The sequence below is a fragment of the Neoaquamicrobium microcysteis genome, from assembly GCF_008180155.1.
GTDB classification, from domain to species: Bacteria; Pseudomonadota; Alphaproteobacteria; order Rhizobiales; family Rhizobiaceae; genus Aerobium; species Aerobium microcysteis.
The window spans coordinates 397,205-510,331 of record NZ_VSZS01000068.1 but is presented as its reverse complement, the minus strand read 5'-3'; the positions used below and the strand labels follow the sequence as shown (position 1 = coordinate 510,331).

The window sequence follows — 113,127 nt, the reverse complement described above, 5'->3', positions numbered from 1 at the left end:
CACTTCTTCATCGAAGGCGAAAACCGCGTCATGGACATCGACACCGGCGCGGTCACGGTCCACAACCTGCCTGAGCCCCCGGAAGGCATGGAAATCGCCAACGTCGACATCATCGTGCGCCTGCGCCCGAAGGCCCGGTAGGCCAGCCGGGAACCCGGAATTGCGATTCGCCTGTCCGGATTTTCAGTCCTTGTAGGTTTCGCCCGGATAGGCGCCCCATATCTGCGTCTGGCTGAGCCAGCCGCGATGGCCGGAAAACTCCATCTCGCACCACTGCCCGTTGCAGGCCCTGATCGTGCCGATCACGCCCGGTTCCAGCTTGGCGACGATGCGCGACGTCGTGTCCGGCTGCGCGCGCAGCAGCAGTTCGGTCGTCCCGTCACGCTGCCAGGGGGCGGCGATGGCGGTGCGGCGGCCCGACAGCAGCGACTGGTTGATCCAGCCTTCCGCCCCGTCGGCGTCGCGCACGCGCCGCCAGTTGTCGTACTCCTGGATGATCTCCATCGGCACGCCCGACTTCAGATACAGCCAGTCCACGGGATAGTTGATTCCAGGCCCTATGCGCAGGTTGACCCGGTTCGACTTGAGGCTGACGAAGCGCGGCAGCGGCAGGCCGCTCGGCCCTACGGCCGCGCTCTGCGCCTGCGCGGCGCTCGACGGCGCAGAAACGGATATGGCCGCAAGACCGACCAGCGCCAGCGCGCCGCTCAGCACCACACGAAACACAACGCGTGAAGACATCACCTTATCCACGGTAATCCACTCGAACTGTGCCGGAGCCCTTCGCGCCGGCTTTTTCTTTGTCATCGGCAGGGTGGCTTGATACACAGGATCGCTACCCGGCCGACGCCATTTCCAAGTGTCGCCATTCTTGGTTAAAGAGGTCTCAACAAGACCCGGATTCGAGGAACTTATGGCCGGCAGGAAGAAGCCTCTCGTCGTGATAAGCCGCAAGTTGCCGGACGCGATCGAGACCCGAATGCGGGAGCTCTTCGATGCACGGCTCAATGTGTACGACAAGGCGCTCACCCAGCCTGAGTTGGTCGCCGCCGTCAGGGAAGCCGACGTGCTGGTTCCCACGGTCACCGACCGCATCGACGCGGCGCTGATCGCCCAGGCGGGCCCCAACCTCAAGCTCATCGCCAATTTCGGCAACGGCGTCGACAACATCGACGTTGCGGCCGCCGCCGCGAAAGGTATCGTCGTCACCAACACCCCCAACGTGCTGACGGAAGACACCGCCGACATGACCATGGCGCTCATGCTGGCGGTGCCGCGCCGGCTGACGGAAGGCGCGGCCGTTCTGCAGGGCGACGGCAAATGGGCCGGCTGGTCGCCGACATGGATGCTCGGCCACCGCATTTGGGGCAAGCGCCTCGGCATCGTCGGCATGGGCCGCATCGGCACGGCCGTGGCGCGCCGCGCCAAGGCGTTCGGCCTGTCGATCCACTACCACAACCGCCGCCGCGTCGCCCCGGCCACCGAGGACGCGCTGGAGGCGACCTACTGGGAAAGCCTCGACCAGATGCTGGCCCGAATGGATATCATTTCGGTCAACTGTCCCTCCACGCCCGCGACCTTCCACCTGCTTTCGGCGCGTCGGCTGGCGCTGATGCAGCCGACCGCCTATGTGGTCAACACCGCTCGCGGCGATATCATCGACGAGGACGCGCTCGTGAAGATGCTGGAGAGCGGCAAGCTCGCCGGCGCCGGGCTCGACGTGTTCCAGCACGAGCCCGCGGTCAATCCTAGGCTGGTGAAACTGGCGGGCAAGGGCAGGGTGGTGATCCTGCCGCACATGGGATCGGCCACCATCGAGGGCCGCATCGACATGGGCGAGAAGGTCATCATCAACATCCGCACCTTCTTCGACGGCCACCGCCCGCCCGACCGCGTCCTGCCCTCACGAGTGTAGCGTCGCACGCACACTTCCATCAGCTGCGATGCTGACCTGCGTGCCGGAGAACCCGGCAAACGAGGATCGCTCCATCTTCACCGCCGCCGGCGTCTCCCAGCCCATCTCCTTCGCCACGACGAGGCCGAGCAGCAGGATCGCGTCCGGCTCGTTCAACACCAGCGCGGCTGGGGCCAACCCGGCCTTCACCAGTTCGAGCAGCACGGCGGATGCAGAAGAGGAGCCTATCGTACCGGGCAGGAACAGCACCTTGCCGGCGACGCACTCGCCATGCTGCGGGTGGCGTACATCGGTAATCATGCCGGTTGCTGGGTCTACGCCACCCCAGAAGCTGATGGGCGCGGTCAAAACAAGCGCTTCGCCCTCACCGGCCTGCCCCTCGACGAGAATTTCGGCCCTCATGTCCATGACGACAGGCTCTCCGCCACGGGCCGGCCGCTGACCGCGCTTTCCACGCACTCGGCAAGCGAGCCGTAGAGCACGGCATAGCCGGTGTTGCCCGGCGCGTAGTGAGCGAACTTGCCCGAGTTGGTCATCAGCACGCCGCCTGCCTGGTCGGGCAGGATCGGCGTGACGACGACGCAGGTGTCCGCGACCAGCTTCACGCCGGCGGCCTCCAGCCCGGCCCTTCGCGCGTCGTCCAGCGTGGCCAGCACATGCCTGCCGGTGCAGGTGTAGAGCGGCACGGTGACGCGGCGACCGGCCAGCAACGCCTCCAGCCGCGCAAGCTCGTCTGCCGACAGATGCGGACTGCCGATCGCGACGGCGTCGATGCGATCGGGCTTTTCGGCCGTGGAAAGGCGCGCCCTTGCGTCGGCTGCCATAGCCTCCGTCACGCGGATGACGTGGTCAGGTTCCAGGCTGCCCAGAGCGGTATCGAGGTCGGGCGCTTCCGGCGTCACGCCGGCCACGTGGAACAGCCCCACCGCGCCGGACGACGCAGCCGCTGCGCCAAATGCCTTCAGCGCATCTTCGCCGGGATGCCCGCTCACGCCCGCAACCACGCCGATGGCGGAACCCGTTTCGCGGCCGTAAAGGCTGCCCAGCACAGGCCACGCGATTTCGGATGCCATGAATGCGGCGGGCAGGGCGGACACGTCGAACAGCACCGTCGCGCGCCTGTTCTCCGCTCTATGCAGCCCGTAATCGGGCGCGCGGCCGGCGATGGCGCAGGCGATGTCGAGGAAGTCGCCATAGCGGTTGGTGCGCGCGCCCAGCACCGAATTGCAGAACACCACCGCGTTCGATTCGCCCCACGCCACGTCCGTGCCGTGCTCGGGCCGGTGTCCGGCCTGATAGGGCGCACAGGTCCATGTCGTCTCGCAGCCCAGCGCGCGATAGGCGTCCATCATCCGCCGCGCCATGGTCCGGTTCGGTTCGGCCAGCCGCACCTGCGCGCAGCCGGTCAGGTCCAGCGCGCCGACATTGAGCGTCGAGCGCACGGCCACCTTTGCCCCGCCCTGCACGAGCCGTTCGGCAAAAAGCGTGCCGGAATCGCCGTGATAGAGCGCGCCGTCGATATGCGCGGAGCGTATGGGGATCAGCCCCGGCGCGCCCATTAGCCGGGCGGCTTCGGCCACGATGCGCATGGCCATGCCCGCGCCGTCGTCGCCCGCCGCAATCACCCGCTCCTCGGCGGTCAGCGTCACGGTCATGCAAGCGCCTTGCGCATGGTGATGGAAGTCGGGCGGTCGAAGCCTGCATGTGCGCTGCGGCCCGTCTCGACAAAGCCCATTTGTGCGAAGGCCGTCTGGTTGGCCGTCAGTTCCACACGCGTCTGCAATTCGATACGCGGCTTTCCCCCCGCAACCGCCGCTTCTTCGGCGGCCTTCAGCAGAAGCCGACCGGTCCCACGCCCCTGATACGAAGGATCGACCGCCAGCTTGCCCAGATAGAAATGGTCAGTTCGCTCGGCTAGAAAAACGCACCCGACGAGCCGCTCGCCCTCCAGCGCGACGAAGGCGATCTCCGCCGCGCATTTCTCGCGCAGGTTCTCGACGGTCAGACGGTGCGCCGAAGAAGGCGGGTCAATCACGCCGTCCATATAGGCGAATGCGCGCATGATGAGATCGAGCAGTTCTTCCATCCTGCCGAAATCGGCAGGTATTCGCGAGATCGACACAGGATAAAGCGTAAGCAAGGGCTAACCTTCTGCCCTGTAGCGCACCGTCTCGAAGCGCGCGCCGAGGCCGTCATACATCAGCAGCCGGCCGACCAGCGGTTCGCCGATGCCGGTAATCAGCTTGATCGCCTCCATCGCCTGCAAGGTGCCGATCACACCCACCAGCGCGCCCAGCACGCCGGCCTCCGCGCAGGAGGGCACCAGATCGCGCGGCGGCGGCTCGGGAAACAGATCGCGATAGGAAGGGTTGCGGCGGCCGTCCGGCCCCTTCTCGAAAGGCTTCAACACCGTCACCGACCCGTCGAACCGCCCGACCGCGCCCGTCACCAGCGGGCGGCCGATGGCTGCGCACGCATCCGCCAGCGCGTAGCGCGTGTCGAAATTGTCGGTGCCGTCTATGGCGAGGTCGTAAGCCGATACCAGATCCTCGACATTGCCGGCATCGAGTCGCAGGCGATGCTGCTCGACGGTCACGTGCGGGTTGATGCGGGCGATCGCCGCTGCGGCGCTTTCCGCCTTTGGTAAGCCAACACTTTCGCTTGAATGGATTACCTGCCGCTGCAGGTTGGAAAGCGAAACCTCGTCGTCATCCACGATGCCGAGCGTTCCGACGCCTGCGGCCGCCAGATAGTGCAGCACCGGCGCGCCCAACCCGCCCGCGCCGACCACGAGGACGCGCGCCCGTTTCAGCTTCTGCTGGCCGGGGCCGCCCACTTCGGGCAGCACGATGTGGCGGGCGTAGCGCTCGAGTTCTTCCGGCGAAAGCGGCGGCGTGGGTGGCTGGTTCATGGCCACACCATAGCGCCGGCGCAGGCCGATGTCAGCGCGTCAGCCTTGTCGAACTGTTCCGCCAGAAACGGTCAGGAACTGCGCGCGCCCTTCGAGGCTCGAAAACAGCGCCGCGTCGGTGCCCGTCATGAAAGCCTGACAGTCCAGGTCTTCGAGGATCGAGAACAGTGCCGCACGCCTTCCGGCATCGAGATGCGCGGCGATTTCGTCGAGCAGAAGGATCGGCGGCGCGCCGGCCAGTTCGGCCACCAGCCTTGCATGCGAAAGCACCAGCCCGGTCAGAAGCGCCTTCTGCTCGCCTGTCGAGCATAGCTCGGCCTGCATGTTCTTCGGCCGATGTCTCACCAGAAGGTCCGAGCGGTGCGGCCCTTCCAGCGTGCGGCCCGCGGCGCGGTCGCGATGGCGCTTGTCGGCAAGTGACCGGCGGAAGCCCTCTTCCACGTCCACGGCGGCCTGCGTGCCGAGCGCTTCTTCCAGCGTGCCGGAAAGCGCGATGTCGGCCTTGGGGAAGGGGCTGTCGTCGGGCAGCCGCTCGACCATAGCCTGCAGCAGCCGGACGATCTCGACGCGCGCTGCGGCGATGGCCGTGCCGGTCTCCGCCATCTGCGTCTCGATCGCCTCGAACCACGCATCGTCATGCGCGTTTTCGGCAAGCAGCCGGTTGCGCCCGCGCATCGCCTTTTCGTAGTCGAGCGCGCGGCGGCCATGGGCGGGGTCGATGGCAAGCACCAGCCGGTCGATGAAGCGTCGCCTGTCGGCGGCCGGCCCGGTGAACAGCGCGTCCATCGCCGGCACCAGCCAGATCACGCGCAGCCATTGCAGCACGTCGTCGGCCGAGCGTGCGGGCGCGCCATTGATGCGGACCCTGCGCCCGGCCGTCTCTCCGTCGGACCCAAGCGTGCCGGTGCCGATCTCAACCTCGCCGAACGCGCCTTCGATGCGCGCATGCACCGCGAAGCCGTCGGTCTGTGCGCGTGCAACGTCGTCCAGCGTCGCCCTCCGCAGGCCGCGCCCCGGCGTCAGCAGCGATATGGCTTCCAGAAGATTGGTCTTGCCCGCGCCGTTCTCGCCCGTCAGCACCACCGCGCCGGGCGAAAACTCCAGCGCCAGCGCTTCGTAATTGCGGAAGTCCGTGAGGATCAGCCGCGAGACGTGGGTTTGCATGGTGCTTTGTCTGAGGCCGGCGCTACACGCGCATCGGCATCAGAACGTAGAGCGCGTGGTCGTCAGTGGTGTCGTGGATCAGCGTCGGTGCGCCGGCGTCGGCCAGCATGAAGCGCGCCTCGCTGCCGGAAAGCTGCGCTGCCACGTCCAGCAGGTACTTGGCGTTGAAGCCGATCTCGATCGGGTCGGCGTCGTAGTCGGCGGCGACCTCCTCGGTGGCACTTCCCGAATCGGGGTTGTTGACCGTCAGCGTCACCTGGCCCGAGGCGATCGACAGCTTCACCGCGCGCCCGCGCTCCGACGAAATGGTCGACACGCGGTCCACCGCCTGCGCGAAGGATTGGCGGTCGATCACCAGCTTCTTGTCGTTGCCGGTGGGGATGACGCGTTGATAGTCGGGGAACGTGCCGTCGATCAGCTTGGACGTCAGCACCACGCTGCCGATGGTAAAGCGGATCTTGGTGTCCGAAAGCTCGGTCGTCACCGCCACGTCGGGATCGTCGACCAGCTTCTGCAGTTCGCTCACCGTCTTGCGCGGGATGATGATGCCGGGCATGCCTTCGGAGCCGGCGGGCGCCTCCACCTCGGCGCGCGCCAGCCTGTGGCCGTCGGTGGCCACCGAGCGCAGCATCAGCTTGCCGCCTTCCTCGTGGGCGTGCAGGTAGATGCCGTTGAGGTAGTAGCGGGTTTCCTCGGTCGAGATCGCAAACTGCGTCTTTTCGATCAGGCCCTTCAGCGCTGGCGCGTCCAGGCGGAAGATGTGGCTGAACGAACCGGCAGACAGTTCGGGGAAATCGGCCTGCGGCAGGCACTGCAGGCGGAACGACGAACGCCCGGAGATGACCGACATCGCGTTTCCGCTCTCGTCCACCTTCAGCATCACCTCCGCCCCGTCGGGCAGCTTGCGCACGATGTCGTACAAAAGATGCGCGGGAACGGTGGTCGCGCCGGCCTGCTCGATATTCGCGGCCGTAGCCTCGGTGATCTCGAGGTCGAGGTCGGTCGCCTTCATCTCCAGGCTCGCGCCGGAGGCCGACAGCAGCACGTTCGACAGGATCGGGATCGTGTTGCGGCGTTCCACCACGCGGTGCACGTGGTTCAGCGACTTCAGGAGATTGGAGCGTTCGAGGGTAACTCGCATGACACGTCGGTCTCGCAGGCAAATAATTTCGGGGTTCGCGTCCCGTGCCGTGCACGTCTGAAGGTTCGGCGGGGCGCGCAAATGGACGACGAACCTGACAGGAAAATGCAGGTAAAGGCAAGCCCGCAGGGCGATGCAAAGGGCGCTGTCGCAGGGTTTCCCAAGGGAAAAAGGGGAAGGGGAGGCCGGCGGCGCGAACCTTTCGCCGCCGGCCTCCCTTCGTGCGTCAGGCCTGCTCGGCGATCAGCCGCTTCAGCAGCTCTATTTCCTGCGCCATCGTGTTGTCAGCGCCCGAAAGACCCTCGATCTTGCGCACCGCATGAAGAACCGTCGTATGGTCTCGACCACCGAAGCGGCGGCCGATTTCGGGTAAGGAGCGGGGCGTCATCACCTTTGCCAGATACATCGCCACCTGCCTCGGCTTGACGATGGTGCGCGTGCGCCGGTTGGACAGAAGCTCGGTCTTCGACACGTTGTAGTGGCGCGCCACGATGCGCTGGATGTCCTCTATGCGCACCCGCTTGGGCTCGCCGGCGCGGTAGACGTTGCCAAGCACCTCTTCCACCCAGGCGATCGACATCTCGGGCTCGAACGACTGGCGGAACAGGATCTGGTTGAATGCGCCTTCGAGCTCGCGCCCGCTGCCCGTCACGGCCTGCGCGACATGCGACAGGATGTCCTCGGGAATGTTCAGCGAGGGGTCTTCGCTCGCGGCCGTCTCGTAGCGCTGGCGCAGGATGGAGAGCCGCATCGAATAGTCCGGCGTCGCCATTTCCAGCGCCACGCCGCCATTGAGGCGCGAGCGCACGCGCGGCTCCAGCGATTCCAGCTCGGCCGGCGGGCGGTCGGCTGCCACCACCACCTGCTTGGCGCTGTCCAGCAGCATGTTGATGAGGTGGCAGAACTCGTGCTGGATCGACTTGCCCTGCAGGAACTGCATGTCGTCGATAATCAGCAGGTCGATGTCGCGCAGCTGCTCCTTGAGGTGCAGCGCATAGTTGTCGCGGATCGCGGTGGCGAAGCGCCACATGAAGTATTCGGCCGTCAGGTATACGACGCGCGCATTCGGCTTGAGCCGGATGGCTTCAGCCGCAATCGCCTGCAGCAGGTGCGTCTTGCCGAGGCCCACCGATGCGTGGATGAAAAGCGGGTTGAAGCGCAGCGCGCTTGAAGAGCTTTCCGCGACCGCGCGGGCCGCCGCGAAGGCGACGCGGTTGGAAGGGCCTTCCACGAAGGAGCCGAAGGTGTAGCGGCTGTCCAGCGGCGAACCCAGAACCGCCTGCTTGCCCGGCTGTTCCGCGCCGTTGAGGCGCGAGGGCGTGGCCTTTTCGGCGCGCTGGTAGCTCGGCGTCGGCGTCGTCGAACCCGCGGGCGCATTGCGCTCAGGCTTGCGTGCTGCCGGCCGCTCGTCCTCGATGGACGGCGCGGTGCTGCGGGTGGTTGAGCGCACGACGATCTCAACCTTCAGTGCGGTCGGGTCGCCCTGCTTCCACAACTCGTTGATGAGGTCGAGGTAGTGGCTGTTGATCCACTGGCGCAGGAATGCGGTGGGTACGGAAAGCCGGATCAGGCCACGCGAGGTCTCCGCGATCATCATCCGTCCGAACCAGCTGGAATAGACGTCGTTGCCGAGCCTAGCCTTGAGCTGCGCTTTTACACGCTCGAAATTGGCCTCGGGCCCGCTCTGCGGCGTCATCCCCTTCCCCTCCTCGATATGTTTTTCTGGAACAAACGTGACCGTACCGGCCCGTTGTGCAATGCCGCTTTGCATGCTCGATGACTTTCCCTGATTTAACCGCCGCTTTCGCGCCGCCGCCGGTCTTATGTTTCGCAACCGACTTCACGACGCGCTTTTCTTTTTGTCCTTGCCGATACTCTTGTACGCTTTCCGGCGCTATCGCTCCCTTCCCGTTCGCGGCCACCCACACGGCCACGTTGTAGATTTCCAAAGACGCACAAACACGCGCTCCGGAATGATCCGGAGTCCGCAACGCCTTACAAAATTGCAGTCCCCTGTGCATCGATCCGGCAAAAAGAACCCACCGCGGACTCGCGTCCACGTTGTGCTGTCGCCTGTGTATGGCTGGATCAGCAGGGCTTTTTGCCGGCCCCATTCGATGTCCGGACTGTACAAAAAAGCCTGTGGGAAGAGCAAGAGACGGGTAAGGAATTTTTCACGATTCGGGCGCCACATTTGGCTTGACTCGGGGTGTTGCTCGCCGGCCAAGAACACAAAGTCGTTTTGATTCAAAACGTTTCGCGTAAGACTCCCGAAAACTAAATTTCGCCACAAAAATTACTTGACAGCCGGGTATCGAGCCGAGACTCGCCAATGCTCGGGCTTGGGAATCGAAACCGCAAACAAGTGTCTGATTTCAAACGATATTTTTTTGCGAGCTTTTATCCCGCCTGCCGCTGCGTCAGACGTGCGGCTGCCTGAAAAGCCTAAGCTGCTGATATGTGCCGGCAAACGGCATTTGCCCCGCACTGCGGCACGGAAGGCCGGCTATATGGCCTCGCAGCAACGAACAGCCCGGCACTTTCGTACCGGGCTTTCATTCCTGCCGAACCTGGCGTGGTCGCTCAGGCGGTCAGCGTCTTGAGCCGCTGGGCCAGGCGCGAAACCTTGCGGGAGGCTGTGTTGCGGTGAAGGACGCCCTTGGAGGCGGCGCGCATCAGTTCCGGCTGCACGACGGTGAAGGCGGCCTGTGCGGCTTCCTTGTCGCCGGCGGCCAGCGCTTCCTCGACCTTGCGGATGAAGGTGCGCACGCGCGACCGGCGGTTCTTGTTGACCGCGGTGCGACGGGCGATCTTGCGCGTTGCCTTTTTGGCCGAAGACGTATTGGCCATGATGCCTCTCTCTCAATGTGTCCGTATGAACGCGCCGGGGGCGATTGGTCCCGAAACCGGATTTATCGTCTGGCGCAACAACAAAGGGGCGGCCACAGGCCGCCTCAGTTGGGCTGGCTTATAGATGAGCTTTTCCGGCACGTCAACGCTTCAATGTCCGGTCCTGCTCAACGATTGCGGAAATTGGGCGGCCGCTTTTCGGAGAAGGCCGCCATGCCTTCCTTCTGGTCGTCGAAGGCGAACAGCGAGTGGAACACCCGGCGCTCGAAACGCAGCCCCTCGGTCAGCGTGGTCTCGTAGGCGCGGTTGACCGCCTCCTTGTTCATCATGACGGATGGAAGCGAGAAGGAGGCGATCTTTTCGGCCGCCTTCAATGCCTCGTCCAAGAGTTCGGCGGCCGGCACCACGCGCGAGACGAGGCCGCAGCGCTCGGCCTCGGCGGCGTCCATCATGCGCCCGGTCAGGCACATGTCCATCGCCTTGGACTTGCCGACGAAGCGCGTCAGCCGCTGCGAGCCGCCCATGCCCGGCATGACGCCCAGCGTGATCTCCGGCTGGCCGAACTTCGCGTTGTCGCCGGCGATGATGAAGTCGCACATCATCGCAAGCTCGCACCCGCCACCCAGCGCATAGCCCGAAACGGCCGCGATGATCGGCTTGCGGATGCGCAGCATGGCATCCCAGCCGGCGAAGAAGTCGGCCTTGTACATGTCGATGTAGGATTTTTCCTGCATCTCCTTGATGTCGGCGCCCGCCGCGAAGGCCTTCTCGGAACCGGTCAGCACGATCGCGCCGATATTGTCGTCCGCCTCGAAGCGGTCGAGCGCTGCCAGCACTTCCTTCTGCACCACGCTGTTGAGCGCGTTGAGCGCCTTTGGCCGGTTGAGCGTTATCAGGCCGGCCTTGCCGCGCGTTTCAACGAGGATCGTTTCATAGGCCATGGCTTCTCTCTCCCTTGGGGTTGCGTGCCAAATAGCTAACGCTGGCAGGACGGGCAATAGAAGGTCGAGCGGCCGCTTTGCACGATGCGCGCGATCGTGCCGCCGCAGCCCGGCTTCGGGCATGGGTGACCCTCACGGTCGTAGACGCTGAAGGAGTGCTGGAAATAGCCGAGCGAGCCGTCCACCTGCGCATGATCGCGCAGGGAGGAGCCGCCTGCGGCGATCGCTTCGGCGATCACGTCGCGGATCGCGCCGGCCAGCCGCTCGCAGCGAACGCTGGTCCTGCCCGTTGTTGCGACAATGGAGCCCGCCTCGCGGCGCGGCGACAGGCCCGCGCGCCACAGCGCCTCGCATACATAGATGTTGCCCAGCCCGGCGATCAGCCGCTGGTCCAGCAGTGCCGCCTTCAGCGGTGCGCGCTTTCCGCGCAGCAACTCCGCCAGCAGCGCCCCGCCCAGCGCGTTGCCGGTAGGCTCGACCCCGAGCCCGGCAAGCGAGGGATGCTCGTTCAGCGCCGCGGCGGTGGAAAACAGCATGAAGCCGAACCGGCGCGGGTCGTTGAAGACGATCCTGTGCGAAGCGCCGTGCGCGTCCTGGAGGTGAAACACGACATGGTCGTGCGCTTCGTTCTTGGAGCGCTCGTAATGGAAATCGCCCGGTATCGTCGCCGTGCTTTCGGAGAGGACGCGGAACGAGCCCGACATGCCGAGATGGCAGATCAGCACGGGGTCGCGGTCGAGGTGGATGGTGAGGTATTTCGCGCGCCGCCCCAGCGAGACGACGGAGCGCCCCGTCAGGCTGGCGACGAAGTCAGGCGGAAAGGGAAAGCGCAGGTCCGGCCGTCTCTGTTCGACAGCCACGATGCGCGAACCCTCGAACACGGGCTGAAGCCCGCGCCGGACGGTTTCGACCTCGGGAAGTTCAGGCATCGGCGGAAAGCTGCTTCCTGAAAGATGTTCCGTGGCGGCCGGGCTCTATGCCCAGATGGTGGGCCACGCTCTCGCCGATGTCGGCGAAGCTGGCGCGTATGCCCAGCGGGCCCGCCGAAAGGCCCGGCCCCGTGCCGATCACGGGCACGCGCTCGCGCGTATGATCCGTGCCCTTCCATGTCGGGTCGCAGCCGTGGTCGGCCGTCAGCATCAGCATGTCGCCGTCTCGCAGTTGCGCCAGCGCCTCCGGCAGCCGCGCATCGAAGGCCTCCAGCGCGGCCGCATAGCCTGCGACATCGCGCCGGTGGCCGAAATTGGTGTCGAAATCGACGAAGTTGGCGAAGACGAAATCCCCGTCTCCCGCCTCGCGCATGGCGGCGAGCGCTGCGTCGAACATCGCCATGTTGTCGGGGGCCTTGCGCAGGTTGGAAATGCCGCGATGGGCGAAGATGTCACCGATCTTGCCGACCGCGAAGACCTTGCGCCCTTCCCCGGTCAGCCGGTCGAGCAGCGTGGCCTCCGGCGGCGGCGTGGCGAAATCCTTGCGGTTGGGCGTGCGCTGGAAGTCGGCCGGGCTTTCGCCCACGAACGGGCGTGCGATCACGCGGCCGACATTGAGCGGGTCGGCCAGCTTGCGCGCGACCTTGCACAGTTCGTAGAGCCGTTCGAGGCCGAAATGCTCTTCATGCGCTGCGATCTGGATCACCGAATCCACGGAGGTGTAGCAGATCGGCTTGCCCGTCCTGATGTGCTCCTCGCCGAACTCCTCGATCACACCCACGCCCGAGGCGTGGCAATTGGCCAGAATGCCGGGCACCTTCGCCTCGCGGATCAGCGCGTCAGTGAAATCTGCCGGAAAGGCGGGTTTAGTATCGGGGAAATAGCCCCAGTCGAAACTGACCGGCAGGCCCGCTATCTCCCAGTGGCCGGACGGCGTGTCCTTGCCGCTCGAGGTCTCGGTGGCCGCGCCGTAGAAGCCCGTGGGCGTGCCCTCGGGCGCGTCGCGGCCGGTGGCGAGCGCGGCTGCATGCGCAAGCCCCAGCGCGCGCATGTTTGGCAGGTGCAGCGGGCCCTCCCGCAGGCCGGGCACGTCGGCCTTGCCGGCGGCGCAGGCGGCCTCGATATGGCCGTAGGTGTCGGCCCCGTCGTCGCCATACGCGGCCGCGTCAGGCGCGCCGCCAATGCCGAAGGAATCAAGCACGAAAAGGAAGGCGCGAGCCATGATCCGTGAGGCTTTCTGCTGATTGAGTTTCCGCCCAGACATAGGTTCCCGTGCGGCTCTTGGCAATTCGGAAACCCTGATGGGCCAGAATGCCATGCCGGATGACGGCGGGAGCTCGATATGGTGTTTCATCGCGTCAGTATATTGCCGCCCTTCATGGCGTTGCTGGCCGGCCTGCTACCCGGCGTAGCTGCGGGCGAGGAAACGCGTCCGTTCCACATCGGCATGCTGGCGGCAGGCGCGGACCCTGCCGCCATCGAAGGGTTGGGCGACATAAGGGCGGCGTTTTCCACGGCGCTGGCGATGCCCGTCGAGGTGCTTGTCGCGCGGGACTATGCCGCGCTGATGGAAGCGCAGATCGCGGGCCGCATCGACTACGCCATCTACACGGCCGCGGCCTACGCTGCAGCGCAATCGCGATGCGAATGCCTGCTGCCGCTTGCCGCTCCGGTCGATGCCGATGGTGCTGTCGGCTTCCGCTCCGTGCTGATCCTCAGGAGCGGGCCCGATGACGCCGCGCCGCCGGTCATTGCCGTCGGCCCGGCAGACAGTCTCGCCGGGCGGCTCGTCCCGCTCGCCGCATGGCCGGGCGCGCAGGATGCCGTCGGCTCCGGCAGGCTGGTGGCGACCGAAGGCGCCAGCGCGGCGCTTGCTCTGTTTGCCGAAGGCGAAGTGGACGGATTCTTCGGCTGGTTACCGGCCGCTGCGGAAGAAGAGCTGCCCATGGGCGGTACGCTGGAACGTCTCGAGGCGGCTGGGATCGCCGGCGACACGTACGAGATCGCGTGGCGTTCGGATTTGCTGCGCTACGGTCCCCACGCCGTGCGCGCAGACCTGCCGGAAGACCGCGTGGCGGCGCTCTCGCAATTTCTGGCCACGCTCGGCGGCAACCCCGACCTCCACTATCTTCTGACGCGCCGATATGGGGGCGGGCTTTCACCCGTCACGTCGCAAGACTACGCCCCGGTGATGGAAGCGCTTTCGGCCATCGGCCGCGACATCGCCTCGGCCGCGCCGGATTGACCCGTCAGCAGTTGCTGCAGCCGATTTCCGAGCTCATGCGCGGCCGCAGATAGTAGCTTTCCTTCATCTGTATGTTGTCGAAGGCGGCTGCCAGGCCCAGCGACGCCTTCTGCTGCGCCGTCCAGGTTATGACCGGGCGGTAGTTCAGCCCGCCCGAAACGCGAATGAGGAACGTGTTGCGGATCAGGAGCTGGTCGGGAACCTTCGTTTCCGACTTCTTGGGCGCACCTGCGCCGAAGAGGCCGTTGTTCATGCGCCGCGACCACGCCACCTCGGCCTTCGGGTCGGCCTCGTCGGTGATCTTGATTGCGGTGATGATGATGTCGGGCTGAGTACGGTTGTAGGGCTGGAGGATCGCCCCGCCGATCCGCATGATGGCGTCCAGCTCCTGCGTGGTGATCGCCTGCTGCTGGGTCACGAGGTCGGCGACCATAGAGCCGATGCGGCCCACCTTCTTGTTGGTCTCGATTCCCTGCGCCACTTCCATCGTCACGAAATACAGCGACAGCAGCACGGGCGCGATGAACGCGAACTCGATCGCGGCCACGCCGCGCCTGTCGCGCAGCAGCGAGGCGACGCGGCCCTTCGCCTCGGCCAGCCAGTCCACAACTGTCTTCTTCATGTCCATCCCGCGCTCTCCCCGATGGAGCAAGGTGGTTTCGTTTCGACGGGCATGCGCCCGTCAGTCGTCGAACGGTTCGTTCTGCCAGGTCACGGTGGCGTAGTGCAGCGTCTTGCCGTCCTTCAGGTTCGACATCGACTTGCGCAGAAAATCGGTCATCACCGGCCAGCGGTAGAACACCCGCAGCTGGTTCTTCGACAGCGACTGGCCCGGCTCCACCTTGAAGTCGGTCGTGTCGATGTCGTTGTCGTCGGTAAAGCGGATGCGCGCGGCGGCAGCTTCCGAGAAGGTCGCGTAGCTGCGCAGGTCGATGGCCAGCCCCGGACACCCGTTCGAGACCACCACCTCCATCCGCTCGCAGATCATGTTGCGCACCAGATCCTCGTCGGCGTTCACGTCGGCGATCTTGATCTGGCCGGTGCGGAACTGCCGCGCCACGTCGTCGGTCACGCTCGAAAGCATCTGCTGGGCGGCAAACGAGATGCAGCTTTCCAGAATGGCGAAGACCAGCATCGAGAAGGGAAGGGCGAGCGCGGTGAATTCGATGGCGACGCTGCCCTTTGCGTCGCGCGCGAAACGGCGAAGAAAGCCCCGCCGGCGCGGTTCGTCGCGTCGCTTGGTTTCGTCCGGTGTCTTCGCGCTGCTCATCTTCCAGCCCTGCTATGGAACCCCATGGCAGGGACACTACAGCAAGCGGGTTGAAGTCCGGTTTTGCGGGTTCTTAGAATTGAGCGCGCGGCGTTAGCGTCTGGTCAACCATGCCGCCCGGAAGAACTATTGCGCGGACCGTCTCATATCGGCCTCAGACTGCGTTTCGGCCGCGTTCTTGAACGAGCTTTCGCAATAAGGCGTGCAGGAAAGGGTCTGCATGTCGGAGCGGCGATAGACTCGCACCGAGTTGACGAAATTGCGCGAAACCACGATCTGCTCGTCCACGATCGCGGCACCTTCCTGGTCCAGCACCACGATGTTGGTGACGCCGAAGCCCTTTCCGGTCAGCACGATGGTCGAGGCGTCCTGCACCGACGCGTCGGCGATTTCCGGGTTTCCGATCACGATGGTGTCGGCCGGGCGCGCCAGCTTGACGATCTTGGCCTGGTTCATCAGCACCTGGATCGGTTCGCTCGCCTGCGCGGCATGGGAGAACAGCACGGCGCCGGCCGCCACGATGGCCGATCCGGCAAACTTGTTCCACAGGCGCGCCATGCGTCGATCTCCGGCTTTTCTACGGTTCAACGAAAAATGAACGATATTGGTGAACCAAGGGTTAAGCGGAGCCGCCTTTGTCCGCCGCGCTGCGCCCCAACCCATCTGTTTTTTGTCGCAGAAAGGGGGTAGAGACGCGCCATGGAACTGAATGACACGATTGCGCCCATCGAGCGCCCGGCAGACGAGGCGGCCGGTGCGCCGCCCAGGAAGGTCTTCCTGAAGACCTATGGCTGCCAGATGAACGTCTACGATTCCCAGCGCATGGCCGATGCGCTGGCCGCCGACGGCTATCAGCCGACGGAGGCGATCGAGGACGCGGATCTGGTCCTGCTCAACACCTGCCATATCCGCGAGAAGGCGGCCGAGAAGGTCTATTCCGAGCTTGGCCGCATCCGGCAGCTCAAGGCCGATCGCGCCGCTGAGGGTCGCGAGACGCTGGTGGGCGTTGCCGGCTGCGTGGCGCAGGCTGAAGGCGATGAGATCCTTCGCCGCGCCCCCGTCGTCGATCTCGTCATCGGGCCGCAGACCTATCACCGCCTGCCGCAGGTGGTGCGCAAAGCGCGCGCCGGCGAGAAGGTGGTGGAGACCGAATACGCCATCGAGGACAAGTTCGACCACCTGCCCGCGCTGCGCGAGAAGGCGGTACGCAGCAGGGGCGTCACCGCTTTTCTCACCGTGCAGGAAGGCTGCGACAAGTTCTGCACCTTCTGCGTGGTGCCTTACACCCGTGGCTCCGAGGTCTCCCGCCCGGTGGCGCAGATCGTCGCCGAAGCGCAGAGGCTGGCCGAAGCCGGCGTTCGCGAGGTCACGCTACTGGGCCAGAACGTCAACGCCTGGCACGGCGAAGGCCCGGATGGGGCGGAGTGGGGACTGGGGCAGCTTCTGTTCCGGCTTGCCGAAATCCCCGGCATCGCGCGCCTGCGCTACACCACCAGCCACCCGCGCGACATGGACGATGCGCTGATCGCCGCGCATCGCGATCTGCCCTCGCTCATGCCCTATCTGCACCTGCCGGTGCAGTCCGGGTCCGACGCCATCCTCAAGGCCATGAACCGCAAGCATACGGCGGCGGACTATCTGCGCCTCGTGGACCGCATCCGCGCCGTGCGCCCCGACATCGCCATGTCGGGCGATTTCATCGTCGGTTTCCCCGGCGAGACCGACGAGGATTTCGAGGCCACGATGCAGATCATTCGCGACGTGTCCTATGCACAGGCTTTCTCGTTCAAATATTCGCCGCGCCCCGGAACGCCTGGGGCCGATCTGGCGTTTCATATCGATGAAGACGTCAAGGACGAAAGGCTTCAGCGGCTGCAGGCTCTGCTCGGAGAACAGCAGAAGGCGTTCGCCGCAAGTCTCGTCGGTACGCAGATGGATTTGCTGATTGAAAAGCCCGGCCGCAACACCGGTCAGCGCGTCGGTCGCTCGCCTTGGCTGCAGCCAGTAATTGTTGATGAAAAGGCCGGCGAAATCGGTGACATTATCAAGGTACGAATCACGAAGGCCGGCACCAACAGCCTCTTCTCCGAGCCCGTATAACCGGAGAAGGGCATTTTCCAGGAGAGACGTTTGAGCGCCACGACAGAACTGAAATCGCCGCCTTCCGGGGCGTCCGACATGGCGCATATCGTTCTGACCTTCGACAACAACAAGCACGCTAGCGCGCTTTATGGCCAGTTCGACGAAAACCTCGCGCGGCTGGAGCAGAAGCTGGGCGTAGACATACGTTCCAAGGGCAACCAGCTTTCCATCAAGGGTGATCCCACGGCTGCCGAGCAGGCGCGCCGAGCGCTCGATTATCTCTACGATCTGCTGCAGAAGGGCGCGGACGTATCGCCGTCCGAGGTCGACGGCGCGATCCGTATGGCAATCGCCGCCGACGACCAGCTCACGCTGCCCACGCTGGAGCGCAAGGGCAAGGTTGCCGCCGCGCAGATTTCCACGCGCAAGCGCTCCATCTATGCCCGTTCGCTCAATCAGGACGCGTATATGCGCGCCCTGGAGCGCTCCGAATTGGTGTTCGGCATCGGGCCCGCCGGCACCGGCAAGACCTATCTAGCCGTCGCCCATGCCGCCATGCTGCTGGAGCGCGGGATGGTAGAGCGCATCGTGCTGTCGCGTCCCGCGGTCGAGGCGGGCGAGCGTCTGGGCTTCCTGCCCGGCGACATGAAGGAGAAGGTCGATCCCTATCTGCGTCCGCTTTACGACGCGCTCTACGACATGATCCCCGCCGATAAGGTCGAGAGGGCCATCGCCGCCGAGGTCATCGAGATCGCGCCGCTGGCCTTCATGCGCGGGCGCACGCTGCGCAACGCCGCCATCATCCTGGACGAGGCCCAGAACACCACGCCGATGCAGATGAAGATGTTCCTCACGCGCCTGGGCGAGGGCGGGCGCATGATCGTCACCGGCGATCCGAGCCAGATCGATCTGCCGCCCAACACCAAGTCGGGGCTGGTCGAGGCGCTTCAGGTGCTGGACGGTGTGCCGGGCATCGTCACCGTTCGCTTCAACGACGTCGACGTGGTGCGCCACCCGCTCGTTGCCGAGATCGTCAAGGCCTATGACCGCCATGGCGGCGGCGCGGACCGCAAGGGACGCATCGACGTCTGAACACGCATGATCGATATCGACATTTCGGCCGAGGCCGGCGACTGGGCGGGGGAGGAAACCCTCCGGCAGACTGCGGCCCGCGCCGTCGAGGCCGCGCTGGCCGAGCTCGGCCTGGCCGGGGACAGCGAGCTTTCGCTGCTTTTCACCGACGACGCGCATATCCGGGTGCTCAATCGCGAGTGGCGCGGCAAGGACAAGCCCACCAACGTGCTGTCCTTTCCCGCTTTCGACGTGGCCCCCGGCGATCCGCTGCCCGCGATGCTGGGTGACATCGTGCTGGCCCACGAGACGGTTTCTTCGGAAGCGGTACTGGAACACAAGCCCTTCGATCACCATGTGACCCATCTTGTCGTGCATGGATTGCTGCATCTCCTCGGCTACGATCACGAGACCGACGAAGAGGCCGAGGAAATGGAGGGGCTTGAGCGACGTGTGCTGGAGAGGCTTGCCATTCCCGATCCATATGGGTAACTGGGAAAGTCCAACGACTACGAGACGATGAACGAGAACGCACAAACGGCCGCCCTCTCAGAGCAGGGTGGCGATCAGGGGTCCGACCAGTCAGGCGAACCCCAGAGTACGCCCGCCGGACGATCCGGCGCCAAACCCACCCTGTTTGAACGGCTGGCTGCCCGCTTCCGCTCGCGCAACGGTTCGAGCCTGCGCGAGGATTTGGCCGACGCCCTGTCGGAGAAGACGACGCAGACCGCGTTTTCCGCGGGCGAGCGCGCCATGCTCAACAACATCCTGCGCCTGCGCGAGCTGCGGGTCGAGGACGTGATGGTGCCGCGCGCCGACATCGAGGCGATCGACCTGTCCACGCGGCTGGCGGATTTGCTCAAGCTGTTCGAGGAATCGGGCCGCTCGCGCATGCCGGTCTATCATGAGACGCTGGATGACCCGCGCGGCATGGTCCACATCCGCGACGTGGTCGCCTACGTCACCCGCGCGGCCAAGCAGAAGAAGGGGCGCCCCGGCCGCAAGACGGTCGCCGCGTCGCAATTCGACCTTGCCAATGTCGATCTCGACAGGTCGGTCGAGGATCTCGGCATCGTCCGGCCGGTCCTTTTCGTGCCGCCGTCCATGCTTGCATCCGATCTGATGGCGCGCATGCAGGCCGCCCGCATCCAGATGGCGCTGGTCATCGACGAATATGGCGGCACGGATGGCCTCGTCTCGCTGGAAGACATCGTCGAGATGGTCGTCGGCGACATCGAGGACGAGCACGACGAAGACGAAGAGCCGATGATCACCCAGACCGGCGACGGCGTCTTCGTGGTCGACGCCAAGGCCGAGATCGAGGACGTCGCCGAGACCATCGGCGAGGCCTTCACGGCCGGCGAGCACGAGGATTACGTCGATACCATCGGCGGCATGATCTTCAATGCGCTGGGGCGCGTTCCCGCGCGCGGCGAGGTCGTTCAGGCCATCCCCGGCTTCGAGTTCCACGTGCTGGATGCCGATCCGCGCCGCGTCAAGCGCGTGCGCATCGTGCAGGGCAGGACGGCCGACCGCCGCCGGGCCCGCGTCGTGGCGCGCGAGGAGCCCGCAGCCTCCAAACCTTCTGCCACGCCCCCTGCCAGCCCGGACGCCTGATCGGGGCGTCCGTCTTTCGCTCTAGTTGTTGAAGACGCCCTGTTCGGCCACCTGGATGCCGGCTGGGCCGAGGATGACGGCGAACAGCACTGGCAGGAAGAACAGGATCATCGGCACGGTCAGCTTGGGCGGCAGCGCGGCGGCCTTCTTTTCGGCCGCGTTCATTCGCATGTCGCGGCTTTCGGCCGAAAGCACGCGCAGCGCGTGCGCCACCGGTGTGCCGTAGCGTTCCGCCTGCACCAGCGCCTGCGACACCGCCTTCACCGAATCCAGCCCGGTGCGCGAGGCGAGGTTTTCATAGGCCTGCTTGCGTTCCTGCAGGAAGGAAAGCTCGGCATTGGTCAGCACGAACTCCTCGGCCAGGTCGACCGACTGCGTGCCGATCTCGTCGGCCACGCGCCTGAACGCGGCTTCCACCGACATGCCCGATTCCACGCAGATCAGCATCAGGTCGAGCGCATCCGGCCACGCCTTCTGGATCGATTCCTTGCGCTTGGTGGCGCGGTTGGACACGTAGATGATGGGGGCGTAGAAGCCGCCATAGGCCAGCAGGATGCAGATGAAGAGCTTCACGAAGGGCGGCTGGTCCGGAAACCCGCCCAGCACGAAGATATAGACCACCCCGATCGCGAAGCCCACGAAGGGCAGCACCAGCCGGAAGAACAGGAATTTGGTCAGCGGGTTCTGGCCGCGAAAGCCGGCGACCTTCAGCTTGGCGATGGTTGCTTCGTCGGCCAGCGCGCGCTTCAGGTCCAGGCGCTCGACGATGCTCTTCATGCCCAGCGACTGCTCCTCGCGCAGGCCGCGGCGCTTTCGGTCGGCTTCGGCGGCCAGCCTCGCGCGCTGCTTCGCGCGCAACTCGTCGCGCTCCAGCGCCACCGATTTCATGCGCGTGCGCAGCGGGTTGCCGCCGAGCGCGGGCAGCGCGGTGAACATGGTCACGAACACGGCGGCTGCCACCACCAGCGCGATCATGAAGGTCGGGTCGATGAGCGATTTGACGATCTGGTCGATCATGTCGGCTTCTTCCTAGATGTCGAAGTTCATCATCTTGCGCATGACGAAGATGCCCATCGACATCCAGATGCCCGATACCACCAGGATCAGGTGCCCGGTCGAGTGGGTGAACAGCGGCATGATGTAGTTGGGGCTCGAAAGGTAGACGAGGAAGGCGACGATGAAGGGCAGCGCGCCGATGATGACGGCCGACGCCTTGGCTTCCATCGACAGCGCGTTGATCTTCGCCTTCATCTTCTTGCGGTCGCGCAGCACCTTGGAAAGGTTGCCCAGCGCTTCCGAGAGGTTGCCGCCGGCTTGGCTCTGGATCTGGATGACGATGCCGAAGAAGCTCGCTTCCGAGCACGGCATGGTCTCGGGCATGCGCAGCACGGCTTCAGGCAGCGACAGGCCGAGCTGCTGACTTTCCACGATGCGGCGGAACTCGGTCTTCACCGGCTCTGGCGATTCCGAGGCGATCAGGCGCACCGCGTCGTTCAGCGGCAGGCCGGATTTCACCGCACGCACGATCACGTCCAGCGAATTGGGAAACTCCTCCAGGAAGGCCTTCACGCGGCGCGCGCGCTTGAAGCCGACGAACCAGCGCGGCAGGCCGAAGATGCCTGCAACCAGCGCGCCCGGCAGCACCAGCAGCGGTGCGCCGACGACGAACAGCACCGCGGTCAGCACCACGCCGCACAGTACCGAATAGAGGTAGAAGCGCTCCACCGTCACGTCCATGCCGGCCTGCCGAAGCTGCACCTTCAGCGGCGGCTTGCGCGTGTTCGCGCTGCGCGCCTTCTGCTTGTCCTCTAGGTCCTTGAGCGAATCCTGCACCGACTTGCGCCTGCGGGCCGCCTCCGCCACGCGGTCGCGAGACGCCTTGATCGTGGCGCGGTCGGTGTCGGCGCGCTTGATCGTCTCCAGCCGCTTTCCGGCCTTCTTCTCGTTCTCGATGGAGGTGAACAGCAATGCGTAGGCGAGCGCGCCGACGCTCATGGTCGCGAGCGCGATGAAGGCCAGAACCGTATTGTCCAGTCCGAACATCTCCGTCTCCTACGCTACGCCGGCGCTCGTTCTCACGTCTCTTTTTCCATCGCTTCCAGTGCGTTGGCGAGGCGCGCCTCTTCACCGTAGTAGCGGGCGCGGTCCCAGAAGGACGGCCGGCCGATGCCGGTCGAGACATGCTGGCCGATGATGCGGCCCTGCGCGTCCTCGCCCCTGATCTGGTAGAGCACCAGATCCTGCGTGATGATGACGTCGCCTTCCATGCCGATCACTTCGGTGATGTGGGTGATGCGGCGCGAGCCGTCGCGCAGGCGCGCGGCCTGGATGATGACGTCGATGGAGCCGACGACGATCTCGCGCACGGTCTTCTGCGGCAACTGGAAGCCGCCCATGGCGATCATCGATTCGATACGGTTGAGACACTCGCGCGGGCTGTTGGAGTGGATCGTGCCCATCGAGCCGTCATGGCCGGTGTTCATCGCCTGCAGAAGGTCGAACACTTCGGGTCCGCGCACCTCGCCCACCACGATGCGTTCCGGACGCATGCGCAGGCAGTTCTTGACGAGGTCGCGCATGGTGATCTCGCCCTCGCCTTCGAGGTTGGGCGGGCGCGTTTCGAGGCGCACCACATGCGGCTGCTGGAGCTGCAGTTCGGCCGAGTCCTCGCAGGTGATGATGCGCTCGTCGCGGTCGATATAGTTGGTCAGGCAGTTCAGCAGCGTCGTCTTGCCCGAGCCCGTGCCGCCCGAGATCACGACGTTGCAGCGCACGCGGCCGATGATCTTCAGCACCTCCGCGCCTTCTGGCGTGATCGCGCCGAAGCGGACGAGCTGGTCGAGCGTCAGCTTGTCCTTCTTGAATTTTCGGATGGTGAGCGCGGCGCCGTCGATGGCCAGCGGCGGTGCGATCACGTTGACGCGCGAGCCGTCGGGAAGGCGCGCGTCGCAGATCGGTGAGGATTCGTCGACGCGGCGGCCCACCTGGCTGACGATGCGCTGGCAGATGTTCAGGAGCTGCTGGTTGTCGCGAAACCGGATGCCGGTCTGCTCGACCTTGCCGTTCACCTCGATGTAGACGTGCTTGGAGCCGTTCACCATGATGTCGGCGATGTCGTCGCGCGCCAGCAGCGGCTCCAGCGGGCCGTAGCCCAGCACGTCGTTGCAGATGTCCTCCAGCAGCTCTTCCTGCTCGGAGATCGACATCGCGAAATTCTTGATCGCGATGATGTCGTTGACGATGTCGCGGATTTCCTCGCGCGCCGAATCCGGGTCCAGCTTGGCCAGCTGCGACAGGTCGATCGTGTCGATCAGCGCCGAGAACACCTGGCTCTTGGTGTCGTAGTAGCTGTCGCCACGCTCGCGCGGCGCGCGCTTGGGCTGCTCGGGCGCCAGCGGCGGCGGTGCGTCGATGCTGCGCTTGGGTGCGGCGGGCGCCGGGGCGCCCTTGGCGGCGGCAGGTTCCGGACGGGACGGCGGCGCCGCCACGCTTGCCTCGCGCACCGGTGCGGGGTCGGATACGGCTGCGCCCGGCTGCCGGTTGCCCGGTGCCTCGCGCTGCCCGCCATCATTGCCTCTTCTGCCGAACATGTGCCCGCCTGATCCGCTTTTCCCGAATTATTTCCTGCGCTTGAGCCGCTCGAGCAGATCGCCCAGCCCTGCCTTCTTCTTGGCCTTGAGCTCCGAACGGCCGGTCAGCACATGCGCCATCTCGTTGATCGTCTTGACCACCGCGTGCTGCGCATCCATCTCGCCCAGCATGCGACCGTTATTGGCGCTGTTGCCGAACAGTGCGGGCTCGAACGGGATCACCGCCATCGGCGTCAGGTCCAGCGGCTCGGCAAAATCGCTCGGGCTGATCTCGGGACGCTTGGGAACGCCGGCCTGGTTGATCACCAGCTTGGGCGGCGCGTCGTTTGGGCGCAGCTTCTTCAGCGTATCCAGCAGGTTCTTGGTGTTGCGCAGATTGGCCAGCTCGGGCGTCGCGGTGATGACCACCTCGTCGGCCTGCGTCAGCACGCTGCGCGACCAGCCGGACCAGATGTGCGGCACGTCCAGCACCAGCAGCGGCGCGGTGCGCTGCGCCACGTCGATCACCTGCGTGAACGCTTCCGCGTCGAAGTCGTAGGTGCGGTCGAGCATCGACGGCGCGGCAAGCAGCGACAGCCGCTCGGCGCACTGGGCCAGCAGGCGGTCGAGATAGGTCTCGTCGATGCGCTCGGGCGAAAACACCGCTTCGGCGATGCCCTGCGTCGGGTCCTGATCGAAATTGATATTCGCCGTGCCGAAGGCGAGGTCGAGGTCTGCCACCACCACCTCAGAGCTGAACAGCGTCGACATGCTCCACGCGACGTTGTGCGCCACCGTTGACGAGCCCACGCCGCCCTTCGCGCCGATGAAGGCGATGGAACGGCCGATCGGCTCGGCTTGCGGGTCGACGAAGATGGAGGAGATGACGGAGAGGATATCGGCCATCGAGATCGGCGCGACCACATATTCGGAGATGCCGAAACGGATGAGCTCGCGATAGAGCCACACGTCGTTGTAGTGGCCGATCACCACCACCTTGGACGACGGATCGCACACTTCGGCCAGCCGGCTCAGCGTGGCGATGAGCTGCTTTGGCTCGTCGCGCGATTCCACGATGATGAGGTTCGGCGTCTGCGCCGACTGGTAGAACTCGATCGCCGTGCCGATGCCGCCCATATGCACCTTGAGGTGCGCCTTGGACATGCGCCGGTCGGCGGCCGCGCGTTCGATGGGCGCGGCGATGCTTTCGGTTTCGCAGAAGGCCTGGATCGAGATGCGCGGCACCGGCCGCAGCTCCCGCATCGCGGCGATTTCGGTTTCGCTTGCGGCCTCGATGTCGGCCGATGCGTCATAGGCGAGATTGCTCATGTCATGCGCCCCCGAGGTGCATCAGTAATCGACTTCCGATTCCCATTGCGTCACGCGCCGCCGGTAGTCGTCGAGCGTCACGCCGCGGCGCGTCGTATCGATCTCTGTCGGCTTGCGCGGACCGAGGAAATCGGCCGGATTGGCAACCTGGGCGGCCAGGTTGTTCTGGTAGGAACAGCCGAAATTGGCCCAGTGCTTGTTGTTGCTGTCGTCGAGCATGTCGGCGGGCCACCGCCCGCACTGGCCGACCGAAGCGGTCATCTCCGAATAGGCGAGGCGGATAGGCGCGCTGTCGCCGTAGTCCGCCGCCTGATAGGGCTGGTGCAGCACCCGGCCTTCGGGCACGCCGGCGGCGCGCAGCCGCTTCACCATGTCGGCTGCCACCAGTGAGGCTGCGTGCTGGTTGCCCGAGCCATGCGGCGTCATCACCGTCACCACCGGCGCGGCCGAGCGGTCGTAATTGGCGATGAAGCCGTCCACCGCCACGCGCTGAACGCGCGAAAGCCTTGTGTCGGAGTAGGCGACGGGAATGTCGACCTTCTTCTCCTTCTCGCCGATCACGATCGGATGGCTGGTGCGGTAGTCGTCCGGTATCGAGCCGACATGGACGCTGTCGCGGTTGGCGCATCCCGCCATCAGCGCTGCTGCTGCAATCACGAGAACCGAAAGACGCGGCGCGTTCTTCGAGAGCACTTCAGGCATGATCCACTCCGATCACTTGTAGATGAAGCCGACGACACCGTGGTATCGCCCGGCCGGCCTGTCGGTATTCATGGTCCCGTAGACGCGGTTCACGCGGCCCAGGAAGATGCCCGCGCCGTCGCTGGCGGGGGTGAAGTTGTCGTCAGGCTTGGCCAGCGCGGTGCGCGCGGTCGGCTTGGAAATGTAGGGGGTCACGATGATGACCAGTTCCGTCTCGCTGCGGTTGAAGTCGCGGCTGCGGAACAGCGTGCCCAGCACCGGGATCTTGGAGAGACCCGGAATCCGGTTGTAGTTCTGGCGGACGTTGTCGCTGACGAGGCCGGCGATCATCATCGAGCCGCCGGAAGGAAGCTCGACCGTCGTGTCGGCCATGCGGCGGCGCAGCGATAGGATGTTGCGGCCGCTCGCCACCTGCTCTGCGCCCTCGGTCGTCGGTTCCGACACCGAGGTGCGCACCTTCAGACTGATGCGGCCCGGAGAAAGCACCACCGGCTGGAACTCCAGCCCGATGCCGTATTCGATCTGGCGGATCGTCGTGACGAACAGGCCGTTGTTGTTTTCTTCCTCGCCCGCGACGACGTTGTATTCGCCGCCCGCGCGGAAGGTCGCCTTCTCGCCGGAAACTGCGGTCAGCGTCGGTTCGGCCAGCGTGCGCATCACACCCGACTGTTCCATCGCGTTGATGTAGCCCTGCAAGAGGTCTGCGCCGCCGAGCCCCGTGCCCGCGCGCACCAGCTGCGTCGGGTCGAGCATGTCGAAGCGGAAGCCTTCGGTCTGCGCCACCATGTTGACGCCCAGCTGCTTCATTACCGACCGGCTGACCTCGGCGACCGTGACCTTCAGCGTCACCTGGTCCTCGCCCACGATCTGCAGCATGTTGACGATGCTGCTGCCGCGGCGCGATCCGTCGGGATTGTTGATGCTGACGCCGCTGGCCGAGCTGCCGCCCGCCGCCGTCATCGAATACTGGCCTGTCGTGGCCTCGCCGCCCGAGACGAAGATGCTCGCCAGGTCGGTCGCGCGCTTGGCGTCCAGAGGCGTGTCCACCGTTCCCGTCAGCACCACGTTGTCGTTGATGAGTTCGGCCTTGATGTCCGAATTGAGCAGGAAGCGCTTTAGATATTCTTCGAGGCCGGCAACATCGCGCTCGACCCGCAGGTCGAGGCTGGCGATCTGCTCGCCATTGGGCCCGAAGACGAAGATGTTGGTCTCTCCGACCTGCTTGCCGAAGAGATAGATGCGGCGGGCCGTGCGGGTCACGGCATCGGCCACGCCCGGATTGGCGACCAGGATGTCATAGGCGTCGCGCGGCAGGTCGATCACGATCGACTTGTTGAGGCCGAGCTTGATGCGCTGGCTGGCAGCGCTCGATCCGATTGTCACCACGCCCTGCGCATGCGCCTCGCTCGCCGGCGCGAAGAGCGAAAGGCCCATGCCGGCGCTAAGCGTGATGGACAGCGCCAGAAGAGGGGCTGCCGCCGCGCGCAGGGATGGCAGTTTCTTGCTCGCTATCATTGACGTGCCCCCATCTCGGTCACTTCTCCCGACCGGATCACCCGCACGGTTCCGCGCCTTCCCTGGCCCGAAACGAGGTAATCCGCCTCGTCCTCGATCACTTCCTGCGTGTCGACCACCGCGCGCAGCGCCAGCGTCAGCCGGTCGGCCATTTGGCGGGCAACGGTGATGATTTCCGCCTGTTGCGGCGTCAGCTCAAGCGTGGCGGTGTCGCCCACGCGAACGCGCCGTCCTTCCTCGTCCTCCTGGATCGCCTGGTCGATGGCGAGCACGCGGATGTTCTTGAGGATGGTTTCCGTGATGTATCCGTCGCCCGCGCCCTCGTTGGTGTTCCGGCGCGTCATGATGACGTCGACATAGTCGTTCGGCAGGATGAAGCCGCCGGCCGACGTGTCGGCCGCGATCTGCGTGGCCACCGCCCGCTTGCCCGAGGGCAGGATCGACGACATGAAGCTCTGGCCTTCGCCGATGAGCTTGGAGCGGCGCAGCGGCTCGCCTTCATAGATCGGAACGCGCGCGATGGCGCCCTTCAGCTCTTCGAGCGCCTGGGGCTCGGCTTCGCGCGTGATGAAATTCTCGGTGATGCCCGACGATGGCCAGGACTGCCAGGAAAGCTGGTCGCCGATCGTCGTGCCCATGGCCACGTCGCCCTGCAGCACCAGCACTTCGGTCAGCCTTATCGCGGGCTGGCTGGGCGCGTTGTTGATGACCACGGGAGGCGGCGGTGTCGCCATGTTCTTGGCCACATAGCCGGCGCCTATCGCCGTCACGACGGCAACGCCCAGAATTATTACGCGCGATGGAGCCATTCGTCCGCACCTCGTCCCCGGCAAACCACAAGCCGAGCCGGACTTTGCGGCCCCAATCGTCAAATTAGGGTTAATAGAGCGCTTACAATCGTGATTAATCTAAAGTTTATGCAAGGCTGTTTGCTGCCGCACAACTAGACTTCATCTCGGTCTAGATCGCGACTAGACGTGCAAGCGCCCACTGCATCGGCGCGGTGGCGGGATAGACGAGCAACCCGCTGATGCCCAGTGCCACGCCGTAAGGCACGCCGGCCTTCTCGTTGGCGAAGTTGCGCAGGAACAGGTTGGTGCCCGTCAGCGTCGCTATGTTTGACCCGCGATAGAAGACGAGCGCTATCGTCAGCAGCCCGCCGATGATGGCGGCGTAGACGAGATAGGCGACCAGCTCGACCGAGAAACCCATCCATAGTGCGGTGGCGGCCAGCAGCTTCGCGTCACCGCCGCCCATGCCGCCCATCGCGAACATGGCGAAGGTCACGCACAGCACCAGCCCGGCCGCTGCGAAGTGCCAGCCATAGGTCGCCCAGTCCATGCCCGTCAGCGGGGCGACGACCGCGAAGGTTGCGATCAGGATGAGCGAAACCCGGTTGGCGATCGTCATGGACAGCATGTCGGAGACGGCCGCAAACAGCATGCAGAATGGAAAGACGACGAAGATCAGCGCTTCAAGCATTGGTGCACCATCGGGACGAACGACCGTACGTATAGTCTATGCCGGCCGCGCTTAAACTTTGGTGAAGCGTCGGCCTCGAATACAAACGAAAATGGCCGCCCGTTGGGGCGGCCATTCTCTTGAACTATGCGATGCAGGTTACGGCGTGGTCGTCTGGCTCTCGCTCAGCTTCGTCGACAGGAAGGTGAACTGGTTGTCGAGCGCATTGCCGAGGGCGCCGGCGCCGGCGACGATGGCAAGTGCGATCAGGGCGGCGATCAGACCGTATTCGATGGCGGTCGCGCCGGATTCGTCCTTCACAAAACGTGCAACGATCTTGGACATGATAGAGCTCCTTACTCCATGTGTTTACAGCACTTCCGTCAACGTTTCTGCTGTGTCGATCGGATGCTGGCACACTATCGGGAAGCTCTTTCGATCGGCTTAAGGAACAGCGTTACCGAATTCTTTAGGAGCCGCAGTACGCGATCTGGTTAACCGGCGATTAATAAAAACAATTGTCTTTTCTGCTTTGTTTTTGTCCCGTTGCTTTGTTTTCGCGACTGCGCCAGGTTCTAGATCGGGTTGCGCAGCGCGGCCGCCATCATGGACCGCACGCGCGCCTCCACCTCGCGCGCCACCTCCTTGCGGCTGCTGCCGGCTGCGAACTCCACCGGCTCGCCGAAATGCACCTCGAGGTCGACCGCGCCTTCCGACAGAAGCTCGCGGATATGCGGCAGCAGCACCCGGTCGCCTATCCACGCCGCATGGCCGCGATGCTGCCGGCCCATCGGCATGCCCTGCAGGCGTGTGTATACGATGGCGACCGGCTGGATCGTCACCGGCTCGCCGCCATTGGCTTCAAGCGCCATGTGGGCGGCGGCAAACAGGGTGGACTTGAACGGCAGCAGCAGGTTGCCGTCGGAGGTGCTGCCTTCGGCGAACAGCACCATCGGGTCGCCCTTGCCGAGCCGCTGGGCGATCTCGCCGGCCTGTTGGCCAGACTTGCGCCTGCGCTCGCGCTCGACGAACACGGTGCGCTGCAGCCGCGACAGCTTGCCCATGATCGGCCAGCCGCCGAGTTCCGACTTGGCGATGAAGTGCACGTCGGCCAGCGAACCGATCACCATGATGTCGGTCCACGAGACATGGTTGGAAACGATCAGCAGAGGTCGGTCGGCGGCCGGCTTGCCGCGCACTTGGATGCGGAAGCCGAGCAGCTTCGTCACCAGCCTGTGCCATGCCCGGGGCGCGGGGCGTTCGTCGAGCAGGCCGGTCCGCATCGCGACCACCTGATAGAGCGCCAGAGACGGCGTCGCCACCGCCGCGATCAGGAGCGCCAGCGTCAGCCGGATCGTTCCTACCATGTCCCCCGAAATCCCCTCATGGCATTGCGGCTAGCGAAGATCGCGCCGCATGACAAGCGCGGCGCTCTTCGGTCCGTCCTCATGCGCATAGTATGCGGGCCGCCGGGCAACCTCGCGAAAGCCGAGGCGCCGATAGAGCGCGATGGCCGCCCTGTTGTTCTCGTCCACCTCGAGGAACAGCGCCTCGGCGCGTTCGGCATGCAGCTCGCGCAGCACCGCCTCCATCAGGTCGCGGCCGAGCCCGAGACGACGGTAGGCGCGCGCGACGGCGATCGTCAGGATTTCGCCTTCGCCGGCCGCCAGCCGCGCCAGCACGAAGCCGGCCGGCCCGGCCTTGCGGTTGCCGACGCGCCATGCGGCGAAGCCGAACACCGGCGGCTGGTCCAGCAGCGAGGCGAACTCGTGTTCAGCCCAGGGGCGCTGGAAGTCTTCTGCATGAAGGTCGGGCAACTGGCTGGCATCGTCCGCCGAAAGCGGCTCGAGCACGAACTCGATCGGGCCGGCGAAGAAGGGCAGCTTCATGCGCCCTCCTTTCGCGGCAGGGCGAAAGCCTCCTGCGGCCTGGCGTCGGCGTCGCGAAGGTAGAGCGGCTTCGGCTTCGTGGCGACGATGCCGGGGGCGGCGGCGAGCTTCTGCGCGGCCAGCCTTGCATAGACCGCGATGTCGGCCGTCTGCCCTTCGGCAATGATCGTATCAGGCCCGGCGTCCGCCACCAGTCTGCCGGCGTCCTCGATGCTCAACGCCGCAGGTTCGAGCGTCGGCCTGCCGTCGGCGGCATACGCCGCGACATAGGCCTGTCCCCTGCCGGCCTCGATCCGGGCAAGCGTGGCCCGGCCCGGCTGGCCGTCTCGCGCCTGCGTCGCCATGGCCTCCAGCGTCGTGATGCCGATGGCCGGCACGCCGAGCGCCAGCGCCAGCCCGCGTGCCGTCGCAACGCCGACGCGAACCCCGGTGAACGAGCCCGGCCCGATGGAAACCGCGATCGCGCCGATATCCGCATAGGCACAGCCCGCCCGCTCCAGCGCGGCCTCGATGACGCCCATCAGATGCTCGGCATGGCCCTTGCCGAGATCGAGCACCGCGCGTCCCAGCTCCCCGCCTGCATCGTCGAAAACGCACGCGGCGCAAAGGTTCGCTGCGGTGTCCAGGGCGAGGATGCGCACGGCGTGCCGGGCCTCGTCTCAGGCAGCCTTGCCGCTGGCTTTCAGCTCCAGTCGGCGGGCGTGAAGCACCGGCTCGGTATAGCCGTTCGGCTGCTCGCGGCCCTTGAAGACCAGATCGAGGGCGGCGAGGAAGGCGATGGAGTTGTCGAAGTCGGGCGCCATCGGCCGGTAGAGCGGGTCGCCGGCGTTCTGGCGATCGACGATGGTGGCCATGCGCTTCATCGTCTCCATCACCTGATCGCGCGAGCAGACGCCGTGGTGCAGCCAGTTGGCCATGTGCTGTGCCGAGATGCGCAGCGTGGCGCGATCCTCCATCAGTCCGACATCGTTGATGTCCGGCACCTTCGAGCAGCCGACGCCCTGATCGACCCAGCGCACCACATAGCCGAGAATGCCCTGCGCGTTGTTGTCCAGTTCGCGCTGGATGTCCTGAGCGCTCCAGTTGGGGCGGGTTGCGACCGGCACGGAAAGAATGTCGGACAGCCTGGCGCGGCTACGCGTCTTCAACTGCTCCTGCACAGCATGAACATCGACCGTGTGATAGTGCGTGGCGTGCAGGGTGGCGGCGGTGGGCGAGGGCACCCATGCCGTGTTTGCTCCCGCCTTGGGATGCCCGATCTTTTGCTCCAGCATCGCGGCCATCAAGTCCGGCATGGCCCACATGCCCTTGCCGATCTGCGCGTGGCCGGCAAGCCCGCATTCCAGCCCGATATCGACGTTCCATGCTTCGTAGGCGGCAATCCACGCCGCCTGCTTCATGTCGCCCTTGCGGATCATCGGGCCGGCTTCCATCGAGGTATGGATTTCGTCGCCGGTGCGGTCGAGAAAGCCGGTGTTGATGAAGACGACGCGCGAGGAGGCCGCGCGGATGCATTCCTTGAGGTTGACCGTCGTGCGGCGCTCCTCGTCCATGATGCCCATCTTCATGGTGTTGGGCGCCATGCCCAGCATCGCCTCGACGCGCGAGAACAGCTCGACCGCGAAGGCCACTTCCTCCGGCCCGTGCATCTTGGGCTTCACGACATACATCGAGCCTTCGCGCGAATTGGCACGGCGGCCGTTCGGTCCGATGTCGTGAAGGGCGATGAGCGCCGTGATCGCGGCGTCCATGATGCCTTCGGGAATTTCCGAACCGTCATCCAGCAGGATCGCCGGATTGGTCATCAGGTGGCCGACATTGCGCACCAGCATCAGCGAGCGGCACTTGGCAACGAAGGTCGAGCCGTCCGGGGCGGTATAGTCGAGGTCCGGGTTGAGCTTGCGGGTGAAGCTCTTGCCGCCCTTGGAAACTTCCTCGGTGAGGTCTCCCTTCATCAGGCCCAGCCAGTTGCGGTAGACGACCACCTTGTCCTCCGCATCGACGGCGGCGACGGAATCCTCGCAGTCCATGATCGTGGTCAGCGCCGATTCAAGCCACACGTCGGAGATATGGGCGGGATCGTTCTTGCCGATGTCGGAGGTGGCGTCGATCAGCACCTCGGCATGCAGGCCGTTTCGCTTGAGCAGGAACTGGGTGGGTGCTGCCGCATCGCCGAGATAGCCGGCAAACTGCGCGCCGTCCGTCAGCCCGGTCATCTTGCCGTCGAGCAGCGTGACGACGAGGCGGCCTTCGGCAACGACGAAGGACTTCGCATCAGTCCAGCTTGCGCCGTCGAGCGGCGCGCTGCGGTCGAGAAAGTTGCGCGCCCACGCGATCACCTTTTCGCCGCGCGCAGGGTTGTAGCCCTTGCCCTTTTCCGCGCCATCGGTTTCGGGAATGGCGTCGGTGCCGTAGAGCGCATCGTAGAGAGAGCCCCAGCGGGCGTTGGCCGCGTTCAGCGCGTAGCGCGCGTTCATCACCGGCACGACAAGCTGAGGCCCCGCGATCTGCGCGATCTCTGGATCGACGTTTTCTGTCGAGACGGAGAAGGCGGGCCCTTCCGGAAGCAGATAGCCGATCTCGCGCAGGAACGCCTCGTAGACCTCCATGTCCGAGGGCGCGCCGTTCTCGCGATGCCACGCGTCGATCTTCGCCTGCATGTCGTCGCGCTTGGCCAGCAGCGCCCGGTTCTTCGGCGCAAGCTCATGCGCCAGCTTCGACAGCCCGGACCAGAACGCCTCTGCCTCGACGCCGGTGCCGGCCAGCGCCTCGTCGTCGATGAACCGGCGAAGGGCCGGCGCGACCTTGAGGCCATGGGTCTCTATGTGGTCCGTCATCGATGTTTCTCCGGTGCTGCAGAAAAGGGCTGGCGGGTTGTCGGTCGCTTTCACCATGACGGGCGCGCCGGGTCAATTAATCCTTGTGCGAAGGCCGTGGACGCCGCGTGTGCCGGGCCTCCACGACGGCATTCTGCGGTTGTAAGCCGGTTGCATCGGGTGGATAGTCGCATATCGGCGCATCGGGCGGGGCGCGTCCGCGACGGGGTGATGTTCGGCCGGCGGCGAGGCAGTAGCCTTGCGTACAGGAGAGGGACAGGAAAATGGAACTCGTCACTAGCTTCTTTTCGCTTATCGAAGACCTGACATGGGGCTGGTCGCTCATCCCGATACTGGTGATCTTCGGCGTCTTCATCACCACCATGAGCGGCTTCGTCCAGTTCGAGTATTTCACCCGGATGTTCCGGGTGCTTTCGTCGAAGAACCAGAGCGGCGACCCCAATGCGATCAGCGCGCGCGAGGCGCTGCTGGTTTCGGTCGGCGGCCGCGTCGGCGGCGGCAACATCGCCGGCGTCGCGGTCGCGATAACGCTGGGCGGGCCGGGCGCGGTGTTCTGGATGTGGGCGATCGCGCTGGTCGGCATGGCGACGAGCCTCGTCGAGTCGTCGCTGGCGCAGCTCTACAAGCGCTCCGTCGGCGATGGCACCTATCGCGGCGGCCCCGCCAGCTACATCATCCACGGTCTCGGCGCGCAGTATCGCTGGCTGGCGATCATCTATGCGCTGTGCCTGATGGCTGCCTTCTCCTTCGGCTTCAACGCGTTCCAGGGCAACACCTTCGCCGGCGCCGCCCATGACAGCCTCGGCATCGAGCGCGTGTGGACGGGCATCTTCCTCGCCGTCATCACCGGCTTCATCGTCTATGGCGGCATCAGGCGCATCGCCAAGGTGGCCGACGTCATCATCCCCATCATGGCGCTGGGCTACATGGCGATGGCGCTGCTCATCATCGTGCTCAACATCACCGAGCTGCCGGGCGTGATCTGGACCATCGTCGCCAACGCATTCGGGTTTGAAGAGGCCGTCAGCGGCGGAGTGGGCGCCGCGTTGGCTCAGGGCCTGCGCCGCGGCCTTTTCTCCAACGAGGCCGGTCTCGGCTCCGCCCCCAACGTCGCCGCCACTGCCGATGTGCGCCATCCCATCAGCCAGGGCATCACGCAATCCTTCTCCGTTTTCATCGACACGATCATCATCTGCTCGTGCACGGCCTTCATCATCCTGCTGAGCCCGGTCTACCAGCCGGGAGCGGAAGGCATCGACGGCGTGGTGCTGACGCAGCAGTCTCTGGTGAGCCATGTCGGCGGATGGGCCCAATACTTCCTCACCTTCGCGATCCTGCTGTTTGCCTTCAGCTCGATCATCTACAACTACTATCTGGGCGAGACGGCGCTTGGGGTGATGACCAGCCAGCCGACGGCGCTGCATATCCTGCGGCTGGCGATCGTCGGCATCGTGTTCCTCGGCGCGACCGCGCCCGGAGCAACGGCGGTGTTCTTCTTCTCCGACCCGCTGATGGGCATACTGGCGCTGGTCAACCTCATGGCCATCATGATGCTCTTCCCGGTCGCGCTGCGCATCCTCAACGACTTTCGCGCGCAGCTGAAGGCCGGCATCGCGCGCCCGGTCTTCGACCCGAAGAGGTTCGCCGATCTGGACCTCGACCACACGGCGTGGCCGCATGCCCACCTGGCTTCCGCGCAGAACCCTGTGGCCGACGAAGGCTCGGTCTCCCCGGCGCGCGCCTGACGCGCCCGGTTGCCGGTGGAGCCCCAGGCGGCCCACCGGCATCACCCCGCGATGCGCGGCCGGCCCGCCGCCGTCGCGGTCACGAACGCCTCGATGAAGGAACGCTGCCCTTCCACGGTGGCGGCCCGCACATCGCGGGTGACCGATATCTCGGCATCCGCCGCGCCCGCCTCGGCAACGCGGGCGGCAACCGCGGCGCGCGCCACGCGGTCGGCCTCGTCCAGCGCTTCGCCCTCGCTGCGGAAATCGCGGACGCCTTCCGGTGACGACACCCTGAACCGGCCTTCCTGCGGCTGGCTCACCTGCGCCTCGACGGCCACCCGCACCTGGCCGACAACCGCGCCCAGCGCATTGGCGACATCGGTGTCGACCGGCACGATGCAGCGGTTGCCCACCAGCTCGCCCAGCCCCGCGTAGTGCAGCGGGGCGGATGCACCCAGCCCGATCACCGGCCGGTCGAGCGCTACGGTGAGCTTCGCGATGCCGTGCCGCGCATCCACCGCACGCTGCACCAGCGCGTGCGCCACCGTCTCGGCCCCTTCCAGCCCGTCCTCGGCAAACGCGGTCTCGAGGATCACTTCGGCAGACCGCCTTGTCAGAGCACGCAGCACACGCGCCGAGATCGCCTCGGCGTCCGGCTCGATCGGGTTGCCGCGCCCATCGCGACGGCGGGCGAAGAGCGCTGCACCGAGCCGGGCGGCAGCCGCATCCCAGTTGTCCTGACGCGCTAGCACATGGGCTGCATCCGATGGGGTGAAGCCGCAGATCTGGATCAGCCCGCGCGTCACCAGCCGGTTGAGCGTCGCCGCCTGCGCGGTGGACGAAAGCAGCCGGTCGAGCGGCAGGGGCACCGCGCCGATGGCGTCGTAGAGCTTCTGTTCGGCCCCCGAAAGTCCGGCCGCCAGCTTTTCCGGCACGCCGGTGCGCAGGGCCAGGCGCCCGTCGAGCCGGCCGGGGTTGGGCGTGCGCAATTGACGCTCCAGTTCGGCCGTGACCGCTTCGCCGTGCGCGTGGGCGGCCAGCGCCAGAGGCACCAGCCGGCGCGGGCCGAGCACGATGTGCGGGCGCAGGCCGCCATCCTCGAGCCCGACTTCCGAATCGCCGCCCAGCCCGAAGGTGCGCATGGCGACCGCCTCCACCATGGTGCGGTAGCCGCCGACGGTCGCGCCCTCCGGATCGAGGCGCGGGCGGCCGCCATCGAGCACGGCGACGTCGGTGGTGGTGCCGCCGATGTCGGACACCATGGCATTGTCGAGCCCGGTCATGTGCCGCGCGCCGACGAGGCTGGCGGCCGGTCCGGACAGGATGGTTTCGATGGGCCGCTGGCGGGCGAAGGCGGCCGAGACCAGCGCGCCGTCGCCGCGCACCACCATCAGCGGCGCGGCGATGCCGCGCGCGGCAAGAAAGCCTTCCGTCGCCGCCACCAGCCGGTCGATCATCGAGATGAGCCGCGCGTTGAGCAGCGTGGTGAGCGCACGGCGCGGCCCGCCCAGCTTGGCCGAAAGCTCGTGGCTGGCCGTGACCGGCAGGCCCGTGCGCTCGCGGATGAGGCCGGCCGCAGAAAGCTCATGCGCCGGGTTGCGCACCGCGAAATAGGCACAGACGGCGAACCCCGAAACGGAAGCGGCCAGCGAGGGCAGGGCGTCTTCCAAAGCGTCGAGTATAAGCGCTGCCGCGTTGCCGTGGACATCATGACCGCCGGGCACGAAGACGACAGGGTCGGAGCCCAGCGCGGAACGCAGGCCGGCGCGGTCGAGATCGTCCTCGCCGAAGCCGACCATCACCAGCGCCACACGCCCGCCCTGACCCTCCACCAGCGCGTTGGTGGCGAGCGTGGTCGACATCGAGACGAGCCGCACGGCAGAAGGCGGGACGCCCGCCCGGGCGAGCACCGCATCGACAGCGCCCGAAATGCCCACGGCGAGGTCGTGGCGGGTCGTCAGCGCCTTCGCCTTGGCGACGACGCCGGCCGCTTCCGCCCACAGCACGGCATCGGTGTAGGTGCCGCCCGTGTCGATGCCGAGGAACAGGGCGTCGGAAGAAGGGGCCGGCGACGTCACCCGCGGATCTCCCATTCCTGCTCCAGCGTCAGCGGAACGATCTCCGGATCGTGGACGGGAGCGGGGGGCTGGCGGGCGCCGGAGGTACAGGCGGAAAGGATGAGGGCGAAGGCGAGGACAGGTAGGATGCGCATTCAGTCTTCCGTATCGAGCCAGATGGTGACGGGGCCGTCATTGACGAGCGCGACCTTCATGTCCGCGCCGAAGATGCCGTTGGCGACCGCGATGCCCTGCGACGCCATCGCGGCCGAAAAATGTTCGTAGAGGCGCTGGCCCTCGGCGGGCGGGGCGGCCGTCGAGAAGCCCGGCCGGTTGCCCTTCGTCTCGGCCGCCAGCGTGAACTGGCTGACGACGAGCGCCGCGCCGCCGGTGTCGAGCAGCGAGCGGTTCATCCGCCCCTCATCGTCGCGGAAGATGCGCAGCTTGGCGATCTTCTGCGCCAGCCAGCCGGACTGCCGCTCGCCGTCGCCCTGCATGGCGCAGACCAGCACCAGCAGCCCCGGCCCGATCTCGCCCGCCACGACGCCATCGACGGTGACGGAAGCGGACGACACACGTTGCACCAGCGCGCGCATCAGACCTTGCCGTCCGTCTCGGCGCCGCCGCCCATCCCGGCACCCATGCCCATGCCCATTCCGCCCCCGCCTGCGCCCATCCCACCACCACCGCCGCCGCGCCCGCCACCCTCGCGCTGCCCGCCGCGACCGCCGGAGCCGGAGGGGCGCAGCGGTCCCTGGTTGGGGATGACGACGCCGGCGGGCACGGGGTCGAGGTCGAGCACGGCGCGGATGTAGTCGCGCAGCGAGACCACCAGCTCGTGCACCGGCACCGGCCGCCCCGCCACCATGTCGCGCATGGCCGCAGCCGCGAGCTCGACCTGCCGCTCGGTGCCGAACAGCACGATGTCGGACAGCGCCGCCTCCACCGCGTCGCGCACGCGCCGGGCGCGTTCCGAGCCGGGGAAGGCCTCGCCGCCCGGCTGCTCGCCGCCGCCGGCTTCGCTTTCGCCCGCAAGCCGTTTCAGGTCGCGCAGATGCAGCGGGCTGACGGTGAGCGTGCCGGTGAACGAGCCGCCCAGCGTCTTGTAGGCGGCGATCAGCGCCTTGAGCCGCTCGTTGATCTGGCGGTTCTGGCGCTCGCGCCGCTGCTGCAGCGTCATCATCATCAGCAGCCTGATGCCCATGCCGATGAGCGTGACGAGCAGGATCGCGGCGACCGAGGTGAGGATCGCCTGCCAGGAACTGAAATCGAAGAATCGCATCGCGCAGGCTCCGTTGCGCGGCGACGTTAGCATTGCGGCCCGCGCTGGGCGATGCCCGGCGGGCGCGAACCGTCAGGAGGTGTCGGCGCGCTCCATGGCCATGAGGGCGACGCCGTGGAGATCGTCCAGAAGGACGTGGATTTCGTGGCCGCCCCGCCTGCTCAATCCGGGCCTGCGCCAGCCGGGCGGCCTGCCCGGGCGCAGCGGCCACACACGCCGCGCTACACCGCGCCGGGCACCCGCATCGCGCCGCGCCCGCCAGCGGACAAAGCGGCGCGCATGGCCGGGCAGGTCGTCGAGCGCGGCTTCAAGCGCGTGCAGGCGCTGGCCCAGACGCGCCGCGTCGATGGCATCGTGCGGCATGGGCGCAAGGCGCGGGGCGATGGGCGCCGGCACGGTGTAGCCGGGAAGCGAGATGCGCGGCACGCCGGGGGAGGCCGACCGCCGCGTGGCCCGCCAGCGGGGCAGCGGATCGAACAGCGGCAAAGCGGGAACGGGTTTGCGCCGGCCCGCCTCGTCGCGGTGCCTGCGCCGGGCGAGGCGCGCTTTATGGCTGTGGGCCGGCGGGTGGGGTTCAGTCCCGCGCTGCCCTTCGAGGCCCGCGCTCTGCCCTCGCAGCTCAGGATCAGGCAACTCGCGCGCCATGACGATGATGAGCCGCCGCGCGGCCGACTCGGCCGGACGCAGCAGCCGCAGCACGGCGCGGTGGAGATGGCGGGGCAGGGTGGGGCGGCAGTCGGCGCTCGGCAATCGGCAATCGGGCGGGCCACCGGCAGCCGGTGTCGACCCCGACTGCGGACCGGCGGTCTTCGACTGCCCCGCCGCCAGCCCGGCCATGGCGACGAGCATCGCCAGAACGCGCCCCAGCGCCTCCCGGTTTCTCTCGATCGCCCTGTTCCAGTCCATCGCCGCCTTCTCCGGTTCGCTGGCGGGATTGTGAGGCGAGGTTGGATGGGGGTGGATAGATGGAGGGGATGATGGGGAGGGCAGTCGGGTTTCTGCCTTACGTCCGTGCGTTGGCTCGACTGCCGACCGTGGCGGCGTCCCCGCTTCCGTATCTGAACGCCCCCTCCACCACTTCGTGGTCCTTCAGGGCGAGCCGCTTGTCTCGCCCGTCCTTCGGACCCCCCGTAAACGGAGGAGGATCCGCGTTGCGGACTTCCTCCACCGAAGCACCTCTCCCATCAGGTATAGGTATCGGCGTTGCGGCCGCCCGCGACCTGGGTTCCTCCCCTGTTTACGGGGGAGGGGGACCACGAAGTGGTGGAGGGGGCGTTTGTCTCTCCGCCTTCTTCAGGAAAGGGGTGCGCTATTTCGCCAGCGCCGCGTAGACGCCAGCCCATCGCTTCGCGCTCTCGGCATGCAGGCACTCGACGGCGGGATTGACCTTGCCGCGCGCGGCTGCGGCGAGGCGGCGGAACTCGCCCGGCGACATGACGATGGCGACATCGCGGCATGGCGCGTGATGCGGACGGGCTCGGATTGAGCCATGTCGAGGAGGTTGCCGAAGCGATTCTTGGGGTCGGTGGCGGAGAAGGATTTTATGGGAGGAGATTGGCTGAATTGGCTAATTTGGGCAAATCCAATGCCGAAGCCGTCCCTACGGCTTTAAATGGCCAGCCTGGATAATAGATTCAAATGCTTCGTCAGGAATATGCGCAATCGACTGAGGTGCCGATTTTACAGCTCCAAAATCGACAAGGCGGTGTAATGGAATTGGTGTTTGGAAATGCCCTATCAAAAGGAAGTCCAAGACTTTAACAGGCGACGTGTTGTCGTTGAACATGTCGCCAAGGAATTCATCCGAGAAGACAGACCTTTTGGAGGTCATCTTAACCAACTCATCCCGCGTCAATGCCTCTGAATAGCCCTCTACCACCCCCAATGTCGTCGCGCATTGTGAATGATCGTCGCCCTCGCGTTGCGATTTATAAAAGACAATGACGTCGCCCGGTCGCACGCGCTCCGAATTCGAACGGCAGACGTAGACTTTCCTAATCGTATTCCCCGGTATCCGCTTCTGATTCAGCATGGGGGTCGATAGCTCTCCCGGCCTAAATAGCTCGCCCTGCCGCTTGCCATCGTTTTCGGGAAACAACCGATCGAAATAGTCTCCTTGTATAGGAACAGCGAATTTCGAGTTTTCTTTTCCGTGATAGTATCTTGGGTAGTTGATAAGCGTTGCCTCAAGCGGCAGCATATCTTTCGGCTTATTTACGTCTTTAGAGATCGATTTTTCAAGAACGAACTCACCTCTCTTGTTTCTATAAGTGATACGAAAGCCAAAATGATTCAGCAGGTTTATAAGTACAGCTTGATCTTCGAACGCAGTAATGTAGATAACATCGAATGCATTGGAAGCGGCGTGCCAGAGAGCCTGCTTAAGAAGCTGCTCGCCAAATCTCTCGCCACGATAGGAGGGGCTCATCTTAAAAGTGCAGAGTTTAAGAAATTTTGACCCCGTCGACAGCGCATCGGTCGCACCACTTGACTCTACTTTATAGATTACAATGCCGACAATTTCCTCGTCGACCTCAATTACCCAGCAGTCTCGCTGAGCCCGCTGACACTTCTCTACAAACCAGTCGTCAAATTCGGGGTAACCCTCTCTGAGGGAGTCGAATATCTCTGCGCGAATGTCTAGCTCATAGGCCTTTTTGTGCGAGATGTACGGAAGCTTTACGGTATTGGGTTCGAATTTCTTCTCTATTATTCGTATTGCATCGGGAACGAAAAGCACGCGATCAACGATACCTGATCGCGACGCACGACGATGGATACCGTCATCTTGAGTGACGAGGAAATCCACCGCATTTGCCGTTAATGCGGCCAAGAAATGCGAGTCGATTGTGCTATTCCGCCGACTGTCAGGAGGAAGATCCGCCGATACTTCGTCGAGAAATCGGGACGGAACTGGACCTAGGCGTTGATATTTCTCAAGTTTGGAGAGGGTGGCGCGCCTGCGGCCCTCGTCCCTATCGTTCTCTATGTCGCGGAACGTGGCATCCGAAATGAACAACCGAATACCATATAGACTGCAAAGACGAAAAAAACGGGCAAAAGTTGCCTTTATCGGCGTGTTATCTTCGAGCCCAAAGACGACATTAGTATCAATAAGAATGTGCAATCTTTGCCCCTATAGCGCGCTTATATAAATGCGCTGGAGCATAACAGTACGATTGAGGAGGCGTAAACTGCCATCGTTCCCGCAAGATTTCCAAGGGGACCGGCTCAGAGAGGGGGGACACCGACGCTAGTCTTATTGCGTATCCAGCAGCTAGACCTCTGAAGTAGCGCTCAAATTCCTCGCGACCAATTCCGACAGAATTTTGGTGGCGTAACCAAATTTCCTCAATATCAAGCATCACGCTTGATGCAATCGAGCATGTCGCCACCAACGCCTTGTCAACCCTTGATGAATAGATCAGCGCCTTTTGCGGTTGGTCCACTGTCGGAAACCGGCGACGGAGTTCGATAGTTTTGTCGCCACTCAATATCTGCTGCACGAATGGGGTTGCGATGCTTAAGACCATTATTCTGTCAGGATCAACGGTCGTGGGTGGGTGATGCAACAAAGTTAGCCATCCCCCATTTTCAGCGCCTCAATAAACGCCGCCTGGGGTATCTCCACCTTGCCGAACTGGCGCATGCGCTTTTTGCCTTCCTTCTGTTTTTCCAGAAGTTTGCGCTTGCGGGTCACGTCGCCGCCGTAGCACTTGGCCGTCACGTCCTTGCGCAGCGCCGAGATGGTTTCGCGGGCGATGACCTTGCCGCCGATGGCCGCCTGGATCGGGATCTTGAACATGTGCTTGGGGATCAGGTCCTTGAGCTTTTCGCACATGACGCGGCCGCGCTTTTCGGCGGCCGAGCGGTGGACGAGCATGGAGAGCGCGTCGACCGGCTCCTCGTTGACGAGGATCGACATCTTCACGAGGTCGCCCTCGCGATAGTCGGTGAGCTGGTAGTCGAACGAGGCGTAGCCCTTGGAGATCGACTTGAGGCGGTCGTAGAAGTCGAACACGACCTCGTTGAGCGGCAGGTCGTAGGTGGCCATGGCGCGCTTGCCGACGTAGCTGAGGTCGACCTGGATGCCGCGCCGCTCCTGGCAGAGCTTGAGGATCGCGCCGAGATAGTCGTCGGGGGTCAGGATGGTCGCCCTGATCCACGGCTCCTCGATATGCTCGATCTTGACCACGTCGGGCATGTCGGCCGGGTTGTGCAGATCCTTCATGGAACCGTCGGTCATGTGAAGCTGGTAGACCACCGAAGGCGCGGTGGCGATGAGGTCGAGGTCGAACTCGCGCTCCAGCCGCTCCTGGATGATCTCGAGGTGGAGCAGGCCGAGGAAGCCGCAGCGGAAGCCGAAGCCGAGCGCAGCCGACGTTTCCATTTCGAACGAGAACGAGGCGTCGTTGAGGCGCAGCTTGCCCATGGCGGCGCGCAGATCCTCGAAGTCGGCCGCATCGACCGGGAACAGGCCGCAGAAGACGACGGGCTGGGCCGGCTTGAAGCCGGGCAGGGGCTCGGCGGTCGGGCGGCGCTCGTCGGTGATGGTGTCGCCGACGCGGGTGTCGGCCACCTCCTTGATGGAGGCAGTGATGAAGCCGATCTCGCCGGGGCCGAGCTCGTCGACCATGACCATCTTGGGCGTGATGACGCCGACGCGGTCGATGCCGTACTTCGCGCCGGTGCCCATCATGCGCACCTGCTGGCCCTTTTTCAGCGTGCCGTCGATGACGCGCACCAGCACGATGACGCCGAGATAGACGTCGTACCATGAATCGACCAGCATCGCCTTGAGCGGCGCGTCGCGGTCGCCATGCTTGGGCGCGGGCAGCTTGTGGACGATGGCTTCCAGCACGTCCTCGATGCCGATGCCGGTCTTGGCCGAGATCATCACGGCTTCCGACGCGTCGAGGCCGATGACCTCCTCTACCTGCTCCTTGATGCGGTCGGGCTCGGCGGCGGGCAGGTCGATCTTGTTGAGCACCACGACGATCTCGTGATCGGCGTCGATGGCCTGGTAGACGTTGGCGAGCGTCTGCGCTTCGACGCCCTGCGAGGCGTCGACCACCAGCAGCGAGCCTTCGCAGGCGCGCAGGCTGCGCGAGACCTCGTAGGCGAAATCGACGTGGCCGGGCGTGTCGATGAGGTTGAGGACGTAGTCCTCGCCGTTCTTCGCCTTGTATTCGAGGCGCACGGTATTGGCCTTGATGGTGATGCCGCGCTCGCGCTCGATGTCCATGGCATCGAGCACCTGGTCCTTCATCTCGCGCTCCTCCAGCGAGCCGGTCATCTGGATGAGCCGGTCGGCCAGCGTGGATTTGCCGTGGTCGATATGCGCGACGATGGAGAAATTGCGGATGTGGGAGAGCGGTGTCTTCATGCGCGGCGCTTTAGCAGGGGGCGCGAGGGTTAACAAGCGCCGCGCATGAGAGGGTCAGTCGCCCTTGGCCACCTCGGGCGGGCCTTCGAGCGCGTGCTCGTCCTTGTAGGCCTTCGGCAGGTTGGCCTCCGCCTCCTGCTCGGTCGCGTACCACTGCTCGTAGCGGTAGAGCACGAGGTGGTCGCGCGACAGGCCGCGCATCAGCCCGTAGAGCATGACGAGGATGACGAAGGCGAAGGGGAAGCCGGCCACCACGGCCGCCGCCTGCAGCGCCGACAGGCCGCCCGCCGCAAGCAGGATCGCCGCGATCGCGCCTTCCGACACCGACCAGAACAGGCGCTGGATCTTGGGCGGGTCGGAATGGCCGCCGGCCGTCAGCATGTCGATGACGAAGGAGCCGGAATCCGACGAGGTGACGAACCACATCACGATCATCACGATGACCAGCCCGGTGACGAGCGGGGTGAACGGAAAGAACTCCAGCAGCCGGAAGATGGCGTTGCCGTAGTCTTCCTGCGTGGCGGCGACCAGGCCGGGATCGCCCGTCAGCTCCATGTTGAGCGCCGTGCCGCCGAACGCCGTGAACCAGAAGAACAGGATGAAGCACGGGATGAGCAGCACGCCCAGCACGAACTCGCGCACCGTGCGCCCGCGCGAGATGCGCGCGATGAAGATGCCGACGAACGGCGCCCACGAAATCCACCACGCCCAGTAGAACAGCGTCCAGTCGACCTGCCATTCGGTGCCGGAATACGCCTCCGACCAGAACGAGAAGTAGATGAAGCGGTCGAGATAGTTGCCGACATTCTCCACGAACGAGTTGAGGATGAAGAGCAGCGGCCCCACCGCCAGCACGAAGGCCAGAAGCACGAAGGACAGCGTGATGTTGATGTTGCTGATCGTCTTGATGCCCTTGTCGAGGCCGAGCATGACCGACATCGTCGCAAGCGCCGTGATGCCCGCGATCAGCGCCAGCTGGATGACGAGGCTGTTGCCGACGCCGAACAGGTTGTCGAGGCCGGCATTGATCTGCATGACGCCGAGGCCGAGCGAGGTGACGATGCCGAAGATGGTGCCGAACACGGCCAGGATGTCGACGGCATGTCCCCACGGCCCGTAGATGCGCTCTCCGATGATGGGATAGAGCGCCGAGCGCACCGACAGCGGCAGGCCCTTGCGGTAGTGGAAATAGGCGAGCGACAGGCCGACCACGCAGTAGACCGCCCAGCCGTGGATGCCCCAGTGCAGGAACGACAGCACCATCGCCTGCTCGGCCGCCTCGACCGTCTCGGCTTCGCCGATGGGCGGCGCGAGATAGTGGTAGAGCGGTTCGGCCACGCCCCAGTAGAGCAGGCCGATGCCGATGCCGGCCGAAAACATCATCGCCGTCCACGAATAGATGCCGTATTGCGGCCTCTCGGTCTGCGCGCCCAGCCGGATCATGCCGTAGGGCCCGAGCGCCAGATAGAGGCACGCGACGATGCACAGATTGACGGTGAGGATGAGGAACCAGCCGAAATAATCGGCGATGCCGCTCTGCGCGCCCTCGAAGATGAGGCCGGCGGTCTCGGTGAAGAAGGCGCCGAACAGGATGAACCCCAGTATCAGCGCTGCGGAGATGGAAAAGACCGGAACGCTGACATGGGGAAAGGGCCCCAGCCTGCGGGTCTCGACTTCGTTTGCCATGAAATGTCCCCTCAATAAAATACGCCGGCGGGACACGCCACGAGCCTTTCCGGGCGCGCCCCGCCTTTGGCTAAACAGGACCGGCTCCGAAACGTTCCAATTTTCGCCACTATTGGCGTGGCGACCGCGCCGTTGATCGCGCGGGCAGGGCGTGGTTGAGTGCGCACACGGCGAGGCCGGGGGAAGATTGTTGGACGTAGAAACCTTTATCCAGCGCTGGACGGCGCGCGAAGGCGGCGCGGAACGCGCGAACTACCAGATGTTCCTGTCGAACTGTGCGACGTGATCGGCGTGGAGCGCCCGGACCCGGCTGGCGCGGAGCGCGCGGCCAACGACTATGTCTTCGAGCGCGCGGTGAAGCGGCGGGCGAGCGACGAGATCGCCTCGTCGAAGCGCATCGATCTCTACAAGAAGGGCTGCTTTATCCTCGAGGCCAAGCAGTCGCGGTTGCCCGGTGGCAAGAACGCGCTGCCCGGCCAGTTGACGATGCTGCCCGACGAACCCGAAACGCTGGGCCGTCGCTCGATCGCTCGCGGCTGGGACGTGATGATGCAGAATGCGCGGCGGCAGGCGGAGGAATATGTCTTCCTGCTCGACGCCGACCACCCGGCCCCGCCCTTCCTGATTACATGCGATGTCGGCCACGCGTTCGAAATCTTCGCCGATTTCACCGGCACCGGCCGCGCCTACGGCCAGTTTCCCGACCGCAAGGGCTTCCGCATCTATATGGAGGATTTGCGCCGGGAGGAAATCCGCGCGCTGCTGGCGACGATCTTCACCGATCCGTCGAGCCTCGATCCGGCCAGGGAAGCGGCACGGGTCACGCGTGCGATCGCCAAGCGGCTGGCGGAGGTGAGCAAGGCACTGGAGGAAAAGCACCCGCCCGAAGAGGTCGCGCATTTCCTGATGCGATGCATCTTCACGATGTTCGCCGAGGACGTCGACCTCCTGCCGAGGGGCAAGTTCACCGAGCTTCTCTCCGACTGCATCGCCTCGCCCGCAGCCTTCCTGCCGATGATCGAGGAATTGTGGGCGAAGATGGACGAGCCGGCGCAGGACAAGCGCTTCTTCTCGGCCTTCAAGGAGCGCCTGCGTCACTTCAACGGCAATCTGTTCAAGGAAGCGCGCGCCTTCCCGCTCGGCCGCGAGGAAATCGGCGAGTTGCTGGAAGCGGCAAGGGCGAAATGGACCGAGGTCGATCCGGCGATTTTCGGCACGCTGCTGGAACAGGCGCTGGAGCCCGGCGAGCGCCGCAAGCTGGGCGCGCACTATACGCCGCGCGCCTATGTGCAGCGTCTGGTGGAAGTGACGGTGATGGAACCGTTGCGGGCCGACTGGCAAAAGGCGCTGACCCAAGCGGAAGATGCCAAGGAAAGCGGCGACGAGGACAAGGCCGTCGCCATCGTGCGTGGCTACCACCACCAGCTTTGCACGACGCGGGTGCTGGACCCGGCGTGCGGCACGGGCAATTTCCTCTATGTCAGCCTTGAACTGATGAAGAAGCTGGAAGGCGAGGTGCTGGAAACGCTGGCGCGGCTGGGCGTGCCGGAATCGCTCGGGCTCGAGCGCGAGACGGTCGACCCGCACCAGTTTCTGGGGCTTGAGCTGAACCCGCGCGCGGCGGCTATTGCCGAACTGGTCGTCTGGATCGGCTATCTGCAACAGCACTACCGCACGCGCGACGGGCACCCGTCCGAGCCGATTTTGAAGGCGTTCAGGAACATCAATTTCGGCCGCCGCGAAGGGTATGACGCGGTGCTGACATGGGACGGCTATCCCGTGCCGACGGTGGTGGACCAGGACGGCAAGCGGGCGGAGACCTATCCGAATGCGCGCCGCCCGGACTGGCCGGACGCGGAGTTCATCGTGGGCAACCCGCCGTTCATGGGCGGCAAGGATTTGCGCTCGCGGCTGGGCGGAGGCTATGTCGAGACGCTGTGGCGGGTTCACAAGCACATGAACGAAAGTGCGGATTTCGTCATGTACTGGTGGGACCGCGCGGCCGAACTGCTGACGGCGAAGAAGACGCCGCTCAAGCGCTTCGGACTGGTGACGACCAACTCCATCAGCCAGGTGTTCCAGCGCCGGGTGATGGAGCGGCACCTGACGGCCAAGAAGCCTGTCAGCCTGATCTACGCCATTCCGGACCATCCATGGACCAAGGCGACCAAGGACAGCGCCGCCGTGCGGATCGCCATGACGGTCGGCGAAGCGGGCAAGCGCAATGGGTTGTTGCTGGAGACGACGCGCGAGGATGGGCTGGGCAGCGACGAACCGCTGATCGAGTATGTGGGGCGGACGGGTGCGGTTAATTCTGACCTATCCGTTGGATTGAACCTCACACGGGCAGAGGGGTTGCAGGCGACTCGCGGCCTTAGTTCGCGTGGTGTCCAATTGATGGGCGCTGGCTTCATCATCACGCCTACGCAAGCGAAGCATCTCGGTCTCGGCCGCATCGACGGGCTGGAGCACCATATCCGCGAATACCGAAACGGGCGCGATCTGACCGCGCGGTCCCGAAACGCGATGGTCATCGATCTGTTCGGATTGTCAGCCTCGGACCTGCGGCATCGATTTCCGGAGGTGTATCAGCATCTGATGGAACGCGTACGATACGACCTCGAAGAAAACGGGCAGCCACGTGTAGACAAAGACGGTCGCAAGCTTGGCCGAGAATGGAACGCGCGGCAGAGCTACAAAGACAATTGGTGGATATTCGGGGAGCCTCGGAAGGATTTGCGCCCAGCCTTAGAAGGGCTTCCGCGCTACATCGCAACGGTCGAGACGACGAAGCACCGTGTCTTTCAGTTTCTGAACGCGTCGGTGATGGCCGACAACATGATCGTTGTAGTCGCCGATGCCGACGCTGCCACGCTGGCAATTCTGTCGAGCCGTATCCATACGAGTTGGGCACCGGTCATGGGTGGCTGGCTCGGCTATGGCAACGACCCGCGCTATTCAAAATCGCGCTGCTTCGACCCCTTCCCCTTCCCTGATCCCTCGGAAGATCTGCGCCAGCAACTCCGCGACGCAGGCGAGGAACTGGATGCGTTGCGCAAGAAGGTGCTGGCCGACCATCCCGATCTGACGCTGACGGGGCTCTACAACGTGCTCGAAAAGCTGAAGGCGGGAACCGAGCTGACCGACAAGGACGAGGATGTGAAGGAGCGCGGGCTGGTGCTGATCCTCAAGGAACTGCACGAGACGATCGACCGGCTGACGGCGCAGGCCTATGGCTGGCCGGAGGACTTGTCGGACGAGCAGATTCTGGAGCGGCTGGTGGCGCTGAATGCCGAGCGCGCGCGTGAGGAGGCAGACGGCCATGTGCGCTGGCTGCGGCCCGACTATCAGGTGCCGCGCTTCGCCAAGGGCGCCAAGGCCAGGACCGGAGAGCTCGACCTGGGCGAGACCGTGGTGGCGATTGATGCGGGCAAGCCGGTCTTTCCCAAGGATCGCCACGAACAGCCACTGGCCATCGAGGCGCTTCTGGCCGCCAATGCCGGTGCCATGGACGCCGGCGCGATCGCCCGGGCGTTCAAGGGCGGGGGCAAGCGTATCGAGGCGCGCGTCGGGCAGGTTCTGGTCACGCTGGCGCGCTACGGCCGCGTGACCGCGCTGCCTGACGGCAAATTCACCGCGCGCCGCGCCGCCTGAGCCTCAACCGGACCACAGGTCGCCGGCCGTGCCGGAAAAATATCGGACCATGGTCGCGCGTGCTGGCCGAGGAGGTCTGAACCGCCCGCGCAGAGGTCCCGGACGGATGGATTTGCGACGCTGACGGGTCTTGTCTCGCGCCAGGTGATCGATCCGGATCACCCGACCGACAAGAGAGGACCGTGTCATGAAAGAACTTTCAAGCAGACTTTTGCGCACCAGCGCGCTGGGCGCGGCAATCGCGATTGCGGCGATGCCGGTTGCGCTCTCGATGCAGAACGGCGTTCCGGCGCTCAAATGGTCGAGCGCATACGCGCATGGCAGCGATGACGGCGGCAACAGCGGCCGCGGCGGCGGAGACGACCGCGGCGGCGATGACCATGGCGGAGACGACCGCGGTGGTGACGACCATGGCGGCGATGACCGCGGCGGCGATGACCACGGCGGCAGAGGCGGCGATGACCGCGGCGGCGATGACCACGGCGGCAGAGGCGGTGACGACCGTGGTGGTGACGACCACGGCGGCAGAGGTGGTGACGACCGAGGCGGTGACGATCGCGGCGGCGGCGGTGGTGGTTCGACGGACGACGACGGTACGCCGGACCAGGGCCCGGGCGACGCGCCGGGTACGGGTGGCTCCGGGGATGATGACGGCACGCCCGACCAGGGGCGAGGGGACCGGCCGCGCGCATCCGGCAATTCGCCCGATGACGACGGAACGCCCGACCAGGGGCATGGCGACCGATAGGCCGGCAGCGCCACCATGGACTTGCGCCGCCGTCACGTCGGACCTTGGTCCCATGACGGCGGCGCGCTTCGGCGCTAGGATGGTGGCAGCCGAACGCCCACCCAACCGGAGATCGGGCAATCGATACGCGCATGAACACGATCAAGGGCCTTGCAGTCGTGCTGGCGGTGACCCTGGGAGCTGGCGTCCCGCTGGCCCTCCTTGCCACTGCGCATCCCGCTCACGCGGAAAGCGGCAGCGGTTCGGACGGCGACGGAGGGGATGGTTCCGGACACGGCTCGGACGGCTCCGGCGATGGGGACGGCGACAACTCCGGCCATGGCTCGGACGGTTCTGGCGATGGGGACGGCGACAATTCGGGCAGCCGAGATTCGGATGGAGAGGATGATGGCGGCGGGCGATCGGGTCATCGGTCGGGCGACGACCGTGCGGGCAACGATGCCGTAAGCCGGTTCAAGAGCGCGCTCGACGCCTTCGGCTCCGTGGCACGCTCCCGCACCAGCGGATCGTCGATAGAGCTGCAATACAGCGACGGCTGGCGCGAAGTGATCTCCAACGGCCGCTACGGGCTCTTCGACGGCCAGGGAAGGCAGGTGGTGGGCCGCGCGGCCAGCCGCCTCGACTTCCAGCGGATGGAGGCGGCCCGGCGCTGAGCGCCCGCCGCCGCGCTCAAGGCCCGAGGCGCTCGCGGCGCAGGCGGGCGAACACCGCGGCCTCGACGCGGTTGCGCACCCGCAGCTTCTGCATGATCTGCGTCATATGGTGCTTGACGGTCTTTTCCTGAAGGCCCAGCCGCAGCCCGATCTCCTTGTTGCTGAGCCCGTCCGAAAGGAGGTCGAGCACGCCTCGCTCACGCGGCGACAGAAGGTCCAGCGCATCGCCCGGACCATGGCCTGCCCGCGACTGGCCCTGCTTGAGCAACCGTCCGGCAAGCTTGGGCGAGACATAGGTCTCGCCGGCATGGATGTCGCGAATTATGGCGATGAGGTCGTCGCCGCCGATGCCCTTGAGCGCGTAGCCGGCCGCGCCGTTCTTCAGTGCGTTCATCACGTCGTCGTCGTCTTCGGAGACGGTGAGCATCACCACCCGGGCGTCGGGTTTCTCGGCCAGTATCGCGCCTACCGCCGCGACGCCGTTGCCGGGCATCGAAATGTCGAGAAGAGCCACATCGGGCCTTGCGGTGCGCATGAGCTCGATCGCGTCGCTCGCCGAGGCGCCCTGACCGACGACAGCGATGTCGTCGTAGTCTCGCAGGGTAGCGATGACGCCGGAGCGGTAGATGGGATGGTCATCGACCACCACCAGGCGGATGGTCTGTCTGTCGCTAGCCACTTGCGGCGTCCTTTCGCAGCTCGATATCCATCGCAAGAAGCGCCTCGCTGCCATCGATCTCGAAGCGCAGCGTGCCCCCCAGGCTTTCGACACGCTCTCGCAGCCCCGGAAGCCCCATGCCCTGGGCCGGTTCACGCGCCGGGTCGGCGGGCTGCGGCACAGGATTGCGGATGGAGAGATACAGACGCCCATCGCGCAAGCCGCCCGCAACGCGCTGGTCGCCACCGCCGGCATGCCTCCAGGCGTTGTTCAGACCCTCCTGCACAAAACGGTAGGCGCATATCTTCAGGGCGGGCGCGGCATCGATCTGCTGGAGGTGCAGATCGCGCCCGACAGTCGAGTGGCTGCGCATCTCGTGCGAGTCGATGGCGCGCTCGACGGTGCCTCCAAGGTCGAGGTGGGTGAGCTCGGGCAGTACGAGGCCACGCGAGATTTCGCGTATCTCGTCCATAGCCTTCGACAGAGCCTCGGCCACCTCCGTCAGCGCCTCGCCGCTTCGCGACGTGCGGCCGCTGCGCACCGCCGCAAGACGCATCGACGCAAAGCCGACGAGTTGCGCCGGGCCATCGTGGAGGTCGGCGCTCACGCGGCGCAGATTGGCCTCGTTGATCTCCACCACACGACGCGAGGCGTCTTCGGCGCGCCGGCGCAGGCGGTTGTTCTGCTCGGCGAGCGCCTTCATGTCGGCGAAGCGCTGGGCCAGGGCTTTGCGCTGCTGCGTGATGATGCGTTCGCCCCGGTGGACGACGCCGAAAAGCGCCAGCCCGATCGCCAACGTGGCCAGCCCGGTGACCGCCCAGCCCTGCAGGCGCGCGCGGTTGACCTCCGCCGCAAGCGTGGTGGCGTTCTCGTAAAACTCCGCGACCGCGATGACGTTGCCGCTCCAGGCCGCCCTGATCGGGCTGTATATCTCCAGCAGCGGGATACCCAGCCTCGCGTCGCGGGCGTTTTCGGCGTCTTCGAGCCGGTCAAGCTCGGTGACGGTCGCCCCGGCGAACGCGGCGCGCAGGCTTTCGCCCGGTTCGAACCTGAGCCCGACCTGCGACAGGTCTTGCGCGTAGGCCAGCGTTCCGTCCGGCTTCCAAAGCTTGATCGAGACGACGCGGCCCCTCAGCGCCTCGCTTTCGAGAATCTCCTCGATTGCTCGGATAGGGCCGATGGACAGCGTGTCGCGTTCGGCAAGCTCCTGGGCGAGAGGGGCGATGAAGCTGTCCATGTAACGGGCGCTCGCCACAGCGGACGCTTCCACGAGATCGACCGAAATGCGGGCCGCGACCCAGTTGCCGATCGCCAGCATCGCGGTCGCGGCGACGATGCTCCCGGCGATGGCGAACTGCGCGCGCAGGTCGAGCGCGGTAAACCGGTCCCGAACGGTGCGCAGCCAGGCGAGACGCGACGAGTGGAGCATGGCTGGATGCTAAACCTCGGCCATGCCGCCCGCAATCGGACAAAGGAGCGAGGAGGGCCGGACCTTGGTCTGACATCCCGTCAGATATTATCAATCGTACCGCAGGTCGCCGGCCTTGCCGGAAAAGACGCTGTAGACGTAGAAGGACGCGCCGATCATGACCGGCAGCACGAAGGCCGTGCCGACGAGGATGATGCCGAGGCTTTCGGTGGCCGATGCGGCCTCCCACAGGGTGAACCGGTCGGGCACCACATAGGGGTAGAACGAATAGGCGAGCCCCGCGAAGCCGAGCGCGAAGATGGCGGCCAGCGTGAGGAACGGGGTGAGCGCGTGGCGGTCGCCTTTGGCCGGCAGGCGGAAGGTGAGCAGCCACAGGCCCAGGAAGGCCACGCCCGTGATGACCGGCAGCGGCGACAGCAGCGCCATGTCGGGCCAGGTGAACCATTTTTCAAAGATGCGCGGGCTGGCGAACGGGGTGGCCAGCGACACGGCCACCATGCCGACGGCGGTGAAGACGAGCGCCGAGCGCAGGAAGCGCACCGCCTTGCGCTGGAGGTCGCCCTCGGTCTTGTAGATCAGCCATGCCGCGCCCATTGCCGCGTAGGAAGCGGCCAGGCACAGCGCCACCAGAACGCCGAAGCCGAAGGCCGCGAACCCGGTGTCGAGCCCCAGCACGTAGACGCCCAGCATGTAGCCCTGCGCCAGCGAGGCGGTGAGCGAACCCGCGAAGAACAGGAAATCCCAGCGGTGCTTGCGGTGCACCGGCACCTTGGCGCGGAAATCGAACGCCACGCCGCGCAGGATGAGCCCGACCAGCAGCGCGAAAACCGGCAGGTAGAGCGCGGTGAGGATGACGCCGTGCGCGATGGGAAACGCCACCAGCAGCAGGCCCACCGACAGCACCAGCCACGTCTCGTTGGCATCCCAGAACGGGCCTATGGCCGCGATCATCGTGTCCTTCTCCTGCTCGTCGGCCATGGCAAAGAGGATGCCGATGCCGAGGTCGAACCCGTCGAGGATGACGTAGATCAGGATCGACAGGCCCATCAGCCCGGCAAAGATGAGCGGCAGAAGGAACGGCCAGTCGAGGGTCATGGGGCAGCTTCCTTGCTGATTGGGAGATGGCCGGCAGGCCAGAGGGGGGTGGCTGCCACAAGCATGTCCCTCACTCCCCCGCCATGGGCTGGGCCAGCGCACGGTCTTCGACGCCAGGGAGCGGGGATTGGTCGCCGTCTTCTGCGGCCTTGAGCGCCAGATAGGTGAGCACGCTGAGATAGACGATCATCAGCACGACGTAGAGCACGACATAGACCGCGAGCGTGAAGCCGACATGGGAGGCGGCGACGGGACCGACGGCGTCTTCGGTGCGCAGCACGCCCGTAACCAGCCATGGCTGGCGGCCGATCTCGGTGGTGTACCAGCCGGCGAGCGTCGCGACCCAGCCGGAGAATGCCATCGGGGCGTAGGCGTAGGCGAGAAGCTTCGGCATCTGCGCGCGGCGGATGAGGAAGAAGCTGGTCACCCATGACAGCGCGAGCATGGCCATGCCTACACCGACCATGATGCGGAAGCCCCAGAATACAGGCGCGACCGGCGGATGCTCGCCGACATAATCGTTGAGGCCGGGCACGACGCCGTCGAGGCTGTGCTTGAGGATCAGGCTGGCGCCGTTGGGAATGGCGATCTCGAAACGGTTTTCGCGCGCTTCCTCGTCGGGCCAGGCAAACAGGACGAGCGGGACGTTGCCGCGCGTTTCCCAGTTGGCCTCCATGGCGGCGATCTTCTGGGGCTGGTGCTCGAGCGTGTTGAGGCCGTGCATGTCGCCGGCGAGGATCTGCAGCGGGATGAGGCCGGCGCCAAGGAAGACGCCGGTGCGCAAAGCCTTCCACATGGATTCGGAGCGGTCGCCCTTGAGATAGCGCAGGGAAGACATGCCGGCGATGAGGAAGGCGACGGTGAGCCCGGACGCCAGCAGCATGTGCACGAGGCGGTAGGGGAAGGAGGGGTTGAAGACGATCGCCCACCAGTCGAGCGCGTAGGCGACGCCGTCGCGCATCTCGAAGCCGGCCGGCGTCTGCATCCACGAGTTGAGCGCGAGAATCCAGAAGGCCGACAGCGTCGTGCCGAAGGCGACGAGGAAGGTCGCCAGCGTGTGGATGCGGTTGGACACGCGGCGGAAGCCGAACAGCATGATGCCGACGAAAACGGCCTCCAGGAAGAAGGCGGTGAGAACCTCGTAGGCGAGAAGGGGGCCGGCGATGTTGCCGACCGTCTCCATGAAGCCCGGCCAGTTGGTGCCGAACTGGAAGCTCATGGTGATGCCGGACACGACGCCCAGCGCGAAGGAGAGCGCGAAAACCTTCACCCAGAAGAAATAGGCGCGCATCCAGGCCGTGTCGCCGGTGGCGTTGTAGCGCAGCTTGAAGAACAGCAGCACCCAGCCGAGCGCGATGGTGATGGTTGGAAACAGGATGTGAAAGGAGATGTTTGCCGCGAATTGCAGGCGGGAAAGGATCAGTGCGTCCATGTCCGGTTTCCGGCTCCTTGCTACTCCCGGATGCAAGATAGGCCGCGCGGCGCGAAGGGTCAAAGTGCGCCCTGTCGCAGGGGCGGAGTGTCGCGGTGCGGCAGGCTGGCGCAGCGGGCAGGCGGGACCGCCCGGGCGGCGTGCGGCTTGCGCGGCATTTAAAGTCGGGCTTTGATGTCGCCATGGCCAAGGAGATCGAGCGCAAGTTTCTGGTGAACGGCTCCGCCTGGCGCGCCGATGCGGGCGCGGGCGTGGCCATCACCCAGTTCTACGTAGCCACCGGCGAGGCGCGCTCGGTGCGGGTGCGGATTGCCGACGACGCGAAGGCGAAGCTGACCGTGAAGTTCGGCGGCGCGGCGCGGGAGCGCGACGAGTTCGAATATGCGATACCGGTGGAAGACGCGCGCGACATGCAACGCTTCGCCATCGGCAACGTGATCGACAAGACCCGGCGCGAGGTGGTCCATCGCGGGCGGGTCTACGAGGTCGACAGCTTCGCCGGCGCGCTGGACGGGCTGGTGATCGCCGAGCTGGAGACGGCGGACGAGGTGGCCGACGACGAGTTGCCCGCATGGCTGGGGCGCGAGGTGACGGGCGAGGAGGGGTTCTACAACCTCTCGCTCGCCCTGAGGGGGCTGCGGTGAAGCCCGCACCCGCCTTCCGCATCGACCCGGCACGCAAGCTGCGCGACGAGTTCGGGCGCATCGTGGAGGAGACGTGCGACGCGGTGGCCGTGCATCTGAATGCTGCCGACCACCGGCGGGGCCTGCACGAGGCGCGCAAGGCGCTCAAGAAGCTGCGCGCGCTGCTGCGGCTGGTGCGTGCCGCGGAGCCGAAGTCGCTGAAGGTGCAGGAGCACCGGTTTCGCGATGCCGCGCGCGCGATCGCAGGCTCGCGGGAGGCGACCGCCGCCGTCGAGACGCTGGAGCGCCTGATCGCGGCCCATCCGGACAGGATCGTCGATTGCAGGCTGGGCGAGATACGGTGCCACCTTCTGGCGCGATGCGCGCAGGCCGGGGCCGGACTGGACGAAGCGCGCGGCGAGGCGAGCGCTTTGTGCATCGAGGCGCGCGACGAACTGCGGGGACTGGCGTTCGACGAGAAGCTTTCGGACGACGCGGTGCTGGCCGAAGGCATGGAGCGGACGCTGCGCCACTGGAAGAAGGCGCTGGAGGCCGCAGGCAAGGACGGCGAGGCGGAAGATTTCCACGAACTGCGCAAGGCGGTGAAGGCGCATTGGGCGCAGCTGGGCCTGCTGCGGGCGTTCGGCCTGCGCGGCGTGGGCCAAAGGCGCGAGGCGGTGGAGGCGCTGGGCGAGCGTCTGGGCGAGCTCAACGACATCCACGTGATGCGCGAAGCGGTGGCGCGGGGCACGCTCGGCCCGCCGGCCGACCTCGATACGCGCGCCTTCGACAGGCTCCTGAAGAAGGAGGCGAAGGCGCTTGCCGCCGCGGCGCTGCCGCAGGCGAAGAAGTTGCTTCAAAGCCGGCCGGACGGGCTGCGCAGGCGGATGCGCAAGGCTGCAGCAAAGCTGGCGGCGTGAGGCCGGTGCAAGGTTGGATTTGGAGCCGAAACACCCGCCTGATAGAACGTCTCTGGTATTGATTCGCGCTATTCCGGGGACTTGATGGAGCGCCTTGCCGGCAAGATCATATTGCTGTGGGGATGGCGCAGGGCCGGAGCCGCATTTATTGCCGGCGCGGTTGCTGCGCTTGGCCAGCCGCCCTTCGACTTCTTCGCCGCCTGCCTGATAGCCTTCCCGGTGCTGGTATGGCTGCTCGACGGCGCCGCAAGCCCCGTCGGCGAGCGGCTTTTGCGCCGCATGCTGCGCCCGTTCATGATCGGCTGGTGGTTCGGCTTCGGCTATTTCCTCGCAGGGCTGTGGTGGACCGGCAACGCGCTTCTGGTGGAAGCCGAGCTGTTCGCCTGGGCGCTGCCTTTCGCCGTCTTCGGGCTGCCTGCACTGCTGGCCGTGTTCTACGGCGTCGCGACCCTCATCGCGCGGCTCTTGTGGAGCGACGGCATCGCGCGGATCGCCGCGCTCGCCTTCGCCTTCGGCCTCGTCGAATGGTTGCGCACCTTCGTGTTGACCGGCTTTCCGTGGAACGCCATCGGCCAGGCGGCGATGCCCGTGCCGCTGCTGATGCAGTCTGTGGGCGTGGTCGGCATGGCCGGCATGAACGCGCTGGCGGTCTTCGTCTTCGCGATGCCGGCGCTGCTGGCCGCGCGCCGGGGCAGGCGCGCCGGGCTGGCGATGGCGCTGGCGCTCGTCGCCGCGCATGTCGGCTACGGCGCGTGGCGGCTTTCGTCGGCGCCGGAGACCACGGAAGACCTCGTCAACGTGCGCGTCGTTCAGCCCTCGATCGACCAGAGCGAGAAGTGGGACAACACGGTGCGCGACCGCATCTTCGCCACCTATCTCGACCTTTCCGCCCGGCCGCCGGCGGATGGCGCGCCGCAGCCCGACATGATCGTGTGGCCGGAAACGTCGGTGCCCTTCATCCTGACCGAGCGGGCCGACGCGCTGGTGGCGCTGGGCGAGCTTGTGCAGGAGGGGCAGGTGCTGCTGGTCGGCGCGGTGCGCGTGGAGGGCGAAAGCCAGGGATCGTCCGGCCGCTACTACAACGCCGTCGTGGCCATCAACGCCGAGGGCGAGACCTACGACGCGGTCGACAAGGTGCGGCTGGTGCCGTTCGGCGAATACCTGCCTATGTCGGATCTGCTGGGCAGGCTGGGCATGCGGCAGCTGGTGCAGTCGGTATCGGCCTTCTCGCCCGGCGGGCCGCGCCGCGCCATAGAGACGGTGAACGGCGTGCGCGCGCTGCCCTTCATCTGCTACGAGATCATCTTTCCCGGCATCGCGGGCAATGGCGATGCCGACGCCGACCTGATCCTCAACGTGACCAACGACGCCTGGTTCGGCGACACGCCCGGCCCCTACCAGCATTTCAGGCAGGCGCAGATCCGCGCGGTGGAAGCCGGACGGCCGCTGGTGCGCGCCGCCAACAACGGCATCTCGGGCGTTGTGGACGCCTATGGCCGCATCGTCGACGCCTTCGCGATCGACGCGGTGGGCGTGCTGGACGTGGCCGTGCCGCGCCAGAAGATCGCCGCAATTGCGGCTCCTCATCTGGTCGGGCTCGCGTTGCTCGCGATCTTCGGCCTTTGGGCTGCGACGATCAGCCTGATTGCTGCTCGGGAGCCGATTGACAGTAGGTATATTAGAGATTCATAGTGTACGCGCCGTATGCCGAGGGATTCGCAAATGCTGGGTCGATGGGGGAACCAGCCAAACCGTCCCGGTGAAGGATTGACAGAAGAGCAGCCTTGACTGGCAGCGGCGAGGAAAGAAATGTTGGAAAACAAGAAGAAACCCAACCCGATCGACATCCATGTCGGTGGCCGCATCCGTTTGCGCAGAAACATGCTGGGCATGAGCCAGGAGAGGCTGGGGGAGAACCTCGGCATCACCTTCCAGCAAATCCAGAAATACGAGAAGGGCACCAATCGCGTGGGCGCGAGCAGGCTTCAGGCCATCGCCTCCATCCTCGAAGTGCCGGTGGCCTTCTTCTTCGAGGATGCGCCGGGCGGAGCCAAGGTCGAAGGGCTCTCGGAAGAAAGCGCGACGACCTACGTGGTCGATTTCCTGTCCAGTACGGAGGGGCTGCGGCTCAACCGCGCCTTCGTGCGGATTTCCGACCCGAAGGTCAGGAGCAGGATCATCGATCTGGTGCGCGCGCTGGCCGACGAAGACTGAGCCAACACAAATCCACCGACCGACCACGGTGTGGGGTCAAGCGCATATAATTCCATATGCGCATGGCGACGCATGCGTTTGTTTGCTTGACGGGGCAAGGCGCGCACAGATAACAAATTGCCGCCTGAGCCGGATAGTTCCGGCTTTTTCTTTCAAGAGGGGATACCCGTGTCACGCCAGAACTACCTTTTCACCAGCGAATCCGTTTCGGAAGGCCATCCCGACAAGGTCTGCGACCGCATCTCGGACGAGATCGTCGATCTGGTCTATCGCGAGGCCAAGAAGACCGGCGTCGACCCCTGGACGGTGCGCGTCGCCTGCGAAACGCTGGCGACCACCAACCGCGTCGTGATCGCGGGCGAGGTGCGCATCCCCGAATCGCTGTTCAAGACCGACAAGAACGGCAACAAGGTCATCAACCCCTCCAAGTTCAAGTCGGCCGCGCGCAAGGCTATCCGCGCCATCGGCTACGAGCAGGACGGCTTCCACTGGAAGAACGCCAAGATCGACGTGCTGCTGCACCCGCAGTCGGCCGACATCGCGCAGGGCGTGGACAACGCTTCCGACAGGCAGGGCGAGGAAGGCGCCGGCGACCAGGGCATCATGTTCGGTTATGCCTGCAACGAGACGCCCGACCTCATGCCGGCGCCGATCTACTACAGCCACAAGATCCTCGAGCTGCTTTCGGCCGCCCGCCACAAGGGCGAGGGCGACGTGGGCAAGCTCGGCCCCGACGCCAAGAGCCAAGTGACGGTGCGCTACAAGGACGGCAAGGCCGCCGAGGTCGCCTCGATCGTGCTTTCCACCCAGCACATGGATGAGAGCTGGGATTCCAAGAAGGTGCGCAAGGTCGTGGAGCCCTACATCCGCGAGGCGCTGGGCGACCTGAAGATCGCCGACGACTGCAACTGGTACATCAACCCGACGGGCAAGTTCGTCATCGGCGGACCGGACGGCGACGCGGGCCTCACCGGCCGCAAGATCATCGTCGACACCTATGGCGGCGCGGCCCCGCATGGCGGCGGCGCGTTCTCGGGCAAGGACACCACCAAGGTGGACCGCTCGGCCGCCTATGCCGCGCGCTATCTGGCCAAGAACGTGGTCGCAGCCAAGCTGGCCGACCGCTGCAGCATCCAGCTCGCCTACGCCATCGGCGTCGCCCAGCCGCTGTCGGTCTATGTCGACCTGTACGGAACCGGCAAGGGCGTGACGGAAGAGCAGGTCGAGGACGCCGTGCGCAAGGTGATGGACCTGTCGCCGAGCGGCATCCGCAAGCATCTCGACCTGAACAAGCCGATCTATGCGCGCACCTCCGCCTACGGCCATTTCGGCCGCAAGCCGGGCCGCGACGGTTCGTTCTCCTGGGAGAAGACGGACCTCGTCAAGGCGCTCAAGGAAGCCATCGCGGCCTGATCGCGGCTACAAGGCATGAGGGGCGGCCTTCGGGCCGCCCGTTGCAATACGGAGTATCGAGGATGGCTGAAGAGCGGCGCACGCGCGCGACGGAGGCCTTCTTCGGCCGCCGCCACGGCAAGACGCTGCGCTCTGCGCAGGCGGATGCGATGGCGCGCCTGCTGCCGGCGCTGAAGCTGGACCTCGACGCACCCGCCCCAATCGACCTGAAGACGCTTTTTGCCGTGCCGGTGGACGGCGTGAGGCTGGAGATCGGGTTTGGCGGCGGCGAGCACCTGCATCACGAGACGGGGCGCTTTCCCGGCACCGGCTTCATCGGCGTGGAGCCCTTCGTCAACGGCATGGCGAAGCTGGTGGCGCAACTGGACGCCGAGCCGCGCCCCAACCTGCGCCTGCACGACGACGACGCGACGCGGCTGCTCGACTGGCTGCCGGAGGCCTCGCTGGACGGGATCGACCTGTTCTATCCCGATCCGTGGCCGAAGAAGCGGCACTGGAAGCGGCGCTTCGTCAGCGCCGTCAACCTCGACCGGTTCGCGCGCGTGCTGAAGCCGGGCGCACGCTTCCGCTTCGCTTCCGACATCGACACCTATGTGAACTGGACGCTGCTGGCGTGCCGCGCACATCGGGCCTTCGCATGGCAGGCGCATTCGCCGCTCGACTGGCATACGCCCTACGAGGCGTGGCCCGGCACGCGCTACGAGGCCAAGGCGATGCGCGAGGGGCGCAGGCCGGCGTACCTGACGTTTTTGCGGGATTGAGAAGCCGTAAGGCTGAACAAGCAAAACCGGCCCGTCTCACCCCTGCGGGAGACGGGCCGGCTGCTTGTGCGGGCAAGATGCCCGCCTGACCGTCAGGCGACGCGTTCGAGGCTCAAGGCCGATCGACGCCGCCTGCGGTCGCTAGATGTCCACACACCCTTGCGGGCGCCAAAGACGATCCAGCACTTTCGATGGAAGCCGGAACAGACCGAACGCTAGAAGCGCTTGATCTCGCGGAACTGGACCGGGTCGATACCCAGCCGCTGCAGGTCGGCATCGCGCGGGGCGCGGTGTTCGCGCGTGGCGGCCGAAACGGCGATCGCGCTGCCGAAAATATCGAAGAATTCGCCGATTCCCCGGGTGAATGATCTCTTGGACATCGTTGTTGCCTCTTTCGCGTTGTGCGATGCAACACAGATAGGTGGCCCGATGTCGTAGCGGTAGCCCTGATTTTACATGGCTTCCATGCGCTTTGTGCAATGCAGCATTAAGAGACCGTTACGGCCGGTCAGTTCGTGTTGGTTTCCTCGTCGCGAAGCTGGCTCCACGCGTTCTGCTGGGCGAGCATGGAGCGCAGATAGGCGACGTTGGCCTGCGCCTGCTCAGGCGAAAGCTCGCGGGTGGCGATCTGCTCGGCCTCCTGGAAGCGGCCCTGAAGGCCGACGACGAGGGCGAGGTTCTGGCGCACGCGGCTGTCCGCGCCCGGCGCCTCGGATGCCTGCCGCATATAGGTCTCGGCCGTCTTGAGGTCGCCTTCCAGCACGTGCGACATGCCCAGATTGGACAGGATGGACGGCTCGCCGGGCTTCATGTCGAGCGCGCGGCGGTAGAGCGCGCGGGCCTCAGCGGACTTGCCGAGCTGGTCGAGGATGGCGGCTTCGGCCGAGACGAGCTTCCAGTCTGGATATTCGGGCGTCTGGGCGCGGCGCACGGCGTCGAGCGCGGGCTCCAGCTCGCCGGCCGAGGCCAGTGCCTTGCCGTAGGCGGCCAGCACCTGCCGCTCGCGCGGGTAGTCGATGGCGAGCTTGCGCATGACGGCCAGCGACTGGTCGGTGCGGCCGTTCATCTGAAGCACCGACGCGTAGCTCATCGCCACGTTCATGTCCTTGGGGTTGCGCGTATAGGCCTTGCCCAGCGAATCGGCCTGAGAGGCAAGCTGCTGCGACGACATGTTGGCGACCGGCGCGCCCGTGTCGCGGCTGATCGAACCCGTGGTGAGCTGGCTCTTGGCGCAGCCGGCGAGGGCGAGCGCGGCGATGAGGGCGACGGTTGCGCCGCAGATGCGTTTTCCCGTCGCGTTCGTGTCGCGGTTGATCAACATCGGCGCCCGGTCTCCCTTTAACTGTCCGGCCTGAAGGTATGGATTCGGAGACGAGCAATAGTCTGTTAACCCTAACGGAGGGTTAAGGCGGCAATCGCGCCCAGCGGTGTGGGCACCAACCCAAGATTGCGTTCTGGCTAAAAGGCGAGCGGCAGATCACACGAAACCTTAAGGTCCGACCTTCTAGGACGGGGTGTCTATGCACGCATAGTTTGGGTGAACCAATCAGGGGTTGAACACGTGACTTTCCGTTCTCAGTTTACGAATTTGCCTGCCGCAGCGATTGCGGTGGCCATCGCCGTCGGGTCGACGCAGGTCCACGCGAGCAGTTTTCCGCAGGGCTACGCCGCCGATGTAAGCGGCCTCACCAGCGGTATGCACAGCGCGACGGCGTTGGAAATGATCTCGGCGCAGAGCGAGCGGGAAGGTGCGACGACGGCGAAGGTCAATTCCAGATTCCAGCGTGACGAGACGGTGTTTCTGTCCTCGGCATGGGGCAGTTCGCCGGAAGCTTTCGGCAGCCGCAGCAGCATCGACCTGCTGGCCGCCGGCTTCTCGAGCCATCTGAGCGGAGAAGAGCTTTTCTACGCCAGCCGGGTCAGCTTCTTTGCGAAGGGCAAGGAAGCCGACACCGAGCAGACGCTGGAGAACGTCCGCGCGAAGTACGGCGAGCCGAGCATCGTCCGTACCAAGAACGACGAGACGACGCTGGCGTATTTCTTCAAGGACGGGAAGCAACTGACCGGCGACGACAAGGAAGCACGGGGATGCAGCGCCTTCGAGAACCGTATTCACCTCCAGCCCGGCCGCTGGTCGATGCAGAACAGAGGCGAGAACTTTATTCTCGACGAAGCCTTCCGCCGTTTCCAGGTGAGCACCCGAAACGGCAGGTGTGACGCGATCCTTGCGGTCACGCTGGAATATGGCCGGGTCGATGGGCTGGTAACGGACAAGCTCGTCCAGCGCATCAATGTCTCGATGCACGACCACAAGCGTTTCGTGGAGAACCAGCAGGCGGAAGAGGCCGCCCTGAAAGCGGTCACTGACAAGATCACAAACGAGGTGCGGTCCACCACCGGCGGTGCCGATTTCTGAGGACGGTTGCAACACGTGATGCCCCGCAGGCTGGCGCCGGCGGGGCATCCGAATGTAATGATGAACGCCTGATCGCCATATGCCGTTGTTCCATCCGGGAAGCCCTTCATGCCTCTCAAACTGACCGACAAAGCCGCCCGTGACGCGCGCGCAGTGCGCCTCGTGACCAAGAAGAGTTTCGCGGATATCGACATCGGCGCGCAGGCGCGCGCATGGGCGAAGGCCAATGGCTTTGCGGGGCAGGCGGGGCGTTTGCTGGTGCTGCCGGGCGAGGCAGGCGAGGTTGCGGGCGCGCTGTTCGGCCTGCCGGAACGCGCCGACGGCTTCTCGCCGCTGGCGACGGGTGCGCTGGCGCGGCAACTGCCTGACGGCGCGTGGCGCTTCCATGAGATGCCGGATGCGCCCGACCTTGCCGCGCTGGGTCTCGCGCTGGGAAGCTATGCGTTCTCGCGCTACCGCAAGAACGAGATGCCGGAGATCGCGTTTGCGCTGCCCGAGGGTGTCGACAAGGCGGCGGTGGAGCGCCGTGCCGAGGCCGTGTTTCTGGTGCGCGACCTCATCAACACGCCGACGAGCGATATGGGGCCGGGCGCGCTGGAGGACGCCGCGCGCAAGCTTGCCGCCGCGCACAAGGCGAACGTGACGGTGATCGTCGGTGACGATCTGCTGAAGAAGAACTTCCCGATGATCCACGCGGTGGGGCGCGCCTCGGCGGAAGCGCCGCGGCTGATCGACCTGACATGGGGCCGCAAGGACGCACGGAAGGTGACGCTGGTGGGCAAGGGCGTGTGCTTCGACACCGGCGGGCTCGACATCAAGCCCGCCTCGGGCATGCTGCTGATGAAGAAGGACATGGGCGGGGCCGCAAACGTTCTTGGACTCGCTTCGATGATTATGGCCGGCAAGCTGGACGTGCGCCTGCGCGTGCTGATCCCGGCCGTGGAGAACTCGATCGCCGGCAATGCCTTCAGGCCCGGCGACGTGCTGACCAGCCGCAAGGGGCTGACGGTGGAGATCGGCAACACGGACGCCGAGGGGCGGCTGGTGCTGGCCGACGCGCTGGCGCTGGCCGACGAGGAAGAGCCGGAGCTTCTGATCGACATGGCGACGCTGACGGGTGCCGCGCGCGTGGCGCTGGGTCCCGACCTGCCGCCCTTCTTCACCGATGACGAGGACCTGGCCGCCGAGCTTTCAGCCGCGTCGGCGCGCGTGGCCGACCCGCTGTGGCGCATGCCGCTGTGGTCGCCCTACGACAAGAAGCTGTCGTCGAAGGTGGCCGACTTCAACAACGTCACGCCGGACGGCTTTGCCGGTGCGGTGACGGCGGCGCTGTTCCTGCGCCGGTTCGTGGAGAAGGCCAAAAGCTGGGCGCATCTCGACGTGTTCGGCTGGTGCCCGGTCGAAAAGCCCCATTGCCCCGTCGGCGGCGAGGCGCAGGGCATCCGCGCCATCGAGGGCGTGCTGACGCGGCGGTTCGGCTGAAGCGTCGCTGCGCCTACGATCCCGCCAGCAGGGCCTTCAGCTTCGCGACGAGCAGATCGACTTCCTCGTCGGTGAGGATGTCGAGGTTGAGGAGCGAGGCGCTGCGGACGCCCTGGACGGCCAGGAAGACCAGCAGCGCCATGGCGGGGTCGCTGGCGTTCAGCTTCATCCGGTCGAGCAGGTCGCGCTCGAAGCGGCCGGCGGGCTTGAGAAATTCCGGGTTTTCGGCCAAAGCCGCCAGCAGGCCCGATGGCGGCGGCTTGCGGCAGTCGTGGTCCTCGATGAAAAGGTCGAGATAGGTCTCGGCGAGGCTGTTGGGTTCGTCCTTCCTCGGCGCGGCGCGCTCGGCAAGCGTCTCGCCGAAGGTTTCGACGAACATCTCGACCACGCCTTCCATGAGGCTCGCCTTGCTGGGGAAGTGGTAGAGCAGGCCGCCCTTGGAAACGCCCGCCTTGGCGGCGACGGCGTCGAGCGAAAGGTTGCCCGGACCCGCGTCGCGCGCGATCTCTGCCGCCGCTTCGAGGATGCGATGCCGGGTGCCGGATTTGCCTGAGGCCATTTCATTCCCTGTGATACTTGACAATACCGTCCAGACGGTACAGTAGAGCGCGTTCGAATTGCAAGGATAATATATGGTGCGCGCGCGCTGCCTGCATGGGGCGTGTAGAAGCACTCACTTCAGGCAGGAAAGTGCCAATCCCATGATCAAGCGTTTTCTCATAGCGATCGTTCTGCTGGCTCTGCTGGGCGGCGGGGTGGTCGGCTTCAACATGTTCCGCGATCAGGCGATCGAGAACTTCTTCGCCAACATGCCGGTCGCGACCGTGACGGTATCGACGGTGACGACGGAGGAGGCGACCTGGACCCCTTCCATCGACACGATCGGCACCGTGAGCGCGTCGCGCGGCGTGGACCTGACCGTCGAGGTGACGGGCATCGTCAGGGAGCTGGACTTCAGCGCCAACCAGAAGGTGGAGCAGGGGCAGGTTCTGGTGCAGCTCGACGACGTGGTGCAGCAGGCCAATCTGGCGGCAGCCCGCACGCAGGCCGCACTGGACAAGCAGGCGCTCGACCGCGCGGTCGAGCTGCAGCAGCGCGGCGTCGGCTCGACGGTCTCGTTGCAGGCCGCAGAGGCCGCCGCAGCAGCGTCCGCCGCGCAGGTGGAAGGGCTGGAAGCCGTTCTCCAGCAAAAGCAGCTTCGCGCCCCGTTCGCCGGCACTGTGGGCATCCCGCGCGTCGACGAGGGCCAGTATCTGTCGCCCGGCGTCAGCGTCGTGACGTTGCAGGACCTCGATACGATGCGCGCCGACTTCACGGTGCCCGAGCAGCGGCTTTCGCAGCTCAGCATCGGCCAACCGGTGAGGCTGACGGTGGAAGGCGTGGAAGACGCCTTCACGGGCGAGATCGCCGGCATCGACCCGAAGATCGACCCGGCCAGCAGGCTCGTCTCGATCCGCGCAACCATCGAGAACACCGACGGCCGCCTGACACCCGGCCAGTTCGCGCGCATATTCGTGGAACTGCCGAGTGAAGAGGGCGTGATCGCGCTGCCGCAGACGGCGGTCGTGACCAGCCTCTACGGCGACTACGTCTATGTGGTGCGCGATGCTGAGGGCGAGGAAGAAAAGCTGGAAACCCGGCAGGTGTTCGTGACCGTCGGCCGTCGCTCGGGCAGCCAGGTCGAGATCAGCGACGGGCTGGAGCCCGGCCAGCAGGTGGTGACGGCGGGGCAGAACCGGCTGTCGAACGGCACGCCGGTGGCGGTGGACAACACCGTCAACCCCGGCCAGACGCAGGCGGCGGCACAATGAGTTTCTCCGACATCTTCATCCGCCGCCCGGTGCTGTCTACGGTACTGGGCGTCCTCATCCTGCTGCTGGGCTTCCAGGGGCTGTTCAATCTTCAGGTGCGCCAGTATCCGGAGGTCGAGGAGACGGTCATCACCATCACCACGATCTATCCGGGCGCGAGCGCGGAGCTGATCCAGGGCTTCATCACCGCGCCGATCGCGTCGGCCGTCTCGACCACCGAGAATGTCGATTACGTGACCTCGCAGAGCCGGCCTTCGGCCAGCGTGGTGACGGTGCAGATGCGGCTCGGCTCCAACCCCGACGTGGCGCTGACCGAGGTGATGTCGAAGGTGCAGCAGGTGCGCAGCCAGCTGCCCGGCGATGCCGAGGACCCGACCATCGTCAAGGGCACGGGCATGCAGTTCGCCACCATGTATCTGGCGCTGCAAAACCCGAACATGACCGACGAGCAGGTGACCGAATATATCGAGCGCGTCATCCGCCCGCGCATGTCGACCATTCCGGGCGTCGCCGAAGTCCAGATCATGGGTGCGGCGAACTATTCGATGCGCGTGTGGGTCGATCCGGTGAAGCTCGCCTCGCGCGGGCTGACGGCTGCCGAGGTGATGGCCGCGATCAACTCATCCAACTTCCTCGCGGCCCCCGGGCGCACGAAGAACGAGTTCGTGACTTATGCGGTGTCGATGGAATCGACGCTGCAGACGCCTGAGGCGTTTGCGCTTCTGCCGCTGAAATCCAGCGGCGACGAGGTGGTGCGTCTGCGCGACGTGGCCGAAGTGGAGCTTGCCGCCGAAAGCTCGGACATGGTCGTCAACTTCAACGGCCAGCCGGGCACTTTCATCGGCGTATTCCCCACGCCGTCGGCCAACCCGCTCGACACGGCCTCCGCCGTGATCGAGGAACTGCCGGCGATCCAGGCGAGCCTGCCCGACGGCATGACGATGACGATGATGTTCGACGCGACCGAGCAGATCAGCGCGTCGATCCGCGAGGTGTTCGTGACGATCGCGGAAGCGGTGCTGATCGTCGTCGCCATCATCCTCCTGTTCCTGGGCTCGTTCCGCTCGGTGCTGATGCCGATCGTCACGATCCCGCTGTCGCTGATCGGCGTCTGCTTCGTTCTGTTCCTGCTGGGCTACTCGATCAACCTCCTGTCGCTGCTGGCGATGGTTCTTGCGATCGGCCTCGTGGTGGACGACGCAATCGTGGTGGTGGAGAACATCCACCGGCATATCGAGGAAGGGCTGAGCCCGCGGCAGGCGGCCTTCGTGGGCATGAAGGAGATCACCGGGCCGGTGGTCGCGATGACGATCACGCTGGCGGCCGTGTTCGCGCCGCTGGCGTTCACCGGCGGCCTGACCGGATCGCTGTTCCGCGAATTCGCCATGACGCTGGCGGGCGCCGTCATCATCTCGGGCATCGTCGCACTGACGATCACGCCGATGATGTCGGCGCGGCTCTTGAAGCGCGGCAACCACAGCCGGTTCCAGATCTTCGTCGACCGCACGTTCGACCGGATCTCCAACCGCTACGAGCGGCTGGTGGCAGGCTCGCTGAAGTTCCGGCCGGTGACGGTGCTGGTCGTGCTCGTGCTCATGGGGCTCACCGGCTTCATGTTCATGAAGACGTCGAGCGAACTGGCGCCGGAAGAGGACCAGGGCGCCCTGTTCGCGCTGGTCAACGCGCCGTCCTACGCGACGACGGAGTACACCAAGATGTACACCGACCAGATGCGCGAGCTGACCAAGGACCTGCCCGAGCTGGACGCGAACTTCTCCATCGTCGGCTTCGGCGGCGCGACCAATTCCGGCATCGCGCTGTGGGCGCTGAAGGACTGGGCGGAGCGTGACCGCTCGCAGAGCGAAATCCAGCAGGACATCACCGCGCGCCTGTCGAAGGTGGCGGGCGTGCAGGCGCTGGTGTTCTCGCCGCCATCGCTGCCGGGCGCCGGCGGCGGCCTGCCGATCTCGCTCGTGGTCCAGTCGACCGGCGATCCGAGCCAGGTGTTTGAGGTGGCCGAGCAGATCAAGCAGGAAGCCGAAGCCAGCGGCCGCTTCATCGTGGTGCAGAACTCACTCGCCTTCAACGCGCAGCAGGTGACGATCACCGTGGACCGTGAGAGGGCGGCGGCGCTGAACCTGCCGGTGCGCGACATCGGCACGACGCTGAGCCTGCTGGTGGGCGGTGGCGCGATCGCGCAGTTCGACCGCGACTCCAACAGCTACGACATCATCATGCAGGTGCCGCAGGAGTATCGCGAGAACCCCGAACGGCTGGGCGACTTCTTCGTGCGCAGCTCGACCGGGCAGATGGTGCCGCTATCGGCGGTCGTCACGATCTCGACCGGTGTGGCCGCGACGGCCATCGAGCAGTTCAACCAGCTCAACTCGGCGACGATCTCGGCCCTGCCGCTGCCCGGCGTGACCACCGGCGATGGCCTCGCCCTGATCGAGAACATCGCGCGGCCGCTGCTGCCCGACGGTTTCTTCATCGACTATGCGGGCCAGTCGCGGCTGGAGATCGAGCAGGGCAACACCATCGTCATCGCGTTCGCGCTGGCCGTGGTGGTGATCTATCTGGTGCTGGCGGCACAGTTCGAGAGCTTTCGCGATCCGCTCATCATCCTGATGACCGTGCCGCTGTCGATCTTCGGTGCGATGCTGCCGCTGAACCTCGGCCTGTCGACGCTGAACATCTACACGCAGGTGGGCCTCATCACGCTGATCGGCCTGATTACCAAGCACGGCATCCTGATGGTGGAGTTCGCCAACCAGCAGCGCGAGGCCCACGGGCTCGACCGCTTCGAGGCGATCGTCGCGTCGGCGAAGGTGCGTCTGCGGCCGATCCTGATGACCACGGCGGCGATGTCGCTGGGCGTGATACCGCTCATCATCGCGTCTGGCGCGGGTGCGGCGGCGCGCTACTCGATGGGTCTCGTCATCTTCACCGGCCTGATCGTGGGCACGGCCTTCACGCTGTTCGTGGTGCCGATGTTCTACACCTTCATCGCCAGGAAAGAGCTGGCGCATGTGGAGGACGATGCCGCGGAGCCGAGACCCGCACCGGCCGCGCACTGATTGCTGGATCAATCCAATGAAGCGGCCGGTGCCTTGCGCCGGCCGCTTTTTCGCGCTTGGATGGAACGGTACCGAAACGAATTTTCCGGAGCTTCGATGGCCATCGTCATGCGTCCCAGCCAGTCGCTGCGGCTCTGGCAGCAGGTTACGCTGGCGGAGGTGAAAGCCGCCGCGCACGACCTGACCATGCGCCAGATGGCGATATTGCTGACGGTGTATCTCGACCCGCCGCCGCATACGGTGCGCGGGCTGGCCGAGAAGCTGGGCGTGACCAAGCCCGTCATCACGCGGGCGCTGGACACGATGGGTGCGCTGAAGCTGGTTTCGCGCCACCGCGACGAGAAGGACAAGCGCAACGTGCTGGTGAAACGGACGGTGGAGGGGGCGCTCTTCGTCGAGCGCTTCGGCGACGTGGTGATCGACAAGGCCGCGGAGCTGCCGATATGAGCGCGCTCGACAGACGGCTCAACGCGTTCCGGCCGGACCTTGCCGACGAGCGGCTCAGCGGGCAGGTCGAGGCGCGCAACTTCGCGGCCGGAAGACCCGCGCGCGTGGCGGTGCCGGTGCTCGGCGTTCTGGATGCGCCACGCCCCGATGCGGGGCTGGATACGCAGCTTCTGGCAGGCGACACGGTGCGCGTGTTCGACGAGGCGGAGGGCTTCTCCTGGGTGCAGGCGGAGCGGGACGGATATGTCGGCTATGTGTCGGGTGCCGGGCTGGCCCCGGTGGGCGACGCACCAACGCATGTGGTCGTCGCGCCGCGCACCTTCACCTACCGCGAGCCGAACATGAAGAAGGGCGCGACGGGCGCGCTGTCGATGGGAAGCCACGTTCGCATCGTGGGTAGCGCTTCGGCGCGCGGCACCGACTATGCGCTGCTTGAAAGCGGCGAGGCGCTGATCGCCGCGCATCTGCGACCGGCTGGCGAGGTGAGCGGCGACTATGTCGCGGTGGCCGAGATGCTGGAGCACACGCCCTATCTGTGGGGCGGGGCGAGCGCCTTCGGCATCGACTGCTCAGGGCTGGTGCAGCTTTCGATGCGCATGACCGGGCAGGGCGTGAGGCGCGACACCGACATGCAGGCGGCGACGGTGGGCACGGCGCTGGGCGACGATCCGGCGGGGCTGCGGCGCGGCGACCTCGTCTTCTGGAAAGGGCACGTGGCGATCATGGCCGACGACGAAACCATCATCCACGCCAACGGCCACACGATGATGGTGTCGCGCGAGAAGCTGGCCCCTGCGATAGAGCGGATCGCGTATCTGTACGGACCGCCGACCGGGTTCAGGCGGGCGTGAGGATAAGCCCAATTTGGACCATGATGCCGAAAAGCGGGAACCGGTTTTCGGACGACGCGATGGTCTGATTGATTTAGCTGCAGGTATGCGGTGCTGTCGTGGCTTTGATTGAGGGACACCGTTCATCACACCCCCACCCCTAACCCCTCCCCTCAAGGGGGAGGGGGATTCTGAGGCGCTGGCGTCCCCGTTCCCTTGAGGGGAGGGGTATCAAACCGTCGAGTTCGGCGCGAATGCCCAAGACGACTACTGGCTGACCACGTCCGCAGGCGCGGTGGCGATGTCGAAGGCGGCGGCGATGAGGGCCTTGGTGTAGTCGGTCTGCGGGTTATCGAAAATCTGCTGCGCGGTGCCGTGCTCGACCACCTTGCCGTTGCGCATGACGATGACGTCGTTCGACAGCGCGCGCACGACCTTCAGGTCGTGGCTGATGAACAGGTAGGCGAGGTCGTGCTTCTTCTGCAGGTCGCGCAGCAGGTCGACCACCTGCGCCTGCACGCTCATGTCGAGCGCAGACGTCGGCTCGTCGAGCATCACGAAGCGCGGCTTGAGCACCATGGCGCGGGCGATGGCGATGCGCTGGCGCTGGCCGCCGGAGAATTCGTGCGGGTAGCGGAAGCGCGTGGACGGGTCGAGCCCGACCTCGTTTAGCACATCCACGACCATCGCGTCGCGCTCGTCGTCCGACAGCTTCGGTTCGTGGATCTTCAGCCCTTCCTCGATGATCTCGGACACCGACATGCGCGGCGATAGCGAGCCGAACGGGTCCTGGAACACGATCTGCATCTCGCGCCGCAAAGGGCGCATCTGCTTGAAGGAATAGTCGTCGATGGCCTGCTGGCCGAGCCTGATCCTGCCCTCCGACGAGATCATGCGCGACAGGGCGAGACCGAGCGTGGTCTTGCCGGAGCCCGATTCGCCGACGACGCCGAGCGTCTGGCCTGCCTTGACCGTCACGTCCACCCCGTCGACGGCCTTCACATGGTCCACCGTGCGGCGGAAGAAGCCCTGCTTGATCGGGAACCAGACCTTGATGTCGTCGCCGGAGATCACCGTCTCAGCGTTCGGGTCGGGCTTCGGAGGCTGACCCTTGGGCTCGGCCGCCAGCAGGTGACGCGTGTATTCGTGCTGGGGATTGGCGAAAATTTCGGCCGTGGGGCCGGTCTCTACGATCTTGCCCTTTGTCATGACGCAGACGCGGTCGGCGATGCGGCGCACGATGCCGAGATCGTGGGTGATGAACAGCATCGACATGCCGTTCTTTTCCTTCAGCTTCGCCAGAAGCTCGAGGATCTGCGCCTGCACGGTCACGTCGAGTGCGGTCGTGGGCTCGTCGGCGATCAGCAGGTCGGGCTCGTTAGCGAGCGCCATGGCGATCATGACGCGCTGGCGCTGGCCGCCGGACATCTGGTGGGGATAGGCGCCGAGGCGTTTTTCGGGCTCACGGATGCCCACCTCGTGCAGCAGCTCCAGCGTGCGCTTGCGTGCCGCGCTGTCGCCCATGCCGCGATGGATTTTCAGGATTTCGCCGATCTGCTGCTCGATCGTGTGCAGCGGGTTGAGCGAGGTCATCGGCTCCTGGAAGATCATCGTGATCTTGTTGCCGCGCACCTTGCGCAGTTCCTTCTCGCCCTTGGCCAGCAGGTCGTTGCCGGAAAACAGGATTTCGCCGGACGGATGGCTGGCCGCCGGGTAGGGCAGGAGCTTGAGCACCGACAGAGCGGAGACGGATTTGCCGGAACCGGATTCGCCGACCAGCGCGACCGTCTCGCCCTTGTCGACATCGAAGGAGATGTGATCGACGGCGAGCGAGTGCTTGCCGCCCTGCGTGAAGGCGACGGAGAGATCGCGGACGGAGAGAAGGGGGGAGGTCAAAGGGCGGCCTCTATGTCGGTCTGGCGGAAATCGTCACCCTTGAAGAGCAACGGTTCGTTGCGCGCTCTGGCGAGCGCATAGGCGAAGCAGTCGCCGAGATTGAGCTTCGCGGCGTGATTGCCCCTGCCGTAGCGTTGATAGGCTTGGCGGGCGAATTTGGCTTGATCTTCCGTGACAGAAACGATCTGAACGCCGAATTCCGCTAGCAAGACATCCAGTTCCGGCCCTTTTCCCGGATGCCGTTTGTCGTCGGCGCGAACGGATGCCTCCAGATAGTTCACAGGCGACATCGCCAGTTCGGGCGTCATCAGAAGCAGGTCGCGAAACTCGGCCTTCTCGGGCTCGTCAAAGAGTATGGCAAGGACCGCCGAAGCATCCACGATCATTTAGGCAGCCCGATCTCATCATAGAGATCCGAATGATCGCTGGTAACGCCGGGCGCGGTCGGGCCAGACCGGCGAATGATCTCATCGATCCGAGCCCTCCGCTCTTCGAAATTTGCCTCACGCTTCAATCGCTCCAGCCGCTCCTTCAGGGCGGTCAGGACCGCCGAAGTCAGTGTTTCGCCCGTATGATCGGCGATCTGCCTGGCGATCCTCTGCGCTTCGTCACTCTTGATGTTCATGCCCATGATGATCTCCATGGTAGAAAGTTCATCAATTTATACCACACATCTCACTTGAACGTCTTGCGCGGATCGAAGGCGTCGCGGGTGGCTTCGCCGATGAAGATCAGCAGGGACAGCATGATCGACAGGGTCATGAAGCCGGTGATGCCGAGCCATGGCGCGTTGAGGTTGCGCTGGCCCTGACGCAGCATCTCGCCAAGCGAGGCCGAGCCGGGGGGCAGGCCGAAGCCGAGGAAGTCGAGCGAGGTGAGCGTCGTGATCGAGCCGTTGAGGATGAAGGGCAGGAAGGTGAGCGTCGCGACCATCGCGTTGGGCAGCAGGTGGCGGAACATGATGGTGCGGTTGGACACGCCGAGCGCGCGCGCCGCGTTGACGTATTCGAAATTGCGCGCGCGCAGGAACTCGGCCCGCACGACGCCTACGAACGCCACCCACGAGAACAAAAGCATGATGCCGAGCAATATGAAGAAGCCCGGCGGCAGTACCGCCGCGATGATGAGGATGAGGTAGAGAACCGGGATGGACGACCAGATTTCGATGACGCGCTGGAAAAGCAGGTCGGTCCAGCCGCCGAAATAGCCCTGCACCGCGCCGGCCGAAACGCCGATGACGGCAGACGCCAGCGTCAGCACGAGGCCGAAGATGACCGAGATGCGGAAGCCGTAGATGACGCGCGCCAGCACGTCGCGGGCCTGATCGTCCGTGCCGAGCCAGTTCCAGTTGCCGCGCGTGCAGGCGGGGTCGTTGACGCCTTCGAAATAGCGCGCGCAGCGTGTTTCGGCGTCATACATCCATGAAGGCTTTGCGGGCGCGGCCTCGGGAATGTCGTTGTTGACCGTGCGATAGGAATAGCGGATCGGCGGCCAGATCATCCAGCCGTTCGCCTCGATCTCCTCGCTGATGACCGGGTCGCGATAGTCGGTGACGGCGAGGAAGCCGCCGAACTTCTCCTCCGGGTAGTCCACCAGCACGGGAAACAGGATCTCGCCGTTGTAGGAGGCGATGATCGGCTTGTCGTTGGCGATGAATTCGGCAAACAGCGACAGGCCGAACAGGACGAGGAATATCCAGAGCGACCAGTAGCCGCGACGGTTGGCCTTGAAGTTCTGCCAGCGGCGCTGGTTGAGTGGCGAAAGCCACGGCTTGCGCGCCCTGTGGCGAACCTGTTCGACCTCGCCCTTGAGGATGGTCTCCGACATCAGACATCCCTCCGCTCGAAGTCGATGCGCGGATCGATCCACGTATAGACGAGATCGGACAGGAGACTGACGAAGAGGCCGATCAGCGAGAAGATGTAGAGCGTGGCGAACACGACGGCATAGTCGCGGTCGAGCACCGAGCGGAAGCCCAGAAGGCCGAGCCCGTCGAGCGAGAAGATGTTCTCGATCAGAAGCGAGCCGGTGAAGAAGGCCGAGATGAACGCGCCGGGAAAGCCCGCGATGATGATGAGCATGGCGTTGCGGAACACGTGGCCGTAGAGCACCTGCCGCTCGGAAAGACCCTTGGCGCGGGCGGTCACGACATACTGCTTGCGGATTTCATCGAGGAAGGAGTTCTTGGTCAGGAGCGTGGTGGTGGCGAACGCGCCAAGCACCATCGCCGTCAAGGGCAGCGTCAGGTGCCAGAAATAGTCGAGTATGCGCTCCGGCCACGACAGCTCGCTCCAGTTTTCCGACGTGAGCCCACGAAGCGGGAACCAGTCGAAGAAGGAGCCGCCGGCAAACAGCACCATCAGCAGGATCGCGAACAGGAAGCCCGGTATGGCGTAGCCGATGATGACGATGCCGCTGGTCCACACGTCGAAGGCCGAGCCGTCCTTGACCGCCTTGCGAATGCCGAGCGGGATCGAGATGAGGTACGAGATAAGCGTGAGCCAGAGGCCGAGCGAGATGGAGACGGGCATCTTCTCGATGATGAGGTCTATGACCGATATGTCGCGAAAGTAGCTCTCGCCGAAATCGAAGCGGATGTAGTTCCAGATCATCGTGAAGAATCGCTCGAGCGGCGGCTTGTCGAAGCCGAACTGCTGTTCGAGCTGGGCTATGAAGGCGGGGTCGAGCCCCTGCGCACCACGATATTGCGAGTGGTTCTCGAACGACTGGTTCATCTCGCCGCCGCCGCCGGAAATCCGGTCCATGGCCCCGCCGCCTTCGCCGCTCATGCGGGCGATGACCTGCTCGACGGGCCCGCCGGGCGCGAACTGGATGACGATGAAGGACACGGCCATGATGCCGAACAGCGTCGGTATCATCAAAAGCACGCGTCGGAGGATGTAGGCGCCCATCAGGTCCCTTCACACTGCGATCTGATTACGTGTAGCAAAACTGGATATCACATAAAGAGCTTGCGTCAGGCCCGCATGCCGGTGGCCTGAATGCGGTCCGGTCGGGTCCACCATGTGTCGAGCACGCCGGTATCGTATTTCGGACTTGTGGCCGGGCGGTCGTAATTGTCCCAGTAGGCGAGCCAGCGCGTCGCCTTGTGCCACTGGAACACCACGTAGTGCTCGGCGCGAATGATGCGGTCGAGGGCCCGGTTGGCCGTGACGTACTCCTCCTGCGTCTTCGCGTCGATAATCTTCTCAAGCACGGCGTCGATGGCCGGATTTGCAATGCCGGCCATGTTGAACGAACCCGGCGAGTTGGCACCAGCCGAACCGAAGACAAGCCGGATGAAGGGCGACGGGAACATCGCCATGGTGAAGCGCGACACGACAACGTCGAAATCGAACTCTCGCTGGCGGAGCGAATATTGCGCGGCATCGACGATACGATAATTCGCCTGGATACCGAGCTGGCTTAGATTGCGGATATAGGCGTTGTGGTGCGGCTCGAACGTGTCGGAGTTGCCAAGAAACTCCATGGTCAGATGCTCGCCCGAAGGCAGGAGCATGCGGCGGCCTTCGAGCCGGCAGCCGGCCTCCTCGAAAAGCGCCAGCGCACGCCGCATCATGTCGCGGTCGCGGCCCGTGCCGTTCGTGACCGGCGCGATATAGGGCTCCTCGAACACGGTCGGCGGCAGGTCGTCGCGGAAGGGCTCAAGCAGCGCCAGCTCGGCCTCAGAAGGCAGGCCGGACGCCATGCTCTCCGACTTCTCGAAGAAGGAGTTCGAGCGCTCGAACGAGTTGTACATGATGTTGGCGTTGGTCCATTCGAAGTCGAACAGCAGCCCCAGCGCCTGACGCACGCGCCGGTCGGCGAATTTCGGCCGGCGCAGGTTGAAGAACCAGCCCTGGCCGCCGGATGGCGTTTCGTCGGGATATTCCTCGATCTTGACCCGCCCGTCGGTAACGGCGGGGAAATTGTAGTCGTTGGCCCAGTTGCGCGAGGTGAATTCCTCGCGAAACAGGATGCTGCCGCCCTTGAACGCCTCGAAGGAGGCGGTGCGGTCGCGGTAGTATTCGTAGCGGATGCGGTCGAAATTGTAGCGGCCGATCATCACCGGGCGCTTGACGGCCCAATGGTCGGGCACGCGGTCGAACTCTATGAACGTGCCGAAATTGAAGCGGCCGACCTTGTACGGGCCGGAGCCGAGCGGCGCTTCGGACAGGGTGCCCTGGAAGTCGCGGCCTTCCCACCACGCCGCCGAAAAGATGGGGCAGCCGGCAGTCGTGAGGATGGTGGAGATGCCCGCATCCTCAACCAGCTTCACCGAGACGGTGCGCTCGTCGACCGCCTCGACGCTTTCGATGCCGCGCAGCGTGCTGGCGAGGTTCTCGTGCCCCTTGTCGCGCAGTGTGGTGAGGCTGAAGACGACATCGGCAGCGGTGATCGGCGTGCCATCATGGAAAGCGGCGTCGGGGTGAAGCGTGAAGCGCCAAATGAGGCGATCTTCGCTGATGGAGACGGTTTCGGCCGCGTAGCCGTACATCGAGCTGGTCTCGTCGGACGAGCCGGTCATCAGGGTCGCATAGGTGAGCGTCATGCCGTAGGCGCCGTTGCCGCGCAGGACGTGCATGTTGAGCGTGTCGAAGGTGTCGAAGTTCTGGTTGTAGATGCGCACCGGCGACTGGGTGACGATGCGCCCGCCAGACGGGGCCTCGGGGTCCGCATAGTCGAAATGGGGAAAGTCCGGCCCGTATTTCAGGTCGCCGAAGACGGATATGCCATGCAGGGGCGTATCGGTCTCCAGTTGCGCGAAGGCGTCCCGCACGAGAAGCGGCGCGAACGCCGCAGCGCCGCCGAGAGCCAGGAAGCTGCGGCGCGACAGGTCGGGGCCGCCCATCATTGCTGCACCTCGTCGGCATATTCCTCGTCGATCTCGGCCTCGCGATCCTGAAGGATCCACCACGAATCGATGTCGACGCCGACATAGGACGGCTGCGTCTCAGGAATGCCGAACTTGTTCCAGTAGGCGATCCAGATTTCCGCGTTGTGATACTGGGGCACGTAGTAGTAGCCCCACAGAAGCACGCGATCGAGCGCGTGGGTGGCGGCGACCAGCTCCTCGCGGTCCTTGGCGAAGATGACGCGGTCTACCAGCTTGTCGACGGCGGGGTTCTTGATGCCGGCATAGTTGCGCGTGTCGGGCATGTCGGCGGCCTGCGAGCTCCAGAACTCGCGCTGCTCGTTTCCGGGCGACTGCGACTGCATCATGATGCCGGTGATGATGTCGTAGTCGTAGTCGCGCACGCGGTTGACGTACTGGCTGGGGTCGATGATGCGCAGCGAGGCGTCGATGCCGAGGCGGCGCAGCGTGTTGATGTAGGGGCCGGACGTGCGTTCCGAATCGGGATTGTTCGACAGGAACTCAATACGGAAAGGCTCGCCTTTCTCGTTGAACAGCCTGCCGCCCTGCTGCCGCCAGCCGGCCTCGGCCAGAAGCTCGGACGCGCGGCGCAGATGCAGGCGCTGCGCCTGCGGGCTGTCGTAGACCGGAAGGGTGAATTCCTCGGTGAAGACCTCCGGGGGAACCTCGTCGCGCACGGTCTCGAGGATTTCGAGTTCCAGGCCCTGGGGGAGACCGCTGGAGGCGAGCTCACCGCCCTGGAAGAAGCTGTTCGTGCGCGCATAGAGGCCGTGGAACTGCACGCGATTCAGGCTCTCGAAATCGTAGGCGAGCGTGAGGGCCTCGCGCACGCGCCTGTCCTGAAACTGCGGCCGGCGGGTGTTGAGCGTGAAGCCCTGCATCGGCTCGCCCGACGTCGTCTCGTAGGTGCGCTTGAGCACGTCGCCGCGCTCGAAGGCGGGGAAGTTGTATTCGTTGGCCCAGCGCGAAGCGCGGTTCTCGGCACGAATGTCGTGCAACCCGCCCTTGGTGAAGGCCTGCCAGGCGGCGTTGTCGTCCTGGATGTAGGTGTAGCGGCGGCGGTCGAAATTGTAGCGGCCCACATTCACCGGAAGCTCGGCGGCCCAGTAATCCTCGACGCGCGTCCAGGTGATGTCCGAGCCGGGGCGGAAGCTGTCGATACGGTATGCGCCCGATCCCAGCGGCGGCTCCAGCGTGGGCTGGGTGAAGTCGCGCTTCTGGCCCTGCGCGTTGGTGCCTTCCCACCAGTGCTTAGGGAGCACAGGCAGGTCGCCCATGATGTGCGGCAGCTCGCGGTTGCCGGTCTGGTCGAATTTGAACTCGACCTCGCGCTCCGAGATCGCCACCGCCTCGGTCACGTTGGCGTAGTAGCGGTTGTGCATCTGGCTGTGCTGCTTGAGCATGTCGAAGGACCAGACCACGTCCTCGGCCGTGATCGGCTCGCCGTCGTGCCAGCGGGCGCGCTCGTCGATGCGGTATGTGGCCGACGAATAGTCGTCGGGATATTTGAAGGCGTCGGCGATGAGCGCGTGGCTGGTGCCGGGGTCGGAAAGCGACTGCTGCATCAGCGTGTCCCACAGCAGGCCGCCGAAATAGTTCAGCCCGGCCGCCGCCGTGCCACGTACGATGAAGGGATTGAAGCTGTCGAAGGTGCCGGCCGTCACCGTGTTGAGCTGGCCGCCCTTGGGCGCGTCGGGATTGACGTGGTCGTAGCGTTCGAAGGTTTCGGTTTCAGCGTCGGGATTTATCAGCGAGGAGGTGGTGCGCCACTCGACCGCGCCGGCAATGCCGCCGGAGGCCGAGACGAGGACGGCGGCCAGCGCCGTGGCGGCCAGAGTGCGGAAACCGGAAAATCCCATTATTGTCCTCTTCGCTATGTCCGTCGTGTCGGCGTCTAAGTTAGCTTCTGCTGCGGGGATGGGAACCGCCCCGGCGCGGATTCGTTCGCCGGATGCCCGCAGCGTAACAAAAAAGCCGGGCGAAACCCGGCTTTTTCGTGATCGAAAGATTACATCTTCGTCATTGTTGCTGCGGCAGCTCTTCTTCCGTCTCGGTGCCGGCGTCGGTCTCGGGCGATGCGGAGGTGCCGTCATCCGGTGTGCTTGGCTGCGCCGGCTCGGCCTCGGTTTCGTCCTGCGCAGGAGCGGCATCGTCTTCGGCGGGAGCTGCTTCCTCGGCGGGCGCGGCTTCATCGTCAGCCGGAGCGGCATCTTCCGCGGGCGCGGCGTCTTCGGCAGGTGCGGCGCCATCCTCGGCAGGCGCTGCCGCGTCGTCGGCCGGAGCCTCTTCGGTTGCGGCGGCCGGCTCCGGCAGCGGGGCCGGATTGTCGGACAGCGTGCGCAGATAGGCGATCAGGTTCGCTTCCTGCTCCGGGTTGCGGATGCCGGCAAACGCCATCGACGTGCCCGACACGTAGTTGCGGGGCGACTTGAGGAACTCGCTCAGGTGCTCGTAGTCCCAAACGACCGAACCGCCCTGCGAGAACTCGCGCATGCCGGCCGAGTAGTTGAAACCTTCATGCGAGGCGATCGGGCGGTTGACGATGTCCCACAGGTTCGGGCCGACGCGGTTGGCGCCGCCTTCCTCTGGCGTGTGGCAGGCTGCGCACGGACGGAAGGCGGCCTGGCCGGCCTCCGCATCGGCGGTCTGCAGAAGCTCCATCACGGAGGGGCCTTCCTCGACCGGGGCTGCACCGCCGGCCTCTTCCTCGACCACCTCGATGGCGTAGCCCGGATTTTCAGGCGCGTGAGTGGCGAAGATGGCATCGGACACAAGGCTGACCGAAAACACCACGAACACCACCGCGAGAAGTGCGCCGATCAGCTTGTTGAGTTCGAAAGAATCCATCATCTGCCAAAAGCTCCCTTGTCCGACCGCTCCGTCGGGCACACGCGCCGCTTGCGCGCAAGCCACATCCCCCGTGCGGTAGATGCCGGTGAAATCGCGCGGAAACTAGGTCTTTTGCTCGGTCCTTGCAACACATATAAGGGCGCTTCCTAGTGAGACGTTTTGCCACTTTAAAACTGCCCTCATCCGCCGCTCCGGAGCGCCTTTTCCCATGTCGATCCTCGTTCTCATCCCCGCGCGCATGGCTGCGACACGCCTGCCGGGCAAGCCGCTGGCCGATATCGCCGGGCGGCCGATGATCGCGCATGTGGCCGATCGCGCGGCGGAAAGCGGCGTCGGGCGGGTGGTAGTCGCAACCGATTCGGCTGAAATCCGCGACGCGGTGACGGCCTGCGGGCACGAGGCGGTGATGACCGGAACGCACCACCAGTCGGGCTCAGACCGCATCCATGAAGCGCTGGAAGCGCTCGACCCGGAAGGCAGGGTGGAGATCGTCGTCAATCTGCAGGGCGACCTGCCGACAATCGAGACGAGCGCGGTGCGCGCAGCGCTGGAGCCGCTGGAAGACCCGACGGTCGATATCGCCACGCTGGCGGTGGCGATCACCCGCGACGAGGAAAAGACCAACCCCAACGTGGTCAAGGTCGTTGGATCGCCGCGCGGGGAGGGGTTTCTGCGGGCGCTCTACTTTACGCGCGCGACCGCCCCGTGGGGCGAAGGGCCGCTCTACCACCATGTCGGTCTCTATGCCTATCGCCGCGCCGCACTTGCACGCTTCGTTTCGCTGTCTCCCTCAACGCTTGAAAGGCGCGAGAAGCTGGAGCAGCTGCGTGCGCTGGAGGACGGCATGCGCATCGACGCGCGGATCGTCGCCACCGTTCCGCTGGGCGTCGACACGCCCGAGGATCTGGAGCGCGCCCGCATCATGATTTCACAAGGCCTGAACCGATGATCGCAAAGACCAACAGGATTTCCTTCCAGGGCGAGCCCGGCGCGAACTCCGACACTGCGTGCCGCGACATGTACCCGACGATGGAGCCGATGCCGTGCCCGACCTTCGAGGACGCGTTCAACGCGGTCGAAAGCGGCAAGGCCGATCTTGCGATGATCCCGATCGAGAACACGCTGGCGGGGCGCGTGGCCGACATCCACTACCTGCTGCCGGAATCGAAGCTGCACATCGTCGCCGAATATTTCCTGCCGATCCATTTCCAGCTCATGGTGCTGCCGGGCGTGAAGATGGAGGAGATCAAGTCGGTCCACAGCCACATCCACGCGCTGGGCCAGTGCCGCAAGGTGATTCGCCGCCATCGCTGGAAGCCGGTGGTGGCGGGCGACACGGCCGGCGCGGCCCGCATCGTGGCGGAGGAGGGCGACAGGACGCGCGCGGCCCTCGCACCTCGGCTGGCCTCCTCGCTCTACGGGCTCGACATCATTGCCGAGAACGTCGAGGATTCGGAAAACAACGTCACCCGCTTCGTGGTGCTGTCGAAGGAAAAGAGCTGGGCGCCGCGCACGGACCCCGACCAGCTGATGATGACGACCTTCGTCTATCGCGTGCACAACATTCCCGCCGCGCTCTACAAGGCGATGGGCGGGTTCGCCACCAACGGCGTCAACATGACCAAGCTGGAGAGCTACCAGCTCGGCGGCAAGTTCTTCTCGACCCAGTTCTACGCCGATATCGAAGGCCACCCCGACGACAAGAACGTCGCCCAGGCGCTCAAGGAGCTGGCCTTCTTCTCGCGCGAGGTGCGCATCCTCGGCGTCTACCCGGCCCACCCGTTCCGGGCGACGCAGAACACAGACGAGGACTGAGCGTCAAAGCTCCCAGCTGCGGCGCGGGTCTTCCTCGGCCATCACGTCGAAACTGTCGTCGCGCAGGAGGCCGAACAGCCGGAAGCGCCGCGTGTGGACCATGTGCGGGTCGAAGCCGGCCTTGCGGCAACCCTTGAGCGAGGGCACGTTTTCGGTGCCGACGAAGGTGTGCACGTAGCGCGCGTCGAAATCGAGCGCGTGTTCGGCAAACAGCGCCATGGCCGCCGACATGATGCCGAGCCCGCGATGGCTGGGCGGCGTGTAGGCGCATTCGAGCAGCGCCTCGTCGCGCCCGAAGCGCGGGAAGCCGCCGAGATCCTCGACGATGTCCGCTTCCGACTGCCCGAACAGCCACTGCATGTAGCAGGGCGAGCCGTCGCGCTCGTCGATGGCGACGTAGCCGTTCTCGATGCCTGCCTTGTCGAGGAACAGCCTGCGCCACTTGACCTCCAACTGATCGGCGGGCGGCAGCGCGGAGGCGTCTTCCGGCAGCATGATGTCGATGTCGCGCTGCGTCATGCGGCGAGACGAGATCGGGATCTTCGCGGTGACGTGTTCGATCGGCTTCGTCAGGTCGCGGCGAAGCCCGTAGCGCACCGTGCGCGCGACGAGGGTGGGCTTGAGGCGGCCCCTGATGCGCTGCGCCAGATGGTCGATCTGGTGCAGGAGGTCCGGCGTCTTGCCTGAAAGAGGTGTGGCTGTGTCCATGCTCATGATGGTTCCTCCGGGGAAAAGGTGCCCCGAAAGGAACTCAGCAAGTTTCGTGCCGTCCCGATAAGGAACAGGTCGCGGGGATCAGCCGGCGTCGGCCCAGGCGCGGATGAGGTGGCTGGCGATGGCACCGGCGGGCGGGACGCCGAGACCGTCGGGATGACGGCCGTCGATCATCAGCCGCACTTCGTCGCGGGCGAACCAGCGGCAGTCCTCCAGCTCCTTGCCGTCGAAATCCACGTCGTCGTTCAGCGCCTCGCCGAAGCAGCCGATCATCAGCGAATGGGGAAACGGCCAGGGCTGGCTGGCATGGTAGGCGACGCGTCCGAGCCGGATGCCGGCCTCCTCCAGCGTCTCGCGGCGAACCGCGTTCTCGATGGTCTCGCCGGGTTCGATGAAGCCTGCGAGGCAGGAATACATGCCCGGTGCGAAATGCGGGCTGCGGCCGAGCAGGCACTTGTCCTGCGCGACGGTGAGCATGATCGCGACCGGATCGGTGCGGGGGAAATGCTCTGCCGAGCAGGAGGGGCAGGTGCGCTTGTAGCCGCCGATGCGCATCTGCGTCTCGGCCCCGCAGCGCCCGCAGAAGCGATGATTGCGATGCCACGCCAGAAGCGCGGCACCTTGTGCGAGTTCGCCCAGCGTCTCGGGGCCGACCAGCCCCTGCACATAGACCGAGCGGTGATCGATCGCCTTGATGCCTTCGGGCAGATCGTCGGGCTCGACCGCGCCGGGAGCCATGATGACGGGGCCGCCCTCGGCCATGCCGAGCAGCACTGCGTGTTCAAGCTTCGCGCCCATCGCGCGGGCGTCCGCCAGGCTGAAATAGGCGTCGAACCCGCCGCCGTTGAGCTTGAGGTAGAGGCGGCCACCGCGTGTCTGGAGGATGCGCAGCCGCGGATCGCCGAGCGCGTTCTCCAGTGCGTCGTCGGTGCGGTTCTCGGACTGTCGGTCGATGCGGTTGCCGGAAAAGCCCACGAACTGGCTGGGCTCGCGCTCGGGCGCGGAAAACAGGAAGAAGGTCATGAAATGCGGTCGCCGTTCTATGGAGAGAGCGCGGACCTTATCGCGTTGACGAACTGGTGCAAATCCTCGCGCCGATATGGCTCGCGATGACCGTGGCCCCAGACGGGGCCGGGCCAGTTCGGGTCGCCCTCGTTGCGCGCGATGACGTGCATGTGGAGTTGCGGCACGACGTTGCCCAGAGCCGCGATGTTGATCTTGAGACAGCCGGTGACGCGCTTGAGTGCCTGGCTGACCATGTTGGTCTCGAAGGTGAGCATGGTCTGGTCAAGCGGCGTGAGATCGTGGATTTCCACCGCGCCGGGACGCTGCGGCACCAGAAGCAGCCACGGCCAGCGCTTGTCGTCCATGAGACGCAGTTCGCAAAGGCCGAGCCACATCAGTTGCTGGCTGTCGCGCTCGATGCGCGGATCGAGTTCGAATCCGGCCGGTGCGGCTGGCATGACGGCGTTTCCCCTAGGTTTTGCGTGAGGCTAGATGTGCGCCGTGCCGGCTGCAAGCGAATCATTCGCGAAACCGGCATCCGCCCTTGCAATCGCGCCGCGAATTGCCGATATGGACCTCGGGAGGTTGGTGGTGGACGAGCCACTCGCCAACCGGGTCAGGTCCGGAAGGAAGCAGCCCTAACGAGCCACGGCACGGGTCATCGTGCCAGCCTCCCACCCTTTCTCCGTCCACCGGGCGCCATCCACCGGGCCGTGACGCGAAGCGGTTGACGCCGCCGGCTTGCGGGGGCGAAACTCGTGCCTCGCGCACGGAATGAGGGAGCGGATTCTACGCGCCATGGAAAAGAGCGGACCAGACGAGACGGGCAAACCCGCCGCCTACCGCGTGCTGGCGCGGAAATATCGCCCGCGCGACTTTTCCGGCCTCATCGGCCAGGAGCCGATGGTGCGGACGCTCACCAACGCCTTCTCGACGGGCCGCATCGCGCAGGCCTGGATGCTGACCGGCGTGCGCGGCGTCGGCAAGACGACCACGGCACGCATCCTGGCGCGCGCGCTCAACTACAAGACCGCAGAGACGGACCAGCCCTCGGTCGACCTGACGGTTCCCGGCCTGCACTGCGAAGCGATCATGGAAGGCCGCCATGTCGACGTGATCGAGATGGACGCGGCCTCGCATACCGGCATCGACGACATCCGCGACATCATCGAGCAGGTGCGCTACGCGCCGGTCTCCGCGCGCTACAAGGTCTACATCATCGATGAGGTCCACATGCTGTCGAACCAGGCCTTCAACGGCCTGCTGAAGACGCTTGAGGAACCGCCGCCGCACGTGAAGTTCATCTTCGCGACGACAGAAATCCGCAAGGTGCCGATCACCATCCTGTCACGCTGCCAGCGCTTCGACCTGCGCCGCATCGACGCCGCGCTCATCAAGCAGCATCTGGCGCATATCGGCGGGCTGGAAGGCGTGGAGGCCGAGGACGACGCGCTGGCGATGATCGCGCGCGCAGCCGAGGGCTCGATGCGCGACGCGCAGTCGATCTTCGACCAGGCCATCGCGCATTCTTCGGGCAAGGTGACGGCCGAAACCGTGCGCGACATGCTGGGCCTTGCCGACCGGGCGCGCATCATCGACCTGTTCGAGGTGCTGATGAAGGGCGACGTGGCGGCAGCGCTGGGCGAGTTTCGCGCCCAGTACGATGCGGGCGCCGACCCGGCGACGGTGCTGACGGAGCTTGCCGAGTTCAACCATCTGGTCACGCGCATGCGCTTCGTGCCGTCGGCGGCAGACGACCCTTCGCTGTCGCAGGACGAGCGCACACGGGGCACGGAGTTCTCGAAGACGCTGTCGATCCGCGTGCTGTCTCGCACGTGGCAGATGCTGCTCAAGGGCATCTCCGAGGTTCAGGCGGCCAACCGGCCGATCAACGCCGCCGAGATGGTGCTGATCCGCATTGCCCACGCGGCGGGATTGCCGACGCTGGACGAGGCGCTCAAGGCGATCGAGAACGGCGCGCCGGTCTCGAACGGCGGGGCTCCGCGCGCCAATGGCGGCGGGGCGGCGGCACCTTCCGGCGCGCCGGCATCGGCCGTGGGCGCATCCTTCATGCCGTCCTCCAACGGCGGCGGCGGGCAGACGATGCGGCTCGTCGCCTCCCAGCCGGTGGCCGAAAGCCGACCGGTAGTCGAAGCGCCGCCGGTCGAGGAGCAGGCCGAGCCGCAGGTGCGCATCCGCACCATCGCCGACATCGCTGCGCTGGCCGACGCCAACCGCGACAAGCTGTTTGAGATCAACCTCAAGAAATATGTGCGCCCCGTAAACATCCAGGACGGCCATATCGAGGTGGCCCTTACCGACAATGCACCCAAGAGCCTGCTGAACGACCTAGCTGTACGGCTGAAGGAATGGACGGGCCGGCGGTGGTTGATAACCACGTCCAAGGAGCAGGGCGGGCAGACGCTGTCGGAAATTGCAACGGCCAGGCGGGATGCTCAATTCACGGATGCGCGCAACGATCCGGCTGTGGCCGCCATACTGTCGCGCTTTCCCGGCGCGAAGATCATAGACGTGCGCATCCCCGACGCTCCGGAAGCCGAGGGAGACGAGACTGCCGCCGCGATGCCCGACCCCGGCATCGGCGACGATGACGAAGATATCTAGACGAGTTCGGAGAAGACCATGAAAGACCTCCTCGGCATGATGAGCAAGGCGAAGGAAATGCAGGCCAAGTTCCAGGCCATGCAGGAAGAGATCGCCAACATGGAAGCCAGCGGCCAGGCCGGCGGCGGGCTGGTGCAGATCACGTTGTCCGGCAAGTTCGACATGCGCTCGCTGAAGATCGACCCGTCGCTGTTCAAGGAAGACGACGTGGAGGTGCTGGAAGACCTGATCCTCGCCGCCCACAACGATGCCAAGACCAAGGTGGAAGCGGTGATGCAGGAAAAGTCGCGCGAGCTGACCGCCGGCCTGCCGATCCCGCCCGGCATGAAGCTGCCTTTTTAGCAACGAAAAGACGGCCTTGTCGCCGTGCGGTCATCGCACGGCCACTTTTTTGCCCGAAAAATCCTTTTCTTCTGACTCATCCGACGTGGCGGGGACCATTCGGAGAGGGTTAGTATAGTGTACCGGAAATTCCCGTTCGCGCGGCGTTCGCCGCTGTGCGCAATCGCGCTGTCTTTGACGCTTGCAGCATGCTCCCAAAGTACGGGTGCGCTCGACGGGGTCACGACCTCGTCGATCGACAAGCGTTCGTCCACCCACGCCTATTCGACCAAGGACCGCGACTGCCTTGCGCGCGCGATGTTCTTCGAATCGATCCGGTCCAGCCGCGAGGGGCTGGTGGCCGTCGGCACGGTGGTGATGAACAGGCTCGAATCGGGCCAGTATCCCGAGACGGTCTGCGGCGTCGTCGGCCAGAAAAACCAGTTCGCGCCGGGCGTGCTTTCGCGCCAGATGAATTCCAAGGCGATGCCGGACGTGATGGCGGCCGCCGACGCGGTGCTGAAGGGCGAGCGCCACCCGGCGGTGAAGAACGCGCACCACTTCCACCAGGCCGGCCTGACCTTCCCCTACAAGAACATGCACTACGTGCTGGAAGCCGGCGGTAACGCCTTCTACGAGAAGCGCAGCCGGCGCAGCAGGCAGGCGGACCAGCAGGTGGCCGAGGCGAAGCCCGCGCAGGAGGCGGTCGATACGGCCAATGCGGTGGTGGATAGCTCCACGACGATGATGTCCTACGACGTGAAGCCGCAGGCGGCCGACGCGATCGGCGCGCTGCTGGCGAACCAGACGCGGCCGGGCACCGAATAAAGGTTCTAAGACAGCGCCCGCTCCATCTCCACGACCGGCAGGGTGACGCCCTTGCCGGCCTCGACCTCGATTACGCGTATGCGCCGGAAACCGGCCGACGCGTAGAACGGCTCGGCCGGCAGGGTCGACTGGCTCTTCATCAATCCGATGCCGCTGGCGGCGGCTTCCGCAAGGCAGCGGTCCAGCAGCGCGCGGGCGACGCCCTTGCGCAGATGCGCGGGATGGGTGGCGAAATGGCGGATATGTGCAACGCCGTCGACCGTTTCGCCGCTGCCCGGCTTCGTCTTGGTCCAGCCGCCGCAGCCGGCGGCTTCGCCGTCGATCTCGGCGACGAAATAGGTGCCGCTGGCGAGCAGCGCGGGATTGGCGCGCGAGATAGCAGGCATCGCGGATGCCAGCCGCGCGGGGTCGTAGGAACCGTCGTCGAGCGTGGCATAGGAAGCCGCTATGAGGAGGTCGAGCATCTCGCGATCCTCGGGACCGGCGACGCGGATGGTGATTGCGGGCATGGCGAAGCTCCCGTTCCGATGGAGCATCACGATGCACCGAGGGCGATGCCGGCGCTATCCAATTTCGCCGTTCCCGGCTAAACCGGCACCATGTCCAAGCGAATCGCCGGCCCGGAGATCGAACGCCTGATCCAGCTTCTGGCCAAGGTGCCGGGGCTCGGTCCGCGCTCGGCCCGACGCGCGGCATTGCACCTCATCAAGAAGAAGGAGCAGCTTCTCGTGCCGCTGGCCGCCTCGATGAACGATGCGGTCGACAAGGTGCGCGTCTGCTCCACCTGCGGCAATGTCGATACCAGCGACCCGTGCACCATCTGCACCGACCCGCGCCGCGACGGGGCAACGCTGATCGTCGTGGAGGACGTGGCCGACCTGTGGGCGCTGGAGCGCGCCTCGGCGATGAACGTGCGCTACCACGTGCTGGGCGGCACGCTGTCGCCGCTGGACGGCGTGCGCCCGGAAGACCTCAACATCCGCTCGCTGATCGCGCGGATCGCGGAGGGCGGCGTGTCGGAGGTGATCCTTGCCGTGAACGCCACCGTCGAGGGCCAGACCACCGCGCACTACATCACCGACCAGCTCTCCGGCATGGACGTGAAGGTGACGCGGCTTGCCCACGGCGTGCCGGTGGGCGGGGAACTCGACTATCTCGACGAAGGAACGCTCGCCGCCGCGCTGAAGTCGCGAACCGCGTTTTGACCAACCTTACCGCAGGAGGATGCCCATGAGACATCTCGCCTACGCTCTCTGCCTGTCGCTTGCCGGCATGTTCGCAGCGTTGCCCGCCGCCGCGCAGAACGTGACGGCGCAGTTTCAGACATGGCTGCAGAACGATCTGTGGCCGGCGGCCCGGGCGAGGGGGATCTCGCAGCAGACGTTCAACGCGGCTTTCAACGGCGTGAGCCCGAACCTCAAGCTGCCCGATCTGGTGACGCCGGGGCAGACGGCCGAGCCGCCAAGGGTGCAGCATCAGGCCGAGTTTGGCGCGCCGGGCAACTATTTTGCCGAAAACACGGTGGCGGGCGTCAGTTCGGGTGGGCGCAGCCGGGTGGCACGGCTGCAGCAGCCTCTGGACGCGATAGAGCGCCGATTCGGCGTGCCGGCAGGGATATTGGTGGCGATCTGGGGACGCGAGTCCGGCTTCGGCGGCGCGAACATCCCGCACAACGCCTTCGAGGTGCTGGGCACCAAGGCGTTCATGGCGCGGCGCAAGGACATGTTCCGCGAGGAAGTGCTGGCCGCACTCGAGATGGTGCAGAGAGGGCACGTGTCGGTTTCCGCGATGAAATCGTCCTGGGCGGGAGCGCTGGGGCAGCCGCAATTCCTGCCGACCTCCTACCTCAAATACGCCTATGACGCCGACGGCGACGGCCGCGCCGACATATGGGACTCGCAGGTCGATACGCTGGCCTCCATCGCCAACTATCTGGCCGCGCATGGCTGGGTGAAGGGCCGTGACTGGGGCTTCGAGGTGACGGTGCCGGACAGCGTTTCGTGCGCGCTGGAGGGGCCGGATCGCGGCAAGCGCATTTCGGAATGGGCGTCGATGGGCATCACGCGCGTCAGCGGCAGGCCGTTTCCCGACCATGAGGCACGGCAGGAAGGCTACCTCCTGATGCCGGCGGGCCGTTCCGGCCCGGCTTTCATCGTCACGCCGAACTTCTACGTGCTCAAGGAGTACAACGAGAGCGACCTCTACGCACTGTTCGTGGGCCATGCCGCCGACCGCATCGCCTATGGCGACCGGCGCTTTGCCAGCTCGTGGGGCAGCGTGGACAAGCTCTACCGCTCCGACATCGCCGCCATGCAGCGCGGGCTGGAACGTCAGGGCTACGATGTCGGCGGCGCGGACGGGCTGCCGGGCTTTCGAACGCGGCGCTCGATCGGCGACTGGCAGGCAAAGAACGGCCGGGCGCCGACCTGCTTTCCCGATGCCGGACTGGTGCGTTCGCTCGGTTAGGTTGAAGCGGGACTTGCAATTGCCATCCATATAGGGATCGAATGGGTGGCTGGGGCATTGTGGGGTTTCGAGGGGACATCAGGAGGACGAGGAATGCGTTTCCTTTCATTTGCGAAAATGTCGGCCGCGCTGGCCGTTGTCGCGACCGTGCTTGCGGCCTGCGTGGTGGTGGAGGAGGGACCGGGACCGCGCCCGCCGCGCCCTGACAGGCCGCCGGAGATGTGCACCCGCGAATATGCGCCGGTCTGCGGCGAGCGCCGCGGCGAACGCCAGACCTTCGGCAATGCCTGCATGGCGCGCGCCGACGGTTTCCGCATCGTAGGCCAGGGCGAGTGCCGCAGGGAGCGACCGCCCCAGCAGCAGACCGCATGCCCGATGATCTACCAGCCGGTCTGCGGCGAGCGTCGCGGTGAGCGCCGCACGTTCGGCAATTCCTGCTCGGCCGGCGCCGAAGGCTTCCGCGTGGTCGGTCAGGGCGAGTGCCGTGGTGACGGCCGTCCGGGTGGCGGACGCCCCGGTGACGGTCGCCCGGGTGATGGGCGCCCCGGCGATGGCGGTGGCCGTCCCGGCGCAGGCGGACCCGGCGGCGGCAACCAGCAGGTGGCATGTCCGATGATCTTCGACCCGGTCTGCGCCCGTCGCGGCAACGACCAGAGGACCTTCGGCAACTCCTGCGAGGCCAACAGCGCCAACTATCGGGTGGTTCGCGCCGGCTCCTGCTGACGCATAAACGCCACGAAAATGCAAAAACCCTCCCCGTTCCATGCGGGGAGGGCGTTTTTCGTCTTGAATTGCGGCCGGGGAGTCATCATTAAAGCGCCCGGACACCCCCACGCAAACCGAGAAGGCGAAGAGTGGCGATCTACAAGGAAAAGAATTTCGCGGAGCGCAGGCAGACTGCGATGGACGCGAAGAAGGCGCTTCTGGAGAAGGTCAAGGCAAAGATGCCGGCGGCCGACGATCCGGCGGCAGTGGCCCGACGCGAGGAGCGCAAGGCCATCGCGGAGGCACGCGCCCAGCGCGAGGCCGAGCGGCTGCGCCTGAAGAAGGAAAAGGCGGAGCAGGACGCGCGCGAGAAGGCCGAACGCGAGGCCGCTGCCGAAGCGGCAGCCAAGGCCGAGGCCGAGGCGAAGGAAAACGCCGAGAAGGACATGGTCTCGCGGCTTCTGGCCGACGAGGCCGAGCGCAAGGCCAAGCGCGACGCGCGCTATGCCGCGCGCAAGGCGCGCCAGCGCTAAGCCATCTTCGCTATCGCTATGAATCGAACCGCTCGATGCCGAAAGGTGTCGGGTCGGTCATCGGTGCGTCGCCCGCGATCATCTGCGACAGCAGCAGGCCCGACACCGGCCCGAGCGTCAGCCCGTGATGGGCGTGGCCGAAGGAAAACCATAGGCCGTCATGCCTCGGTGCCGGGCCGATGATCGGCCGCATGTCGGGCAGGCACGGCCGCCGCCCGAGCCACGGAGCGGGATCGAGCCGCCGCCCAAGCGACGGAACGAGGCGGCGCGCGATCCTCTCGGCACGGTCGAGCTGGATGGTATTGGCGGGCGCGTCGAAGGGCGCGAACTCCGCCCCCGTGGTCAGCCGCAGCCCGCGCGCCATCGGCGCCAGCACGTAGCCGCCTTCCTCGTCCAGTATCGTGTGCCGGATCTCCGCGCCGTCATCCAGCGCGTAGTGCATGTGATAGCCGCGCTTGATCGCCATCGGCACGCGATAGCCGAGCCGGCGCGCGAACGCGCCCGACCACGGGCCGAGCGCGACGACGACCTGCGATGCCGTGACATCGCCGCCTTCCGTAGTCACCCGCCAGTTCCCGTTTTCTTGCCGCACCGTGGCGGCGTCGCCGCGAAGCAGGCTTCCGCCGAGTTTGACGAAGGCTGCCGCATGCGCCTTCACCAGCGCGCCGGGATCGCTGACCGACCAGGGGTCGAGCCAGTGGACCGCGCCTTCGACGCGCGGCGACAGGGCAGGCTCCAGCGCGGCCAGCGCGTCGCGGCCGAGCAGGACGCCGGTGACGCCGTGGACGCGCCGGCGCTCCATGCTGGTTTTCGCTTCCGCGGCGGCGGCGGGCGACTGGGTGAGCTCGATCCAGCCGGTCTTGCGGAACAGCGGCTGGGCATCGGAAAGCTCCGCCAGTTCCTGATGCGTCGAAAGGCTGGCGGCGATGAGCGGGCGGAGTGCGGCCGCCGACGCGGCGAGGCGGCCGGGCGCCGAATGCCACCAGTAGCGCGCCAGCCACGGCGCGATGCGCGGCAGGTGCGTGAGGTCGTAGCGCATGTCGGAACGGTTGTTGAAGGCGTAGCGCGCCAGCTTGCGCAGCGAGCGGGGAAAGCCGTAGGGCTCGATGGTCGAACGCTCGATCAGCCCGGCATTGCCGAAGCTGGTTTCCTCGCCCGGATCGCGGCGGTCGACCAGCGCGACCTGCATGCCCCGACGTTGAAGCTGCAACGCCGTTGCCGTTCCCACCGCGCCGGCCCCCAGCACCAGAATATCGACCCGCATCACTTCCGTTCCCCTGTCTCTACGTCGTGATATGCGGTCCAACTGGAGACGTGAGACATGCCGATCTGGATCAGTGGTTCCTGTGCGCTGCACAATCTTTTGGCTTGCGGCATGATCGCTGCGAAAATAAGCTCCGGTTCGATCATGCGCGGGACGAAATCCCCGCCAACCTTACGAAAAGAGGCGTGAAATGAGCAACCCCCGCACCCTGATTCTCGCCGCCGTTTCGGGCCTTGCCCTGACGACGGCATCGGCCCAAGCCGAGACGCTTACCATCTCCTGGTGGGGTTTCAACGGCGAGAAGCTGGACCAGTTCATCGTGCAGCCCTTCCAGCAGCAGTGCGGCTGCGAGCTGGTGTTCGAGACCGGAAACAACGCAGACCGCCTCAACAAGGTGAAGATCCGCAACGGCGAGGGCGTGGACGTCATCTACCTGACGGATTCGTTCTCCCAGCTGGGCATCGCAGAAGGGCTGTTCCAGCCCATCGACCGCTCCAAGGTGCCGAACATCGAGGGCCTGTACGACCTTGCGCAGGACCCGCAGGGCGGCTACGGCCCGGCCTACACGATCGGCCGCGTCGGCATCGTCTACGACGCAGCCAAGGTCGATCCGGCCATCACCAAGTGGGCCGACCTGTGGCGCGAGGATCTGGCGAGCCAGGTTTCGCTGCCGGGCATCACCACCACGGCCGGTCCGATGGTCGTGATGATCGCCGGCGAGAAGGCCGGCACCGATGCCTTCGAGAATGCCGATCCGGCCTTCGCCGAGATCGAGGCGCTCAAACCCAACGTGGTCAAGAACTACAATACCGGCTCGGAGATGATCAACCTGTTCTCGACCGGCGAGATCACCGTGTCGCTGGCGCAGGACTTCGCGCTCGGCCAGCTCAAGGCCGCAGTGCCGACGGTCGAATGGGCCGAACTCGAGGACGGCGCGATCGCAACGCTGAACACGGTGAACATCCCCAAGGGCGCGGCCAATGTGGAGCTGGCGCACGAGTTCATCAACTTCATCCTCGACCCCGAGCTGCAGAAGACGCTGGCACAGAACGGCGTCGACGCGCCGGTGGCCGCCTCCGTCGAGCTGACGCCCGAGGAAGCCGCCCAGTGGACCTATGGCAAGGAGATGATCGACGGGCTGAAGCGCGTCGACTATTCCAAGCTGAATGCGTCGAAGGACGCCTGGGTCGACCGCTGGAACGAAATCTTCGGGATGTGATGGAAGCAGCCGGCCCGGTCTTCGGGCTTGCGTACTGATGACCGACCTCTCGACGCCCCCTCCACCATGCTTCGCATGGTCCCCCTCCCCCGTTAACGAAGGAGGAACCAAGGTCACGGACGGCCGTGACGACTGGTTCTTTCCTGCGAAGCGTGGGAGGTGGACAGCAGACGGCGGTGGAGGGGGCGCTCCAACCGAAGTTTCCCCATGCTGAAACGCTTTGCCGGATGGGTGCTTTCCGCGCCGGCCACAGTGCTGGTCGTGGTTTTTCTGGTGCTGCCGGTGGCGGCAACCATCGCCGCGACCTTCATCGAGCCGGCGGGGATAATCGCGCCCTACCAGGCGTTCTTTTCCAGCGGGTTTCGCCGCACCGTGCTGTGGCGCACGCTGGAAATCTCGCTCATCACCACGGTGATCTCGCTTTTCGTCGGCTTCCTGACTGCCTATGTGGTCGCGCGCTCGCCGGGACGCATCAAGAGCCTGCTGATCATCGCAGCCGTCTTTCCGTTGCTGACGGGCGTGGTGGTGCGCTCGTTCGCGTGGCTCATCATCCTGGGCCGCAACGGCATCCTCAACAATTTCCTCGTTTGGCTGGGCGTGACCGACCAGCCTTTCGCGATGCTCTACACGCAGTGGTCGGTGATCGCGGCGATGGTCTACCTGTTCGTGCCGCTGATGATCCTTACGCTCGTCGGCGTGCTGGAGAACATTCCGGACGACGTGATCCAGGCGTCGGCCTCGCTGGGCGCTTCGCCGGCGGCCACATTCCGGCAGGTGATCTTCCCGCTGGCGGTTCCCGGCCTGATCGTCGGCGCGGTGCTGGTCTTCACCGGCTCGTTCACGGCCTATGCGACGCCGCAGCTTCTGGGCGGAGAACGCCAGATGGTGATGGGCACGCTGATGTACCAGCGCGCCATGGTGGCGTTCGACTGGACCGGTGCCTCGACGATCGCAGCAATCATGGTGGTGGTGACCATCGCCGTGGTGCTGTTCATGACGCGGGTGGCCCGCCGTCTCAACCCGATGGCGACCTGACATGACCACCCGCCTCCACCCCGGCCTCATCGCCTTCGCCGTCGTCGTCTACATCTTCCTGATGGGGCCGCTGATCATCGTCTTCGGCGCTGCGCTTTCCGACACGACGTACTTGACCTTCCCACCGCAGGGGCTGACGCTGCGGTGGTTCGAGCGCATCTTCGAGATCGGCGCGTTCCGCCGCACGATCATCACCAGCGTGCAGGTGGCCTTTCTCGCCACCGCGATGGCGCTCATCATCGGCATACCGGCCGCCTATGCGCTGAACCGGTACCGCATCCAGCTGCCGGGGTGGCTTTCGACGCTGTTCGTGCTGCCGATCCTGGTGCCGGAGATCGTGCTGGGCTTCTCACTGCTGCGTTCGGTCGCGGTGGGGCAATCGACGCCGATCTTCATCACGCTGCTGATCGGTCATACGCTGATCGTGCTGCCCTATTGCGTGCGCGTGGTCTCGGCCAGCCTCGCCTCGTTCGACTTCTCCATCGAGGAGGCGGCGATCAGCCTCGGCAGCCGGCCGCTGAAGACGTTCTTCACCATCGTCCTGCCGAATGTGCGATCCGGCGTCATCGCGGCGTTCATCCTCGCCTTCATCACCTCGATCAACGACGTGTCGGTCTCGCTGTTCCTCACAGGACCGGGCATATCAACCCTGCCGATCCAGATCCTCGCCCATGTCGAGCAGTTCTTCGATCCCGTCATCGCGTCGGTTTCCGTGCTGCTCATGCTGCTCACCGTCGCCGTCATGGCGATCGTGGAACGCACGCTGGGCCTGACATTCCTCGCCAAGTAGAAGACGCCATGACCGCTCCGCTCTCCGTCGAACATCTGACCGCCCATTACGGGACGACCAAGGTTCTGGACGATTTGTCGCTCAATGTCGGGGCGGGCGAACTCGTCTCGCTGCTGGGCGCTTCGGGCTGCGGCAAGACGACGACGCTGCGCCTTATAGCGGGCTTCCTGGAACCGACGCAGGGCTCGATACGGCTGGGCGACACCGACCTGACGAAGCTGCCGGCCTACAAACGCTCCATCGGCCTCGTGTTCCAGAATTACGCGCTGTTCCCGCATCTGTCGGTGCTGGACAACGTTGCATTCGGGCTAAAGCAGCGCGGCATCGGCGGGGCGGAGCGCAACAAGCGGGCGCGCGCCATGCTGGAGCGCGTCGGGCTCGACCAGCTTGCAGACCGGCTTCCCGGTGCGCTGTCGGGCGGGCAGAAGCAGCGCGTCGCGCTGGCGCGCGCGCTTGTGATCGAGCCGCCGCTGCTGATGTTCGACGAGCCGCTGTCGAACCTCGACGCCAAGCTGCGCGTCGACATGCGCGTCGAAATCCGCCAGCTCCAGCGCGCCAACAACACCACCGCCGTCTACGTGACCCACGATCAGGAGGAGGCGTTCTCGATCTCCGACCGCGTGGCGATCATGCATCAGGGCCGCATCATGCAGCTCGATACGCCGGAGGTGCTCTACCAGCGTCCGGCCAACGCGTTCGTGGCACGGTTCGTCGGGTTCGAGAACCTGATCGCGATGAAGGCGACGGCGCGCGCGGGCGAGACCGTGACGGCGCAGGCGCCCGGCGGGGTCGAGCTGACGCTGCCGGTGGCCCGCTTCGGCGACATTCCCGACGATTTCGTGCTGGCCGCGCGTGCCGACGGGCTTGCGGTAACGGCCGATCCTGCCGCCGCCGGCATCCCCGCGACGCTCGGCCTTCGCACCTATCTGGGCCGCGCCTACCAGTATCAGTGCGAAACCGCGGCAGGACCGCTGATCGCCAACGGCCCGCTGTCGGAGCCGCTGGAGCCGGGGACGACTGCGAAGCTTGTGCCGGTGCCGGACCAGTGCTGCGTGCTGAAGTCGGAATAGACATGACCACCCTCATCACCAACGCCACGCTGCTGCCGTGCACGCCGGACATGCCGGTGGTCGAAGGCGGGTGGCTAAGGATCGACGGCGAGACGATCACGGCGACGGGCGCTGGCCTTGCGCCGCAGGTGGCCGGTGCGGAGGTTGTCGACGCGGGCGGCGGTGTCGTCATGCCGGGCATGGTCAATCCGCACTGCCACATGGCGATGACGCTGTTTCGCGGGCTGGGCGAGGATGTGGACGACCGGCTCTATCGCTACGTCCTGCCGATGGAGCGCAAGTTCGTGACGCCGCAGATGGTGCGGGCGGGGACCGCGCTGGCGGCGCTCGAACTGATCGAGGCCGGCGTGACGACCGTTGCCGACATGTATTACTTCGAGACCGAAGTAGGCCGCGTCGTGGACAAGGCGGGCATTCGCGGCGTGGTGGGCCAGACCATCGCCGACTTCAACCCGCCCGATCACAAGACCATCGACGAAGGCTTCGCGCTGACCGAGGAACTGGTTGCCGAGTTCGCCGGCCATTCGCGCGTGACCGCGTCGATTGCGCCGCACGCGCCTTATTCCACCGATATTGCCGTCATGAATCTCGTCGCCAGATGGGCCGACGACCATCCCGACGTGCCGGTGCAAATCCATCTGGCGGAGATGGATTCGGAAATGGAGTGGTGCGCCAAGAACCACAACATGCGGCCGGTGGAAGTGGTGGAGAAGGCGGGCCTGCTGCGCAAGGGGCTGATCTGCGCGCACTGCCTTCACATCAACGACAGCGAGATCGAGCGCATGGCGCACGCGCAGGTGTGCGTGGCGCACAATGCGCGCTCCAACGCCAAGGCCGGGCGCGGCATCGCGCCGGTGGAGGCGATGCGTGCGGCGGGCATCCCGGTCGGCGTTGCGACGGACGGGCCGATGAGCGGCAACACGCTCGACCTGTTCTCGCAGTTCGCGCCGGTGACGATGTTCCAGAAGCTCGCAGGCCACAGCCGCAAGCCGATGCCGGCGAAGGAGGTCATCCGCATGGCCACCATCGAGGGCGCCAAGGTGCTGGGCATGGACGGCAGGGTCGGCTCGCTGGAGCCGGGCAAGCAGGCGGACCTGATCCGCATCGACATGTCGGCACCGCGCGTCCAGCCGATATACGACCTCTATTCGACGCTGGTCTTCGCCTCGATGGCGGTGGACGTGCAGGACGTGATGGTGGCGGGCCAGTGGCTGATGCGCGGCCGCGAGGTGAAGACGCTGGAGCGCAGGAAGGTGATGCGCGACGCGCTGCAGGTGGCCGCGGAGTTCAAGGCGGAAATGGCGCGCATCGACGCGGCGGGATAGGGGTTGCTGAGAAGCGGCCTATGCGGGATTTTTTTGCGAAGGGAACCCCCACCCTCTATCCCTCCCCCTTGAGGGGAGGGTAAGGGTGGGGGTTAGCCTCGTGCAGAGCAATCCAAGTTGGCTCCTTCACCAAACCACCGGGTGGCTCTCGCCGGTCTGCACGTTGACGAAGCCTTGCGGAACGGCATCGGTGGGCGCGACGAGAACCCAGCGCCATGGCGCGCAGGTGAGCGTGGCGAATTGCAGGCGTTCGGGGAAGCCGGGAAACCAGCGCGGCGAGAATGTCGGCTCGTAGAGCCACTCGATCTTGTCGGCCGCGCGGTAGAGCAGTTCCATCTCGGCATCCAGTTCAACGGCGGTGCGGCACGTCATCAGCCCGCCGATCTCGTAGCGCACCTCGGCGCGTATCTCGCCGCCGCTGGCCAGCGCCCAGCCGCCCTGGTTCTGCGCGATGCGGTCGACCACCAGCGCCATAGCCTCGTCGGACGAGCCGACGACCCAGATGTTGTGCTGGTCGTGCGCGACCGTGCAGCCGACCGCCGTGTCGGGCGTCGCAGGCCCGCAGCCGAGCCAGAACATCCTGGCCACGCGGCCTTCGCCGGAATAGCGGTCGACGATCGCGAACTTGGTGATGTTGCGGGCGGTGTCGCGCTGGACGTGGCCGTTCTCCACCGGCAGTTCGGTCTCGATGAAATCGTAGGCCCAGTGGAACGGCCGCAGGAGCGCGGCCTTCATCGTATCGCGGCCTGCCTCGGCGGCTATGGCGAAATCGTCAGGGGTCACCTTGCGGTCGATATTGACGGTCGTTCGGGCCCAGTCCGGCCAGTCGATGCGCGGCAGGGGACCGGTATACGTCTTGCCGGAAGAGGCCTGCCGGCCGTCCGCCCAGACTTCGGCGATCTCGACTTTCCCGACACCCTCCAGCAGCACGAAATCGGCGAAGCGGCCGGGCGCGATGCTGCCGACCCACGGCGTCAACCGCATGTGGCGCGCCGGATTGATTGTGACGCACTGGAACGCGATCTCGGGCGACAAGCCGCTCTGGATGGCGAGACGGACATTGTGGTCGGTCGCGCCCATCTTCAGCGTGTCGGAGGCGCTGCGGTCGTCGGTGGCGAAGGCGACCTGGCTCCAGTCTCGCAGGCCGCGCTCCAGCAGCCCGCCGATGATGTCGGGCATGGAATGCGGCCTGATCTCGAGGAAGATGCCGCGCCGGATTTTGTCCCACGCCTCTTCGGGCGTCCACGCCTCGTGGTCGGAAGACAGGCCGGCCGCGGCGAACGCGTTGATGGAGGCGATGTCGCGCAGCCCCGCGCCATGGCCCTCGACCACGCCGCGCTGCTCGAATGTCGCGCGGATTATGCCCCAGAGACGCTCGTGGGACGGGTTCTGCGGGTTCCAGACGGCAGGCCAGTCCATGACTTCGTCGAGGCCGGCCACCATGGCGCTTTCGCGCAGGAAAGCGGCCTGCTCGTCATAGCCGAAATGCCCGCCGCCATATTCGTAGGCGGTTGGCGGCACGGCGGAGCCGGGCAGCGGAAATATCTTCATCGGCGAGCCGGCGCGACGTGCCGTCAGCCAGAATTCGAGATTGTGGGGACCATCGACATTGGAGAACTCGTGGCTTGCCTCGCAGGTCCAGGTATTGCCGCGGGGGATGACGAGGGCGGCCTCGTGCTCCGGCGTGAGGTGCGAGCTTTCGATATGCTTGTGCACCTCGCCGAAGCCGGGCACGGCGGCAAGGGCGCTGCGGTCCACATGCTCGGCTGCCTCGCCGGTATAGCTGCCCGCCGGGCCGACATGGGCGATGCGCCGCCCGCGAATGACGATCTCGCAATCGTCCATCCACGTGCCGGTGCCAGCCTCAAACATGCGGCCGACGCGAACGATACGGTCTGCGGCGCGTTTGCCCAGCGCGACCAGCACGAGATCCTGCCGGATGCGGACCTCGTCGGCCGCGTCGATGAGAAGGTCTTGGGGGAGTTCGCTCATGGCGCACTTGTAGTCGAGGCGCCAGACGATATGAAGCGATAGAACGCAGCAACGAGCAGGCCAGAATGTCCGACCAGATCATCCGCGCAGTCATCGACACCGACCCCGGCATAGACGACGCCGTCGCCATCCTGCACGCGCTGTCGTCGCCGGCTTTCGAGATCGTCGGCATCACGACGGTTGCGGGCAATATCGGCATCGAGACGACGACGCGAAATGCCGGGCGCATTCTCGCGCTGGCCGGCCGTAGCGACATTCCGGTCGTGGCCGGAGCGACGGCGCCGCTGTCGCGCAAGGGCTTCGACACGGCCGACATTCACGGCAATGACGGGCTGGGCGGCGTCAGCTTTCCCGAGCCGGCGGTGCCGCCGCTTTTCGATGCGGTGGAATGGCTGGCCGATCTGCTGATGCGCGAGCCCGAAGCGAGCATCGACATCCTCGCGCTGGGGCCGCTGACCAATATCGCGCGGCTGGCGACGGACCATCCCGAAGCCGCGCGGCGCATGCGCCGGCTGATCGCCATGGGCGGCGCGATCGACGAGCCCGGCAATGTGGGCCCCAAGGCCGAGTTCAACATCGCGGCCGACCCGGAGGCTGCCGCCATCGTGTTCGCAGCCGGGCTGCGCACGGTGCTGATCCCGCTCGATGTGACGCGAAAGGTGCGCGCGACGCGCGACTATACGGCGGCTTTGCAGGATGCGGGCACAGTGGCCGCAGCGGCGTCGGGCGAACTGATCGACGCCTATTTCCAGACCACCACCGGGGGCGAGAGCCGCCCGCTGCACGACCCCTGCGTGATGCTCTATACAGAGCGGCCGGACCTCTTCGTCATCGAGCGCCTGCCGATAGTGGTCGATCTCGGCGATGCGCCGGATGGCGGCGCGCTGTTCGTGGAAGAAGGCGAGGGCAGCACCATCGACGTTGCGATCAAGGTCGACGGCGCAAAGGCCCTCGAGCTGCTGGCGACGCGGCTTTCAGGGCGCTGAGCGGGCGGCCTCTCAACCGGCGCGCAGTTCCTGCTCGACCAGCGTGGCCCAGAAGCGCACGCCGGGCTCTATGGCGGCGTCGTTGAAATCATAGCGCGTGTTGTGATGCAGCGCGCCGTCGACGGCGGGCCCGTTGCCGAGCCAGACATAAGCGCCGGGCACCCGCTGCGAGAAGATGGCGAAATCGTCGCCTGCGGTGGAGGGCGGGTAGGCCGACATGATGCGACCTTCGCCCAACGCCGCCCGAGCGGCGCGCAGCGCACGGCTGGTGGCGTCCTCGTCATTGATGACCGGCGGCATGCCGCGACGGTATTCGTAGTCGGCGGCGATGCCGTTGGCTGCGGCGACGCCGGTGGCGATGCGGCCGATCTCCTGTTCCACCATGTCTCGCACCGCATGGCTGTAGGCGCGCGCGGTGCCGCCGATGCGCACATCGTCGGGGATCACGTTGAGCGCCTCGAAGTCGCCGGCGGAAAGAGCGCACGCGCTGACGACGGCGGCCTCGACGGGATCGACGCGGCGCGAGACGATCGATTGAATGGCGGTGAGGAACTGGCCTGCGGCAACGACCGGGTCGAGGCCCAGATGCGGCTTGCCGCCATGGGTGCCCACGCCCCTGAAGGTGACTTCCCACCGGTCGGACGAGGCAAGCTGCGGGCCGGAGACGACAGCCATCTCGCCAATGGCGATGCCGGGCATGTTGTGGAGCCCGTAGAAGCGGTCGATGGAGAAACGCTCGAACAGCCCGTCATCGACCATCGCCTGCGCGCCGCCGCGCCCTTCCTCTGCCGGCTGAAAGACGAAATGCACGGTGCCGGAAAACGATTTGCGCCGCGCCAGCGCCTTCGCCGCGCCGAGCAGCATCGCGGTGTGGCCGTCATGGCCGCAGGCGTGCATCTTGCCGGGAAATTTCGAACGGTAGGGTCGCTCGGTCGCCGTTTCTGGCATGGCGAGCGCGTCCATGTCGGCCCGCAGGGCGATGGAGGGGCCGTCGCCATTTGTTAGGGTGCCGACGACGCCCGTCCTGCCGAGACCGTGCCGGACCTCGATGCCGCAATCGGTGAGGTATTCGCGAACGATGGCGCTGGTGCGCTCCTCCTCGAAGCCGAGCTCGGGGTGCGCGTGCAAATCCCGCCGCAGCGCTGCGAGCGCCTCGATTTCCTTGCCGTCGAGGAAAGATGTCATGTCTGGACTCGTCTTGCTGTCCGGATAGAAAGGGTACAGGGCAGGTCGCCCTTTTCAAGATGGAAAGCAACCCGTTGACCTTCGCGCCGCACGAGTTTTGGCAGGAAATACAAGCGCCCGGTACGTTTGAGGCCCATGCGGGCAGCGGGTTCCTGGACTTCTACCCCGCTGTCCTTGCCGACGGGCGGCAGCTTGCGCTGCCGATCCGCGTGCTGCCGGGCGGCGACGACCGGGCGGTCGCGTCGCTGATCGTCAATCAGGCGAGCTTTGAGGTCGAGGACGCGCTGGCCGAGGCGATGACGGCACATGCGCATGCGTTCGCGCCGGAGGTGGTGGTGGGCGTGCCGACGCTGGGTCTGCCGCTGGCAGCCAACGTCGCGCGCCGGCTGGGCCACGCGCGCATGGTCGCGCTCGGCACCTCGCGCAAGTTCTGGTACGACGACGCGCTGTCGCAGCCGCTGCGCTCGATCACCAGCCCCGGCGGCGAGAAGCGCATCTATCTCGATCCGCGCATGCTGCCGCTGCTCCGGGGCCGCCGCTTCGTTCTGGTGGACGACGTGGTGAGCACGGGAACGTCGCTGGTTTCCGTGCTGCGACTGCTGGAGGGTGCAGGCCTGCGACCTGCCGCTGCAATCTTCGCCATGCTGCAGGGCAAGCGGTGGAAGGCCGCGCTGGACGATGCGGGCATGCACGACCTTGCCGTCTTCGGTGCGATCTGCTCGCCGCTGCTGGTGCGGGGCGGCGACGGCAGATGGCGCCCCGAACTCAGCGCTGCGTAAGCGCAGTACCCTCGGCGACCCTGTCGCTCGGATGCATGACGACGGTTTCGCCTTCCTCGAGACCCGAAACCACCACCGAATTGCGGGCGTCGCGCGCGCCCAGTTCGACTGTACGCAAGCGCGCCACAGCGTCGCCGCCGGCAACGAACACAGCCCAGTCAGCGCCCTGGCGGAAGAGGGCCCCCAGCGGAACCAGCAACGCGTCCTCGTGCCGTTCGACCGTGATGCGCGCGGTGACGCGATAGCCGTGACCGAGGCCAGGCCGATCTTCCGGCGGCGCGACGAGGTCGATGATCGTGCGCACCCGCTGTTCCTCGATGCCAAGCGCGGAAACCTTGGTGAAACCGGTGGGCTCGACGCGCCGCACGCGGGCCTCCAAAGGCGGGCCGCCCCAGCCCTCTATGCGCGCGTCGGCCTGCGGCGGAATGCGCACCGCGTCGGCCGACAGGAGCTCTGCGACAACCTCGAGCTCTGCCGGATCGCCGATCTCGACTAGCACGGTGCCCGCTGCGACGACCGCCTCGCTCTCATGGTGGATGGTGAGGATTTCGCCGTCCACGGGCGCTTTGACGGTGATGCAGCAATCGTCGTCGCCGTTGCTGCCATCTGCCTCCGGCCCTTCGAGCCGGGCCTGCGCACTTTCGCGCTCCCGGCGCCGCATCTCGGTAGAGGCGGCCGCGCTCGCCAGCCGCGCTTCCGCCCGCGTCACAGCAGCCCGGGCCTCCTGCTGCGACCTGTCGGAGACGATGTTGCGGCGGCCGAGTTCCTCTATGCGGCCGGCCTCGGCGCGTACGAGTTCGAGCTCGGTTTCCGCTTCCCGGTACTGGGCGTCGGCAAGGCGCACGGCCGCGTTTGCCGCGGCCAGCGCCGCCTGCGCCTCGCGCCGTGACCGCGTGTCGAGCAGCGCGGGTGTGGCCGGGCGCACCACGGCGACGACGGTTTCGCGCGCGACGACCTTGTCGCCGACACGGCCGGGTGTGCGCTGTACGGTGCCGGCGACGGGGGCGGACACGGTGTAGATGTCGGTGATGCGGGTCTGGCCGTCGTCGCTTACGGTCACCTCCAGCGTGCCGCGATCGATCGTCGCCAGATCGACCGCCACCGGCTGAGGCCGGAAGGTCCAGTAGGCGAGACCGCCGGCGACGGCGAGGCCGGCAAGGATGAGGGCGGTTTTGCGGAGCGAAATGGCCATCGGGTCACTCTCTCGTCTTCAGAACTTCGATAAGGTCCAGCCGGTCGATCCGCCTGCGCACGATAAGGGCCGACAGGGCGGATGCGACCAGCACGACCACGCTCGCCCAGCCGTAGGTGGAACGCTGGATGACCAGAGGCAGGCGGAAAAGTTCGGTGGCAAGCCCCTCGGCGGTGGAATAGGCCATGAGATATCCGAGCAGCCACCCCATCGGCAGCGCAAGCAGCGTCAGCAGCGCGAACTCGCCTAGCAGGATCCACGACACCTCGCCGCGCGTGAAGCCCAGCACCCGGAGGCTCGCAAGCTCCCGCCCCTGCTCGGAAAGCTGGATGCGCGCGCCGTTGTAGACCACGCCGAAGGCGATGATGCCGGCCAGCCCGACATAGATCGTCACCATCATGATGAGGTTCTCCGCCATGGTCTCGCGGAACTTCTCCACCGCCGCGCGCTGCAGGGTGATGGAGCCCACCAGCGGCAGGTTCTTGACCGCGTCGTAGAGCTCGTCGATGCGCGATGCATCGGCGATCACGTGAACGGCGGAGATAGACGGGGCTTCGCGCATCAGGCGGTTGAGCGCGTCCATGTCCATATAGGCGCCAAGGCCTATATAGCTTTCGACGACGGCCGAGACAGGGAGAAGCACGGTTTCGCGATGCTCCTCCATCAGTTCGACCTCGACCGTGTCGCCGCGCCCGACATCGAGTATGCCGGCCAGCGCGGTGGTGAGAACGACGCCCTCGTCCGGCATCGTGACCTCATGGCCTTCCACGTCGAGCAGGCGCGACAGGGTGGAATCGCCTGGTTTTCCGGTGATCGCCAGCCGTCGCTCCAGATGGCCGTTGCGGAAGCGCGCGGCGACCATGCGGGCGGGTTCCGCCGCAAGGACGCCGGGAAGCCGCTCGGCCTCGTAGAGCGCTTCGGCAGGAAGCTTGTGAACGAAGCTGAGCGTGGCGTGCTGGCGCTCGGCCCCGAAGAAGGTGACGTCGATCATCTCGTCGACCGAATCGAGCGCGAAGAGAGTGCCCACGAGCATGGCGACGGAAAGCGACATGCCGAAGCTGGTGAACAGCGCGCGCAGCGGCCGTCGCACGATGTTGCGGCCGATCATCACCGTGGTCTGCGGCAACAGCGACAGGAGCGGAACGCCGTCGGGCAGGAGCTGCCGATAGCGCGCAGGCGCGGGTGGACGCATGGCAACCGCCGGAGGCAGCGCGGCCGCCGCGCGCACGGAACGCAGCGCACCCAGCATGGCGGCGGAGACAGAGACGACGATGGCGATGAGATAGATGTCGACCCCGGCGCGGAAGATGAGGAAGGGGAAGTGGAAGAAGTCGCCGTAGAGCCGTGTCAGCCCGCGCCCCAGAAGCGTGCCCGCGCTCGCCCCGACGAGGACGCCCAGCAGCGCGATGACGATGACCAGCTTCAGATAATGCCACGCCACCGCCGCGCCGGTGTAGCCGACCGCCTTCATCAGCCCGATCTGCTCGCGCTCCAGCGCGATCAGACGCGACAGGATCATGTTGACGAGGAAGCCGGCCACGAGAAGGAAGATCGGCGGCAGCACATAGCTCATCGCCTGAAGCTGGTTGAGCTCGGAATCGAGGAAGGCGTGGCTCTGTTGATCTTCGCGATCGTGCGCCCCGCGCCCGCCATAGGGTTCGAGCAGCCGGTCGATCTCGTCAATGACGACATCGGGCGACTGGCCGCGCAGGAGCTTGACGGAAATGGCGTTGAATGCGCCGTCGAGGTCGAAGGCCGCCGAAAGGGCCGTCTGCGACATCCAGACGAGACCGAGCCGCCGGTCGTCGGGCATGAGATCGGTCACCACGTAGATGAACTCCGGCGACAGCGCGACGCCGACGATGGTCAGATCGCGCTTGCGGCCGTTGATGACCGCGCCGAACGTGTCGCCCGGCACGAAGCCGTGGGCATTGGCGAAGGGCTCGTTGACCACGACCTCATCCGGGTGGCCGGGCGCTGGGAGCCGGCCCAGCCGGAGATAGAGGCGGTTCAGCACCTGCTCGCCATCGTCGGGCACCGAAACCAGCATGCCGCTTGCCGGTTCGGCCATGCCCTCGATGTCGAGGATGGCGTTCTGCGTGATGCGGGTTTCCACGCTGGCGACGCCCGGCAGCGCCGCGATCTCGTCGCCCAGCCGGTTCGGCGCGCGGGTGGCCGTGGCGAAGATATCGGCGAAGGCGTTGCGCTCGTAATAGGCTTCTCGCGTCTCGAACAGCGAGCGCTGCGCGCCGACCGCCAGAACCAGCGTCATCACGCCGGCCGCCATTACCAGCGCAATGGCGGCCACCTGCGCCCAAAGCCGCAGGAGGTCGCGCAGAAGCTTTCGGTCGAGCGCCTTCATGCGCTTACCACGCGATCGAGGCAGGTGCCTCGCGCTTCTCGTTCTGCTCGATGCGTGCCACGCTGCCGTCGGCGAAATGGATGACGCGGTCGGCCATGCGCCCGACGGCCATGTTGTGGGTGATGACGAGAACGGTGGTGTCGAGCTCTCGGTTGACCTGCGCAAGAGCCTCCAGAACGCGGATGCCCGTCTTCGAATCGAGGGCGCCGGTGGGTTCGTCGCACAGAAGCACTTCCGGCTTCTTGGCGATGGCGCGGGCAATCGCGACGCGCTGCTGCTCGCCGCCGGAGAGTTGTGCGGGAAAGTGGTTGTGCCGGTCGGCCGGCAGACCGGCGATCTCCAGTGCCTCGCCGGGGTCCATCGGGTCGTGCGCGATCTCGGTGACGAGCGAGACGTTCTCGCGCGCCGTCAGGCTGGGCACCAGATTGTAGAACTGGAAGACGAAGCCGACATGGTCGCGCCGGTATTTCGTCAACTCGCCGTCGCCGAACGCGGTGATCTCCTCGTCGCGGAAGAACACCTTGCCGTCAGTGACCGTATCCAGCCCTCCGAGGATGTTGACCAGCGTGGACTTGCCGCTGCCGGAAGGACCGAGCAGCACGATGAACTCGCCCGCATCGATGGTGAGGTCGACGCCGCGCAGCGCATGCACCTCGACCTCGCCGGTGCGATAGACCTTGGTGATGCCCTCGATTGTGTAGATCGGTCCGTCGCTCACGCGGCCTCCGTTCTCGCAGCCGAATGAGCGTGAGTCTAACGTGGATCGACGCGCGTTGATACACGTCAAAGGTGCATCGATGTCGAAGCCGCTTTATTCGGCAGCTTGCGCCTGCCGGAGTTCCTGGGCGACTTCGGCCAGGATTTCGTAGGAGCGTACGCGGGCCGAATGATCGAAGATCTGCGCCGTCACCATCAGCTCGTCTGCTCCGGTGCGGGCGACGAAGGCCTTGAGCCCTTCGCGCACCGTTTCGCGAGAGCCGACGATGGCGCAGGACAGCGCATGGTCGAGCATCGCCAAGGCTGCCGGATCGACTTCGGTGTCGAAACCGGGTTTGGGAGGCGGCAGCTTGCCGGGCCTGCCGGTCCGCAGGTTCACGAAGGCTTGCTGCAGCGACGTGAACAGGAGCTTCGCCTCCTCGTCGGTGTCGGCTGCGATGACGTTGAGGCCGAGCATGACATAGGGCTTGCGCAGATGCTCCGACGGCTCGAAGCGGGCGCGATAGACCTCCATGGCCTCTTCAAGCTGTGCGGGCGCGAAGTGCGAAGCAAAGGCGTAGGGCAGTCCGAGCATTGCGGCGAGCTGCGCGCCGTAAAGGCTGGAACCAAGAATCCAGACAGGAACGTCGAGCCCGGCGCCGGGCACGGCGCGCACGCGCTGGCCGGGCTCCTCCGGCTTGAAATAGTGGATCAGTTCGACAACGTCGTTGGGGAAGCTGTCGACGCCGCCGCTCATGTTGCGCCGCAGGGCGTGGGCGGTGAGCTGGTCGGTGCCGGGCGCGCGCCCGAGGCCGAGGTCGATGCGTCCGGGATGGAGTGCAGCCAGCGTGCCGAACGCCTCCGCGACCATCAGGGGGGAGTGGTTGGGCAGCATGATGCCACCCGCACCCACCCGGATGGATGACGTGCCGGCCGCCACATGGCCGATGACCACAGCGGTGGCGGCGCTGGCGATGCCGGGCATGTTGTGATGCTCGGCCAGCCAGTAGCGGTTGTAGCCGAGCCTTTCGGCATGGCGCGCGAGATCGAGCGTGTTGGCCAGAGACTGCGAAACGTCGCTGCCTTCGGGAACGGGCGAAAGATCGAGAACGGAGAGCGGTATCATCTGCCGGATATAGGATGCCGCCCGCCGTTCACCAAGCGCATCACGCTTGTGCCAGCGCAGGCTTTTTCGCCGCCACGGCCTTGCGCACTTCCGGAGCCACCCTGGTGCCGAAAAGCTCGATGGCCTTCATGAGTTTCGCGTGGTCCATCACGCCGATGGCCATCTGGATGACGAAGCGGTCGAAACCGCCGAAGACCTCGTGGTTGGCGAGGATCTTGTCGGTGACTTCGGCGGGGCTGCCGGCGAAATTCGCGCCGCGCGGCCCGGCGGAGGCTGCGAACTGTTCCTTGCCCGTGGGCCCCCAGCCGCGCTCGCGGCCGATGCGGTTCATCACATCGGTATGCGGCGGGAAGGAGATGTCGATGGCCTCCTGCGAGGTCTCGGCCACGAAGCCGTGGACGTTGATCGACGTCTTCAGCGTTGCAGGGTCGCGGCCGAACTTGCGCGCGGCCTCGCGATAGAGGTTGAAGAGGGGTGCGAAACGGTGCGGCTCGCCGCCGATGATGGCGAGCGCCAGCGGCAGGCCCAGCATGGCCGCCCGGCCGACCGATTGCGGCGTACCGCCGACGGCGATCCAGATCGGCAGCTTGCCCTGCTGCGGGCGGGGATAGACGCCGCGCCCGTCGATCTTGGGCGTATGCTGACCGCCCGGCCAGGTAATCGTCTCGCCTTCGTTGAGCTTGATGAGCAGATCCAGCTTTTCGGCAAACAGCGTGTCGTAATCTTCAAGCGCGTAGCCGAAGAGCGGGAAGGATTCGATGAACGAGCCGCGCCCGGCCATGATTTCCGCGCGGCCGTTGCTGAGGTTGTCGAGCGTCGCGAACTGCTGGAAGACGCGGATCGGATCATCCGACGACAGAACCGATACCGCGCTGGAAAGGCGGATGTTCTTCGTGCGGGTTGCCGCCGCCGCCAGCGCCACGGCAGGCGCTGACGCCGCGTAGTCGGGCCTGTGATGTTCGCCCAGCCCGAAAAAGTCGAGGCCGAGCTGGTCGGCCAGTTCGATCTCCTCGATCAGGTTTTTCAGCCGCTCGGCAGGCGAGACCTTCGCCCCGGTGACCGGGTCGGAGCCGATATCGGCGAATGTGTAGAGACCGAGTTCCATCGTTCAACTCCCGTGATTTCAACGACAGATAGGCTGTGGGGCCCGTTTGCGCAAAGTGCCATCCGGTGAACAGTGTTTCCTCCCATGCCGGGCGCGGAACCAAGCGGAAGGCGACCCGTTCCCCGACCACGGCAAGGTTTATCAGGGGCCATCATGACGTTTTCAATAGTCGCCCGCTGCCCGCGAACGGGCGAGTTCGGCATCTCGGCAACGACGGCGCTGCCGGCGGTGGGCAAGCTGCTGACGCACGCATCGCCGGGTGCAGGCGCCATCGCGACGCAGGCGCGGCTCAACCCATATCTGGGCATCGACGGCATTCGGATGCTGCAAAGCGGCATGTCTGCGCAGGATACCATCGCCGCGCTCGGCGAGACCGACCCGCGCATGGACCGCCGCCAGTTGGGCGTGATCGACCGCGATGGAACGACCGCAATCTGGACCGGAGAGGGCTGCAAGCCATGGGCCGGCGGGGCGACGCACCGCGATTTCTGCGTGCAGGGCAACAGGCTCGAAGGACCGCAGGTGATCGAAGCCGCCGTGATCGAGTTTCGCCAGAGCGAAAGCCAGCCGCTGGTGGAAAGGCTGGTGCGGGCGCTGGCGGCCGGCATGGCGGCAGGAGGCGACCGCAAGGAGGAACGCTCCGCGACCGTCTATGTCGTGGCGACGGAAGAATATCCGCTCTGGGACATCCGCGTGGACGATCACGACGACCCGATCGGCGAGCTGGTTCGCCTGCACGGCGTGTTCGACCGCGAACTGCTGCCGCATATCAGGCGCATGGCGACACGCGCCAACCCCGCAGGCGTCTTCGAGGAAGGCGATGTCTGAGATCGCCGCCGACACGAAGCCCGAAGCCGTCTCGGTAAGGCGACCGCGCGGGGAGGCGCTGCCGCTGCTCTATGATTCGCCTCATAGCGGGCGCGTCTATCCCGACGATTTCGGCCATGCGGTAGACCGCCGAATGCTCGTGGGCGGCGAGGACCGCTTTGTGGACGATCTGGTGATCGACGCGCCAAGCTGCGGCGCGACGCTGGTGAAGGCGCTTTTCGCGCGCACCTATGTCGATCCCAACCGGATGCCGCAGGACCTCGACCCGCATCTGCTGCCGGAAGACTGGATCGGAGAGACCGCGCCGTCGATCAACGCCGAGCGCGGGGTAGGGCTGATCTTCCGGCTGATCGGAGATTCGGTGCCGATCTACGACCGGGAACTGACGAGCGCGGAGATAATCACGCGCATCGAGGATTACTGGCTGCCCTATCACGACACGCTCGACCGCGAGATAAAGGCGCTGCACGACCGCTTCGGCGAGGTGTTCCACATCAACTGGCATTCGATGCAGGCCACCGGCAACGCGCTGTCGCCTGACCCAGGCCGCAAGCGGGCCGATTTCGTGCTGGGCGATCTGGACGGGGCGTCCTGCGCGCCGGGCTTCACGCGTTTCGTCGCCGACACGCTGGAAGGGCTGGGCTACAGCGTCGCGCTGAACGACCCCTACAAGGGCGCCTATATCGTCGAGCGCTACGGCAGGCCGGACGACGGCTTCCACACCATCCAGATCGAGATCAACCGCGGCCTCTACATGGATCACGGCACGCTGGACCGCACCGGCGGCTTCGCGTCGCTGAAGGAGGATCTGACCCGCTTCACCGAGACGATCGCGGAATACGCGCAAGAGCGCGTCGCATGATCTATTTGCCCAGTACGAGCGTCCAGTAGCGGCGACCGTCCTGCGTGCCGGCATAGGCGAGGCCGAAACGCTCGAAGCGCGGGTCGAGCATGTTCCGGCGATGGCCAGCTGAATCCATCCACATCTGGAACACGCGCGCCGTGTCCATGCGGCCATGGGCGAGGTTCTCTGCGGCGGGTGCGGCCACGCCGTCCTGCGCCATGCGCGTGGCGAAGTCGCGCCGCCAGCCGGTGTCGTGCGCCATCTTTCCGGAACTGGCCATGTAGGCGGACTGGCGCATCGCGGCGCGTTCCAGCGTAGAATCGGGCTTCAGCGACGAGAGCCCTGCCGCCGAGCGGATTTCACTGAGGTGAGCGACGCCCGAGCGCGACGCACCGGCGCTGTTGCCCGGCGTTGCGCCGGTCTGGCAACCGGCGAGAACCGCAAGAAGAGCGATTGAGGCAAATGCTGCCCTGGGAAATGTGGTGGTCCGGTCGCGCTGCATGACGCCCCCTGTCGATTCGAGCGCGCTTCAATCGCCGACGATCATGGCAGGATGCGGGCGTCAGTCCGCATCGTCCACGACATGCAGGCGCAACTGGCCGGTGCGCGAGCTGGCCGCACGGCTGGCGGGCTGGTCGTCGGAAGCCTCGGCATGCTCGACGCCAAGCTCCAGCGCCTCGATCTTCGCGCCGCGCTTGGTCAGCTTGTCGGTGGAGGTGAGGATCATCTCGACATCGCGGGTGGCCTGCGAGAAATGCGTCTGGAGCTTGCGCACGCGGTCGTCCAGCCGCCCGACATCCTCCATCAACCGCACCACCTCGTGCTGGATCAGATGCGCCTGCTCGCGCATGCGGGCATCCTTCAGGACGGCCTGGATGACCTGGATCGACAGCATCAGCAGCGACGGCGAGACGATGACGATGCGCGCGCGATGCGCCCGCTGCACCAGCGCCTCGAAGTTCTCGTGGATTTCGGCGAAGATCGATTCCGACGGCACGAACATGAAGGCCGTTTCCTGCGTCTCGCCCTGTATCAGGTACTTGTCCGCGATGGCCTTGATGTGCACGTCCACGTCACGGCGGAAGGCCTGCGAGGCGGCCTTCTGCGCCTCCGCGCCCTCGCTTTCGGCGGCTGCGCGGATCGCGTTCCACGCCTCCAGCGGGAACTTGGCGTCGATGACCAGATCGGGCGCGCCGTTGGGCATACGGACGAGACAATCGGGACGGCTGCCGTTGGAAAGCGTCGCCTGAAACTCGTAGGCGCCGTGGGGCAAGCCATCGGCCACGATGGCCTCCATGCGGCTCTGCCCGAAGGCGCCTCGGGTCTGCTTGTTGGACAGGATCTGCTGGAGCTGGACCACCTGCCCGGCGAGCGACTGGATATTGTTCTGCGCCGTGTCGATGACGGCCAGCCGCTCCTGAAGCTTGGCCAGATTCTCGTGGGTCGACTTTGTCTG

The 113,127-nt window shown here is 65.7% G+C and carries 106 protein-coding genes, 1 other RNA gene and 1 pseudogene (2 of these 108 only partly in view); 42 read left to right on the top strand and 66 right to left on the bottom strand.

Features of this window, described 5'->3' with window-relative positions; genetic code table 11:
• Positions 1–141: the 3' portion of an iron response transcriptional regulator IrrA gene (gene irrA / locus FY036_RS23320; RefSeq protein WP_148917172.1), read on the top strand. 285 nt of this gene lie to the left of the window's left edge; the window shows 141 of its 426 coding nt (coding positions 286–426); its start codon lies off the left edge, out of view; it ends in the stop codon at positions 139–141.
• 42 nt (positions 142–183) lie between these two features.
• On the opposite strand, the gene FY036_RS23315 is transcribed toward irrA, so the two are convergent.
• Positions 184–741 (bottom strand): SH3 domain-containing protein, encoded by a 558-nt coding sequence (locus tag FY036_RS23315; RefSeq protein ID WP_148917077.1) that lies wholly within the window; start codon positions 739–741, stop codon positions 184–186.
• A 172-nt stretch (positions 742–913) separates the two neighbouring features.
• On the opposite strand from FY036_RS23315, the gene FY036_RS23310 reads away from it, so the two are divergent.
• Positions 914–1,915, top strand: coding sequence for a 2-hydroxyacid dehydrogenase (locus FY036_RS23310; protein WP_148917076.1), 1,002 nt, complete (start codon positions 914–916; stop codon positions 1,913–1,915).
• Here the strand turns inward: FY036_RS23310 and FY036_RS23305 are convergent.
• From FY036_RS23305 to FY036_RS23255, 11 genes are all read right to left on the bottom strand, one after another.
• Positions 1,904–2,323 carry an aconitase X swivel domain-containing protein gene (locus FY036_RS23305; protein ID WP_148917075.1) on the bottom strand — a complete coding sequence of 140 codons (420 nt, stop codon included), beginning with the start codon at positions 2,321–2,323 and terminating at the stop codon, positions 1,904–1,906. The two genes, FY036_RS23310 and FY036_RS23305, sit on opposite strands and share 12 nt — an antisense overlap.
• Positions 2,314–3,570, bottom strand: a complete 1,257-nt coding sequence (locus tag FY036_RS23300) for an aconitase X (RefSeq protein WP_148917074.1) — start codon at positions 3,568–3,570, stop codon at positions 2,314–2,316. Before FY036_RS23300 ends, FY036_RS23305 begins: the two co-directional genes overlap by 10 nt.
• The gene (locus FY036_RS23295) at positions 3,567–4,055 is read right to left on the bottom strand and encodes a GNAT family N-acetyltransferase (protein WP_268932214.1); all 489 of its coding nucleotides are present in this window, start codon (positions 4,053–4,055) and stop codon (positions 3,567–3,569) included. Before FY036_RS23295 ends, FY036_RS23300 begins: the two co-directional genes overlap by 4 nt.
• Positions 4,056–4,058: 3 nt before the next feature.
• Entirely contained in the window at positions 4,059–4,826 is a 768-nt protein-coding gene (locus FY036_RS23290) for a molybdopterin-synthase adenylyltransferase MoeB (RefSeq protein WP_148917073.1), read from the bottom strand.
• A 39-nt stretch (positions 4,827–4,865) separates the two neighbouring features.
• Positions 4,866–5,990 (bottom strand): DNA replication/repair protein RecF, encoded by a 1,125-nt coding sequence (recF, locus tag FY036_RS23285; RefSeq protein WP_148917072.1) that lies wholly within the window; start codon positions 5,988–5,990, stop codon positions 4,866–4,868.
• 22 nt (positions 5,991–6,012) lie between these two features.
• Complete coding sequence (gene dnaN, locus FY036_RS23280; protein WP_148917071.1) at positions 6,013–7,131, bottom strand: DNA polymerase III subunit beta; 1,119 nt, start codon at positions 7,129–7,131, stop codon at positions 6,013–6,015.
• A 226-nt stretch (positions 7,132–7,357) separates the two neighbouring features.
• Positions 7,358–8,902, bottom strand: coding sequence for a chromosomal replication initiator protein DnaA (dnaA, locus tag FY036_RS23275; protein WP_148917070.1), 1,545 nt, complete (start codon positions 8,900–8,902; stop codon positions 7,358–7,360).
• Between the two features lie 812 nt (positions 8,903–9,714).
• Positions 9,715–9,981 (bottom strand): 30S ribosomal protein S20, encoded by a 267-nt coding sequence (gene rpsT / locus FY036_RS23270; RefSeq protein WP_148917069.1) that lies wholly within the window; start codon positions 9,979–9,981, stop codon positions 9,715–9,717.
• Positions 9,982–10,148: 167 nt separating this feature from the next.
• Positions 10,149–10,922, bottom strand: coding sequence for an enoyl-CoA hydratase (locus tag FY036_RS23265; protein WP_148917068.1), 774 nt, complete (start codon positions 10,920–10,922; stop codon positions 10,149–10,151).
• Positions 10,923–10,957: 35 nt separating this feature from the next.
• Entirely contained in the window at positions 10,958–11,851 is an 894-nt protein-coding gene (gene mutM, locus FY036_RS23260; protein WP_148917067.1) for a bifunctional DNA-formamidopyrimidine glycosylase/DNA-(apurinic or apyrimidinic site) lyase, read from the bottom strand.
• The gene (locus tag FY036_RS23255; protein WP_148917066.1) at positions 11,844–13,073 is read right to left on the bottom strand and encodes a phosphopentomutase; all 1,230 of its coding nucleotides are present in this window, start codon (positions 13,071–13,073) and stop codon (positions 11,844–11,846) included. The genes mutM and FY036_RS23255 overlap by 8 nt, the downstream gene beginning before the upstream one ends.
• 120 nt (positions 13,074–13,193) lie before the next feature.
• Here FY036_RS23255 and FY036_RS23250 point away from each other — a divergent pair, with 120 nt between their 5' ends.
• The gene (locus FY036_RS23250; protein WP_148917065.1) at positions 13,194–14,096 is read left to right on the top strand and encodes a phosphate/phosphite/phosphonate ABC transporter substrate-binding protein; all 903 of its coding nucleotides are present in this window, start codon (positions 13,194–13,196) and stop codon (positions 14,094–14,096) included.
• A gap of 4 nt (positions 14,097–14,100) precedes the next feature.
• Here the strand turns inward: FY036_RS23250 and FY036_RS23245 are convergent, their stop codons facing one another.
• From FY036_RS23245 to FY036_RS23235, 3 genes are all read right to left on the bottom strand, one after another.
• Positions 14,101–14,718, bottom strand: coding sequence for a TadE/TadG family type IV pilus assembly protein (locus FY036_RS23245; RefSeq protein ID WP_235897778.1), 618 nt, complete (start codon positions 14,716–14,718; stop codon positions 14,101–14,103).
• Between the two features lie 60 nt (positions 14,719–14,778).
• Entirely contained in the window at positions 14,779–15,366 is a 588-nt protein-coding gene (locus FY036_RS23240) for a TadE/TadG family type IV pilus assembly protein (protein ID WP_148917063.1), read from the bottom strand.
• Positions 15,367–15,492: 126 nt separating this feature from the next.
• Entirely contained in the window at positions 15,493–15,924 is a 432-nt protein-coding gene (locus FY036_RS23235) for a pilus assembly protein N-terminal domain-containing protein (protein ID WP_148917062.1), read from the bottom strand.
• A gap of 141 nt (positions 15,925–16,065) precedes the next feature.
• Between FY036_RS23235 and miaB the strand changes: the two genes are divergently transcribed.
• From miaB to FY036_RS23215, 4 genes are all read left to right on the top strand, one after another.
• Complete coding sequence (miaB, locus tag FY036_RS23230) at positions 16,066–17,466, top strand: tRNA (N6-isopentenyl adenosine(37)-C2)-methylthiotransferase MiaB (protein WP_148917061.1); 1,401 nt, start codon at positions 16,066–16,068, stop codon at positions 17,464–17,466.
• Positions 17,467–17,544: 78 nt separating this feature from the next.
• Entirely contained in the window at positions 17,545–18,540 is a 996-nt protein-coding gene (locus tag FY036_RS23225; RefSeq protein ID WP_148917170.1) for a PhoH family protein, read from the top strand.
• Positions 18,541–18,546: 6 nt separating this feature from the next.
• Positions 18,547–19,011: an rRNA maturation RNase YbeY gene (gene ybeY, locus FY036_RS23220; protein ID WP_148917060.1), complete on the top strand. Its 465-nt coding sequence runs from the start codon at positions 18,547–18,549 to the stop codon at positions 19,009–19,011.
• 27 nt (positions 19,012–19,038) lie between these two features.
• Positions 19,039–20,136, top strand: coding sequence for a hemolysin family protein (locus FY036_RS23215; RefSeq protein ID WP_148917059.1), 1,098 nt, complete (start codon positions 19,039–19,041; stop codon positions 20,134–20,136).
• 21 nt (positions 20,137–20,157) lie between these two features.
• Here FY036_RS23215 and FY036_RS23210 read toward each other — a convergent pair whose 3' ends face one another.
• The 13 genes from FY036_RS23210 to FY036_RS23150 form a co-directional block, all read right to left on the bottom strand.
• Positions 20,158–21,153 carry a type II secretion system F family protein gene (locus FY036_RS23210; RefSeq protein WP_148917058.1) on the bottom strand — a complete coding sequence of 332 codons (996 nt, stop codon included), beginning with the start codon at positions 21,151–21,153 and terminating at the stop codon, positions 20,158–20,160.
• A 12-nt stretch (positions 21,154–21,165) separates the two neighbouring features.
• The gene (locus FY036_RS23205; protein WP_148917057.1) at positions 21,166–22,179 is read right to left on the bottom strand and encodes a type II secretion system F family protein; all 1,014 of its coding nucleotides are present in this window, start codon (positions 22,177–22,179) and stop codon (positions 21,166–21,168) included.
• A gap of 32 nt (positions 22,180–22,211) precedes the next feature.
• Positions 22,212–23,726: a CpaF family protein gene (locus tag FY036_RS23200; protein WP_148917056.1), complete on the bottom strand. Its 1,515-nt coding sequence runs from the start codon at positions 23,724–23,726 to the stop codon at positions 22,212–22,214.
• A gap of 27 nt (positions 23,727–23,753) precedes the next feature.
• Entirely contained in the window at positions 23,754–25,034 is a 1,281-nt protein-coding gene (locus FY036_RS23195; protein WP_148917055.1) for an AAA family ATPase, read from the bottom strand.
• A gap of 21 nt (positions 25,035–25,055) precedes the next feature.
• Entirely contained in the window at positions 25,056–25,736 is a 681-nt protein-coding gene (locus tag FY036_RS23190) for a CpaD family pilus assembly protein (protein WP_148917054.1), read from the bottom strand.
• A gap of 12 nt (positions 25,737–25,748) precedes the next feature.
• Positions 25,749–27,251 carry a type II and III secretion system protein family protein gene (locus tag FY036_RS23185; RefSeq protein WP_148917053.1) on the bottom strand — a complete coding sequence of 501 codons (1,503 nt, stop codon included), beginning with the start codon at positions 27,249–27,251 and terminating at the stop codon, positions 25,749–25,751.
• Positions 27,248–28,060 carry a Flp pilus assembly protein CpaB gene (gene cpaB, locus FY036_RS23180; protein ID WP_148917052.1) on the bottom strand — a complete coding sequence of 271 codons (813 nt, stop codon included), beginning with the start codon at positions 28,058–28,060 and terminating at the stop codon, positions 27,248–27,250. The genes FY036_RS23185 and cpaB overlap by 4 nt, the downstream gene beginning before the upstream one ends.
• 151 nt (positions 28,061–28,211) lie before the next feature.
• Entirely contained in the window at positions 28,212–28,733 is a 522-nt protein-coding gene (locus FY036_RS23175; protein ID WP_148917051.1) for an A24 family peptidase, read from the bottom strand.
• A gap of 138 nt (positions 28,734–28,871) precedes the next feature.
• Positions 28,872–29,057, bottom strand: coding sequence for a Flp family type IVb pilin (locus tag FY036_RS23170; protein ID WP_148917050.1), 186 nt, complete (start codon positions 29,055–29,057; stop codon positions 28,872–28,874).
• Positions 29,058–29,287: 230 nt separating this feature from the next.
• The gene (locus FY036_RS23165; RefSeq protein ID WP_148917049.1) at positions 29,288–30,079 is read right to left on the bottom strand and encodes a lysophospholipid acyltransferase family protein; all 792 of its coding nucleotides are present in this window, start codon (positions 30,077–30,079) and stop codon (positions 29,288–29,290) included.
• A 30-nt stretch (positions 30,080–30,109) separates the two neighbouring features.
• Entirely contained in the window at positions 30,110–30,601 is a 492-nt protein-coding gene (rimI, locus tag FY036_RS23160; RefSeq protein WP_148917048.1) for a ribosomal protein S18-alanine N-acetyltransferase, read from the bottom strand.
• Positions 30,598–31,242, bottom strand: a complete 645-nt coding sequence (tsaB, locus tag FY036_RS23155) for a tRNA (adenosine(37)-N6)-threonylcarbamoyltransferase complex dimerization subunit type 1 TsaB (protein WP_148917047.1) — start codon at positions 31,240–31,242, stop codon at positions 30,598–30,600. The genes rimI and tsaB overlap by 4 nt, the downstream gene beginning before the upstream one ends.
• 18 nt (positions 31,243–31,260) lie before the next feature.
• Complete coding sequence (locus FY036_RS23150; protein ID WP_148917046.1) at positions 31,261–33,438, bottom strand: malate synthase G; 2,178 nt, start codon at positions 33,436–33,438, stop codon at positions 31,261–31,263.
• 263 nt (positions 33,439–33,701) lie between these two features.
• On the opposite strand from FY036_RS23150, the gene FY036_RS23145 reads away from it, so the two are divergent.
• Positions 33,702–35,183, top strand: a complete 1,482-nt coding sequence (locus FY036_RS23145; RefSeq protein WP_148917045.1) for an alanine/glycine:cation symporter family protein — start codon at positions 33,702–33,704, stop codon at positions 35,181–35,183.
• A 41-nt stretch (positions 35,184–35,224) separates the two neighbouring features.
• Here FY036_RS23145 and FY036_RS23140 read toward each other — a convergent pair whose 3' ends face one another.
• From FY036_RS23140 to FY036_RS23125, 5 genes are all read right to left on the bottom strand, one after another.
• Positions 35,225–37,243: a hydantoinase/oxoprolinase family protein gene (locus FY036_RS23140; protein WP_235897777.1), complete on the bottom strand. Its 2,019-nt coding sequence runs from the start codon at positions 37,241–37,243 to the stop codon at positions 35,225–35,227.
• Positions 37,240–37,377, bottom strand: a complete 138-nt coding sequence (locus FY036_RS23845) for a hypothetical protein (RefSeq protein ID WP_161601190.1) — start codon at positions 37,375–37,377, stop codon at positions 37,240–37,242. Before FY036_RS23845 ends, FY036_RS23140 begins: the two co-directional genes overlap by 4 nt.
• The gene (gene dtd / locus FY036_RS23135) at positions 37,378–37,818 is read right to left on the bottom strand and encodes a D-aminoacyl-tRNA deacylase (RefSeq protein ID WP_148917043.1); all 441 of its coding nucleotides are present in this window, start codon (positions 37,816–37,818) and stop codon (positions 37,378–37,380) included.
• Positions 37,818–38,504: a hypothetical protein gene (locus FY036_RS23130; protein ID WP_148917042.1), complete on the bottom strand. Its 687-nt coding sequence runs from the start codon at positions 38,502–38,504 to the stop codon at positions 37,818–37,820. Before FY036_RS23130 ends, dtd begins: the two co-directional genes overlap by 1 nt.
• 72 nt (positions 38,505–38,576) lie before the next feature.
• The gene (locus tag FY036_RS23125) at positions 38,577–39,410 is read right to left on the bottom strand and encodes a hypothetical protein (RefSeq protein ID WP_148917041.1); all 834 of its coding nucleotides are present in this window, start codon (positions 39,408–39,410) and stop codon (positions 38,577–38,579) included.
• A gap of 370 nt (positions 39,411–39,780) precedes the next feature.
• Between FY036_RS23125 and FY036_RS23840 the strand changes: the two genes are divergently transcribed.
• Positions 39,781–39,990, top strand: a complete 210-nt coding sequence (locus FY036_RS23840; RefSeq protein ID WP_161601189.1) for a hypothetical protein — start codon at positions 39,781–39,783, stop codon at positions 39,988–39,990.
• Between the two features lie 114 nt (positions 39,991–40,104).
• On the opposite strand, the gene FY036_RS23115 is transcribed toward FY036_RS23840, so the two are convergent.
• The 3 genes from FY036_RS23115 to FY036_RS23105 form a co-directional block, all read right to left on the bottom strand.
• Complete coding sequence (locus tag FY036_RS23115) at positions 40,105–41,631, bottom strand: GNAT family N-acetyltransferase (RefSeq protein ID WP_148917040.1); 1,527 nt, start codon at positions 41,629–41,631, stop codon at positions 40,105–40,107.
• A 450-nt stretch (positions 41,632–42,081) separates the two neighbouring features.
• Positions 42,082–43,890 carry a translation elongation factor 4 gene (lepA, locus tag FY036_RS23110; protein WP_148917039.1) on the bottom strand — a complete coding sequence of 603 codons (1,809 nt, stop codon included), beginning with the start codon at positions 43,888–43,890 and terminating at the stop codon, positions 42,082–42,084.
• Between the two features lie 54 nt (positions 43,891–43,944).
• Complete coding sequence (locus tag FY036_RS23105) at positions 43,945–45,576, bottom strand: BCCT family transporter (protein ID WP_148917038.1); 1,632 nt, start codon at positions 45,574–45,576, stop codon at positions 43,945–43,947.
• A 291-nt stretch (positions 45,577–45,867) separates the two neighbouring features.
• Here FY036_RS23105 and FY036_RS23100 point away from each other — a divergent pair, with 291 nt between their 5' ends.
• Positions 45,868–49,230 (top strand): class I SAM-dependent DNA methyltransferase, encoded by a 3,363-nt coding sequence (locus tag FY036_RS23100; RefSeq protein ID WP_235897776.1) that lies wholly within the window; start codon positions 45,868–45,870, stop codon positions 49,228–49,230.
• Positions 49,231–49,429: 199 nt separating this feature from the next.
• Here the strand turns inward: FY036_RS23100 and FY036_RS23095 are convergent, their stop codons facing one another.
• Positions 49,430–50,014: a hypothetical protein gene (locus tag FY036_RS23095; protein ID WP_148917037.1), complete on the bottom strand. Its 585-nt coding sequence runs from the start codon at positions 50,012–50,014 to the stop codon at positions 49,430–49,432.
• 95 nt (positions 50,015–50,109) lie between these two features.
• On the opposite strand from FY036_RS23095, the gene FY036_RS23090 reads away from it, so the two are divergent.
• Complete coding sequence (locus tag FY036_RS23090; protein ID WP_148917036.1) at positions 50,110–50,631, top strand: hypothetical protein; 522 nt, start codon at positions 50,110–50,112, stop codon at positions 50,629–50,631.
• Between the two features lie 16 nt (positions 50,632–50,647).
• Here the strand turns inward: FY036_RS23090 and FY036_RS23085 are convergent, their stop codons facing one another.
• From FY036_RS23085 to FY036_RS23070, 4 genes are all read right to left on the bottom strand, one after another.
• Positions 50,648–51,310, bottom strand: a complete 663-nt coding sequence (locus FY036_RS23085) for a response regulator (RefSeq protein ID WP_235897775.1) — start codon at positions 51,308–51,310, stop codon at positions 50,648–50,650.
• A complete protein-coding gene (locus FY036_RS23080) occupies positions 51,303–52,718 on the bottom strand; it encodes a sensor histidine kinase (RefSeq protein ID WP_148917034.1) in 1,416 nt (471 codons plus the stop codon). Before FY036_RS23080 ends, FY036_RS23085 begins: the two co-directional genes overlap by 8 nt.
• Positions 52,719–52,808: 90 nt before the next feature.
• Positions 52,809–53,813: a cytochrome d ubiquinol oxidase subunit II gene (locus tag FY036_RS23075; protein WP_148917033.1), complete on the bottom strand. Its 1,005-nt coding sequence runs from the start codon at positions 53,811–53,813 to the stop codon at positions 52,809–52,811.
• A 70-nt stretch (positions 53,814–53,883) separates the two neighbouring features.
• Positions 53,884–55,245, bottom strand: a complete 1,362-nt coding sequence (locus FY036_RS23070) for a cytochrome ubiquinol oxidase subunit I (RefSeq protein ID WP_148917032.1) — start codon at positions 55,243–55,245, stop codon at positions 53,884–53,886.
• A gap of 182 nt (positions 55,246–55,427) precedes the next feature.
• On the opposite strand from FY036_RS23070, the gene FY036_RS23065 reads away from it, so the two are divergent.
• The 6 genes from FY036_RS23065 to trmB all read left to right on the top strand — a co-directional run bounded on the left by FY036_RS23065 (position 55,428) and on the right by trmB (position 61,176).
• Positions 55,428–55,889: a CYTH domain-containing protein gene (locus FY036_RS23065; protein WP_148917169.1), complete on the top strand. Its 462-nt coding sequence runs from the start codon at positions 55,428–55,430 to the stop codon at positions 55,887–55,889.
• Entirely contained in the window at positions 55,886–56,788 is a 903-nt protein-coding gene (locus FY036_RS23060; protein ID WP_161601188.1) for a CHAD domain-containing protein, read from the top strand. The genes FY036_RS23065 and FY036_RS23060 overlap by 4 nt, the downstream gene beginning before the upstream one ends.
• Positions 56,789–56,869: 81 nt before the next feature.
• A complete protein-coding gene (gene lnt, locus FY036_RS23055) occupies positions 56,870–58,480 on the top strand; it encodes an apolipoprotein N-acyltransferase (protein ID WP_201744844.1) in 1,611 nt (536 codons plus the stop codon).
• Positions 58,481–58,597: 117 nt separating this feature from the next.
• Positions 58,598–59,002 carry a helix-turn-helix domain-containing protein gene (locus FY036_RS23050; protein ID WP_148917029.1) on the top strand — a complete coding sequence of 135 codons (405 nt, stop codon included), beginning with the start codon at positions 58,598–58,600 and terminating at the stop codon, positions 59,000–59,002.
• 117 nt (positions 59,003–59,119) lie between these two features.
• Positions 59,120–60,415: a methionine adenosyltransferase gene (metK, locus tag FY036_RS23045; protein WP_407941201.1), complete on the top strand. Its 1,296-nt coding sequence runs from the start codon at positions 59,120–59,122 to the stop codon at positions 60,413–60,415.
• A gap of 62 nt (positions 60,416–60,477) precedes the next feature.
• On the top strand, positions 60,478–61,176 hold the full coding sequence (gene trmB, locus FY036_RS23040) for a tRNA (guanine(46)-N(7))-methyltransferase TrmB (protein ID WP_148917027.1): 699 nt from the start codon (positions 60,478–60,480) through the stop codon (positions 61,174–61,176).
• Positions 61,177–61,391: 215 nt separating this feature from the next.
• Here trmB and FY036_RS23990 read toward each other — a convergent pair whose 3' ends face one another.
• Complete coding sequence (locus FY036_RS23990) at positions 61,392–61,556, bottom strand: hypothetical protein (protein WP_201744843.1); 165 nt, start codon at positions 61,554–61,556, stop codon at positions 61,392–61,394.
• A gap of 128 nt (positions 61,557–61,684) precedes the next feature.
• The gene (locus FY036_RS23035) at positions 61,685–62,497 is read right to left on the bottom strand and encodes a tetratricopeptide repeat protein (protein WP_148917026.1); all 813 of its coding nucleotides are present in this window, start codon (positions 62,495–62,497) and stop codon (positions 61,685–61,687) included.
• Between the two features lie 240 nt (positions 62,498–62,737).
• Here FY036_RS23035 and FY036_RS23030 point away from each other — a divergent pair, with 240 nt between their 5' ends.
• Both FY036_RS23030 and FY036_RS23025 read left to right on the top strand, forming a co-directional pair.
• Positions 62,738–63,592, top strand: a complete 855-nt coding sequence (locus tag FY036_RS23030) for a hypothetical protein (protein WP_148917025.1) — start codon at positions 62,738–62,740, stop codon at positions 63,590–63,592.
• A gap of 108 nt (positions 63,593–63,700) precedes the next feature.
• Entirely contained in the window at positions 63,701–65,074 is a 1,374-nt protein-coding gene (locus FY036_RS23025) for a leucyl aminopeptidase family protein (RefSeq protein WP_148917024.1), read from the top strand.
• A gap of 13 nt (positions 65,075–65,087) precedes the next feature.
• On the opposite strand, the gene FY036_RS23020 is transcribed toward FY036_RS23025, so the two are convergent.
• Positions 65,088–65,633, bottom strand: a complete 546-nt coding sequence (locus tag FY036_RS23020) for a TetR/AcrR family transcriptional regulator (protein WP_148917023.1) — start codon at positions 65,631–65,633, stop codon at positions 65,088–65,090.
• A gap of 142 nt (positions 65,634–65,775) precedes the next feature.
• Here FY036_RS23020 and FY036_RS23015 point away from each other — a divergent pair, with 142 nt between their 5' ends.
• From FY036_RS23015 to FY036_RS23000, 4 genes are all read left to right on the top strand, one after another.
• Positions 65,776–66,885: an efflux RND transporter periplasmic adaptor subunit gene (locus FY036_RS23015; protein WP_148917022.1), complete on the top strand. Its 1,110-nt coding sequence runs from the start codon at positions 65,776–65,778 to the stop codon at positions 66,883–66,885.
• Positions 66,882–69,962: an efflux RND transporter permease subunit gene (locus FY036_RS23010; RefSeq protein ID WP_148917021.1), complete on the top strand. Its 3,081-nt coding sequence runs from the start codon at positions 66,882–66,884 to the stop codon at positions 69,960–69,962. Before FY036_RS23015 ends, FY036_RS23010 begins: the two co-directional genes overlap by 4 nt.
• A 96-nt stretch (positions 69,963–70,058) precedes the next feature.
• Entirely contained in the window at positions 70,059–70,409 is a 351-nt protein-coding gene (locus tag FY036_RS23005; protein ID WP_148917020.1) for a MarR family winged helix-turn-helix transcriptional regulator, read from the top strand.
• A complete protein-coding gene (locus tag FY036_RS23000) occupies positions 70,406–71,260 on the top strand; it encodes a C40 family peptidase (RefSeq protein WP_148917019.1) in 855 nt (284 codons plus the stop codon). The genes FY036_RS23005 and FY036_RS23000 overlap by 4 nt, the downstream gene beginning before the upstream one ends.
• Before the next feature lie 246 nt (positions 71,261–71,506).
• Here FY036_RS23000 and FY036_RS22995 read toward each other — a convergent pair whose 3' ends face one another.
• From FY036_RS22995 to FY036_RS22960, 8 genes are all read right to left on the bottom strand, one after another.
• Positions 71,507–73,135, bottom strand: coding sequence for an ABC transporter ATP-binding protein (locus FY036_RS22995; protein ID WP_148917018.1), 1,629 nt, complete (start codon positions 73,133–73,135; stop codon positions 71,507–71,509).
• Positions 73,132–73,521, bottom strand: coding sequence for a type II toxin-antitoxin system VapC family toxin (locus FY036_RS22990; RefSeq protein WP_148917017.1), 390 nt, complete (start codon positions 73,519–73,521; stop codon positions 73,132–73,134). The genes FY036_RS22995 and FY036_RS22990 overlap by 4 nt, the downstream gene beginning before the upstream one ends.
• Positions 73,518–73,766 (bottom strand): type II toxin-antitoxin system VapB family antitoxin, encoded by a 249-nt coding sequence (locus FY036_RS22985; RefSeq protein WP_148917016.1) that lies wholly within the window; start codon positions 73,764–73,766, stop codon positions 73,518–73,520. The genes FY036_RS22990 and FY036_RS22985 overlap by 4 nt, the downstream gene beginning before the upstream one ends.
• A 44-nt stretch (positions 73,767–73,810) precedes the next feature.
• Positions 73,811–74,962, bottom strand: coding sequence for an ABC transporter permease (locus tag FY036_RS22980; protein ID WP_148917015.1), 1,152 nt, complete (start codon positions 74,960–74,962; stop codon positions 73,811–73,813).
• Positions 74,962–76,047: a microcin C ABC transporter permease YejB gene (locus FY036_RS22975; protein ID WP_148917014.1), complete on the bottom strand. Its 1,086-nt coding sequence runs from the start codon at positions 76,045–76,047 to the stop codon at positions 74,962–74,964. Before FY036_RS22975 ends, FY036_RS22980 begins: the two co-directional genes overlap by 1 nt.
• Positions 76,048–76,112: 65 nt before the next feature.
• Positions 76,113–77,990 (bottom strand): extracellular solute-binding protein, encoded by a 1,878-nt coding sequence (locus tag FY036_RS22970; protein WP_235897774.1) that lies wholly within the window; start codon positions 77,988–77,990, stop codon positions 76,113–76,115.
• Positions 77,987–79,870: an extracellular solute-binding protein gene (locus FY036_RS22965; RefSeq protein WP_148917013.1), complete on the bottom strand. Its 1,884-nt coding sequence runs from the start codon at positions 79,868–79,870 to the stop codon at positions 77,987–77,989. Before FY036_RS22965 ends, FY036_RS22970 begins: the two co-directional genes overlap by 4 nt.
• A 160-nt stretch (positions 79,871–80,030) precedes the next feature.
• Entirely contained in the window at positions 80,031–80,858 is an 828-nt protein-coding gene (locus tag FY036_RS22960; RefSeq protein WP_148917167.1) for a c-type cytochrome, read from the bottom strand.
• 211 nt (positions 80,859–81,069) lie between these two features.
• Here FY036_RS22960 and FY036_RS22955 point away from each other — a divergent pair, with 211 nt between their 5' ends.
• Both FY036_RS22955 and FY036_RS22950 read left to right on the top strand, forming a co-directional pair.
• Positions 81,070–81,810 (top strand): 3-deoxy-manno-octulosonate cytidylyltransferase, encoded by a 741-nt coding sequence (locus tag FY036_RS22955; RefSeq protein ID WP_148917012.1) that lies wholly within the window; start codon positions 81,070–81,072, stop codon positions 81,808–81,810.
• Complete coding sequence (locus FY036_RS22950; RefSeq protein ID WP_148917011.1) at positions 81,807–82,676, top strand: prephenate dehydratase; 870 nt, start codon at positions 81,807–81,809, stop codon at positions 82,674–82,676. Before FY036_RS22955 ends, FY036_RS22950 begins: the two co-directional genes overlap by 4 nt.
• A gap of 3 nt (positions 82,677–82,679) precedes the next feature.
• On the opposite strand, the gene FY036_RS22945 is transcribed toward FY036_RS22950, so the two are convergent.
• From FY036_RS22945 to FY036_RS22935, 3 genes are all read right to left on the bottom strand, one after another.
• The gene (locus tag FY036_RS22945; RefSeq protein ID WP_148917010.1) at positions 82,680–83,390 is read right to left on the bottom strand and encodes a GNAT family N-acetyltransferase; all 711 of its coding nucleotides are present in this window, start codon (positions 83,388–83,390) and stop codon (positions 82,680–82,682) included.
• An 81-nt stretch (positions 83,391–83,471) separates the two neighbouring features.
• On the bottom strand, positions 83,472–84,413 hold the full coding sequence (gene nudC / locus FY036_RS22940) for an NAD(+) diphosphatase (RefSeq protein WP_148917009.1): 942 nt from the start codon (positions 84,411–84,413) through the stop codon (positions 83,472–83,474).
• Between the two features lie 17 nt (positions 84,414–84,430).
• Positions 84,431–84,853 (bottom strand): HIT domain-containing protein, encoded by a 423-nt coding sequence (locus FY036_RS22935; protein ID WP_148917008.1) that lies wholly within the window; start codon positions 84,851–84,853, stop codon positions 84,431–84,433.
• Between the two features lie 122 nt (positions 84,854–84,975).
• Between FY036_RS22935 and ffs the strand changes: the two genes are divergently transcribed.
• From ffs to FY036_RS22915, 4 genes and pseudogenes are all read left to right on the top strand, one after another.
• Positions 84,976–85,073, top strand: an RNA gene (gene ffs, locus FY036_RS22930) — signal recognition particle sRNA small type.
• 120 nt (positions 85,074–85,193) lie between these two features.
• Entirely contained in the window at positions 85,194–87,020 is a 1,827-nt protein-coding gene (locus tag FY036_RS22925) for a DNA polymerase III subunit gamma/tau (RefSeq protein WP_235897773.1), read from the top strand.
• Between the two features lie 18 nt (positions 87,021–87,038).
• Complete coding sequence (locus tag FY036_RS22920; RefSeq protein WP_148917006.1) at positions 87,039–87,362, top strand: YbaB/EbfC family nucleoid-associated protein; 324 nt, start codon at positions 87,039–87,041, stop codon at positions 87,360–87,362.
• 153 nt (positions 87,363–87,515) lie between these two features.
• Positions 87,516–87,992: pseudogene (locus tag FY036_RS22915) on the top strand (cell wall hydrolase); the annotation flags it as partial.
• 182 nt (positions 87,993–88,174) lie between these two features.
• On the opposite strand, the gene FY036_RS22910 reads toward FY036_RS22915, so the two are convergent.
• A complete protein-coding gene (locus FY036_RS22910; protein WP_161601187.1) occupies positions 88,175–88,678 on the bottom strand; it encodes a GNAT family N-acetyltransferase in 504 nt (167 codons plus the stop codon).
• Between the two features lie 90 nt (positions 88,679–88,768).
• Here FY036_RS22910 and recR point away from each other — a divergent pair, with 90 nt between their 5' ends.
• The 4 genes from recR to FY036_RS22890 all read left to right on the top strand — a co-directional run bounded on the left by recR (position 88,769) and on the right by FY036_RS22890 (position 91,873).
• Positions 88,769–89,374, top strand: coding sequence for a recombination mediator RecR (gene recR, locus FY036_RS22905; RefSeq protein WP_148917004.1), 606 nt, complete (start codon positions 88,769–88,771; stop codon positions 89,372–89,374).
• 25 nt (positions 89,375–89,399) lie between these two features.
• A complete protein-coding gene (locus tag FY036_RS22900; protein WP_235897772.1) occupies positions 89,400–90,635 on the top strand; it encodes a lytic murein transglycosylase in 1,236 nt (411 codons plus the stop codon).
• A gap of 93 nt (positions 90,636–90,728) precedes the next feature.
• The gene (locus FY036_RS22895) at positions 90,729–91,358 is read left to right on the top strand and encodes a Kazal-type serine protease inhibitor family protein (RefSeq protein ID WP_148917003.1); all 630 of its coding nucleotides are present in this window, start codon (positions 90,729–90,731) and stop codon (positions 91,356–91,358) included.
• A gap of 131 nt (positions 91,359–91,489) precedes the next feature.
• Entirely contained in the window at positions 91,490–91,873 is a 384-nt protein-coding gene (locus FY036_RS22890) for a DUF6481 family protein (RefSeq protein WP_148917002.1), read from the top strand.
• A gap of 16 nt (positions 91,874–91,889) precedes the next feature.
• Here FY036_RS22890 and FY036_RS22885 read toward each other — a convergent pair whose 3' ends face one another.
• Positions 91,890–93,137: an NAD(P)/FAD-dependent oxidoreductase gene (locus FY036_RS22885; protein ID WP_148917001.1), complete on the bottom strand. Its 1,248-nt coding sequence runs from the start codon at positions 93,135–93,137 to the stop codon at positions 91,890–91,892.
• Positions 93,138–93,327: 190 nt separating this feature from the next.
• On the opposite strand from FY036_RS22885, the gene FY036_RS22880 reads away from it, so the two are divergent.
• The 5 genes from FY036_RS22880 (at position 93,328) to FY036_RS22860 (ending at position 98,576) form a co-directional block, all read left to right on the top strand.
• Complete coding sequence (locus FY036_RS22880; RefSeq protein ID WP_148917000.1) at positions 93,328–94,356, top strand: ABC transporter substrate-binding protein; 1,029 nt, start codon at positions 93,328–93,330, stop codon at positions 94,354–94,356.
• Positions 94,357–94,566: 210 nt separating this feature from the next.
• Positions 94,567–95,391, top strand: a complete 825-nt coding sequence (locus tag FY036_RS22875; RefSeq protein ID WP_148917164.1) for an ABC transporter permease — start codon at positions 94,567–94,569, stop codon at positions 95,389–95,391.
• A 1-nt stretch (position 95,392) separates the two neighbouring features.
• Complete coding sequence (locus FY036_RS22870; RefSeq protein ID WP_148916999.1) at positions 95,393–96,181, top strand: ABC transporter permease; 789 nt, start codon at positions 95,393–95,395, stop codon at positions 96,179–96,181.
• An 8-nt stretch (positions 96,182–96,189) separates the two neighbouring features.
• Positions 96,190–97,251, top strand: a complete 1,062-nt coding sequence (locus FY036_RS22865) for an ABC transporter ATP-binding protein (RefSeq protein WP_148916998.1) — start codon at positions 96,190–96,192, stop codon at positions 97,249–97,251.
• A 2-nt stretch (positions 97,252–97,253) separates the two neighbouring features.
• Entirely contained in the window at positions 97,254–98,576 is a 1,323-nt protein-coding gene (locus FY036_RS22860; RefSeq protein ID WP_148916997.1) for an amidohydrolase family protein, read from the top strand.
• Positions 98,577–98,702: 126 nt separating this feature from the next.
• On the opposite strand, the gene FY036_RS22855 is transcribed toward FY036_RS22860, so the two are convergent.
• Entirely contained in the window at positions 98,703–100,568 is a 1,866-nt protein-coding gene (locus FY036_RS22855) for an adenine deaminase (RefSeq protein WP_148916996.1), read from the bottom strand.
• A gap of 65 nt (positions 100,569–100,633) precedes the next feature.
• Between FY036_RS22855 and FY036_RS22850 the strand changes: the two genes are divergently transcribed.
• Positions 100,634–101,554 (top strand): nucleoside hydrolase, encoded by a 921-nt coding sequence (locus FY036_RS22850; RefSeq protein WP_148916995.1) that lies wholly within the window; start codon positions 100,634–100,636, stop codon positions 101,552–101,554.
• Positions 101,555–101,566: 12 nt separating this feature from the next.
• On the opposite strand, the gene FY036_RS22845 is transcribed toward FY036_RS22850, so the two are convergent.
• Positions 101,567–102,739 carry a M20 aminoacylase family protein gene (locus FY036_RS22845; RefSeq protein WP_148916994.1) on the bottom strand — a complete coding sequence of 391 codons (1,173 nt, stop codon included), beginning with the start codon at positions 102,737–102,739 and terminating at the stop codon, positions 101,567–101,569.
• A 59-nt stretch (positions 102,740–102,798) separates the two neighbouring features.
• Between FY036_RS22845 and FY036_RS22840 the strand changes: the two genes are divergently transcribed.
• The gene (locus FY036_RS22840; RefSeq protein WP_148916993.1) at positions 102,799–103,518 is read left to right on the top strand and encodes a phosphoribosyltransferase; all 720 of its coding nucleotides are present in this window, start codon (positions 102,799–102,801) and stop codon (positions 103,516–103,518) included.
• Here the strand turns inward: FY036_RS22840 and FY036_RS22835 are convergent.
• The 5 genes from FY036_RS22835 to FY036_RS22815 form a co-directional block, all read right to left on the bottom strand.
• The gene (locus FY036_RS22835; RefSeq protein WP_148916992.1) at positions 103,505–104,710 is read right to left on the bottom strand and encodes an efflux RND transporter periplasmic adaptor subunit; all 1,206 of its coding nucleotides are present in this window, start codon (positions 104,708–104,710) and stop codon (positions 103,505–103,507) included. The two genes, FY036_RS22840 and FY036_RS22835, sit on opposite strands and share 14 nt — an antisense overlap.
• 4 nt (positions 104,711–104,714) lie before the next feature.
• Entirely contained in the window at positions 104,715–107,072 is a 2,358-nt protein-coding gene (locus FY036_RS22830; protein ID WP_148916991.1) for an ABC transporter permease, read from the bottom strand.
• A 4-nt stretch (positions 107,073–107,076) separates the two neighbouring features.
• Positions 107,077–107,790: an ABC transporter ATP-binding protein gene (locus tag FY036_RS22825; RefSeq protein WP_148916990.1), complete on the bottom strand. Its 714-nt coding sequence runs from the start codon at positions 107,788–107,790 to the stop codon at positions 107,077–107,079.
• A gap of 93 nt (positions 107,791–107,883) precedes the next feature.
• On the bottom strand, positions 107,884–108,894 hold the full coding sequence (locus FY036_RS22820; RefSeq protein WP_148916989.1) for an LLM class flavin-dependent oxidoreductase: 1,011 nt from the start codon (positions 108,892–108,894) through the stop codon (positions 107,884–107,886).
• Positions 108,895–108,934: 40 nt separating this feature from the next.
• The gene (locus FY036_RS22815) at positions 108,935–109,999 is read right to left on the bottom strand and encodes an Atu2307/SP_0267 family LLM class monooxygenase (protein WP_148916988.1); all 1,065 of its coding nucleotides are present in this window, start codon (positions 109,997–109,999) and stop codon (positions 108,935–108,937) included.
• A 153-nt stretch (positions 110,000–110,152) separates the two neighbouring features.
• Between FY036_RS22815 and FY036_RS22810 the strand changes: the two genes are divergently transcribed.
• Entirely contained in the window at positions 110,153–110,827 is a 675-nt protein-coding gene (locus FY036_RS22810; protein ID WP_148916987.1) for a DUF1028 domain-containing protein, read from the top strand.
• Positions 110,820–111,689, top strand: coding sequence for an N-formylglutamate amidohydrolase (locus tag FY036_RS22805; protein WP_148916986.1), 870 nt, complete (start codon positions 110,820–110,822; stop codon positions 111,687–111,689). The genes FY036_RS22810 and FY036_RS22805 overlap by 8 nt, the downstream gene beginning before the upstream one ends.
• Before the next feature lies 1 nt (position 111,690).
• Here FY036_RS22805 and FY036_RS22800 read toward each other — a convergent pair whose 3' ends face one another.
• Positions 111,691–112,173 carry a CAP domain-containing protein gene (locus FY036_RS22800; protein WP_148916985.1) on the bottom strand — a complete coding sequence of 161 codons (483 nt, stop codon included), beginning with the start codon at positions 112,171–112,173 and terminating at the stop codon, positions 111,691–111,693.
• Between the two features lie 60 nt (positions 112,174–112,233).
• Positions 112,234–113,127: the 3' portion of a DNA recombination protein RmuC gene (locus FY036_RS22795; RefSeq protein WP_148917163.1), read on the bottom strand. Its footprint extends 354 nt past the window's final position; 894 of the gene's 1,248 nt are visible here — the last part of the coding sequence; its start codon lies off the right edge, out of view; the stop codon is at positions 112,234–112,236.

Bases quoted from the DNA above. Each gene is read 5' to 3' on its own strand.
- FY036_RS23315 (WP_148917077.1), bottom strand. From the start codon at position 741: ATGTCTTCACGCGTTGTGTTTCGTGTGGTGCTGAGCGGCGCGCTGGCG.
- FY036_RS23310 (WP_148917076.1), top strand. From the start codon at position 914: ATGGCCGGCAGGAAGAAGCCTCTCGTCGTGATAAGCCGCAAGTTGCCG.
- FY036_RS23305 (WP_148917075.1), bottom strand. From the start codon at position 2,323: ATGGACATGAGGGCCGAAATTCTCGTCGAGGGGCAGGCCGGTGAGGGC.
- FY036_RS23300 (WP_148917074.1), bottom strand. From the start codon at position 3,570: ATGACCGTGACGCTGACCGCCGAGGAGCGGGTGATTGCGGCGGGCGAC.
- FY036_RS23290 (WP_148917073.1), bottom strand. From the start codon at position 4,826: ATGAACCAGCCACCCACGCCGCCGCTTTCGCCGGAAGAACTCGAGCGC.
- recF (WP_148917072.1), bottom strand. From the start codon at position 5,990: ATGCAAACCCACGTCTCGCGGCTGATCCTCACGGACTTCCGCAATTAC.
- dnaN (WP_148917071.1), bottom strand. From the start codon at position 7,131: ATGCGAGTTACCCTCGAACGCTCCAATCTCCTGAAGTCGCTGAACCAC.
- dnaA (WP_148917070.1), bottom strand. From the start codon at position 8,902: ATGCAAAGCGGCATTGCACAACGGGCCGGTACGGTCACGTTTGTTCCA.
- rpsT (WP_148917069.1), bottom strand. From the start codon at position 9,981: ATGGCCAATACGTCTTCGGCCAAAAAGGCAACGCGCAAGATCGCCCGT.
- FY036_RS23265 (WP_148917068.1), bottom strand. From the start codon at position 10,922: ATGGCCTATGAAACGATCCTCGTTGAAACGCGCGGCAAGGCCGGCCTG.
- mutM (WP_148917067.1), bottom strand. From the start codon at position 11,851: ATGCCTGAACTTCCCGAGGTCGAAACCGTCCGGCGCGGGCTTCAGCCC.
- FY036_RS23255 (WP_148917066.1), bottom strand. From the start codon at position 13,073: ATGGCTCGCGCCTTCCTTTTCGTGCTTGATTCCTTCGGCATTGGCGGC.
- FY036_RS23250 (WP_148917065.1), top strand. From the start codon at position 13,194: ATGGTGTTTCATCGCGTCAGTATATTGCCGCCCTTCATGGCGTTGCTG.
- FY036_RS23245 (WP_235897778.1), bottom strand. From the start codon at position 14,718: ATGAAGAAGACAGTTGTGGACTGGCTGGCCGAGGCGAAGGGCCGCGTC.
- FY036_RS23240 (WP_148917063.1), bottom strand. From the start codon at position 15,366: ATGAGCAGCGCGAAGACACCGGACGAAACCAAGCGACGCGACGAACCG.
- FY036_RS23235 (WP_148917062.1), bottom strand. From the start codon at position 15,924: ATGGCGCGCCTGTGGAACAAGTTTGCCGGATCGGCCATCGTGGCGGCC.
- miaB (WP_148917061.1), top strand. From the start codon at position 16,066: ATGGAACTGAATGACACGATTGCGCCCATCGAGCGCCCGGCAGACGAG.
- FY036_RS23225 (WP_148917170.1), top strand. From the start codon at position 17,545: ATGGCGCATATCGTTCTGACCTTCGACAACAACAAGCACGCTAGCGCG.
- ybeY (WP_148917060.1), top strand. From the start codon at position 18,547: ATGATCGATATCGACATTTCGGCCGAGGCCGGCGACTGGGCGGGGGAG.
- FY036_RS23215 (WP_148917059.1), top strand. From the start codon at position 19,039: ATGAACGAGAACGCACAAACGGCCGCCCTCTCAGAGCAGGGTGGCGAT.
- FY036_RS23210 (WP_148917058.1), bottom strand. From the start codon at position 21,153: ATGATCGACCAGATCGTCAAATCGCTCATCGACCCGACCTTCATGATC.
- FY036_RS23205 (WP_148917057.1), bottom strand. From the start codon at position 22,179: ATGTTCGGACTGGACAATACGGTTCTGGCCTTCATCGCGCTCGCGACC.
- FY036_RS23200 (WP_148917056.1), bottom strand. From the start codon at position 23,726: ATGTTCGGCAGAAGAGGCAATGATGGCGGGCAGCGCGAGGCACCGGGC.
- FY036_RS23195 (WP_148917055.1), bottom strand. From the start codon at position 25,034: ATGAGCAATCTCGCCTATGACGCATCGGCCGACATCGAGGCCGCAAGC.
- FY036_RS23190 (WP_148917054.1), bottom strand. From the start codon at position 25,736: ATGCCTGAAGTGCTCTCGAAGAACGCGCCGCGTCTTTCGGTTCTCGTG.
- FY036_RS23185 (WP_148917053.1), bottom strand. From the start codon at position 27,251: ATGATAGCGAGCAAGAAACTGCCATCCCTGCGCGCGGCGGCAGCCCCT.
- cpaB (WP_148917052.1), bottom strand. From the start codon at position 28,060: ATGGCTCCATCGCGCGTAATAATTCTGGGCGTTGCCGTCGTGACGGCG.
- FY036_RS23175 (WP_148917051.1), bottom strand. From the start codon at position 28,733: ATGCTTGAAGCGCTGATCTTCGTCGTCTTTCCATTCTGCATGCTGTTT.
- FY036_RS23170 (WP_148917050.1), bottom strand. From the start codon at position 29,057: ATGTCCAAGATCGTTGCACGTTTTGTGAAGGACGAATCCGGCGCGACC.
- FY036_RS23165 (WP_148917049.1), bottom strand. From the start codon at position 30,079: ATGGTAGGAACGATCCGGCTGACGCTGGCGCTCCTGATCGCGGCGGTG.
- rimI (WP_148917048.1), bottom strand. From the start codon at position 30,601: ATGAAGCTGCCCTTCTTCGCCGGCCCGATCGAGTTCGTGCTCGAGCCG.
- FY036_RS23150 (WP_148917046.1), bottom strand. From the start codon at position 33,438: ATGACGGACCACATAGAGACCCATGGCCTCAAGGTCGCGCCGGCCCTT.
- FY036_RS23145 (WP_148917045.1), top strand. From the start codon at position 33,702: ATGGAACTCGTCACTAGCTTCTTTTCGCTTATCGAAGACCTGACATGG.
- FY036_RS23845 (WP_161601190.1), bottom strand. From the start codon at position 37,377: ATGCGCATCCTACCTGTCCTCGCCTTCGCCCTCATCCTTTCCGCCTGT.
- dtd (WP_148917043.1), bottom strand. From the start codon at position 37,818: ATGCGCGCGCTGGTGCAACGTGTGTCGTCCGCTTCCGTCACCGTCGAT.
- FY036_RS23130 (WP_148917042.1), bottom strand. From the start codon at position 38,504: ATGCGATTCTTCGATTTCAGTTCCTGGCAGGCGATCCTCACCTCGGTC.
- FY036_RS23125 (WP_148917041.1), bottom strand. From the start codon at position 39,410: ATGGACTGGAACAGGGCGATCGAGAGAAACCGGGAGGCGCTGGGGCGC.
- lepA (WP_148917039.1), bottom strand. From the start codon at position 43,890: ATGAAGACACCGCTCTCCCACATCCGCAATTTCTCCATCGTCGCGCAT.
- FY036_RS23105 (WP_148917038.1), bottom strand. From the start codon at position 45,576: ATGGCAAACGAAGTCGAGACCCGCAGGCTGGGGCCCTTTCCCCATGTC.
- FY036_RS23090 (WP_148917036.1), top strand. From the start codon at position 50,110: ATGAACACGATCAAGGGCCTTGCAGTCGTGCTGGCGGTGACCCTGGGA.
- FY036_RS23080 (WP_148917034.1), bottom strand. From the start codon at position 52,718: ATGCTCCACTCGTCGCGTCTCGCCTGGCTGCGCACCGTTCGGGACCGG.
- FY036_RS23075 (WP_148917033.1), bottom strand. From the start codon at position 53,813: ATGACCCTCGACTGGCCGTTCCTTCTGCCGCTCATCTTTGCCGGGCTG.
- FY036_RS23070 (WP_148917032.1), bottom strand. From the start codon at position 55,245: ATGGACGCACTGATCCTTTCCCGCCTGCAATTCGCGGCAAACATCTCC.
- FY036_RS23065 (WP_148917169.1), top strand. From the start codon at position 55,428: ATGGCCAAGGAGATCGAGCGCAAGTTTCTGGTGAACGGCTCCGCCTGG.
- FY036_RS23050 (WP_148917029.1), top strand. From the start codon at position 58,598: ATGTTGGAAAACAAGAAGAAACCCAACCCGATCGACATCCATGTCGGT.
- trmB (WP_148917027.1), top strand. From the start codon at position 60,478: ATGGCTGAAGAGCGGCGCACGCGCGCGACGGAGGCCTTCTTCGGCCGC.
- FY036_RS23990 (WP_201744843.1), bottom strand. From the start codon at position 61,556: ATGTCCAAGAGATCATTCACCCGGGGAATCGGCGAATTCTTCGATATT.
- FY036_RS23035 (WP_148917026.1), bottom strand. From the start codon at position 62,497: ATGTTGATCAACCGCGACACGAACGCGACGGGAAAACGCATCTGCGGC.
- FY036_RS23025 (WP_148917024.1), top strand. From the start codon at position 63,701: ATGCCTCTCAAACTGACCGACAAAGCCGCCCGTGACGCGCGCGCAGTG.
- FY036_RS23020 (WP_148917023.1), bottom strand. From the start codon at position 65,633: ATGGCCTCAGGCAAATCCGGCACCCGGCATCGCATCCTCGAAGCGGCG.
- FY036_RS23015 (WP_148917022.1), top strand. From the start codon at position 65,776: ATGATCAAGCGTTTTCTCATAGCGATCGTTCTGCTGGCTCTGCTGGGC.
- FY036_RS23010 (WP_148917021.1), top strand. From the start codon at position 66,882: ATGAGTTTCTCCGACATCTTCATCCGCCGCCCGGTGCTGTCTACGGTA.
- FY036_RS23005 (WP_148917020.1), top strand. From the start codon at position 70,059: ATGGCCATCGTCATGCGTCCCAGCCAGTCGCTGCGGCTCTGGCAGCAG.
- FY036_RS23000 (WP_148917019.1), top strand. From the start codon at position 70,406: ATGAGCGCGCTCGACAGACGGCTCAACGCGTTCCGGCCGGACCTTGCC.
- FY036_RS22990 (WP_148917017.1), bottom strand. From the start codon at position 73,521: ATGATCGTGGATGCTTCGGCGGTCCTTGCCATACTCTTTGACGAGCCC.
- FY036_RS22985 (WP_148917016.1), bottom strand. From the start codon at position 73,766: ATGGGCATGAACATCAAGAGTGACGAAGCGCAGAGGATCGCCAGGCAG.
- FY036_RS22980 (WP_148917015.1), bottom strand. From the start codon at position 74,962: ATGTCGGAGACCATCCTCAAGGGCGAGGTCGAACAGGTTCGCCACAGG.
- FY036_RS22975 (WP_148917014.1), bottom strand. From the start codon at position 76,047: ATGGGCGCCTACATCCTCCGACGCGTGCTTTTGATGATACCGACGCTG.
- FY036_RS22970 (WP_235897774.1), bottom strand. From the start codon at position 77,990: ATGATGGGCGGCCCCGACCTGTCGCGCCGCAGCTTCCTGGCTCTCGGC.
- FY036_RS22965 (WP_148917013.1), bottom strand. From the start codon at position 79,870: ATGGGATTTTCCGGTTTCCGCACTCTGGCCGCCACGGCGCTGGCCGCC.
- FY036_RS22960 (WP_148917167.1), bottom strand. From the start codon at position 80,858: ATGGATTCTTTCGAACTCAACAAGCTGATCGGCGCACTTCTCGCGGTG.
- FY036_RS22955 (WP_148917012.1), top strand. From the start codon at position 81,070: ATGTCGATCCTCGTTCTCATCCCCGCGCGCATGGCTGCGACACGCCTG.
- FY036_RS22950 (WP_148917011.1), top strand. From the start codon at position 81,807: ATGATCGCAAAGACCAACAGGATTTCCTTCCAGGGCGAGCCCGGCGCG.
- FY036_RS22945 (WP_148917010.1), bottom strand. From the start codon at position 83,390: ATGAGCATGGACACAGCCACACCTCTTTCAGGCAAGACGCCGGACCTC.
- nudC (WP_148917009.1), bottom strand. From the start codon at position 84,413: ATGACCTTCTTCCTGTTTTCCGCGCCCGAGCGCGAGCCCAGCCAGTTC.
- FY036_RS22935 (WP_148917008.1), bottom strand. From the start codon at position 84,853: ATGCCAGCCGCACCGGCCGGATTCGAACTCGATCCGCGCATCGAGCGC.
- FY036_RS22925 (WP_235897773.1), top strand. From the start codon at position 85,194: ATGGAAAAGAGCGGACCAGACGAGACGGGCAAACCCGCCGCCTACCGC.
- FY036_RS22920 (WP_148917006.1), top strand. From the start codon at position 87,039: ATGAAAGACCTCCTCGGCATGATGAGCAAGGCGAAGGAAATGCAGGCC.
- FY036_RS22910 (WP_161601187.1), bottom strand. From the start codon at position 88,678: ATGCCCGCAATCACCATCCGCGTCGCCGGTCCCGAGGATCGCGAGATG.
- recR (WP_148917004.1), top strand. From the start codon at position 88,769: ATGTCCAAGCGAATCGCCGGCCCGGAGATCGAACGCCTGATCCAGCTT.
- FY036_RS22900 (WP_235897772.1), top strand. From the start codon at position 89,400: ATGAGACATCTCGCCTACGCTCTCTGCCTGTCGCTTGCCGGCATGTTC.
- FY036_RS22895 (WP_148917003.1), top strand. From the start codon at position 90,729: ATGCGTTTCCTTTCATTTGCGAAAATGTCGGCCGCGCTGGCCGTTGTC.
- FY036_RS22885 (WP_148917001.1), bottom strand. From the start codon at position 93,137: ATGCGGGTCGATATTCTGGTGCTGGGGGCCGGCGCGGTGGGAACGGCA.
- FY036_RS22880 (WP_148917000.1), top strand. From the start codon at position 93,328: ATGAGCAACCCCCGCACCCTGATTCTCGCCGCCGTTTCGGGCCTTGCC.
- FY036_RS22870 (WP_148916999.1), top strand. From the start codon at position 95,393: ATGACCACCCGCCTCCACCCCGGCCTCATCGCCTTCGCCGTCGTCGTC.
- FY036_RS22865 (WP_148916998.1), top strand. From the start codon at position 96,190: ATGACCGCTCCGCTCTCCGTCGAACATCTGACCGCCCATTACGGGACG.
- FY036_RS22860 (WP_148916997.1), top strand. From the start codon at position 97,254: ATGACCACCCTCATCACCAACGCCACGCTGCTGCCGTGCACGCCGGAC.
- FY036_RS22855 (WP_148916996.1), bottom strand. From the start codon at position 100,568: ATGAGCGAACTCCCCCAAGACCTTCTCATCGACGCGGCCGACGAGGTC.
- FY036_RS22850 (WP_148916995.1), top strand. From the start codon at position 100,634: ATGTCCGACCAGATCATCCGCGCAGTCATCGACACCGACCCCGGCATA.
- FY036_RS22845 (WP_148916994.1), bottom strand. From the start codon at position 102,739: ATGACATCTTTCCTCGACGGCAAGGAAATCGAGGCGCTCGCAGCGCTG.
- FY036_RS22840 (WP_148916993.1), top strand. From the start codon at position 102,799: ATGGAAAGCAACCCGTTGACCTTCGCGCCGCACGAGTTTTGGCAGGAA.
- FY036_RS22835 (WP_148916992.1), bottom strand. From the start codon at position 104,710: ATGGCCATTTCGCTCCGCAAAACCGCCCTCATCCTTGCCGGCCTCGCC.
- FY036_RS22830 (WP_148916991.1), bottom strand. From the start codon at position 107,072: ATGAAGGCGCTCGACCGAAAGCTTCTGCGCGACCTCCTGCGGCTTTGG.
- FY036_RS22820 (WP_148916989.1), bottom strand. From the start codon at position 108,894: ATGATACCGCTCTCCGTTCTCGATCTTTCGCCCGTTCCCGAAGGCAGC.
- FY036_RS22815 (WP_148916988.1), bottom strand. From the start codon at position 109,999: ATGGAACTCGGTCTCTACACATTCGCCGATATCGGCTCCGACCCGGTC.
- FY036_RS22810 (WP_148916987.1), top strand. From the start codon at position 110,153: ATGACGTTTTCAATAGTCGCCCGCTGCCCGCGAACGGGCGAGTTCGGC.
- FY036_RS22805 (WP_148916986.1), top strand. From the start codon at position 110,820: ATGTCTGAGATCGCCGCCGACACGAAGCCCGAAGCCGTCTCGGTAAGG.
- FY036_RS22800 (WP_148916985.1), bottom strand. From the start codon at position 112,173: ATGCAGCGCGACCGGACCACCACATTTCCCAGGGCAGCATTTGCCTCA.